This window comes from Sulfobacillus harzensis (genome assembly GCF_012933365.1).
Taxonomy (GTDB): domain Bacteria; phylum Bacillota; class Sulfobacillia; order Sulfobacillales; family Sulfobacillaceae; genus Sulfobacillus_B; species Sulfobacillus_B harzensis.
This window is the reverse complement of record NZ_JABBVZ010000007.1, coordinates 1-82,749: the sequence shown is the minus strand read 5'-3', so window position 1 is coordinate 82,749 and position 82,749 is coordinate 1. Positions and strand designations below refer to the sequence as shown.

Below are 82,749 nucleotides of genomic sequence, written 5' to 3'. Positions count from 1 at the left end.
CGCTGTCCCTTGTATGCGGTCCTCAGTGGGTTTGAATACGGGCATACCCCCGGCGTGGGCACCTTCTATGGGTTTTTCCGCCGCCTCTGGGCGGCGGGGACCGTCCATCGCTCGCCCCGCCGGCGGCTCAATCGCAAGAAGATCCCCGGCGGCAAGAAAGGCCAGAAAGCCCCGACCAAAGGCCTGAGCAAAATTGCTCAGCTGCTGGCGCAGCTGGCCAAACGGTCCACGCATCGCGCCCAGCCGTTCGACCGGCTACTCCACCTGTTTCAAGCGCAGTTTCTGGCCGTCTCGGCCGAGGCCGGATTACTCGGCAACCCACAAAGTCTGACGCTGGCGGGGGACGGCATGCCCCTGGTAACCGCGGCTCAAGTCCGTAGCCAACGCCTGTGCGATTGTCGGGCTCGCGGCCGAACGCCCTGTCGGTGTGCCCGCCTCTATTCCCAGCCGGATTGCGACATGGGCTGGGACAGCTATCGCAACACGTACTTCTTCGGCTATCACGTGTATACGTTGGTGGCGGCCGACAGCCCGCACGACCTGCCGGTGTACCCGCGGCTCCAGCGGGCCTCTCGCCATGATGCGGTCTCCTGGGTGGTGAGTGCCCAGGAGTTCGCCGACCGCTTTCCCGGCTACACCTGGCGCACCGCGATTTTGGATGCCGCGCATGACGCGCGGCCCATCTATGACTATCTACAGGCCCACCAAATCCGGGCGTTTATTGATTTGAACGACCGGAGCACCCGCCGCACGGGCGTGCGGCCGGAGGAGATCACCTATTCGGCGACGGGTGTCCCCATCTGCCGCAAGGGCTTGCCCATGAAAGATCGGGGCTATGACTATACCCGCGGTCGGCGGAAATATCTCTGTCCGCTGGTGGTCAAAGGGGTGGTAACCTGTGACACGCCATGTTCCTCGTCGCCTTACGGGCGCTGCGTCCAGGTGGAGACGAAACGCAATCCCCGCTTGTTCCCCCCGGTGGCCCGGGATAGCGCGGCGTGGGCGGCGGTGTACAATCGTCGCACCAGTTGCGAGCGCAGCAATAAGCGCGTCAAAGAAGATTTTGGCTTGGCCGCGGGCAAACATCGGAGCACCATGATGTGGACCATCCGTCTCTATGGCATCGCCATGTGCCAACACCTGGATGCCTGGTATCAGGCCCAGCCACTCGACCTCCGGTCGATGCTGACGACGGCTTAAGAAGCGGCGCCCATCGCTCGACGCGCGATGCCCGTGGACCCTGCGGCGCATCGTCTGGTTTGCCATGCTCTGAGCTCAGCCACTCCATGGGCTTGATCTCTTGCACCCGCGCTTCCAGTTAATTACTGGCAAATCCCCAGCTTATCCGGATTAAATACCGAGAGACTATTTCCTTAAGCCTCGGCTAGTGTTTGTGGCCAAGGTCCAGATGTAGAACGTCCGATGGCGCTCCCTTGGCCAGAGCTACAGGGGGACGCGGAGGAAAATAATATCGTATGTTGGCAGGCCGAGCTGCGACGATGGTAAGACCAAGAACGGCATTCAGGGCGTCTTGTTGTATTTTGGCCAAAGCGCCGGGCGTCAAGGCTGGTGCGTGTTGAGTCGCAACGGGGTAGCCGAGCTCATATTTCAGCATCAAGGTGCTTGACCGATCGGGCTTGAGCAGGACGTACATAACATGCCGCCAAAACTTCTGAGTAGTTGCGTAGGATGTGTGAAGACATCATAGCCATCCTCACGCTGAAAGGTGCGCCGTAGTATCGGTTGCGCCTGCATGCGGGGCTTGATAACCTCCAACGGATAGGCTGTATCGTTTTTGAGGGTAATGCTGTAGGCCATGTCGATGGGAACCAGCGGACGGCCGCCGACAACGTTGAACCCATTATTCGCTTGGCCCTTAATGATTTGTAGGTGGACGCTCTCGACCAGAATATGATATTCCGCGCTCAACGTCGGCGGACGTGAGGGCGCTCGGTCCCGCCATATGATCCCGATCGCTACGGCGACCGAACCGATCGCCCCTGCCAACAAGTATTTCTGACGACTCACAATCGCTGCCTTCTTTCCGCCAACCAGCGAGAGGTGTATCAACTCCACGAGGAGTAGGTATCCTCCTCATTTGACTAAACGCCGTGGGTGGTGGGTATGTGTCGCCACAAAAATTGTTTGATAACCAACCGCTCGACCAAATTGTACCGAACCGACCCGATGTAGATCCCCCGTAGTGGCATTGCTAATTTCAAGGCGCGAGTGAGGGATTATACGGCTCCGTCGTGCCGGACCCTTAATGCAGTATCGCCCCCATTACCCGGCTATTGATCCTAAGAACTATTGCACGATGCAGGTTCCCGGGATCGTCCGATAACAGCGACATGCCCGCCCTGTCGCACACGAACCATGGACGGCTTCGACCGTCTATTTTAAGAATGGCAGCGAGGTTGGTCTGTCCCGGACCGCAGCATGGACGGTAAAGCCGGCAGGGGCATTCTTTCCCGGTGATGAACAACGACGAGGGGGCCCCGCGGCCCAGCGGCCCACACATCGAGCCATCCCGGACTACTCTTCAATGGGACGTTGTCGGGGATGACGAATACGCCAAACTAAAAGCTCCGCAGGGTCCACGCCTGGTCCCACGTACACACGGAACTTTTTTCCGCGAAAGGCGATGAGGACCCGCTTCAGCTCGATGTCCATCAGGCGTCCATTTAGCTCATCCCAGATCGTAATGGCGCGAAAGGGCAAATCATCGTACGTCGGAAAGCGTTCGAGATAGACGCTGATCGTCTGGCGCAACACGATGGCGACCGGATCCCACCCCTGGTTGGGGTGCCCGCGCCAGCGGTCGTAGTCCCACAAATCCTGCAGAGCACGCCGAGCAAATCGGATGCGCGACATCAGCGTTCAGGCGTCGTCTCGTCGTGGCCGGCCAAATACCTGAGGTAGCGGTCGGCCTCGTCGGCGCCGAAAAACCGCTCGTTGTTTCCATGCGCAACGATGTCGCGGATCAAGGCGACTTCGTCTGGATCCCAAATCAGTTCTCGCCCACCGCCCTCACTGGCTAGCCAGCGTACGATACGGTCGAGCATGGGCAAGCGTTCTGGGGGAATCGTTTCGATGAGGCGTTGAATCTCTTCGCGTTCGACCGCCATGAGAGCCACCTCCACTTGATCGTAGTATAGCATCCCGGTGCTGGGACGGCCGAACACAACCGTTCGACATCTTCAGTGGCACCCTGCGGGACTCTCGCCCCCATATGTCCGGTAGCGGATCGGATTCCCCCGGGCCACCGTGTCTTTTCAATCTTTACCTAAGACAACATCGAGTTGGTCCTGTAGCTGTCGGACTTGATGCTCGAGTTCCTCGACCCGACGAGCATTTTGTAGCGTCATGACCCACTGGATAATCCATGGAACGATGACAAAGAGCACAATAAGGATGATGAGCACGAAACCCGGGATCATGAGTTCACCTCCGAGTAGTTGGGAACCTGTGTGGCCGTTCCGTCCTGTCCGCAATGGGGTCTACCCATTGGGTGGGCGTTACTCCGTTGGACTGACCCAGGGTCATTTGTCGACGCGGGATAATGTCCTGGTGGAGATGTCCGGCCTGTTGCCATGTAACGGTCGCCCGCGCGGGCACGGTCAGCGTAAGAGTGGTCGTGAATCCCGCCGAGTGTGCGTGGGGTTCAACAGCGGATGGCTGAATTCCTTGTGGCGTATTCGCCCCCAAGAGCTCCGCAAGCTGCTTTTAGCGGCCCGCCCTCACGGCGCGCAGGCCGCAAGCAGCGATAGCAAACCAGTTACAACAAGTCTTGCAGTTCTTGCAGCGTCAAGTGGCTTTGCCGCAATATCGAGTGTAGAGTCCCCTGAGCTAGCTCATGGTGCATAGGCACAATGGCCGTGCGCCCATCGGGATGGCGGAGCTTTAGGTGACTGCCCCGTTGGCTTACCGCCACGAACCCCGCGCGTCCCAAAGCGGTGGCGACTTGCTGTCCCGACAGGATTGGCGTGCGTGGACTCATGGTTGCGGCAGCTCGACCGTCACCGGCGCCAAAATCGGTGTCACGGGCAACTCCGTCAGGTCCACGTCCTCAAAGTACAATTCCAAGGCTTCCCGAAGATTATCGAGGGCCTGGTCCAGCGATTCCCCTTGGCTCGCCACTTCCACTTCTAAACAGCGAGCGACGTACCACTGCCCCTCGCGCGTGATGGCTGCCGTAAATCGTACCGGATGGGTCATGGCTCGCGCTCCCTCCTCTTTCTATACAGTATACCGCGATGCCACGATTCCTGAGATACGGGGGCTGAGGCTTCTTTTGAAGGATCTGAGCCTTTTGGCCACCACCGCGTGCGGCCATTTGCTTAACGATGCGAATAAAGGACTAACCGGCCCGTATGTGCATTAAGGATTGCTATCCTCGGATTCGTGACGTCGGCCAAGCAGGCGGCCGAATCAATCACATAATCCGGATTTGCCTCCGCATGAAGAAGGTTCCCAAGACGGAGCGATCAATCACAAAATCCGGATACCCCTCCTTATTTGCAGCCAGTGCATGTCCAGGTTCAATTGTCGGGAGTACCGCCAGGATCCCTGAATGACGTGCGGACTCTTGTAGGACGGCGTTGTCCTATATACCGTGCTCAAAAAAGCCGCCATCCCCATTGCGGCACGCTGGCTCAAAACTCCCAGCCAATGAACGAAGGCGCCGCTTTGTCTCGGCGCCCCCGTCTTCGCCTAGGACGTTTCCCGGGTTGCCTTGGGAGCCACTTGCCGACCCACGAGGAAGAACTGAATGACCAGCCAGATCACGCCGACCCGGAGAAACACATCGGCTAGATTAAAGATGCCAGGATAGCCAAAAACGCGGATAAAATCAGTGACGTGCCCGTAAATCAGCCGACTCATCACATTGCCTACCGCCCCACCAGTCATCATCGCCAAAGGCGCGCCGTAACGCGGCCAGCGCCAAGCGGCCACGGTTAAGAGGGCGACTCCAAGAATACCGAGGATCGTAATCAGCGCCGGGTGGTTCCCGCCCAATCCCAGCATGGCGCCCCGATTATGAATCAGTTCCCACCGTAGGACATGCCCCCACACGGGAACCGGGGTCGCAAACGGCAGCGTCTCAGCAGCGAGATCCGCACTCCATAGATCGAAGGCTGCAATGGCAATGACGCCGAAAACCCAAAGCCATTTTTTCATGCGGTCACCTCCCGTCGCCGAGGCATTGCCAGACCCAAAAGCACGCTGGCACTGCTCAAAGCGAGAAGACTGCCATAAAGAATCCATAAGCGATGCGGCCCCCGAAACGCCAGCGTAATCACGACAGACGAAGCCATGGTGCCGACGTAGCGCAAAAGGCTATAAAGACCCGAGGCACTGCCTGCCTCGCCGGGAGGCCGGACTTCCAGCACCATCTGCTGCAACACCACATTGGTCACGGCAAAGCTGAGACCCATCAAGGCCAACGACAATCCGACCCATAGCAAGTTCCGGGATTGCCCGCTCCATGCCAAAATGCCCGCCACCACCAACACGACTGCTGCGCCCATATAGGGTCCCCTTCTGAGCGGCCCCCGCGAGATGCGTCCTCCCAAGGGAGAGCACAAGGCCATGACCCCCGCAAACACCAGCAGCATGAGTCCGCTTTGGCTCACCGAGAGATGACGCCGCGTTTCCAAAACCACGGGAATTCCATAGAGAGCCAAATACATCACCACGTTGGTGAGTATGGTCGCTCCCGCAACCGCCGCAAAAGATCCGGTCAAAAACCAGCGCACCGGAATGACCGGCCGCGCTGATCGCCGCTCAGCGAATACCAAGACCGCCAACGCCAAGAGGCCAAGTGCGCCCAAAGTCAGACCAAGACCTTGCACGGTGCCGCTGGTCGCCAAGAGCAACAGGATCATGGTGACGCTGAAGAGCACCGAACCGCTCCAGTCCCATCCGGAATCCTGAAGCCGGGGCCGGCCCCGATCGTGGGGGACGCTGGCAGCGAAAAGAATGGCCGCTGCCACCGCAATGGGGATGTTGAGCCAGAAGATGGCCTGCCAGCCGAAGGCCCCCATTAGAAGTCCGCCTAAAGCTGGACCCACCGCCAACGCAATCCCAGCCGCCATGCCGATCCACCCCAGCACCGCGGACAAACGATCGGCCTTGAAGCGCCGCACTAAGCCGATAGAATTAGGATATACCATTGAGGTGCCGATGGCTTGCACTACCCGCCAGCCCACAAACACCCAAAGGTTATGGGATAACGGCGCCAAAAGAGCCGTCAGCAACACCAATGCCAAACCCGTATAAGCAAAGCGCCGATAGCCAAGACGATCCCCCAATGCGCCCATGATGGGCTGGGCCACGGCGCTCCCCAGATAATAGCCGGACACAATCCAAGTGATGCCCACCGAGCTCGCATGCAAGACTTGAAGCAGAACCGCCAAGCCGACCGAAATGGTAGCAGAGTTCAGCGGATTTAATGACACGGACAACAATACAGCGGGAATGAACCCCCACCCCACACCTCGCTGCTTACCTCGTGCTGCGATCATCCCATCCGTCCTTTCCATCGTTACCATTGTAGCCAAGATGTAGCTTTTAGAGGAAATTCACCGGATTGGATGGATCTGGTATTGTAAAATAGGAAATTATCCCCAACGTGGAGGTAGTCATGGCCCACACCCCGCTGGTTTCCCCCAATCCCCCGGACTGGGATTTTCGCGATGCGGAGACCAAGGAAGGCGCTCACGTCATCCACACCTATCCGGCCATGATGATTCCCCAAGTGGCCCGCCACTTAATTGCACGCCTCCGCGTCCGTTTGCCCGACGCCGTAACCCTGCTGGATCCGTTTTGTGGCGCTGGCACCGTCCTCGTTGAGGCGGCTGCTCAAGGCCTTCTGGCCTGGGGGAACGATTTGAATCCGTTAGCTGTACGCATCGCCCGCGCTCGGACCACGCCGATTCCCGGAGCCGATCTCGATCGGGCCATCGCCTTCTTTCGGGACGGCCTGACGTTGGAAAAGATGACCCAATTCGAAGGACCGATCCCTGAATTTCCGCGCCGCGACTTTTGGTTCCAGCCTCCGGTGTCGCAGGCCCTGGCATTCATCCTGAACCAAATTGCAGCGCTTCCCTTTCCCGACCTCCGTTACCTTGCAGAAGCCGTCTTTAGCGAAACGGTGCGCCGTGTCTCCAATAGCCGAAATCGGGAGTTCAAGCTCTATCGCATGCCTCCACAGGAGTTGAACTCGTTTTGCCCTGACGTCTTAGGCGAGTTTTTGGCTCACTTTCGCCGCTACGCTGAGGGTCTCCGTGAGTCGTATCCCGATCTAACCCGACCCGCCGAGCCTCCCCGTGTGGTGGAAGGAGACAGTCGACGGCTCAGCGACATCCCCGACCGCCATTTTGATCTGTTGGTCACCTCGCCGCCCTATGGCGACTCCCGCACCACCGTCGCTTATGGGCAGTTCTCCCGTCTCTCTTTAGAGTGGCTCGGTCTTCCTCAAAAGATTGCGCGAGGGGTGGACCAAACGCTTCTCGGGGGACGCCCTCATCAGCGGCCGCTTCCCCAATACTTGCCCTCAGCCACTGGGTCCGCGAGCATCGAGCAAATTCATGCCCGCGACCCCCGCCGGGCAAGAGAAGTACAAGCCTTCTATTACGATCTGGATCAGACGCTCAACGTCCTCACAAAGAAGCTGAAACCGGGAGCGCTGGCCGCCTGGGTGGTCGCCAATCGTACCGTGAAAGGCGTGGTGCTGCCCACCAACGCCATTATTACCGAACTCTCCCAAGCCCACGGATTTGTTTTAATCGAAGATTTGACCCGCAACATCCCATCGAAGCGAATGCCGCGGGCCAACAGTCCCAGTAATGTGGCTGGCGAAACCGGCCTCACAATGACCAAAGAGCATCTCGTCACCCTCCGCTACGAGGGCTAATGGTGGACCTGCCTTTGCGCCCTAAAAACGGCCCCGGTCTCACCCTGTGGGGCCGGGGGCTGGTCAATGCTTCCTTGGGCTAATTCCCATCGCATCAGTGAACTTCCGCTTCCACCATGCCCAAGGCTTCTTCCGCTGCCGCCACCATGTGCTGAATCTCAGGCTCAGCAATAGTCAGTGGAGGCGAAAATGTCACCACGTCCCCAATGGGCCGCACGATGACTCCCAAATCATACATGTATTGGGCTATCTTGGCGCCAATTTGTCCGGACGCCAGCCGTCCCCCAGGATCCCGCAGCTCGAGACGGCCCAACAGCCCCTCAGCGTTGGCATCCACAACCCATTGTGGGTGCCGAGTCTGGACATTTTTCAGCGCGGACTGGAGCACCGGTCCCATGGCACGTGCGTGATCGGGCAGGGCTTCCCGCTCCAAAATGGCGATGTTGGCCAAGGCTGCCGCGGCAGCAATGGGATGACCGCTGTAGGTATTGCCGTGTCGAAATTCCGGGCCGCTCACCGCCATGTCATAGAAAGCCTCAAACACTGCATCGGAAACAGCCGTAGCGCCAAGCGGCACGTAGCCCGAAGTGATCCCTTTGGCCATCGTCATCAGATCGGGCTGGATGCCATAATGGCGCGCGCCAAACCAGGAGCCCAGTCGGCCAAAGCCCGTCACGACCTCGTCAGCAATGAAAAGCACATCGTATCGGCGGCAAATCTCCCGCACCTGACGGAGATAGTCCGGGGGTGGAATGATGACGCCGCCGGCCGCCTGAATTGGCTCGGCGATGACGGCAGCCACGGTCTCGGCGCCTTGCGTGAGAATTGCCTCCTCTACGGCTCTCGCACAAGCCAAGGTGCAGATTGGGGAATCCGGATGCATGCTGCAATGATGCGGATACGGCGCCGAGACATGCACTACGCCCGGCAGCAGCGGCTCGAACTCCATCCGATTCTCCGTCACCCCTTGTACGCTCAACGCTCCCATCGTGACGCCGTGATACGCAAAGCGGCGGGTAATGAACTTGTGCTTGTTGGCGCGGCCCTTAATCTTCCAATATTGCCGGGCAATCTTCAAAGCCGTCTCGACCGCTTCGGATCCATCATTACTAAACATCACATGGGCCATGCCATCGGGGGCCAGCAGCTCGACTAGCTTGTCCGCCAAACGAAGTGATGGCTCGTTGGCGAATCCTCCAAAGGACGGAAACCACGCGAGCGCTTCTGCCTGCTGAGCAATCGCATCAATGATTTCCCGCCGTCCGTAGCCGACGTTGGCCAGCCACAACCCGCCGTGGCCGTCAATATATTGACGGCCCCGATTGTCATAGACGTAGATGCCGTCCGCCCGGGCAATCATCTTTGGGCCAGCGTCGGCCAACTGCTTCATGTTGGTGTAAGGGCCCCAACGCTTCAATGTGTCGCTCATCGCTCTCGTCCTCTCTTACAATCATGACTGCCTCATATACGGCTATGATGTAAATCCTGTCCTATGCCGACCGTGTCAGGTGAGACGCACCCCAGTTGACCTGCACGACGGCTTACGTTCACTCCACCCCACGAAACACTGTGTTGCTCCTCGCATGGGTCCCCTGGAATGGCCTAGGCTTCGTGTGAGAGACCAGCTGTCTTTAAGGATTCATGCTGGCGGCGATGAATCCCGTACGCTAGGCCAAATCCCACTAACAGCCAGGCAAGCGAAATCAAAACCGCTACCCCAATCGCTCCGCTGGGCACGGGATACACGCTCTTCCAGATGACGATTAACCCGACTAACGTGGCGACACTCGGAATTACCCCATGGGTAAAGAACTTGAATTCCCGGATTTTCGCCATATACACGGTTAATGCGGTATTAGCCACAATGTGCACGCCTATGATTGATACCCCAGCAATTGTCAAAAGCCAGATCCCCGCAGCAGTAGGACCCAAGATAAGGCCCGCCACGATGTCAATCACAAAGATGACCCCGAAAAACAACAGCGTGGTCTGATATGGGGTTTTGAACACGGGGTGGATTTTGTTGAAACGACCGAAGATGACCCCGTCCCGTCCGGCGCTGTACCATATTCGACTGACTGCGTTCACCTTGGCCACCATGTAGTTGAGGTAGCTGTTGATAGTAAAGAGAATCAAAAGAATCCAACCGAAGTTGCCCAAATAATGGCGGAAGACAATGAGGCCCGGATCGGGCGAGCCAGCATAGCTGGACATATTGTGAACGCCCCAGCCAACGGTAAGGGCATACGACGGCAATATCATGGCAATGCCGGAGAGAATCCAAGCAATAATGATGGCGCGGCTCACTAATTTTCGAGAGTCCTTAACCTCCTCGGAAATGGTCGTGGCCGTTCCCAGCCCAGTAAAATCCAGCACCGAAAATACCACCCCGAGAAACAGCGGCCCGAAGGCTCCGTGCAAGGGTCCCAGCGTGAACGGCGTCAACGTATTGTGGGCCCCGACTTTGATGACAATGACAATGGCGCCCAAGACCAGAAAGGCAATTTCGAGAAAACCGGTCCACTGGGTGTATTGGAGGGACGGCCGAATCCCGCGATATGAGAGAACAGCGCCGAAAGCAAGCGTCGCGACCGCGATAGGGATCCAGACCCATCCCGTTTTAGACAGGCTGCTGCTTAACAAGTAGATAAACCCGCTAAGCCCCAACACGCCAAACGCCGGCCCGGTCAGGTTCTCTCCCATCCAGTACCAGAGGGCCAACACCCCCCCTGCTCCCCCGAGCCCCTGGGCCGAATAGGCGTAAAAACTGCCCGAGTTGACGATTTTCTTGGAGAACTCAATCGGCACCACCATCCACAACCCATATAACGCCCAAGCAATGAGCACCGCCAATGGGGTCGCTCCCAAAGCGTAGGTGGCTGTACCCACCAGCAAGATGGCTACATCCCCGGCCGGCCCCACAAACGAAAAGGACTGGAACACCGCTTCCCAAAGCCCGACCGCTGCCGGCTTCATGGCCGTGCGGCGGGTTTGCACGTCGATTTGCTGTCGCATCGCGCCGCTCCTTCACGAGACGATTTGTTGAATCCTCGCAATTATCCAAGTTGCGCGCACGTCGCTGTATAGATACAGTTCCACAAGAAAGTGGAATCTCCTGTCATTTCCCGAAGTCCACCACTATTCAATTTGGCGGCGATATCTGCGTCGGGCCGATACATTACCCAGATGATGTGTTGCCGCCATTGTTTTCTCTTGACGTTCTGGCCTGGGGCGCGCATAATACACCCCAAGACTGGCCCTTATCAAGAGCAGCCGAGGGACTGGCCCGATGACGCTGCAGCAACCTGCCTGAGGTTGGCATGGTGCTAATTCCTTCCCTCGACGATGAGGGAGAGATGAGAGGCAGATGGTATTTTCTACATCTGAGCATCAGCTTGATGGGCCCCAACCAGGGGGCTTTTTCTATGGCTTTTGGGATATTGCGCATCGTCCTTGTTTGTCGGTCTTCCCATGCGATAGAGTCCATCCACCCCTCCTCAGCAGGCGCGGCACCAGTCGGACTATCGAGGAAAAGAGGGATGGTTTAAATGTCTTCCAAGAAACTCGCCCCATTTCGTGCCGATCATGTCGGAAGTCTATTGCGCCCCGAGGCCTTAAAAGAAGCGCGTCGCCGTCACCAACGCGGTCAGTTGGGCCGCGATCTGTTGACCGAATTGGAAAATCAAGAAATCCGGCGCATTATTGGCCGCCAGCAAGATCTCGGCCTATCCTCCGTTACCGACGGAGAGTTTCGCCGCGCCTATTGGCACTTTGACTTTCTGGAGGGTCTTGAGGGCGTGGAACCCTTCGAGACGGAAGACAACGGCATCCACTTTCAAGGGCAAACGCTGCAATCTCACAGCATACGGGTCGTGAACCGGGTTGACTTCGGGCGCCATCCCATGCTGCAGCATTTTGCATTTCTCAAAGAGAACGCCAGCCAGGCCCTGCCCAAGATGACCATCCCGAGCCCTAGCATGTTGCATTTTCGCGGGCAGATCGACGAGGCCGTGTACCCCGACCTGGAGCTCTTCTTTTCCGACTTAGGCCGCGCCTATCAAAAAGCCATTCGCGCCTTCTACGACCTGGGCTGCCGATATTTACAGTTGGATGACACGGCCTGGGCTTACTTTTGTTCCGCGGAACAACGGGCGGAACTCGAGGCGCGTGGGTGGGATCTGGACGAGGTGCAACGCCTCTATGCTCGCACCATTAATCAGGCGCTTCAAGGCCGCCCCGAGGATCTTGCCGTAACCATGCATATCTGCCGCGGCAACTTCCGGTCCGCATGGATTGCTTCAGGCGGCTATGAGCCGGTAGCGGAAACACTCTTTGGGACAGTCAACGTCGATGCCTTCTTCTTAGAGTATGACAGTGAACGGGCCGGCGGATTTGAACCGCTCCGTTTCGCCAAGCGCCCTGATCTTAAGATTGTGCTGGGGCTCGTGACATCCAAGTCTGGCACCCTGGAGGATGCCGACGAAATAAAGCGCCGCATTGATGAAGCGTCTCATTACGTCGATGGCGAGCGACTCGCTTTAAGCCCCCAGTGCGGCTTCGCCTCCACCGAAGAAGGCAATTTGCTCACGGAAGAGGAACAATGGGCCAAGCTCGCCCATGTGGTACGGATCGCCCACGAAGTCTGGGGCTAGCAACTCAAGCGAAAGCTCTTTGAGGATCCGCTGACCGAGCCTCAAAACAATGGTTCCTTGCGAAAGTTATGGGAAAGAGGAGGTGAAACTTGCCGGAACCATTACGCCAAGATGACGCCACTCGAACGCGTCACGAGGATCCAACCACCCGCCATACGCAAAATGGATGGGCGAACAGCACTGGCAGCCTTGGCGCTGCTGATTGTCATCCTGGCATTCGTAGGCCTTCACGAGTTGAACCATACCAATCAGACGTTGGCGGGTATTTAGGGCGAACTGAACCGAACAGCGGCGGAACGGGCGCAGTATCAGTCACGGGCCCTGGCCATCTGGCGATCCATTGAAGCCAGCCTCAATGCGCTGGTCCGTCAAGTGACACTTCTCGTCCAACAACTACGTCACGGATAATCGAGCAGGGGCCGCGCCTTTCGAGACGCGGCCCTTGTTCATACCTGACGCCTATCCCAAACGTTTGGCGAGGACTGTTTCCGCCGATCGCCAGGCGTAGCCCTGGGGCGGTGTATCCTGAGTCCAGAACCCCTCGACCATGTCTTCAAGGTAGCGGTCCACTGGGCGATGGACAAAACCCAACTCGCGCTTAGCGGCCTTGGCCTCTAAACGTGATGCCCACTTGCCACTCAAGGGAGAGACCATGCGAAGTTCCAGTCCCGCGTCTTGGATGGCAGAGACGCTCACCGGCACAATGCGTGCTGGCGCCCCCAACAAACCAGCCAGTCGCTCCACCAACTCCTGAAGCGAAATATCTTCATCCTGCGAGAAATTATAAGCGCGGCCGATGCTGTGCGCCTGGCCCACGAGGCTTGCGAGGGCCCGGACAACATCGGTGACGTAGACATGCCGCGTCAGACCCACGCCCCCATCCGGCAAGAGCAACGGTCCCCCATCCCGAATGCGCCAAAGATAGCTTTCTAGTCGCCGTTCGGGGTCTCTCAGTCCATTCACAATCGGCAGGCGCACGCGTGTGGCGGGGAAGCGCTCTATCTGCCACCCTTTCTCGAAGACATCCTCGGCTTCCCGCTTCCCTGCCCCGTAGCGCCAGTTAGCCAAATCATCAGGTGTGGAGGGAGGCGAGGACAGCGGTCCGGGATAGTCCGCCTCAGAAAGCGCCTTGGTCACGGGCACGTCAATACCGTCCCGAACAAGATAGGCGGCGCCAGAGCTAATGAAGACGTAGTGGCCGACCCGTCCCCGAAGTGCCGCCACGGTTCCCTCGGCATCGCGCCGATTATAGCAGGCAAAATCCACGACGGCATCGAACCACTGGTCGGCCAGCACTCGGACAAATTCCGCACTTCGGCGATCCACGACAAGCCGCTCCACCTTTCCACCGAAGCCGTCCGCATGATTTCCGCGGTTCAGCACCAGAACCTGCCAGCCTTTTGCCAAGAGCTGCCACACTAGTTGATACCCCATAAAGGTGGTCCCACCAATGACGAGTGCCCGCCCCAAGACGTCCGCCTCCCAGTTCAAATATGCTCATCATAAAGGGAACGCTGCCGTTCGCCAACTACCTTTATAACGGGTCCGTTCCGTTCACGGTCCGGGGTCCCCGAGGAGGCACGGCTGCATGAAATCCTGTCGCCGTTATGCCAAGGCCGAGGCCCATGACGAGATAGACGGCTCGGAGGTGGTGTTCGGTCATGGCCCAGCCGGCTAGGGGAAACAGCACGATCATCAAGAGACTGAATCCGGCGCTGGGCAAAGATAAAATGGCCGCCCGAAACCGTTCTGGCGCGACTTGGTTTAGACGAGCCTCGTACAATGGGTCGATACACCCATCGAGACCAGCGGCCGCCAGGTATGCGCCACCCGCGCCTCCCAATGGCAAGAGACCGATCGAGGCAATGGCAAGGGCTAAAAGTGCCGTTCCCCAACCGAGATAGTCTCGATGGACTGTCTGTCCCCCAACAAAGCTGCCGGCGGCGGTCACAATTCCCGCCGCCGCAACCACCATAGTTGCCATACCGATGGGTGCGCCTTTAAGAACCAATGTCGATTGCGCATAAAGATTATTGATGGTGACGAAAGCGCCCAATGCTGACCCCAAAACCGCCCACCGCCTAAGTCCGGGCTTGTGGCCGCTCACCCGTAGGGCAAGCCCGATATTTTCCCAGAGGCCAGACCAGGATGGGGAACGGATCGGCTCTGGCAGGTATTCCGGAATCGTACGCACGGCGATTATGCCAATTAAAGCGGCGATAGCCGCAAGAACGAATGGCCATGACCATCCGTCTCTCACGGCAAGCCACCCTCCAAGAGCCGTGGACAGAGCCGCCAACAGAAGCTCAAAAGCCAAGACACGGCCGTAGATGCGACCGTAAGCCGCTTGGCCATATACCTCCTCGATCAGGCCATACAACAACGCCTGTTCGGCTCCGCCTATAAAGGCCCAAGCCAAGGCGCCCAACGCCACGCTAATTATGCCAAGGAAAATGTTGAGAGGTGCAAGATAGAAGGTCATCAAGGCGGTGATGGCGTGAATCAGAAGCCCCATGCCAAGGCTGGCTCGCCGCCCCCGGCGATCGGCAAATAATCCGGTCGGCACCTCGGCCACGAAGGCCACCACGTGAAACCCCGCCTCGGCCAGTCCAACCTCAAACAAGGTCCAATGGCAGTGCACAAGATAGAGAATCCAGAGTCCCCGAGTGGGGTTGAAAGACCATGCAGCGGCAAATGCGTAAAATCCCCGCAAGCGACGGGACAGAAACATCCAATAAGCCTCCTTTGGCAACAAAAAACTCGGGCGGGTGCCCGAGCGCCAAAGGATTGCTGTTGCTAGCGCAATCTAGCGGCCCCGGCGTCTCGATGACACCCCAGACGGCGAAAAGGGCAGACAACGCCCTTGGGGGTCACCGAAACATGTCCCCGATGGAAAGGAAGACTCCAGTCCTGGAACTGGTGCTGCACCGAGGTCACCTCCTCCAAAAGTGGTTCAAGTATAGCACAAACGGGGCAATTCCCCTCGCTCATAGAGGTCCCCAGCAGGTACTTGCTGGGAAGCCGCCCGATTGGCGCATCCGCCGAACACAATATGCCCGCCCGTTCGGATTGGTTTAATAGCAGGGAGGTTCCTGGGGCGGTATACGCCCAGGCACATTCTACGCTCACTTGCAGTTGCAAATTTCGAAACGACGGCCCATGACGCCTGAAAACCCGCCTTGAAGGCTCGGAACCTCGCATCGCTTCGATGCGTCCCACGCCACCACCATTGATTCGCCCCTCTGATGACAAGCGGCGTTGCCCTCGATTACAGCGCCCGCCAATCGGCCCACATCTCCCGGGGATTCAGCTCATACAGGCCATCTTCCCGATACATAAAATGATTAATGATGAACTCCCGGCGGATGGTGCAATAATCCTCATGAAACTGCATGATATGTTGGTTGATGGCTTTCTCGGGGTATTTGACGCCGGGCTTCAGTCCCTTCAGCATGTGCTCAAACACAATCAGCTTGCGCTTTCGCTGGGCGGGGATTTGCTTTAGTCGCCCTTCTTTGGTAAAGAAGCGGGAGATTACCGCATGCTCCAAATCCTGACCTTTATCCAACAATGTTTCCTCCCGTGCGGGTTCGAACAGTGCAGCCGGCAACGCTCGAGCATTTTGTTCGAAGAAATAACGATCCAATTCGAAATAGATGGTGTTCCCCTGCCGCGACTCTTTGACCAACGCCGTATGGCGCAATTTGGCCATGTGGTGCGTTATCGTCGGGGGTGAGACACCCAGTTTCTCGGCCAAGGCCTGCCCATGTATCGGGCCGTTCTTCAGCAGGAACAGAATACGAATTCTCGTCGGGTCGGCCAACGCCTTGTGGAACGCCACGAGTTTTTCCAGCTGCATGCTCTCACTCTCCAATTCGACTACTGTCTAATTATATACTTTTCTAATCACATCGCAAGTCTTCTTGAACTCAATCCACCCCAGTCGGACTCGTTTGAAAGACTTTTCGTGACTTGATTCGATTAGCAAAGTCGCTTATTATTAGCCCATAAGCTCATAATTAGGAGGAATTCGAATGCCCAACCAAATCGTTGTGGCTACCTACCGCGTTAAGCCCGAATGTGAACACGAGTTCCAAATGCTCTTGTCGAAGCACTGGCCCACGCTCCGAGCCTTGGGATTTGTCAGCGACGAGCCGCCGATCATACTTCGCAGTGTCGATGATCCACCGACCTACACGGAGATTTTCACGTGGGTCGAGAATGGATTCGAAATGGCGCATGAGCATCCGGATGTTCTAGCGATTTGGGAGCCCATGGATCCGCTTTTGGAATCTCGCCAGGGACTGCCACGTTGGGATTTTCCTCATTACTTGCCATGGAGTGCCCATGACCACCAATAAAACTGTCGCCAAAGGCATCCGCGACCTGGAGGACTTGGATGCTGTCTTCGAGGCCTTGGCCCATCGCTCCCGCCGCACTATCCTATCGATTTTGCTCATCCGCGGAGGTGCCATGACATCCCGCGACATTGCCGATCGTTTTTCTTGCGCCTGGGCCACGACCTCACGCCATCTTGGCGTTCTCAAGAACGCCGGACTGGTGTCTGTGGAATTGGACGGCCGTGAGCACATATACCGTCTCAACCGGGATCGACTAGTGACGGTGGCTGGCGGATGGATCGATCGCTTTCGATCCTGACCAGTTGTAGGGCTAAGGTTGTCATCATCGCGGGAGGGAATTTCTGCCAGGCTTGATTCCTACACCGTGAACTCTCATGCGAGTGGTTGATTGCCGAAAGTTTGGCCGCCGTCTCATAAGCAAATGGCAGAATCACGATGTAAACTAGAAAAAACGCGAGATGAGGTGTTGGGACATGTCCAATCTCAACGGAAGAGTGGCCATCGTGACCGGTGGAGCCAGTGGAATCGGACTCGCCATCGTCGAGAGGCTAGCCACAGCCGGGGCCCAGGTGGTTTTGTCGGATGTGCGCCTTGATGCTGCCAAGGAGCAAGCCACAGGCTTGGCAAGTCAGGGGCTTCCGGTCGAGGCAAGACAGGCGGACGCCGGAGCCGAATCCGACCTTAAGGCGCTTATCGATGAGACGGTAGAGCATTATGGACGGCTCGACGTTCTGGTTAACAATGCCGGCATGCAATATGTTGCGCCAGTGGAGGACTTCCCGACAGACAAATTTCAAGAGATGATAAACCTCATGCTGGTGGGTCCCTTCATCGCCTCAAAACATGCGGTTCCGGTGATGAAGGCGCAACATTTTGGGCGTATCATCAACATGGCCTCGGTCAATGGCCTCATTGGGTTTGCGGGCAAGGCCGCATACAACGCGGCAAAACATGGGCTCATCGGTCTCACCAAAGTCTTGGCCTTAGAAACGGCGACGCATTCCATTACGGTCAACGCCTTGTGCCCCGGCTATGTCGACACCCCCCTGGTGCGCCATCAACTGCACCAGTTGGCCGCCATCCGAAAAGTCGATGTATCCCAAGTTTTAGACGACGTCATCTTCCCGTTGGTTCCGCAGCGCCGACTGCTCCATCCTGAAGAAATTGCCCAGTACGCCTTGTTTTTGGCCTCGGAGGAAGCACGCGGCATCACCGGTCAGGCCGTGGTCATCGATGGCGGTTATCTCGCACAATAGGTTTAGACCATCACTCGGATACCCGTTTTGGATGACGCTTGATCACGACAAGAGCAAGGATTCGAGTTTTTCTTTCGCGAATCCCATCACAACCTCCCGATGATCAGCCCACTCGATCACGGTGGTTGGCGTTGCGGTTGCCCCGAGCTCGACTAACTCATCCAGCCAGGCGTCATTTTTCATGATGTCCCGCTCTTCAAACGGGATTTTGTGTTGAGACAGCCACGCCGTCTCGCGCGAGCAAAACGTTCAGCCCCGCTGACTGTAGACAATCACACGTTTCGTCAAGCTGCAGTCTCCTTTCGATGAACATCTCATTATTTCACATCGGGCCCGATGGATGTCAGCAGTCGATAGAAATGAAGGGGCAGAGACGCATCGACGGGTCACACGCCCGAGGACAGGCCCCAGAGGTGGGGGCTGCCTTTACGGCCAGCCCTCACCCTTCCGGGCCCCTGTCACAGGAAGTTGTTCCAGAATATGCGTGTTACCTGTTACGGACAAATGGCTACGGTTTTGACATCGGTGTAGAATTCTATGGCCGCTCTCCCCTGTTCCCGGGAATGGGAACTGGAACCCTTCATGCCGCCAAAGGGTGCCTGAAGCTCCACACCCGCCGTCTCGTCGTTGACCCGCACCAAGCCGACCTCGGCGCGCTCCACGAAATCCAACGCGGTCTTCAAGTTTCTGGTAAAGATCGACGCGCTCAGCCCGTAGGGGATGCCGTTGACCACCGAAATCGCTTCATCCAAGGACCGAACCGTCATGGCAGCCACCACGGGTCCAAAAATCTCCTCCTGAGCAATGCGGGATTCCGGCTCGACCTGGTCGAAGAGGGTGGGCTGAATGTAAAATCCGCGGCCCCAGTTTGCAGGCTGTAATGAACCGCCGGCCACCAGCCTTCCCTCTTGTTCGCCAATTTCAATATACTTGAGCACCTTTTGGTATTGGGCTTCCGAGACCACGGGACCCAGATAGGTGTCCGGATCCAAGGGATTCCCGACTTTAATGGTCGCCAGTTGCTCCCGCATACGGCTCATGAGCGCGTCGTGGGCCGCCTCAAAAACGATGACCCGGGACGTGGCGGTGCATTTTTGCCCCGCAGACCGCATGGCACCCGAAATGATGGCATTCACCGCGCGATCCAGGTCGGCGTCCTCGCTAACCACCACCGCGTTCTTGCCCCCCATTTCGGTCTGGTATTTCACGCCCCGCCTCGTCGCAACGTCCGCGATGTGAGAGCCGACGGCGACGGAACCGGTAAAGCTAATCCCACGAATGTCGGGATGCTGTATGAGGGCCTCACCCACCGTCGACCCCAGTCCGAGAACCAGGTTGGCAACGCCCGGCGGAAACAAGTCGGCCATCAATTGCCACATTCGCACGGCGGTCAAGGAGGACCACTCCGCCGGCTTCACGACCACGGTGTTTCCATAGATTAAGGCTGGCGCCATCTTCCACATGGGAATAGCGAGCGGAAAATTCCACGGCGTAATAATCGCTACCGGCCCCAGCGGAACGCGCGTGGTGTATTGAAGGGTTCGGGCATTTGATGCTGGAATCACATCGCCCAGGCCCCGCATTCCCTCGCCAGCATAGTAACGAAGAATGGCCACCGCCCGGAGCGCTTCGCCGCGGGTCTCTCCGATGGGTTTGCCCATCTCACGCGACGCCAACTGCGCCAACTCATCCACGGAGCTTTCAATCCGGGATGCCGCCTGAAAGAGCAGGTTGCCGCGCGCCACGGGCCCAAGCTGGTGCCAACTCCCAAACGCCCGCCGGGCCGCACTGACGGCCGCATTAACCTCACCTGAACCCGCCAGCCCAACCACACCCACCACTTCGTCCCATTCGGCCGGATTATGAATTTCTTGACGCTCGCCGCTCGCGGCCCATGTCCCATCAATGTAACTGGCACCTTCCAACATCGTCCATCCCCCTACCTGAATCTTTTTCGGCGCTAGCGCCGTGGACTAACGCATTAAGAATGGCTCCACCATCTCTGCCGGATTGCCGTAGAATCGCCGAAACCCGGTGACATAGGCATGACCGGCAATGGTGGTGCGAATTCCCGTTCCCGCGTCCCCCGTCACACGGCCGACGAACACGGTGTCAATGACACTTTCAAATCCATAATCCTGTCTTGGCTGAATCTCTCCCTTGGCATCCAGCACCGCCAGTCGGGCACTGACGCCGCTTCCGCAAGGCGACCGGTCCACCTGGCCGTCGGCAAAAATCGCCACCTGCCGGCTGAGATGCGCGGTATCATGCGGAGTATCGGTAAAAATCACACCATAGAGCCCGCTCAATCGGTCGTCGATGGGGTGACGGGTCAAGTCCAACGCCGCCACGGCCGCCTTGATTTCGGCCGCCCCGTCGACGAGAGAGTCCAAGGACTCCGGTTCCACTGTCAGGTCCAACGCGGCACTTGGCAGTATGGCATAATAGGCGCCGCCAAACGCGACATCGACCATGATGTCCCGTCCCCGAACACGCACAGTCTGATTGAGCGCCACGGGAAAAGCCGGCACATTGTCGAAACTCACACGCTCCACCCGGCCATTTTTGAGCTCTGCATGCGCTTCAACCTGACCACAGGGCACATCGTATCGGATTACAACCTGGTCTCTACTCTCGGCTATGGGGACGCGTCCGGTTTCCACGAACAGCTTGGTAACGGCTAATGTGGCATTCCCGCACATAGCGCTGTACCCCTGGTTATGCATCAAGAGAAGGCCAAAATCGCTATCCGGCCGCTCCGGCTCCACCACTAAGCAACCATACATGCCCTCATGTCCCCAAGGTTCAAACAACAACCGTTGACGATACCGGTCCCAGCGCGACGCCACATAATCGCGTTTGTCCAGGATGGTGCCCGGGGGAATCGCCGGGTAGCCGCTCATAATGACACGCAGCGGTTCGCCGCCGGCATGAAGGTCAATCACATCAAAGACTTCCCGAATATTCATCGTATCGGCTCCTTCTCAAGGCAACAAAAATCCGGCATTGAGGGGATCGCCAGACTCCATCACAAACGTGGACTCGCCATAAAGATAGGCGGATCCGGAAATCTGGACGACCACCGCGGGAAACGGCCCAACCGTTGTCTCACGCAGCACTGTAGCCCGAAACAAGGAGCCCGTCACGCTTTCATGGACAAAACCGCCGCCCACGGGCAGCGATCCTCGACGCCATAGTGTGGCCGCCTTGGCACAGGTGCCCGTCCCACAAGGCGATCGATCCACGCCCCCCGGCGGCACAATGACCATATTCTTGATGTCAGCCCCAGAGGTGGTGGGATCCCCGAAGAATTCGACATGAGTCAAGCCTCTTACATCGGGCAGTTCTGGATGGACGACCTGCATCTGGTCGTTGACGGCTTGGCGGATCGCCTGAGCATAACGGATGGCTTGGCGTGCATGGTTTGGGGTCAATTCCAGCCCTAGGCGCCGGGCATCCACAAGGCCATAAAAATTGCCCCCCCACGCGATGTCTACCGAGACTTGCCCCAGGCTCGGCACCATCACCTCCACATCTTGGGCATAAAGAAAAGCGGGCACATTTTCAAAAGTGACCGAAAGAACCTGACCGTCTTTCACGGCCGCTTGGGTCCGCACAACGCCCGATGGCGTATCTAGCACGACGCGCGTCTCAGGCTCCTTAGCCATTACTTGGCCGGTTTCGATTAGGGCCGTAACCAGTCCAATGGTGTCATGCCCACACATGGGCAGATAGCCGCCCACCTCAATGTAAATCACCCCGTAGTCGGCCTCGGCATGAACCGGCTCTGTCAAAATGCATCCGGACATCACCCCATGGCCGCGAGGCTCAAACATCAGCCCGGTCCGAATCCAATCGAAACGCTCCCGAAAATCGCGCACCTTATCCATCATGGTGCGGCCGGCAATAGGGGGGATTCCGCTGACAATGGTCCGCGTTGGATTTCCCCCCGTATGGGTTTCAATCGTCCGAAACACGTGGGAAAAGTGCATTAGCGACCGCCCTCCACTTGTTGCCACTGCTGGGCAATATCTTCATGGATCCGAGACCACTCATGACTAAACACCAGTGGCGCGTCTGTTCGAACACGTCGAAGTTCACGCGCGTGTTCGGAAACCTCGTCTCCCCAATGATCGCCTTCCCGATGGAGATACCGCAAGATGCCCAAGGCTGCTCCCGTTCCTTGCGCCATGGCTACCGGCGCTCCCTCGACCCCCAAAGCGTTTCCGGCACCAAACACTCCCGGTGCGGTGGTTTCCCCGAGAGGACCAAACACGGGCACGTCATAGATTCCCTCGTCCGATCGCCGGATCCGGGCGCCGACCACGTGAAACAGATCCGGAATCGGTCGGAGACCGCCGGACAGCAACACGAAATCAACGGATTCGATCCACGGTTGTCCCACCAATCTTCCCTCCCTGCTCAACCGCTGCAGCCTAATCCCCTCAACCCGGTCTTCCCCCAGGATCTCAACCGCGGCGACGTTGGGTTTTAAGCGGGTTCCGGCGACGCCAATTCCCGCCGCCGGGATTCGCGCCATCAGTTCGGGAATCCGCCCATCGTCTTTGAGGAGCGGCACCAGCGGACGCGCCCACCAAGGCGCCAGATGCGACAGGGCACCGATAGACCGCCATTGGGCATAAGGTGTCAGGGTCGACGGAGCCGGAAGTCCAGGGGGCGGCATGACGATACCCGTCAGTTCGACGCCCGCCCACGACAACTCCTGGGCGATGGCAAAGGCCAACGGGCCACCGCCCACCACAATGCCCCGTTGCCCCGGTCGAACCCGGTACACGTTGGCCATCACCTGCGCCGCTCCGATGGTCATCACCCCAGGACGATTCCAATTTTTCACGGGAACAGGCACCTCAGCAGCCCCGGTGGCAATGAGGACCGCCGCGACCCCATCAACACTCTCGCTGCCTGATAAGCTGACCCGCCAGCCGCCCTGGTTGGGGGTCAAGGCTACCACCGAGGTTCCCAAACGCCACTGCACGGAAGGGCACTGGCGCACGGCAGCAATGAGCTTCTCGGCTTCGGCCCGTCCGTTCCACCAAAAGCGCCCCCGTCGGTAGAGCTGACCAAGGAGACGTCCTCCCGGTCGGGGATATTCATCAACAATCACTGTGGCGACGCCACTCTGCCCCAGCCGTAGCGCTGCCGAGAGACCCGCCGGGCCCGAGCCAATAATCACGACCTCAATCTGGCTCATAGCCGTTCCATCCCATCCAACGGGCGGAGTTCTTCCGGCCGGTGTTGGCGCTCGACCACCAGGCCCTCCCGAACCGGAAAGAGACAGGCTCGTTGGTCGCGCTTGCCATCGATGGTCATGCGGCATTCAAAGCAGTGCCCAATCGTACAGAAGAGACTCCGCGGCTCGCCGCTCTCTTCATTCCATCCCAATACCCGGACCCCCTGGGCCCAGAGCGCCATTGCCACCGGCTCACCAGGGATGCCCTCAACCGGTATGCCGTCAACGACAAAGGTCACCGGTTGGGGCAGCCGACCCCACGTCGCCCAGGGGTGGCCCGCGGGCACTCGCGGCTCTAGTCGCCCCTTAGGCATCCTCTTGACCCCCTTCGCTAAACAGGGCGGACATGGCAACCGGTTTATACGGGATGCGTGGAGACAACCCCGGAGGGCCACCCGTATCGCCGTCGGGCAGATGCACGCACGCCATGAGCGGCCTGCACACCCTCCCCTGGCACATGCCCATGCCCCAGCGCGTGACCAGTTTCAACTCCCGAAGCGACGTCGGCTGAAAGCTCTCCAGCGCCTGTTGCACGACACCCCACGTCACCCATTCGCAGCGGCACACAACCAGATCGGTCGATGCCGACACGTTCTCCTGACTACGCATGTACGCCTTCCCCCTTAAGAGTCGGACGATCCCAGCGCAAGGGCTCTACCGGAATTACCGGGTCTCGCTCCAGCGCTAAATCGGCCACTAGATGTCCCGTCACAGCTGCCAGCCCAATGCCATCGCCTTCGTGCCCGGCCGCGACAATCAGTCCCGAAATGGGGTCAATGCGGGATACGATGGGAAAGTGGTCCGGTGTCCAAGGGCGAAGCCCTGCATAGCTCCGCATGATGGTCACCTCTCTCATGCCGGGGTAAAACCGCATGGCGCGCCGGGCGATGGCCCCTACCACCTCGACTTGGGGCTCGGTGTTCCAACCGACAAATTCGCGGCTGCTGCCCAGAAGAAAATTATGGCTCTCGGTAGGCTCGTACACCAGTGCCACGCCATAACGCAAGGTCTCTGCCGGCGCAACGCGCTCCCGCCCAAATTTGCTCATCAAGTAGCCAAATTCCATGACCTTGGCATCCCCGAACAACGGGCCCTTGCCTGAAACCAAAAGATGGCCTTTTCGTGGTTGAATAGGGATCGGAATGCCCGCCGACTCCAAAAGACTGGGCGTCCAAATTCCGGCGGCAACCACCACGATGTCGCTCTCCATCAATTCCCCGGAGGGCAGCTGCACGCCCCGAACCCCACCGTCGGCGATCCAAAGGGCCTTAACCGCTTGATGCGGCCGCACGACAGCTCCCGACTGGCGGGCGTGGGCGACCAACACCTGCGTGTACAGAAGCGGATTCAGGGTCGCATCCGATCCGCACACAAGGCCCCCCGGTACGTCCTCGGATAAATGGGGCAAGTGATGGTGGATGGCCTGCTGGTCCAAAAAGGCGAACGGCAATCCTGCCTCTTGTTGCAAACGCACCCATTCGCGCGCCATCTCAACCTCATCGCCATTGTCGCAGACGAGATAACTGCCGGGTCGACGATATTCGAACCGAGGCAGTTCCTGGGCCAGTTGGTGCAGCAACTCTTGGCTTTTCAGCGCCATCTGGCTATCAAATCCGGGGTCTTTGTCAATCGCCAGCACATTGCCGTCGCAGCGCGACGACGTCCCGCCTCCAATATCCCCTTGGTCTAAGAGCGTGACCGAGGCCCCTGACTGGGTGAGGTAGTAGGCGCTGGCCGCCCCAATCACGCCCCCGCCTACCACAATGATGTTGGCCGACAAACCGTCACGTCCCTTCTCGGCATTATAGGCCGGCCAGCACCTCGGACACGACCCGCTTTTCCTCCTCAGTCAACCCAAGACGCGGGGCACGGGTCATGCCGACAGACTGGCCGACGCATTCCATCCCGTATTTAATAACTTGCACCAACCGGGGCGTGGAATCGTAGCGAAGCAGCGGCAGCAGTTTTCGGTATAGTGCCCACGCTTCGTCGGTCTTACCGGTAGTCGCCAGTCGATAGAGCCGCACGCATGCCTCAGGCACAATATTGGCCATGCCGGCAATCCATCCCTTGGCACCGGCGAGAACACTTTCGACCAATAAGTCGTCCGCCCCCGCCAACACCTCCAGTTGGGTGACTTCCTGAATCTCGGTGATACGGCGCACGTCTCCGCTAAACTCTTTGACCGCCACGATGTTAGGCAGCGCTTGCAACTCCCGAAGCCGCGCCGGTGGCATATCGACGGCGGTATCGTGAGGATTGTTGTATATAATGACGGGAAGCCCAACGGCGTCAATCGCTTGGTAATAGGCGCGGGTTTCTTCCCAAGTAGGTCGGTAATTCACAGGTGGAAGCGCCATGACCCCTTGGGCGCCCAAGGACTTAGCCAAGGTGGTCCAGTGCACCACTTTGGCGGTAGTCGGAGCCGCGACCCCCACCACGAACGGGACTTTGCCGCGCGTGACCTCCGCCACCGTTTCAATGACACTCGCCCGCTCGCCATCGTCAAGGGAGGCATACTCCCCACAAGACCCCGTGGGAACGATGCCGTCAACCCCAGACTCAATTAGCCAGGAAAGGTGTTCCCGAAAACGTGGGAGGTCCACGCTAGAATCTGCATTGAAAGGGGTCACCACTGCCACGTATACGCCATTGAATGTTGCCATGTTGCTGTTCTCCTCTCGTTTTCCAATGATAGCCCGACGGATGGATGCTAAGCGTCTTGGGCGAATTGAGCCTGCAAGGTTTCGCTGTCCTCGTTAGAAAGCCGTGAGGCAACACCCCAGGGAAGAAACACCGCCAAGGACACGACCACCACGATTGCGCTTCCCAAATAGAAATTGATGAGTTTCAAAGCGCCGACGCTACCGATATAGGTCATCAGCACTAAAAACGCCATGTACGCGATGTACCACCAGGCGTTTTTAAACTCGGTGACTTTGTAAATGATGCCGAAGATGATGGAGGCCAAGGCCACCAGAATAGCGGAATAGGGAACGGACGGCCAGCCGCTCCAATACACAATCAACGCCGCGCCCATAAAGCCCAAATTGGCTACCAGCGCCGGACGGCGAAAGAAGCCTTTCCGCCCTTGACGCCTAAGAGCGAGCATCGCCACCGGATTGGCGGCGAAGCCTAGGTAGCCCGCCACCACGGCGTCATTGGTCAGAGCGTAAATGGACGGGACGGGAGCGAACAGGAAGGCAATGACGACGCCCACCACGGTAAACGCCAATATAGCCCATGTGGGCACTGCGTAGCGCTGGTTCAACTCCTTGAAGCGCGCCGGAACCAGACCACTTCGGGCCATAGCCAACACCACCCGGGCACCCGACCCCTGATCAATGTAGCCGGTCACAAACGGCGACAGCACCGCCACAATTAATGTCAGGACCAACAACCAGGCAATCACCGGATGGCTGGCGATTACCACAAAGGGGTTCCCCGGCAGTTTGTCCAGGCCAGCCCAATCGCCGGTGGCCAAGTGGACATGCGACCAGGAGAGCGCCACAACAAAGGCGGTCGCAAACAAAAGGTAGAGAATGGTCTGGCCCAAGATAGTCCAGAGAATGGACCGGCCCAGCGCCTCGGGGGATGTGGTTTCTTCCGCATAGTCGGGAATGACCCGGATGCCCCCAAAGGCGAACATGCCCAGCGGGACCGCGGCCAAAATTCCGGTGACGCCAAAGGGAGCAAAGCCGCCGTAATGGCTCAAATTGCCGAAGTGGCCAATCGTTAGGAAAGCCAGCCCCACGACCGCCAACAGCACCAGTTTTATCAGACCCACGTAGCGATTGGCCTGCTGCATCACCTTAATGCCGTAGTAATTCAATGGCAAAAACAGCAGCATCATCACCACCGCGCCTAGCGCCCCGAGAGTGGTGGGGTTGCCATGCGCGTTTAAGAAGTGGGGATAGAAGTAGTTGAGACCCTCCACCGTCGCCAGAGCCTCGATGGGCGGGATAAAAAGGTACCAAAACACGTCCCCAAACGCGTTCAGCATATTGGTCGCTTTGCCGTGACTATAAAGACTGTAGCGCGAGGGGCCGCCCGCCTCGGGAAACTCCATGCTTAGTTCCACTAAGGTGAGGCCAATGAACGTGTAAAAAATGGCACCAATTAGCCAAGCCACAATCACGCCCGGCCCGGCGACGGCGGCCATACCGATGGGACTGAAGAGAATCCCGGTGCCGATGGCACCCGCCATGCCAAACAGAATTTGGTCCCGGGCGGTGAGTTCGCGCCGAAGTTTTACCATGGAATTCGCCTCTTTTCCTCAAGTAATTGTGTTGGGAAGTTAAGAGAGCACTTGGTAATGCTTAGGAACAATGGTCAGCCGTTCGGCTCCATCGCGGGTGACCACCAGGGTATCTTCCAATCGAGCCCCGCCTAGACCCGGAATGTAGATGCCCGGCTCCACAGTGATGGTCATGCCTTCTTCCAACACCCGTTCTTGAGCGGGCGACTGCGAAGCAAACGGGTCTTCATGAATGTCCAGCCCCACTCCATGACCGGTGCCGTGCCCGAAGTATTCGCCAAAGCCTTTGGCCTGAATGTAGTTGCGCACGGCTGAATCCACGTCACGGCTGGTGTTGCCCGGCTTCACTGCGGCAATGCCTCGTCGCTGCGCCTCCGCCACAATATCCCAGATCTCGCGGAGCTTGGCCGGCACTTCTCCCGTCCCCACCGTAACGGTCTCGTCCGACTTGTACCCGTCCACCTGGGCGCCAAAGTCGATGGTAACCAGTTCCCCCTTCCGAATCATGCGTCGGGTGGGATGAGCGTGGGGCAGCGCGCCGCGTTCACCAGCCCCGATAATGGTGGGAAACCCCAGTGATTCTGCTCCCCGCCGCCGCATTTCCATCTCCAGATCGAGCGCCACCTCGATTTCCTGCCGGCCCACCATGCCTGGCAAAACCACCATCAGCGACTCCCCGGCAATTCGCGCCGCCTCGCGCATAGAGTGAATTTCCTGGGAGTCTTTGACAATACGAAGCGTCTCAATGAGGCGCTCTAACGGTTTCCATACCACCGGCACCGTGCCATTCCAGCCTTCCCACATCTCGTATGGCACCTTGTCCGGTTCCCACCCGAGCGTGTGAATGCCATTGTCTTGGCAAAGGGCGGCAAGGGTCTTGGCGACGGGCGACTCATGCCGCACAACCGTGAAATCTGGTGATTCCCCCGCCGCCTGATCGAGATACCGGAAATCGGTCAAAAGCCACGCCCGCTCAGGCGTTATTAGAAGGTATGCCGACGATCCCGTAAATCCGCTGAGATACCGCAAGTTCGTCGAACTTAGCTCTTCTGGTGCCGCGATGATTGCTCCCGATAATTGCCGTTCTGCTAACGCTTTTTGAAACCGCTCCAATGATCCCCGCATTCCGATCGCCCCTTTGGTTGACGGCGCGCCGAATGGATCACGGCGCGCCGCCCTCCTTATTTGCTAATCCAGAAGTAGTTGAACTGAGACAGACCCGTCGCGCCATTGATGTAACTTGTGTTGTGCACGGTAGGCGCAAACACGTCCAGCCCACCAAAGTTGTTTTCCCACAACATGGGGACCTGTTTGGCGGTGTAGTCCTCGTACTTGAAGAAGATTTGCATGGTCTTCGCCTGCGTAGCCTGCGGTTGGTGAGTGGCATTAATCAGGGCATCCTCTTCGGAGCTGGAATACCCGTCGCCATTGGGGGCGCCGGTGTTGAAGAGCCCGTCGCCGGAAGGATACCAACCAGGCCCGTCATAGGCCCATCCCGACCCCGTGGCCATCTGCCAAGTCTTGGGCTGCGAGGTATTGAACTCCATGCTGATCATCTCCGGAAAGGAAACCCCTTTCAGGGTGACTTGAATGCCTTCCTTGGCCCAGTCCTGCTGCATCAACTCCACCGTTTGGGTGGTGCTTTCCGTTCCCGTGGTATACAGCATCGTAAACTGAAGCTTTTCGTTCCCCTTGGTCATCACCCCATTGACGTCCTTCCATCCGTTTTGCTCCAACAGCGCTTTTCCGGCCTTGGGGTTATACGGATACGGGTTGGATTTCAGGGCGGGGTCAAAGAATTTCGTCCTCGGCGTCGATGGAATGGGGCCGTAAGTAGGCGGCGCGAACCCGTGATAGATTTTCTTGTTGATGGCCTGCTGATCGATCCCCATTTCCAAGGCTTGGCGCACCGGCAGTTGGTCGAAAATAGCACGGGTGGTACTGCCTGGGCGCATGTTCAGATCGGTCCAGTAATCAGACATTAAGTACGCGGGCACAATTTTGTCCCCTTGTGCGACCAAGGCGCCGCGAGCCCCGTATTGACTCAAATCGAGGTAGCCGACATTAATTTGCCCGGTCTTGAGTGCCGCGTACTCGGAATCATTGGAACCCTCATAGTCAAAGACCAGTTTGCTGACGTTGGCCTTATGCCCATCATAATGCGGGTTCGGAACCATAACCCAGTACTGATTCTTGACCGCCTTTTGAAGAATAAATGGGCCATCGACAACCTTTTCCATGGCCGCCGGGTTAGTCCCCAATGACCCTAAATACGCGATCTCTTTGGACCAGTTGTTGCCGTCCACGTCCATCGTCTGAGCGGGTAGGGGAAAGAATTGAACCAAGCCGTTATAAATGAACCACTGCTGGTTGGCAGGCTGCTTCAATGTGAAGGTCACTTCATAGTTGTTGTTTTCCACGACACTTTGAATCCCACTCGGAATATCTCCGGTGCCCACCCCAACGTAAGGCCATGGCTGGGGCGCATTGGCGGCGGAAGCCGCCTTGATCACGTTCCAGGTGAACATGAGATCCTTAGCGGTGACCGGCTGCCCGTTCGACCAGTGCCATTTTTTGTTGAGAAACACGTGGTACACAGTCCCCTGGGCGTTGTAGGTAATCTTTTTGGCAATCGAGGACTTCCACACAATCTGCCAGTGGGTGTTGAGCCAGATCAAGGGTTTGAAGGATTGGTCCTGCACCATGGCGTTGGGCAACGTGTCAAAGCTGGCGCTCGTCACAGGAAGATACCAATTGATGTTGGTGTCGGGTGACAAGGCGACGTTTAACGTGCCGCCTTTCTGCACCGCCGTGCTGCTGTTGTTTGACGAGCTGGTGGCCGCATTGCTTCCGCAACCGGCCGCCACTAGGCCAACGCCCGCCGCAAGGGCTAAGGCGATGGATCGCGTCTTCACGAATATCTCCTCCTCATAGCGATCGCGGTAGCGGCCATCGACGCCCCGGTGTGCGCGCGGTGTTGAAGAGTTTTTGGGGCGGACACCGCTATTCCGTCAAGCCATCTATACGCCCAATTTCTTTGGGCGTAATGGTTTTCATCTTAAGTTTGAGAACCACGCCAACATGCGGCCATGTGCGTCCACTAGGGTTCCGGGCCGTCCGGCCCGGTGGAACGCGTGCGACTCCCGGACATAGCGCACCAATTCCACGGGTTTTCCCTGCATTCTGAGGGCGGCGAACATCATCTCCGCCTCGATCAAGGGACAGGTCATGTCATCTTCCCCATGAAGCAAGAGTAGTGGCGCCCCGATCCGATCGGCATGCATCAGCGGCGAATGATCGTGATAATACCCGGGAATTTCCCATGGCGCCCCTCCTTGATCGGTGGCCAGCGACTCCCAATGATCAATTCCCAGCGCCGAGGTGAGAAGATGCGAGACGGTGGAGATGGCAACCCCAGCGTTGACCCGTTCGGGGTAATGCGTCACCATCCAGTTGGTCATGAAACCTCCGTAGCTCGGTCCAAAGACCCCCACCTGCGCCGTCGCGCGCACCCGTCCATCGCTGATTAACGCATCCATCAAGTGGATTCCGTCGCGTCCCTCCAAGGGACCCCAATTGGCGTGAACCAAATCCGCAAATCCTTGGCCGAACCCGGCACTGCCGCGGTAGTTCAAGGCCGCCACCAAATATCCTTCAGAAGCAAGAATCTGCTGGGTATGGGAGAAGTACGGGCCAAAGGCCCCATGCGGCCCTCCGTGAAACTGAAGGAGCCACGGATGATCGGCGGAACGGTTGGGCAGGCTCCAGAGCCAGGCGGTGACCGTAGTACCATCAGATTCGAAGGCATATTCCTCCGGATTTCGGCACACGACTTTGTCCTGTAGCCAAAGGTTATCATCCACCTCTGCCAACACCGTTCCCGATTCGTCTTTTAGGGTGACCAACGGCGGACTGTCAGGCCGAAAAACAAGTTGTGCCCGAGTTTGCCCATCTGTCGATAGAGTCGGCCAGCCCTGATGGCGGTCGATGAGCGTGTGCTCCCCATTGCGCCCGGTTCGCATTAGGTGATATTGCCCGCCCTGATTGACGACCCACAAGATGGCTGAGCCATCGGGAGTGTAGACCGGTTTGCCGCCTCCGGGCTCAGGGGGCTCATGCACGAGGGCTGCCCCACGATCGAGATCGTGGGATAAACAAGCTACGCGCCATCCTCCCTGTACGCGACGGGCTTCATGCAAATGATAGTCGGCAGTGCTTCCCGTGTCGCGCGAATGATTGTGCAAGAAGGCAATAGCCGCGCCGTCAGGCGCCCAGACGGGATAGAGCGCCACGCCGGATGCATCGGTTACCCGTTCCCATCGCCTGCTCTCTATGTCCACCGTATAAACGTCCCAGACCCACTCCCGGTCCCAGTCCTGCGAACGCGTGGTCACCAGTGTCAGCAACCGCCCATCCGGCGACCAACTCGGGGTGAAATGATGAAAGGATTCAGGCGAAATAGGATCCAGAATTCCCTGCTCCAAATCAACGACAGCCACGGTCCACAGGCGACTGCCAATGTAGCCCCGTGAATCAAAGTGATGCCGCAATCGGCGCACGATCCGAACTTCTGCGTCGGATTCCCGCGGGTTGGACACATACTCCACCGCGACGCGGCGTCCATCAGGGTTCCAAGCCAGCGAAGTCCCATCGCCCGGTATTGCGATCGGACTTCTGATGGCTCGCCCATGCCTATCGACCACATGGAGCCAGGATCCCGATTCGGTTGGGCCCTCAACATAGGCTAACCCTTCGCCGTCCGGGGCCCACTCAGGATGGTGCAGGTGGGTGCCTTTGACTTCCATCGCTCCGTCCATATCCGGTCCTTCAACGCGAATGGTGGATACCCGTGCATCCCCGTCAAATTGGGACAAGGCATAGGCTGCCACCCGGCGGTAGGGATGAACGCGCACATGGGATGGCTCCTTAAGCTGAACGATATCTTCCGGGGTAAAGGGCGTCATCGGCAACCTCCATGCTCTAATGATTAGACCATTGAGCGTATGCCTATTATAGAGGAGCAAGCGCATAAGTTGCAAACATTTTATACTTTAGCCGAAGATTAAGTTAGCTCTTGTCCCCCACGGCAATATTGGACAGGACATGATGCTGCATCAATTGGCGGGCATCGTCGTGGCGATGCTCAGCAATCGCTTGAATGACCTCGCCAATTTCCTTTTCTTGCTGGTCCCGCCACCCGGGGCTGTCGTTGCGGGCGATGGCGAGTGAACTGCGCCGAAATACTTCGTGAATCCCCTGCATAATAGCAATGCGGATTTGGTTCTTAGAGATCTCAGCAATCTTAAAGTGAATCTTCAAATCCAGATCGACGAAGGCATCCCACGTTCCCGTTGGCCCCACCCGTCGAAGTTCCTCAAGCAGCTCATACAACCCCTGGGACTCCTCTCGGGTGGCCCGACGGGCGGCCCACGATGCAGTTTCCGCCTCAAAGGTGCCGCGGAACTCGTTGAGGTCCTCCGAGGTCGCATGGCGAAAGTGGATAAACGCGCCCAAGAGCAACCCGGCACGCTCCGGACCGGGCTCAACGATAAAGGTGCCCCCTTGGGCTCCGCGCCGCACTTCAACCACACCAAGCGCCTCCAAAAGCCGCAGGGCCTCCCGCAAGGTGGCGCGGCTCACGCCAAAGATTTCCCCCAAATCGCGCTCATTGGGCAGGCGATCGCCCACCTTTAGCTTTCCGGAAAACACGGCTGTCTGGATTTGCATGGCGATTTCCTCAAATCCGCGTGTGGACCGAATCTCACGAAACAGCGCCTCAGTTGGCTTATCTTCCATATCGGGCAATGACTCCCCTCATCAATCCCAAGCTAAGTGTTAGACCATTAGACTATTATAGGCGCATTCACCGGAGCCTCTATAGCAATTTGCCAGATTTTCTGTCGGTGAGTCGGGTGGTTCATCGGTGGGAGCCATTTAGCACAGACTGACTTACCGCCCCAGCTTATTCGACGTCCTGGTCCTTTTTGGCTATCATTAGCCATGAACAAACGCGGATTGACGACGGAGGGGGCCATCCAATGCAACGCCGGACGTTAGGAAAGACAGGCTATCAGATTAGCGAAATGGGTTTGGGCACCTGGGCCATTGGCGGTTCATGGGGACAGGTTGTGGACCGCGATCGGGCCCTCCACGGCTTGGCATACGCAGCCGATCAGGGTGTGAATTTCTTCGATACAGCCGACGTCTACGGCGACGGGCGAGCCGAAGAACTTTTGGGCGCCATTTTTCATCAACGGCCGGACATCCTCATCGCCACCAAGTTTTGCCGACGTGGCGACATCCAGGACTCCGCCACCTATCGGTACGATACGGTCAAGAGGTATCTTACCGATAGTCTTCGGCGCCTTCAACGCGATGCCGTTGACCTGTACCAAATTCACTGCCCCCCGACTTGGGTCATCGAACAAGGCGATGTCTTCGACGTGTTGGACCGGCTTCAAGACGAGGGATTGGTGCGCCATTACGGGGTGAGCGTGGAGACCATCCACGAAGGCTTGATAGCTATGAACTATCCCCGGGTCGCGTCGCTGCAGGTCATTTTCAATGTGCTTCGCCAGAAACCGGTCGCGGACCTTTTTCCGAAAGCATCCGCAAAAAATGTCGGCATCTTGGCTCGGGTTCCGTTGGCTAGCGGTCTCCTCACGGGCAAGTTTCGCCCAACCGATACCTTTCCCGACGCGGATCATCGCAATTTCAATCAAAACGGCGAGGCCTTCAACGTCGGCGAAACCTTCTCTGGTCTCCCCTTTCAAAAGGGTGTGGAGCTGGTTGACGACATCCGCTGGATGGCAACAGGGCGTGGCACGCTCGCGGCCGCGGCCCTGCGCTGGATTCTTGACCAGCCGGCCGTGACCAGCGTCATTCCCGGCTTCAAGAATATTGACCAAGTCCAGCAAAATCTCGCGGCCGCGGACGCGCCCTCGTTTTCTACAGAGGAGTTGGACCGCCTGTCCGCCTTCTATCGCCGATCGGTTGAGCCCTGGATTCGAGGGCCGTACTGATTGGGCTCGCGCATTCGATGGTGCAGCCCGGGCCGCCCCAGGCCGCTCGGGTTATTCTGGCGGGAACATCCACGCTTGGCCTTTAAAGGTTTCCGTCACCGAAGCGTCATTCCCTAGGGCAGCCATAAGCAATATCCGCGCCTTCAAAGGGTGCAGATCGGTAAAGGAGACCCCTATCATCTCCAACGTGCGGCTTCCGCCTGCCCCACCATACCAAGGAAAGACGCCGCCCGCTCCGGTCCGTGTCGCCACCACAACAGAAATCCCCCGGTCAAAGGCCTCTTTCAGCCGCTCGGCCACGGCGGCGTTGACGTTGCCGACCCCGCTGGCCGCCAAGACCATCCCCCGCACGTTATCCAGTGCAATGCTGCGTCCGTCCATCCCCGCGGAAAACCAGACTAACTCGACCTCTGGGGCAAGCTTATCGCCCGAGCACGGATAGCGCCAGGCCGGCCAGTTCAAAAGTCGCAGGCCATGGGGGTAGACCCGCGCCAGAGCGCCCCCGTCTCCCCCGGAAAAAGCGTGCAACGACCAACTATCCGTCTTTCCGGCCGTCATGGCTGAAAAGACAAACCCATCAAACACAATCGCGGCACCAAGACGCCAAGCCTGGGGATGGACGGCCATCCGCACGGCGTCAAACAGATTTTGCAGCCCGTCCGCCCCGGGTTCCGACGCCACCCGCTGAGCCCCCGTAAAAACCACGGATTTTCGTTGGCCACTCGCTGCTAGGCGCACGTCGGTCAAAAAGGCGGTCTCTTCCATCACCCCGGTGCCATGAAGAACCACGACAGCATCCGCGTGGGCTTCCACCACCCTCAGCGCCACACGATTCATGTCGCTCAGCGTGAAATTGCTTGAGAGCGCCTGACCCTGATCTTCGATCTTCAAATCCCATTCATCCGGAATGGGCAATGCCGCCGTGAGTTCTTTTACGCTTTGCCCGGGAACAAATCCCGCAGCTGACGGAACCGAACTAATTGTGCCCCCCGTTGCAATTATCAAGAGTGTTTTAGCCATTCTGGGTCCGCCTATCGTGAAGAATTTCGAGTACTGTAGTCCACCAGGCCCCGACTGTCCGGTGATTGTCTACCGCTTTCAGCGCCCGCCAATCCTGTTCATCCAGTTCCGGCAGCAAACTCAACGCTTTGATCCGCAAATTGTCCCAGGATGCAGGACGCGACACCCCGCCTTGGGGCTCCTCACAAAACGCATTCAGGAGCTCCCCTGAGGTAAGCCGCACCCGGACGCGAGCCCCTGCCCGCTCTGGAAACGCCTCGCTAAGATCCGCCGCAGGCCGAGAGACAACCCGCCGGGCTACCGAACGAATAGCCTCGTCATTGAGCGCAGCCGCCTCGTAAAGCGATTCATCCGCGCGGCCCGTCAACAACGCCCCCGCCACCGCCCATGGGATGGAAAATTTCGCAGACAGCCGGGAGCCGTTCGGTAATCCGGCTGTGCGCATGAACCGTTCCGGCACTTCGACTTCCACCATGGCGATATCCTCGGGAACCAGCTTAGCCCTGTGGGCAATGGCAAGCGCGGCTTCGCTAGCGCCGTGTGTCAACGCACACCCGGCGTAGAATTTGTGGTATCCACGGCTTATAGCCCAGTCGCCATCCATCAAAAACGCCTCGCGGTCTAAACCCCCTCCCAACGCTGGAGCCAGAAGCGACTCGATGGCGGAGGGCTCAGCCGTAAAGCCGGCTTCGGCCAACTCAACCGCCCAGTAACCTAGCCCAGCGCCGACGCCGGTATAGCTGTTGCGGACGGTGTGACCAGTAAAACAGGGACGCCAATCCGTGCGAAGTGGAAGCGAGGCGGCCAGGGCCATACTCCGCGCGATGGTGTCTGCATCATGACCGCGGAGATATGCGATGGCTGCCGCCGCACCCACACTGCCAATATGGCCATGAGGATGGACGGTTGGAGCAAACGCGAGGGCGCGGGCCAAGCGTGCCGTCACCTCATACCCAAACAGCAAACTCCGGCTAAACGCCTCCATGGAAAGCGTTGACGCATCAACTTCCGCGGCCGCCAACAGCGCCGGCACCAGGTGGATGCCCGGGTGTCCCGTGGGCCGCACCCCCTCATCCAACTCCAGAAATGTCCCCCCGGCAGCATTGACAAGGGCAGCCCGTTCTGGGGTTGTCCGAAGCTCTCCGCCTCCGGCAAGAAGGTGGGACGGGCCTTCGGGAAGGGCCCATAACCGAGCAAGCTCCCGAATTTCCGGCTCTTTGGCGCCGCGGGCCATGACCACCACCGTATCCACCAACACCTGATAGGTACGGACGGGGATTGCGGTCACGGCCAGCAGCGGGAGCACGCGGTCCAGAAATTCGCGCTCAATGCCCGGCATTCAGCGCGCCTCCGGTTTGATGAAACGTCCCGCATGCGCAACAATTTTCCCGTTTTCCATGACCGCCTGACCCCGAAGGTAGGTGGCCGTGATCCGCCCTTTGAGTTCCGTGCCCATCCAGGGATTCTCCGGGTTTAGTGAGTAGAGCTCCGCGCGACCAAGGTGGGTTTTTGCCCGTGGGTCGACGAGGACAAAATCGGCATCAAACCCCACATCGATGGCGCCCTTGATGCGGAAAAGACCATAGCGTTCGGCCGGGTGACGGGAGAGGATGTCGGGTAGGCACGCCATCGGCAATTGCCCGCGCAGCGCCAAATCCAGCAGGACCGGAAAGAGTGTCTGTACCCCTGCAAATCCGGCGGGCGCCTCGGCGAAGGGCACCGCCTTTTCGGCGGCCGCATGCGGCGCATGGTCAGATGCCACAAAAGCGACCGCTCCTGACGCCAGCCCCGCCAGGAGCGCCTCCCGGTCCTCCGCATGGCGGATGGGGGGATAGACTTTCGCCACGGGTCCCAATGCCTTCACATCGTCAGCGGTAAGGGCTAGATATTGCGGACAGGTTTCGGCGGTCATATCGATCCCGGAACGGCGGGCACGACGGACAATATCGACCCCCGCCTTGGATGACATGTGCACCACATGCACCGCGCAGCCGGTAGCCTGAGAAAATTCCGCCGCCAACTCCATGGTGGCCGCTTCCGCCACCACCGGCCGCTCCCACAACAAGCGTTCCACCGCGTCCCTGGACTCTCCCGCGTGCTGGCTGCGAAAAGCGATGATGGCATTGTCCTCGGCGTGAACCGCTAACACCTTTTTGGCTTGGGCAAGCAACTGAAACAGCTCGAGCACCCGGCCGTTGTCTGGCGGCGGAATCACCGGCTGCCCCGCTTTGGGAACATAGACAAGAGCTCGGGTCTCGCGATCCAAAGCGTAGCCCCAAAAGAGTTTGAACGCGCTGACCCCCAAGCTAGACAAATCCTCAATGTCCTGAGGACTGGTTTCAGAGGTCACCATCCCCCACATCCCAAAGTCAACGGTCGCTTGTTCAGCCAAATGTGCTTGGCGGGACAAAAAACTGGCACGATCAGTGACAGGGGGCACACTGTTTGGCATTTCGAGAACGGTGGTCACCCCACCGGCAGCCGCCGCCCGGGTACTATGAAGAAAGTCCTCCTTATGCGTCAGCCCCGGATCGCGCGAGTGCACGTGCGAATCGATCACACCCGGAAACATCAGTAGCCCTGTCGCCTGAATGCGCTGTTTCGCCTCCAGCACCGTATCCGAGAACGCTCGAAAACGTCCTTGCTCCACGTATACATTGACAGGGCGAAGCTCCCCGCCGATGGCCACGTGCGCGCCTTCAATGCCTAATTCAAACATAGTGTGCCCCCTCCTCCGATGCGTTTCGGATGCCCCCGTTAGGACTCCACAGTTTCTGTGACAAGTGGCTTTCCCTTCAATTCTTTCACAGTAAAAATGACCACCAAGGCGGCGATGGGATAGACGATGAACAGAAGCCCTAGTGCCGACGTGATACTGCGGCTGGACGCCAACAGGCCAATGAGCAGGGGGCCGAATCCTCCGCCAATGCCGCGGCCCGAGCCGAAGATGAAATTCTCAGCCGTTGCCCGCGCCTCGGTCGGAAAGTGTTCACCCAAGATAGCCCCGTAGCCCCCCATCCCGCCATTCACAAAAACCCCCAGAATCGCGCCGCCCAAGAGCAGCACCGTGGGGTTGCCCAGCGAAAAGTACAAGGGAATGACCAGCGCCGTCGCCAGGAAAAGCACAATATAGGAGGGTTTGCGGCCGATTTTATCGCAAGCCCACCCGAACAACAAAATGCCGCCCACCATTCCGGCTGTGGTCAAAAGAACCCAGAGCGTGGTGCCCGCCAACGAGAAGTGCTTTTGTTTTTCCAGCGCGGACGGCATCCACACCATAATGCCGTAGTAGCCAAAGTTCTGAACAGCGGTCATAAACCAAAGACCAATGGTCGCTCGGGTTCGATCCGCCGAACTGAATAGATAAGCCAAAGGGAACTTCTGCTTCTCCCGACGAACTTGCTGATGCATGGCCGGATCCTTCAATCGACGGCGATACACAAAAGCGATAATTGCGGGTAGCACGCCCACCACCATCACGCCGCGCCAGCCGAAGTGCGGCAGAACAATCAGCGTTACTACCGATGCCAAAAGCGTGCCGATGTTAAATCCCACCGCCACATAGGAACCACCCCGAGCGCGCAGATGACGGGGCCAAGTTTCCATAACCAGCGCCATGCCAATGCCGAACTCGCCGCCAATACCAATGCCCACTAAAAAGCGCAGAGCGGCAAAAGTGCCGAAATTGGGAGACAGGGCTGAGACGCCGGTCGCAAAGGCATAGAGCAGGATGGAATAGGTGAATGTCTTGACGCGTCCTAAATAGTCGGCCAAGAACCCGAACAAATAGGCGCCAAGCCACGTGCCCCAGAGAGACACCGACGCAATGACGCCGCCCCGCGCGGTGGACAATGCGAACGTGGTCATGATCGCCGGCAACGTATAGGAGATAACCTGCTGATCCAACCCGTCCATGGCGTAGCCTAGAACCGCCGCCCAGACGCTTCGCGTCTGCAGCGACTTGGCCTCCTGGGTCACGGGAGCCGATACGCCCGCCTCCATGAGACTCCCTCCTTGTTTCATTATTTGAAACTCAGTTGCACTTCCTGCGATGTGATTTAAGACTACGGGAGGCGGGCAGATGGTGTCAATATGATTCTGAAATTTTTGTTTTGCGCGTTTACCGATGGCCCCCGGGCACCAGCGAGAAAGCCTCTATCTCCACGGCCAATTCCCTGAGGGACTGAAGGATGCTGGACTGGTTTTTCTTAAAGTCGCGAGCCGATCCCACCACCGACAGACTGGCACCCGACCCGTCCAGCATGACCGGCACGGAAAAGGCGGCCACCCCCGGTTCCATCTCTTCATAGCACGTGGCATACCGGCGCCCCTGCACCTGCTCTAAATCGCGGCGCAAGGCCGCCGGATCGGTCAGCGTCTTGTCCGTGAGACGGTCAAAAGGACATTTAGCGATAAGTTCCTCCAACTGATCGGAGGGCAAAAAAGCTCCAATGACCTTGGCGGCTGCCGCAGCATTAAGCGGCATTACCGCCCCCACCCTGGCAAAATAACGATTGGACAAGGGCGGATAGGCGACATCGGTACAGACAATCTGAGTACCAATCAGCTCGCATAAATACACACAGAGATGAGCCGAGCCAGCGAATTCCGCCATGCGCGCGCGAACGGCATGCTGGCGGGCTCCAGGGCTCACCAACGCCGAGGCCCATTTCAACACTTGCGGCCCGATGCGATACGCTTTAGAGACCACGTCCCGCTCCAAAAGCCCATATTCCTCCAACGAGGTCAGGACACGGGACGCTGTCCCTTTAGGCCAATCTATTTGCCTGGCGATTTCGGTGGTGCCTGCCCCGCGGTCGCCATGGCTTGCCACCGCCTCCATCACTTTCACCAACTTCGCAACCGACTTGTCCAACTCATCCCCATCCTTTCCGACTTCTCTGAAAAAACAGCTTGACCGAGTCTTGCTCTCTTGATTTTATCGTAAAATTAACGTATAAATCGAAACATAGTTCCATATTTCGAAACGAGGGATTTTGTATGAGCCCGTGGACCGAGGATGAGGGAACTGTCCTGAACAACTGTCGGGTGGACCGGGACGTCTTTTTTTTGGAAGTCCGGGCTCCAAACATTGCGCCAGCCAGCCAGCCGGGCCAATTTGTCATGTTGTCCGGGTGGGATGTGCATCCTTTGCTACCCCGGGCCATGGCGCCCATTCGGTTCGACACTGAGCGAGCCGTCTTGGCTATCTACTATCGCGTCGTCGGTCCCGGCACCGAACGGTTAAGCCGCCTAGGACCCGGATCGCGGCTTCGTCTCATTGGCCCTTTGGGCACACCGTTGGTTCCCCAGCACGGCCCCCTTGCCCTAATAGGGCGCGGCGTTGGGATTACGCCACTACTTCCCATTGCCGAGGCGGCAGTCCAACTAGGAATTCCCGTCCGTTCTTATCTTTCCGCGCGGACCCGCCCATTGCTGCTGGAAGAGCGACGCTTTGTGGAGCTTGGTCCCTTGGCCACGCATGTTGCCGAATTGGACGGCCCCCACACGCTGGTCACGGAGCAATTGGCGCGCGATCTCGAGGGCGGGTTCATACCGGCGATGGCGATAGTGGCGGGATCCGGCCGCCTGGCGCAGCACGTCCTGATGTTGGCGGCTCAATTTGGATTTAGGGCGCAATCCTTTGTCGAGGAGAAGATGGCCTGCGGCGTTGGCTATTGCAAGGGGTGCGCCATCGGGAACCACGGTCGGCTCATTTGTCTGGATGGTCCCGCCCTGCCATTGGAGGAGGTGCTTTAAGGTGGCTAACCGGCTTGCCTGCCATGTCGCGGGACTGCCCCTTCCCAATCCCGTCATGCCTGCGTCCGGAACCTTCGACTATCATCCCGATGTGCGCACGCCTGTCGATGTCGCGCGACTCGGCGCATTAATCCCAAAAAGTATTACGCTTCATCCGCAGCCCGGCAACCCCCCATCACGTCTGGCCGAAACGCCGGCTGGACTGATCAACTCTATCGGCATCCCGTCCCCCGGGTTGGCGGCATTTCAAGACAAGTTCCGGTCCGTGTATGGCGGAGTGCCGTGCCCCTTGGTCATCAGCGTGGCTGGTTATTCACCCGACGAATATGCCCAGCTGACGCAAGCTTGCAGCCGTTGGCCGGAAGTCGTAGCCATTGAGCTTAATCTTTCCTGCCCCAACCTCAAGACCCATCTCATGCCGGCGCAAGACCCGATTCTCTTGCGAGATGCCGTTCAAGCGGCCCGGGCCGCCACCGTCAAGCCGCTTTGGGCCAAGCTCTCTCCCAATGTCACCACCATCGCCCCCATGGCCGCCATCGCTCATGATGCGGGAGCTGACGCCGTTGTGGCGATTAATACGATTCGTGCGATGGCCATCAATATTGAGCGTCAGAAGGCCATTTTGGGCCATTTTACCGGCGGCCTGTCGGGTCCTGCCATTTTGCCTATTGGCTTATCTATGGTGTGGGATATCGCCCAGCACACCAGTGTCCCCGTCATCGGATGCGGCGGCATTCGCACCGTGGATGACGCATTGATGTATCTCATGGCGGGGGCATCGGCCGTTCAAGTCGGCACCGCCACCTTTGCCCATCCGGCCGCCATGATGGACATCATTAACGGCCTCGACCGGTATCTCGCCGATCAAGGCATCGCCCAAATCGCAGACATCATTGGCATCGCGAAGCCTGCCTAACAAGGAGGAAAAGCACATGGAAGACTACTTCCCCCTATTTGAGAAACTCTGGCGAGAGTTGCGCGAGTTCACCGAATCACCCGGGTCTGAAGCCGCCAACCGGGTGGCGTTTACGTACAGCGACCATGCGTCACGCCGATGGCTGCGCGACATCTGGAACCAAATGGGTCTCAAAACGGACATCGACGGAGTGGGCAACCTCGTCGGAATCTCGGGTTCCCCTCCGTACGTGCTGTTAAGCTCGCATACGGATACCGTCCCCCAGGGCGGCCACTTTGACGGTATTCTAGGCGTGCTAGCGGCCACCGTGGTCGCTGCTCATTGGACCGAATCCCCCGGCCTGCTCCTCGTCGACTGGTCCTCGGAGGAGTCGAGCCGCTTTGGCATCAGCACCTTCGGAAGCCGTCTCGCCGTTGGCGAAGACCGCCCCCACTACTGGGATACGACCGACGGCAGGGGGCGGCGCTTGGCAGATGTGGTAGCTTCCACCTATGGCTATCCGAAAAAGCCCACTTTACAGCTTCATGACTATCAGATTCTCGCCGCGCTGGAGCTCCACATTGAGCAAGGCACGGAGCTTTACGAGGCGGGCGTCCCCATGGGAGTGGTGACCGCCATCGCCGCACCGCAACGGTGGCAGGTAAGCCTCACAGGCCAGGCCAATCATTCGGCGGGTACCCCCATGGCGCGGCGGCATGATGCCTTGGCGGCCATGGCTGAAGTGATTGCGGCCGTGGAGCGCATGAGCCAAGAACGGGAAGATGCGGGGCTGCGTACCACCATCACGCAGATATCAGCCAGCCCGGGCGCCCCCAACGTGATTGCCGGCGAGTGCCGCGCCACCATTGATGTGCGCGTCCAGTCGGGGAGGCTCTTAAAGCAGTACCGCTCCGATTTGAATGAGGTACTCAAGAACATCAGCGAACGGCGCGGCGTTCAGGCGAGTCTCGGACAGATTAGCGGCGAAGAGCCGGGGGCGCTCGACTCTCGATTAGTCGCCCTCCTGTCGCAAACCTTGACTGAAGCTGGCATACCCCATCAGCCCATTCTTAGTTGGCCCAGCCATGACAGCCTCCCATTGTCGCGTCATCTGCCTACCGCCATGCTGTTCGTCCGAAATCCCAGCGGGATTTCCCACAATGGCGCAGAGTTCATTGGCCACGACGACGTGCGTATCGCGCTCGACGCCTATTATCACGCCGTTCGGGCCATACACCGCCAGTTCCAAGGAGGGGACTCCCATGTTGCAACTGAATGAGGCGCAAATTGACCGCATAATTTCCATGGACGTGGCTATCGAAGCCATGCGCGATCTGTTGCACCGAACGCGCCGGAACCAGATAGAGGTGCTTCCCCGGCGCCGCCTTGAGGACGGCGACATGTACTTGGCGACCATGGCCTCGGTGGATCGGGCATCGCATTTGTTCTCGGCCAAACTCTATACGACCGGTGCCCGCCGCGGATCCTTTAAGCTCTTCTTATGGAACAGCCGAACCGGTGCACTCTTAGGCATGTTTGATGCCAACCGACTCGGGCAATTGCGTACCGGAGCGATGTCCGCGGTGGCGACCGACATCATGGCCCGCAAAGACGCAGCCACCCTGCTGCTAGTGGGAACCGGATTTCAAGCAGAGACGCAGGCTTTAGCGTTGAGTCGCGTTCGTCGTATAGAGCAAATCTGGGTCTACTCCCGCAATGCCGCGAATCGCGAGCACTTTGTCCACCGAATACAAAGCCACCTGCCCCAAGCGATTGCAATCAATTCCGTTGACAATGTGGAGCCCTATGCAAGACAGGCCGACCTCATCGTGACGGCGACAACGGCACGGACGCCAGTCATTCACGGAGCCTGGCTCAAGCCCGGCGTCCACCTTAATGCCGTCGGATCCAATCACCCCGAGCATGCCGAGGTCGACTCGGAAACCTTTGCCCGGGCCTCCGCCATCGCCACCGATCACATCGAGGGTGCTCGGATTGAATCGGGTGACCTGCTGTTAGGCTTGGCCGAGGAGCAATGGTCGCGGGTCACACCATTAGCGTTGCAGCCTTCGCGAACGGACCCGAACGCCATTTCCATCTTCGTCTCCCAAGGTATTGAATCGGAGGATTTAGTTCTGGCAGAGTATGTGCTCCGCCGCTGGGTTGAAGAAAAGGGAGGGCCTGAATATGAATCGTGACAACACGGTCTTCGAAGCCGATTTAACGGAAACGGGAGCCGACTTGCGTGGACACTTTCTTCTCACCACCGGCTATCATAGTCCCCGATTCTTTCTCATGGCCCGTTTGGGGGAATATCCTGAACGCATGGACCGATGGGCCGAAGCCCTGGCCCAGCTTCTGCACCCCTATCCTGCCAAAACACTGGTAGGAGCCGCGTTAGGAGGCATCATTCCTGCCTACGCGACCGCCGCGCAATCGCACCGACGGGTCTTGATTGCCGAAAAGACCGCCGACGGCCGCATGGCGCTCCCACCCAATTCTCTAGAATCGGGCGAGCCGGTGATTGTAATCGAAGATGCGGTCGCCACCGGGAGTTCTATACAAAAGGTCATGCGTGCCGTCGAAACCCAAGGGGGCGTCGTGGTTGCCATCGGGGCCCTTGTTCATCGGGGATCGACGATCTCTTGGCCTGTCCCCTATCGCCCAGTCTTCGCCCTTCAAGAGCCGGTGGCGATGTGGACGCCAGAATGCTGTCCGCTCTGCCGCGATGGAGTGCCGTTGACCAAACCCAAAACGTAATGGCCCCGGCTCTTCAAGCACTCCCGAATCCACACAGCCAATCCTCCGCTCTCGCTGGCACAGGACGGCGAGAGCGGAAGACTGGCCGGGTCTTCTTCCATCAGCGTCGATTGCGGGTCCAAGCGGCGGCGTTCACAGCGTTTTGCGCGCGGCCCTCCAACCCTGCCTTCACGTTGTCTATCGCTTGGCGTGTCATGAGCATCCGAGTCTCTTGTGTCAACGTACCCACGTGCGGGGATAGGATGACCTGCGGCAGGGCCACGAGTCTCTCGCTCACGCGGGGCTCATGTTCGAAAACGTCTAAGGCTGCTCCCGCCAGCCGGCCGGCATCCAATGCCTCGATCAGGGCACTCTCGTCAACACATGCGCCTCGCCCGATATTGACCAGCGCAGCCTCAGGCTTCATGCGTCGCAAGGCTATTTGATCAATCAAGTGAAACGTATCAGATGTCAACGGCGTGGCCACCACCACCACATCAGATTCAGCCAATAAATCGTCCATGTCTCGGTATCCTCGGTGCCCTTCGAGCGGTCCATGCTTTCTGGTATACAGGGTGGCAAAACCGATGGCTTCGAGCAGTCTCCCCAACCGCTGGCCGATGCGCCCGTAACCGATAATGCCGACGGTTTGGCTGGAAAAGTCGTGGGTCATGCGAGCCTGCGCAAACGTGGGATTGGGTTGCCCAGGTCGGTGGGTCCGGCGCATTTGGGCATCGTGGCCAAGGACGTTTCGACAGACCGCCAGCACCAGCGTCAAACCGAGTTCTGCTGTCGCATTGGTGACCGCGTCCGGCGTATTGGTCACCAAAATGCCCAATTCCGAAGCGACTGCGACATCAATATAATCGTATCCCACACCATACGCCGAGACCACCCGGAGCTCAGCCATGCTTCGGAGCCGCTCGGCCGAGAGCGGAAAATTGGGACTTGCAACCATCCCGTGAAATCGGCGGAGCTCAGACTCCTTCGGCGGTCCCACCACCCAGTGGGCGAAGCACGTGTCGACCTGTTCAAATCCAAACAGCGGTTCTACGGCATTGCAATAATACACGGACAACGTCCTTCCCATAATATGCTAGATGCTATACAACCTGGCCGGGTTGCTTGGCTGCCTGGCGATGCCCTTTGGTGCGCACCAACGCCGTCAAAATGGCGGAAATCACAAGACTGAGGGACATAAACAAGAACCCGTCTGTCGGGCCCCCTGTAGACGCCCCCAGATAGCCGACAAAATAGGAACCCACGAACGAGCCAAGCGCCCCCATACTGTTAATCATGGCCATCGATTCACCAGACGCTGATCGAGGGACAATGTCAGGAATGATGGCAAAGAACGGACCGTAGGGCGCGTACATCAGGCCGCCGGCAATAACCAAAAGAATCATCGCGGGAACGAACTGTTGCACGCCGATGGAGAAGGACGCATATAACGCAATCCCTGCCAACAAAAGCGAAGGCCACACGAAGATTTTACGGTTCAACCGCTTGTCGGACAAATAAGAAGCCACCACCATCAGAACAATGGCCAGCAAATACGGGATGGCGCTGATAAGCCCCGTCTCCCCAATCCCCAAACCGGATGCCGCCTTGACAATGGAGGGCAGCCATAGAACAAATCCATATACGCCGATGCTCCAGAAGAAATACTGACCCGCCAATAACACCACATCGCGAGAGCGCAAAGCCTTCCAGTAATTGGGCTTTTCCCGAAATTCCTGTTGCTCAGCGGCCAACTCCCGGCTAAAGGATTCCTGTTGGCGTGCATCGAGCCAAGTGGCGTCGCTAGGGTGGTCCTTAATCAATCCCCACCAGATAAACGCCATGACAATGGAGGGAATCCCCTCAAGAATAAACATCCATTGCCAACCGATGGCGGCGATGAGAAACCCAGAAACTACCGACATCCACAATACGGTCACGGGATTGCCCAGGATTAAAAATGTATTGGCGCGGGCCCGTTCCGGCTTCAAAAACCAGTGGATGTTAAAAACCAATAAAGATGGGAACAGGACACTCTCCACCACTCCCAGCAATAAGCGGTCGACCATGAGCATCCCCACATTGGTGAGCACCCCGGTCAACGACGCCAGCACCCCCCAAAGAATCATGCCCCAGAACACGATGCGCTTGGCACTTCGTTTCTCGGCATAGTGGGCTCCGGGAATTTGAAAGAAGAAATACCCCAAAAAGAACAACGAGCTTAACAGCGCCGTTGCCCCAGCGGTAATGTGCAGTGTTTTCGCGAGACCCGCTGCCGCCCCAAAGCCGAAATTCGCCCGATCCACGTAAGCGAGACTGTACACGATGAAAATTATGGGTATTAAACGAGCCCAACGCTGTCGGGCCCCCGTCGTATCCATCAGAAACGCACGCTCCTCTCTTTATTGGGTAGACTTCCTCACAATCAATTGTCCTGGCAGCCGCATCTCCATGGGGGGAATCGCAGGGTGACGGATCCGATGGAGAAGCCGCATGGCCGCCTGCCGTCCCAGGTCATGGGTCGGCTGAGCCACGCTAGTAATGCCGCCCAGCACATAGGGGGCCCAATCCGGGTTGTCAACCATCATCAGTCCCAGCTCCCCCGGGACCGCCCATCCTCCCGCTTGTATGGCATCCAGCGCATAAAGCGTTGCGACCGCGTTACTGCACAGCACGGCAGTTCTTTCTGAATCGGTGAGCAAATCGCCAATGGCCTCAACTAACGCTGCGGGAGTCGCATCGCGGCGCACGACCACACGCACCGCCGCCCAGGAGGATCGGCTGGCCATCACCGCTAGTTCGCGCTCACGCCGCGAACTGGCCATATCGGGAGGGTCGGTCACGTAGATAATTTGGCTAAACCCCTGAGCCCGCAAATGTCCCAGGGCCATGCTGATGGCGCCTCTATTGTCGAGCGCCACCAGATCGAGATCGGACTGCCCATCAACCGAACGGTCAATGAGCATAATGGGAATGCCGGACTCCATCAGGGACCGCAAAGGACCGCTGCTGTGCTCCGCTGTCGACTGCAGCACCAGGCCTTCTATACGTTGCTGATGGAGTCGCTCGAGCAGCATCGCTTCCCGAGACTGATCATTTTTGGCGTTGCCGATAATAAGACTGTACCCCGCGTCGTTCGCGGCGCTATCAATCCCGTCTAATACGGACGGGACGTAGGAATTGGACAGATCAGCGGCGACAACAGCCAAGAGTCCGCTCCGCCGGGTTTTCAGAGACCGCGCCCAAGCGTTAGGTTGGTAGCCCATCTCGTCAATGGCCTGCCTTATTCGGTCGGCCGTGTCGGGGGACAAGTTGCCTTCCACACCATTGAGGTACCGTGACACGCTAGCCGGTGACACCTTGGCTCTCTTGGCGACGTCGGCAATGGTAACTTTCCGGTTTTCCACCCAAATCCCCCCGAAACCGATTTCCGAAAACGATTCCATTATACGCTAAATTCAGGGATGTCAGTATATATCGGACAACTTTTTCTTCAAAGCTCTGCCCGGTGATCCTTAGGCGTTGTCGCCCTGCGCCTTCGTTCGCGCAACTTTTTATCATTTTTGTGGTGATTTTTCACATATAAATTGCTTGATTAGGAGGAATTATCACAATCCGCAGCGAACAGTCCTTTAAAACCTGAGGAGGTGTCGTGCATGGAAGCAGCCGCAGTCCCGCGAGTCCGTTGGCGCCGCATCGTACCGATCGCATTCTTGATGTACACCATCGCCTATATGGACCGCATCAACGTCGGATTCGGATTTAGCGGGATGGAGAAAAGTCTGCACATTTCCGCCGCTATTGCCGGCCTGGCCGGTGGCATATTTTTCTTCGGTTATCTGTTCCTGCAAGTGCCGGGAGGCTGGTTCGCCAGCCGTATCAGCGCCAAGAAGTTTGTGTTCTATGCGCTCTTGGTCTGGGGCGTTTTTGCCATCCTGACGGGGCTCGTATCCAATGAAGCCGAATTGCTCATCGTCCGCTTCCTGCTCGGTGTCGCAGAAGGCGGCGTGTGGCCCGCCACGCTCATTTTGTTGGCCCGTTGGTTTCCGATCGAAGAACGCGCTCGGGCCAACATGTACTGGATGTTTTGTCTGCCGGTCGCAGCCATCATCATGGCCCCCATTTCAGGAGCCATCGTCGCCCACATGAGTTGGCGCTACCTATTTATTTTCGAAGGCATCCCGCCTTTTATCTGGGCCGCCATTTGGTGGTGGACGGTGGATGACTCCCCCGAAACGGCAAAATTCATTTCCCCCGAGGAACGTGACTATCTTCGCGCCAAGTTCGCCGAAGACACCAGCCGATACCAACCCTCAGCCAACAACTGGCGGGCCGCCTTCTCCAATGGCCGGATTTGGCTGCTGGTGGCGGTCTACTTCCTTGTGCAAGTGGGATTTTACGGCTTTAGCCTGTGGCTCCCGACCGTCATTAAGGATGTGACCAAGACTGGTTTTACAGCCACCGGGCTGCTGACGGCGCTCCCCTATGTGGCAGCCGTGATCTTCATGTGGATTAACGCCAATCACTCCGACCGCACCCTGGAGCGTCGGGCCCAAACCGCCTTGCCGCTGATCTTTGGAGGCATCATGTTGATTCTCTCGGCGCTCACGACGCAGATAATCTTCCTCTCGGTTATTTTCTTGATTCTCACCGAGGGATTCATGCTGCCGTATGTGGGCGTCTTTTGGACGTTGCCGCCGCTCATCGTCGCCGAGGACGCCTTGGGTCCCACCAACGGTCTCATCAACGGCATCGGCAATCTCGGCGGTTTCTTCGGCCCCTATGTGGTCGGCGCCCTTATCACCGCCACCGGCACCACCTTCGCCGGCCTGGTGTTTCTCACCATCGCCCTTTTGGTTGCTGGGGGACTGCTCTTCACGTTAAGAACCCGTGGGCCCGTCACCCGCGAAACTCCCGCCACTACCGTCTCGTAAAACACCTCGCAAAGGAGGACCCGGGCCTGCCCCGGTTCTCCTTTGCCCATTTTGAGCTATTCCAGACCGGCCAGGCTGCGGTATACGTCAACCACAGAGGAGTCATCCAGATGCGCCATCCCCCGGCTCGCTCCGCTTTGAAACAGTTGAAAGGCCGACGATGCCAAGATGAGCGGCATGCCCACGGATTGAGCGGCCTCCTGAACGATGCCTAAATCCTTCACAAAAATGGCCAGCGCGCTCTTGGGAGGCTGATAGTCACGGTGGAGCATGCGCGGGGCCCGATCCTTAAACATCCAGGAGCTTCCCGCGCTTTGAGACACAACATCCAACACCAATTCCGGGTTCATTCCCATTTTCTCCGCGAGTGTCAACGCCTCAGCAGAAACCGCAATGTGAACGCCAGCCAAGAGTTGGTTAATTGTCTTCACCGCCTGCCCTTGCCCAACACGGTCACCTACATGATATCTGGTGTCCGCCAGCGCCTCCATGAGCGGCTGGGCCTGCTCGATGGTCTCGGGCGCCCCGCTGTACATCATGGACAGATGCCCTCGGGCACGTCGGGGGCCCCCGCTGACAGGCGCATCCAAGACCCGCACCTTTTGCGGCTCCGCCCACGATGCGACTGTTTCGGCCGCGGCCGGACCAATGGTGCTGAACACTGCGAGCAGCGTTCCTGGCCGTAATTGCTCGATCACTCCTTGATTAAGCAAGACATCTCGGCACTGGGAAAAGTTCTGCACCATGAGGCCAAGCGCTTGCACATCGGCAAATTCCCCGTTAACGGTGTTGAGTCCAATCGCCCCCTCACGGGCCAAGGCATGGATAGGTTCCGGTTTCACATCATAGACTTTGACTGTCCATCCTTTGTCCAACAGTGCCTGAACCATGGGGAAGCCCATCGCTCCCGCGCCAATCCATCCGATCCGCATAACCACTACTCCTTTCTCGGATGCGTTGAGGATTCATCAGTTCCCATCATCAGTTCGTGTTACACTAAACTGGAATTCCTTCCAAACATTCCAAATTAAGGAGGATCCCATGGATATTTCCCAAAAAGTTGCCCTGGTAACCGGCGGTGGTACAGGTCTTGGGCGGGTCATGTCGGAATCTTTGGCCCAACGGGGCGCCATCGTTTGGGTGAACTATAGTCGTTCCGCCCAAGATGCCGAGGACACCGCTGAGTCCATCCGCACGGCGGGCGGAACGGCGTTTACTGTGCAGGCCGATGTGAGTCAATCAGCCGATGTGAATAGAATGTTTGAGACCATTGCCGAGCAAAGCGGCGGCGTCGACATTCTTATTGCCAACGCCGGCACCACCGTCTTTCGGGACTTCGGTGATTTGGACGGCGTCAGTGAAGAGGACTGGGAGCATGTCTTCGATGTCAATGTGAAGGGTACGTGGCTTACCGCCCGCCGCGCCGCCGCCCAGATGAAAATGCGCGGCGGCGGTCGAATCGTCACCATCTCGTCCGTTGCCGGCCTGCGTGCTCAAGGATCCAGCCTCCCTTATTGCGCCTCGAAGGCTAGCGTCATTCATATGACCCGCGTTCTCGCCAAGGCTCTAGCTCCAGAAATTCTGGTCAACAGCGTCGCACCCGGCCTCTTGGATACCCGTTGGAGCCGAGGTCACAACCCTGCCACCATTGCTTCCTTTCTCAAGAACTCGCCGCTTCACACCATTCCCACCCTGGACGATGTCGCCAACCAAGTCATCGCCTTGGTGGAAACCACCAGCATGACCGGGCAAGTTGTGGTCGTTGACGCCGGAGTCTCGTTATAGCGACGAATCACTCAGATGCGTCAGTGTCAGCCGTCAAACTGAGAATGAGCGCGGAGTGGTCCAAGTCGCCATGGCCTTGGCGCACCAGTTGCTTCATATGTTCCCGCGCCAGGGCTGTGTGCGGCAATGCGAGACCCACGCTGTCGGCGGCATCCAACGCGATGCCTAAATCCTTCTGATGGAGCCGCACCCGGAATCCGGGTTGAAAGCGCTGCTCCAACATGCGTTGGCCATGCAGCCCAAGAATTCGGCTGTCCGCCAAACCACCCGCCAGCGCTTGTCGGACTCGCGCGGGGTCGATACCGGCGCGCTCAGCCAATGTGAGTCCTTCGGCAACGGCTTCAATGGTCAAAGCCACCACCACCTGATTGCACGCTTTGGTGATTTGCCCGGCCCCCGCCTCCCCCATGCGCACAATATTTTTTCCGAGCGTGCGGAAGATCGGCATGGCACGGCTAAATGCAGCTTCAGAACCGCCCACCATAATGGATAGCGTCCCTTCGCGCGCTCCCACGTCGCCGCCGGATACAGGGGCATCCAAGGCGTCACCCCCCTGACGTCCGGCTGCCTCCGCCAAACGCCGGGCAAAGGCGGGAGTGACCGTGCTCATATCGATGTACAAATGACCCGGGCGGGCGCCCGTTAACACGCCGTCGGGGCCGAAATAGACCGCCTCCGCATCGGGGGTGTCAGGCACCATGGTGATGATGATGTCACTCGCCTCCGCTACCTGACGCGGGGAGTCCATGATCGTCGCCCCACGCTCGGCCAGTTCTTCAGCGCGGCTTCGCGTACGGTTATGCACGTAGAGAGTCCATCCGTCCTTTAAGAGATTCATTGCCATGGGCTTTCCCATTACCCCAAGGCCGATGAATCCAATCCGCTCTGTCATCGTCTACCTCCCATATTTAAAGCCCGCATCCAATCGAGGCTCTGCTCGGTTCCTGCCGAAGGGTTGTATTCGAGTCCGATATAGCCCTGATATCCCGCTCGTTCAATTTCCCGAAAGAGAAATGGATAGTTAATCTCCCCTGTCCCTGGCTCGTGCCTGCCGGGATTGTCGGCGATTTGCAGATGGGCAATCCATGGCTGAAAGGTCCGGAAGGTTTCCGTGAGTTCTCCCTGCATGCGCTGGGCGTGATAGACATCGTATTGGATGGCCACATTATCCGCCCCAATGGCTTCAAGAAGCCGGTGAGCCTGAGACGTGGTGGTAATGGCAAACCCTGCGATATCGCGGGTGTTGATGGGTTCAATCAAAATCTTAGCGCCAAGCCGTTGAGCCCAATCAGCCACATGGCGGATGTTCTCAACCATCACCGACTCCACCGCCTGAAGCTCCACCTCCGGGGGGATAATGCCGGCCAAGCAATTAATCTGACGGCAGCCAAGTGCGGCGGCATAGGCCATCGCTGCCTCAAATCCCTCACGGAACTCCTGCTCCCGGCCGGGCAACCCGGCGACTCCGCGTTCGCCGTGCGACCAATTGCCGGCCGGAGAATTCATCAGAACCACCTCAACACCCGCGTCCCGTTGGGCTTTGGCCACATCCTCGACCGCGTAATCATAGGGAAACAGGAACTCCACGGCGCGAAATCCCGAGCGCCGCGCGCGATCAAACCGATCGAGAAACGGCACCTCGCCATACAGCATGGTAAGGTTGGCATCGAACTTTAACATCGCATCCTATCCCTCCCCTTTACGATCCCACCGTCTCCCTTACAAGGCATCCTCCACCGGGTTGAGCAACGCGGGAAAACCCTCGACCCGAGCCTCCACGACATCTCCGGCTGCGATGGGCGCCGCACCCGGTGTTCCCGTGGACAAAATGGCGCTTGCGCCAATGGTGGACCCGGTGGTGATAAATTCCACTAATTCCGCGAGCCCGTAAGTCATGCCCGACACCTGATTTTCGGCTCGAATCTCGCCGTTAACCACGGTCTGCACCCGGATCGTGTCAAGGCGCGTAAACTCGTCTAACGTGGCGATCCATGGGCCGAAGGAAAAGAAGCTGTCATAGCCTTTGGACCGCGTGAGAAAGCGCGGGTTTCTCCGCAAGATATCCTCGGTGGTCATGTCCAGAACTGGCACCATTCCAAACACCACTTGCTGCCAACGATCGCTTGAGACATCCTTGCATGACCTGGAGAAGACCAGCGCTACCTCCGCCTCGGCAGTCGTGCGCTTCGAAACACGCGGAATGCGAATAACATCGCCGGGACCTATAATGCTGGCTTGGGGCTTCAGAAAGGTTGCCGGCTCCTCTGGGACTTTTTCATCCAAGTCGTGTGCGTGGGCACCATAGTTGAGGCCGATACCCACAATCCGCTCGGGTTTGGTCAGGGGGGCTAAGACATGAACTGCATTCTCCTCGATTCCTATCCGGAGGAACGCATCGCTCTTGACGGCTTCACTTATGATTGCCCCGGCAACATCCGCCGTAATGATTGCCTCCAACTCCGTCGGAAAGGAGCGATGCGAAATCGCGTTCAACCCCACAACCGACACTACCTTGCCGTCTTGACATAAGGCGGCCGACGGCGTCCCATCCTCCAGCCTAATCGTTCCCCAACGCATCAAATCCCTCCTTCAGGGCATTTCAAAGGTGTTCGGATTTGGCCTCGCCGTTAATCCACCCGATACTTTTCAATGGTATCAGGATTCAATGTGACCCCGAGTCCCGGACCTGAGGGCAGCCGCAATTGACCGTCAACCACCTTAAGCGGCTCGGTTAGCAACTCGTCCCTTAGGGGATTGGTGCGAAGATGGAGTTCCTGCCAAGCGGCTCCGGGCGTGGCCGCCGCGAGGTGCAAGTTGGCGACCAAGGCCAACGCCCCTGCAGAGTAGTGCGGGATAAAGGGGAGGCCGAATGCGCGCCCCAAATCAGCGATGCGCCGCACCTCGGTAATCCCGCCAGCCCAGATGCAGTCGGCCTGCACAATATCGACGGCACCTGCCACGATGAGGTCTCGCATGCCATAGAGACTTGTTTCCGTCTCGTATCCGGCAATGGCCACGTCGAGATCCCGAGCAAGTCGAGCCGAGAGCGCCGGCTGATCCGTGGGAATCGGTTCCTCAAAGAAGTCAACCCCCAGCGCTTCCAACTGCCGCCCCCACCACAACGCTTCAGGGTAGGTCAGGGCATTGTTGGCATCGACCCCAAGGAAGAATCCGTCGCCGCCCTCTTCGCGAACCACTTCCAGGCGACGCACATCGTCGGCGCGGTCAATTCCGCCAATTTTCAGCTTCATTCCGCGAAATCCGCGGGTTACGACTTGACGGACCTCCTCACGAAGCTCCTCGAGCCCCTTGCCCGGGCGATAATACCCCCCAGTCACGTAAGCCGGCATAACCTCCCGCTCCCCACCAAGGAACTTCCATAGAGGAACGCCCGCATCCTGGGCCGCCAAATCCCAACAGGCGGTGTCCACTCCGCTGAGCGCGCACATTAACAGTCCCCGCCTGCCCAGACGAAAGTTGACTTGATACATTCGCTCCCAGAGCGCAGTCGTGGCCCGTGGGTCGCGGCCAAGCACCAGCGGGGCCAGCAGCTCTTGGATGATGGTCGAGACCGACGAAAGGGCGCCGTAGGCGTAGCACTCTCCCCGCCCCACGCGGCCGTCGTCGCTCTCCACCTCCACAATCAGCACATCCATGGGATGCTCGGCACCCATTTTCATCGCCAGCGCATCCTTGTCCAAATGTTCCCCACGATAACGAAGGGGGATGGTTCGAATGTTCCGGATTTTCATCCCAGACCTCCTCGCGCTGTTCCGGCCCTCTTCTTGCTCGTGTCATCTGATAAAACGCAACAATCTCTAATTTTGCTATCGATACCGCGATTTCCTGCTTTTTTCCTGATTCCATTGTATCTCAAAAGATACTGGCTAGAATTTAATTTTTCCATTTTTGCCATATCCAGGGAGGACTCTGTGATTATGTGTTGAACAATCACATAGATCGTGTGAAATGCTAACTCTTGAGATGAACCCTGCAGGAGGTATGTCATGAACCAAAAGAAATCCTTTGCTGCCATCACCTTGCTCAGTGCCGTTGGGTGCATCGCTGCAGCCTGCGGCTCCCCAGCCAGTGGGGGCGGCTCGAGCAGCGCTTCCGGAAGTGCGCCTTATGAAATTGGCATGGTAAGTGCGTTGACGGGTTCGGGAGCTTCGTCGGGACAACTAAAGGTGGACGGCGCGAAACTCGCCATTCAGGAGATAAATGCCAAAGGCGGTATCGATGGCCATCCCCTAAAGCTCATCGTGGAAGATGATCAAACCACCAATAGTGGAACCGTGAATGCGTTCGAAAAGTTAGTCTCCCAGTATCCCCACCTCTTGGCCATCATCGGCCCAATTCGATCTACGGAGGTCCAGGCCATCAATCCCATGATCGAGCAGTCGGGGATCCCAGTGCTGATCGGGGGCACAGATCCCCAACTGACCCACGAAAACGACCCATGGATTTTCCGGTTTCGTCCTAACGACAGCTACTCGGCGCGAACCATGGCGTATTACTTAATCAAGAAGCTGGGGTTGACCAAAATCGCCATTGTCCACTCCACCGACGCCTTTGGCACCGGGGGTGACACTTACCTGAAGAAATGGATTGCCCATTACGGCGGTCAGGTGGTCAAAGATGAGGGCTACACCAACCATTCCACCGACTATACCTCGATTGTCACCGCCCTCAAGAGTGCCCACCCTCAAGCCATCGCCACCTATTTCACCTACGGATCTGACCTTGCCATCTTCTTGAAACAAGTGAAGGAATTCGGGCTTAACGCTACCATCATGGGTTCCTCGTCCATTACCTCAAACACCGTGATTAAATTGCTAGGCTCAAGCCTCAACGGGGATTACGGCACCACCGACTACGCTTATGGACAGAATCCAACCTCAGTGACCTTTGGCAAGGCTTTGGAGAAAGCGTATCCCGGGGTCAAACCCGACATCTACTCGTCCTATACATGGGATGCTGTGCGCGTTCTTACAGCAGTGGTGAAAAAGAGCGGAACCAACCATTCCGCCATTCGCAAGGGGTTGCTTCAGGTGCGCAACTTCCCCGGCTCTGAGGGGGTCTACAACTTTGACTCCCACGGCGACGGCCTCCATGGATACACCGTTGTGAAGTTCAAAGGTGCGACACCCACCGTGGTTCACGTCTTCAACTTTTACAATCCGTGAGCCAAACAGCCGAAGGATTGCGGGGGAGCTCACACCTCCCCCCTCTAGCGCATGAGGGAGGACAGGAATGGCTAATTTTCTACAACTCATGATTAGTGGCCTAGGCATCGGTGCCATCTATGCGCTGGTAGCCTTAGGCTTTGTGCTCATTTACCGGGCTGCTAACGTGGTTAACTTTGCTCAAGGGCAGATTGCGATGGTGGGTGCTTATATGATGACCGTCACCCTGGTTGATCTGCACCTGAACATGATTATCGCCTTTTTGTTGGCTTTAGCAGGAATGGCCGTATTCGGCATCTTTTTCGAACTTGGAGTCTATTATCCGCTTCGCAACCAATCCTTTCTCCCTGTTATCATTTCCACAATTGCCGCCTCTATCTTATTGCAAAATCTTGCCCAGGATCTCTTCGGTGCCACACCGAGTAGCCTTCCATCCCTGTTTTCCGCCCAGACCATCAACATCGGGAGTCTCGTGGTCTCCGTTCAGTATCTGGCCATTTTAGGCGTTACCGCAGTGTTTGTGGCGTTCCAGTATCTGGTGTTGGACCGCAGCCTTTTAGGAAAGAAAATGGAAGCCACAGCTCAAGACAAAGAGACTGCCCGGCTTTTGGGCATCCCCGTCGCGGTCATGATTGCGCTGACCTTTGTCTACGCCTCGATTCTTGGTGGTGCAGCCGGCATCTTGGTTGGGCCGATTTTCTATGTGTCGCCCAGCATGGGCACCAGCATCGCGCTAAAGGCATTCGCCGCCTCGATTATCGGCGGTTTCGGGAACACCGTGGGGGCCATCATTGGAGGACTCTGCATTGGCGTGGTGGAAACCTTGGGTGCTGCCTACATCTCTACCCCCTATAAGGACGCCTATGCATTTATCCTCCTAATCCTATTCTTGTTCTTAAGACCCCAGGGCATATTCGGTGAGAAAACCGCAGAAAAGGCGTAGAAAGGAGGTTCAGCTAACGGTGAAAATACTCCGTTATATCCCGTGGGTGGCCGTAATTGTATTCGGGTTATTGGTTCCGCAACTTCTCGGCCAAAACCCGTATTATCTCAATCTCGCCCTCGAGGCTGCTACTTGGGCCTTAGCCAACTTGGGACTAACGGTCATTTTGGGATACACGGGACAAATCTCTCTGGGACAGGCGGCGTTCTTCGGTATCGGAGCCTATGCCACGGCGATCGTGTCACTGCATACCCATTCGCTGTGGATGGGACTCATCGCGGGAATTGCGCTGACCGCCATTTTCGGCCTGATTATCGGCCTTTCCACTCTCAAAATGGCCGGCCACTATCTGGCCATGGTCACCATCGGCTTTCAGGTCCTCATTAGTCTGGTGCTTAACAATTGGATACCGGTAACAGGCGGTCCCAACGGCATAACAGGCATTGTACGACCGCACTTTTTTGGAATCTCTATGCTTGATGACAAACCATTCCTATACTTGGTAATCGTCATTTTGATGCTGGTCGCATCCGGTGTCCACGTGCTCCGCCGATTCACGTGGGGCCGTGCTTTAAGAGGCATTCGGGAGAACGAACTAGCGGCCCGCGTCATGGGGGTAAACGCGTTTTTGGGCAAGGCGGTTGCCTTTACTGTCGGGGCCGCCATCGCCGGACTAGGGGGAGGGCTATACGCCAGCGCCGCCATGTATATCAGCCCGTCGACTTTCAACTTCACCCAATCTGTCACTTTCTTAGCCATGACAGTAGTGGGCGGTGCGGGATCGGCCGCTGGCACGATTCTCGGAACCGTAGTGCTGACACTTTTACCGGAGTTTTTGCGATTTCTACAAAACATCTACCTGGTCGTCTATGCACTGATTGTGCTTGTGGTTGTCGTTCTCCTCCCCGGAGGAATATGGTCGACGGTGGAGCGGTTGTGGCAACGCATCGTCGCGCCCACCTTGCCTAGCCTGAAGAGCGGGTCCACACCCCGTCCCAATCTGGTAACTGCCGGCGCTCCAGTGCTCACGCTGGAAGGAGTGTCCAAATCGTTCGGTGGGTTGAAAGCGGTGGACGACATGAATCTTACCGTTCTGGGCCAAGAAGCCCATGCCCTGGTGGGTCCTAACGGATCGGGGAAGACCACCGTGCTAAACCTTATTTCCGGGGTCTATCCTCTTTCGAGTGGTACGGTAATGCTGCAAGAATCCCGCATTAATGGCCTCCCGGCAGACCGCATCACAGCCCGCGGCATTGCTCGTACTTTTCAAAATATCCGACTATGCAAAGAGATGACAGCCCTTGAAAATGTTATGCTAGGCTTGCATCGGCATCGAAGAGCCACGTTTCTTGGCAACATGCTTGGCTCGCCGGCATCGCGCCGCGAGCAACGGGACTTTGAAATACGGGCCATGGAAGCCCTCAACTTTGTAGGTCTCAGCGAACTAGCCCTTCGGCCAGCGGTCAGTCTTGCCCACGGCCAGCAGCGATTGGTGGAGTTGGCCCGCGCATTGGTCGCCGAACCCACCGTTTTGCTTCTTGACGAGCCAGCGGCGGGACTCAATGATACGGAAACGGCCAATCTTCTAGCCGTGCTGAATCGGCTGAAAAGCCAAGGCACCACTATCTTGTTGATTGAGCACGATATGGCCTTGGTCACCAAGTTAGCCGACCGCCTAACGGTTTTGAACTTCGGGCGGAAAATTGCCCAAGGCAGCGTAGAGGAGGTTCTCAAGGATCCACTGGTGCTGGAAGCCTTTTTGGGACAGGACAAGGAGGAGGAGCATGCCGAAGCTGGAAGTTAAGAATCTGGCCGCTTTTTACGGACGCGCCCAGGCCCTGCGCAACGTCTCACTCACGGTGGACGGAACGGAGATCGTCGCCCTCCTTGGGGCGAACGGTGCGGGCAAAACCACCACTTTGCGCGTTATCTCCGGCCTCTTACGTCCTAGCCGCGGCGATGTATTCCTTGACGGCGAACGGATTTCTGGCCGGCCGCCGGAGTACATCGTATCCCTTGGGGTTGCACACGTCCCCGAGGGTCGCCGCCTTTTCCCAGGGCTGACCGTCCGCGAAAATCTCTATTTAGGGGCCACGATACGAAAACTGAAGCGCTCCCAACTAGCTTCTGAAGTGGAACGCGTGTTGGCCATGTTTCCCGTTCTTGAGCAGCACCTGGATCGACCCGCCTGGGCGCTGTCCGGCGGGCAGCAACAAATGGTGGCGGTGGCCCGGGGGTTAATGTCCAATCCCAAAGTGCTATTGCTGGATGAACCCTCATTAGGTTTGGCGCCCATCATCGTCAAGCAGCTTTTTCGCACCATCGCCGAAATAGGGCGGCAAGGAACGGCCATCCTGTTGGTGGAACAAAACGCTCCTATGGCCTTTTCTGTAAGCCGTCGGGCCTATGTAATGGAAACAGGAGCCATCACGATCCACGACACGGTTGACCGCCTGCGCCAAAATCAGCGGGTCCAAAATGCCTATCTCGGACTCGGCGAGGAGTCCGCGCCGGCCGAAGCTTAAGATGATCACATCGACGAGGAGACGTTTTGATGCGGCAAGATGACATTGTCGATATGCTTCTTCGTGAAACGCAAATATCGGTTAAGGAATTGGCTGAGCGCTTCAACGTGTCGCCCATGACCATCTATCGCGATTTGCAAGCGTTGGAGGAACGCAATCTAGTCATCCGCACCAGCGGAGGGGCTATAATCCGGCCGAACCTGCAATATGGCCGCGGCTGGGCGGAGCGCCTGAAAGAGCAGCCAATGGTCAAGCAGGCGCTCGGCGCTAAAACCGCCCAGCTTTTGGAACCCCATCAAGTGGTTATCTTTGATGCGGGGACCACCGTATTGGAAGTCGCGCGTCGCATCCCCAATGACTTGCCCTTGACTGCCATTACCAATTCACTTCCCGCAGCGGCGGCATTGGGAGAAAAGGAACGGGTGCAGGTCTTGGTGACAGCGGGCGAATATCGGACCGACACCGCCTCTTTGCTTGGCCACTTCACCACCGATTTTCTCGAACAACTGAACGCTGACGTAGTGGTGTTGTCCGCCGCCGTCGTCAACGTTGCTGAAGGCCTCAGCAACTTTTCGGTCGATTCCGTGGCCGTCAAGCGCACGATGATTGCCCGTGCAAGACAGGTGATTCTGGTCACCGATTTCTCTAAGTTCCAACAATCCGCCCTCATTACCGTGGCCCCCTTGGAGAGCATCGACGTCCTTGTCAGCGACGACCGAATGCCTGAGGACATGCAGGATGAGATTCGCCAACGGGGCGTCCGCCTTATTTTGGTGCCCTATGAAGTTTCCCCCACGAAGCCGTCTCAGGACATGGTTTGAGCCGGCTTTTCTGCCGAAAGGAGTGTCGTTATGCTCGATTTATCCCCTTTTCCCCCCATCGACTGGCCACGGTTCCGCGCCGTCCGCCAGGTACTGCCGGGACCGGTGGAACCCGATATCGTCACAGCGGTTCAGCGGGAAATCACCCGAGTCCAGCATCTCATCTCACCGGGCAAAACCTACGCCGTCGGATTGGGCAGCCGCGGAATTGCCAATTTAGCCGTCGTGGCCAAGACCGCCATCGATGAGATTCGAGCCCGTGGGGCCGACGTCGTCATTGTCCCTACAATGGGATCCCATGGGGGGGCCACACCGGACGGGCAAAAGGCAGTGTTGGCAAGCTACGGAATTACCGAAGCTTCTATGGGAGCCCGTATTGACGCCCGGATGGAGACGGAAGAAATCGGCCAGCAGAACGACGGCACGCCCATTTACTTTAGCCGTGCGGCCCTGGAACTAGATGGCATCATCCCCATCAATCGGGTGAAGGCGCACACTGCCTTTCACGGTCCTATCGAAAGCGGGTTGGCCAAGATGCTGGCTATCGGATTTGGAAAGCAGCGGGGGGCGGCCGCGGTGCACACACGTGGGTTCGACCACTTTCACCACGTCGTCCCGGAAGTAGCCGCCTTTATCATCGAGCACCTGCCGGTCGCGTTCGGTATCGCCCTGGTCGAAAATGGCCATGAACAAACGGCACTGGTTCGTGCTGTCGCCGCCGACGCCATTTTGCAGGAAGAGCCCGCTCTCATGCAAAAGTCCCGGGAATGGATGGCGCGTCTGCCGTTTGATCACCTTGATGTCCTCGTCGTTGCCCAATTGGGCAAAAACATCTCTGGGGACGGGATGGACCCCAATGTCACCGGTCGGTACGGCCCCGCCAATGCCGCGTACCCAGGACCCACCATCGGAAAAATCGTGGTATTAAGCTTGACCGAGGAAACCCATGGAAACGCCAATGGAATCGGTCTGGCCGACAGTGTCTCTCGCCGCGCCTATGATGCCATCGATTGGCCCACTACCTACACCAACGCGTTAACATCGACCGAATTTAATCCCATAAAAACCCCAATGGTGATGGCGAATGATCGGGATGCTATCGAGGTTGCTCTACGCACCATCAATGGCACTGATCCAGCTCATACCCGGGTCCTCATCATTCGCGACACGCTCCATTTGGAGGATATGGCGATTAGCGAGGCCTTATGGGATGATGCCGCAACCCTCGGGTTGACTCCGCTAAACGAATGGGCGGATTTGACCTTTGACACGAGCGGCACCCTTCACAGTGCTGCGGGGGTTCTACTGTCCTAGCCTTCTCGCAGATGAAAGTGCTGCATGATGGAGGCGGCCGCCTCTACGCCCATCCTCTGAACCGCCTCGTGGGTAGAGGCGGCAATATGGGGCGTCACCAGCAAGTTGGGAGCCTCCCACAAGGGATTGTCGGCCAGAGGCGGCTCCGGATCAAAAACATCCAAGACGGCTCCCCCTAGGTGGTGTGATGTCAGCGCGTCAACCAACGCGACCGGATCAACAATGGGTCCGCGGGCCGCATTAATGAGGAACGCGCCCGGCTTCATCTTGGCTAAACGCGCCGCATCAAACATGCGATAGGTTTCTGGCGTCAAGGGCGTGTGCAAGGTGACAGCGTCCGCCGCCTTCACTAATGCGTCCAAGCTGTCAGCCCATTGAACTTGGGGGTGGTCCATGAGAATATCCCGGGGCACGTAGGGATCATACACCAGCACCTGGGCATGAAGCCCATGAACCAATCGCGGCGTGAGCGAACGACCAATGCGGCCGTAGCCGACCACACCGATGGTCTTTCCCGCCCACTCGGTGCCATAGTAGCGAATTCGGCCCTCGTAATCGCCCGCCTTCAGAGCCTCTTCGGCCGCCTTCCAATGGCGGGCGACTGTAATTAAGGCGCCCAGCACATATTCGCTGACCGTCCCCCGATTCGCCGTCTCGGTGATGGTTACGTGCACACCTCTCTTGCGGCACGCCTCTAAATCGATATTGTCCGTCCCGACGCCATGCTTGGCAATGACCTTGAGTCGGCGCGCAGAGCGAATGGCCTCTCCCGAGATGGGCCATAGACGGATGAGCACCGCATCCACCTCTCGCATCGCCGCGCTGAGTTCATCTGGACTGCTGAGCGGTCCTAGGATGATTACCTCGGGATGGCGTAGGACCTCCATCCCCGCCGGATCAATCGCTTGAGGCACCAGCACCCGCCTCATGACAACGGCTCCCGCTCTAACCAGGCCTCAAGTGCTGGACGAAAGAGATTGGCGATGCCTGTCGCACAATACCAACTACCCTTTTTCCGCCATGACCGATGATTCTCAGCGGTGCCCGCGAAAAGCCCCCAAGGGATGCCGGCCTGCTCCGCCTCTTGGCGGATCCCTTCGATGAGGGAGACAACCCGCTCCGTTTGCCGGCTTTCCTCCCCATAAGCGACGGACAGATCGGTAGGTCCCACAAAGATTCCGTTAAGGCCCGGCAACTTCAAGATATCCTTCAAGTTTTCTACCGCTTGGCGGGTTTCCACCTGCAGCAAGACGGTGACTTGACGATTGGCTTTCTTGAGGAATTCAGGACCCGCATCGTAGCCGTAGGTGGCCGCCCGCGTAGAAAACGCCAACCCCCGCTCCCCCTCGGGCGCGTAGCGGGCAGCCCGAAGTGCTGAGCGGGCCTCGTCGACGCTGCGGATGCCCGGCACCAACACGCCTTCGGCGCCAAAGTCCAACGCTTGCCATATCATGTCCGTGCGCCCCTTCAAAACCCGCACCAAGGCAGGGACCCGCACTGCCTCGGCCGCCCGCAAAAGCTCCGGCACTGCCGGCCAGACCGTCCCATGCTCGGCGTCCAATACCACAAAATCGGCCCCGCCCAATCCCGCCATTTCCACCAAATCGACCGAGGGCGCCCCGACAAAGATGCCCCGGAGTCCCCGCTCTCCCCTCCGCAAACGGTCTGCCAGCACCATGCTTAGTCCTCCCCCTCCATGATTTTCTGTTCTTCCCCAGTCTCCACAGCCCGGCTCAACCTCCAAGCCTGAACGGCGCTTTCGGCCACCACCCTGAGTGGTACATGGGCCTGCTCCGCCGCTCGTGCGCAATCCTCAAACTCGGGATGTAGCGAGCGAACCCGCCCCTGAAAGAAGCCCACTTTCACTTGGATGACGCCATACGGAGTCCGAACCGCATCGCGGCGACGCCTCAGCATGAGGGTATCCACCCTGCGCCGTCGAATTCCGAGCGTTGTCGTCTCCGCGAAGACAACATCGGTAAGCGCTTCCGCCCTGTCCCAGGGGGCCAACACACTCAAAAGAACCGCGCTCCGGGACTTCTTCATCACAATCGGCGTCATCCAGGCATCACGAGCTCCCTCTTTCAACAGTCGGTCCAGAACATAGCCCAACGCTTCAGGCGCCATGTCGTCAATGTTGGTCTCCAGCAACAAGGCGGGCGCTTCATCTTCTGTGCTCACCGCCGTGTCCAATGCCATCACCCGAAATGGCACCGTTTGGTCTCCTGAGGAGGCGTCCTCGACCCAGCGCACGCGGCCCTCAAATTTTCGCGTCGGCCGCGCCACCCCGCGAATCAGCGCCACAACCCGGGTATCAAGCACGGCCCCTGGACAAGAAAAGACCTCAAACCCTGCGAGAGCCTTCACGGGCCAGGGGTTCTTTAAATCGAGAGGTAGCGGACCCACGAAAAGCCCTTCATGGGCCAGCCATGACACCAAAGGGGACACCTCACCGGTGTTCAAGAATGGCTGGCCCAGTTCTGCTGCGCAATCCATCACCGCTTCGGCAAGATCGTCCCGTGAGGGTGCGATCTTCTGATGGGCTTGCAGCAGCGTTTTGAGCTCTGGATATGAGACACCGCTGTTGACGTGGAGATAGAGGCTCATCATGCTCCTCCAGCGCGGGCATGCGGTTTTTTTAAGCGAACAATCTGCGTCGCCAGCCGTGCTGCCCCAAAGCCGTTGTCAATGTTGACCACGCCTACCCCCTCTGCGCAACTGGTGAGCATGGTGAGAAGAGGGGCCAACCCCTGAAAGTGAGCACCGTAGCCAATACTGGTCGGCACCGCGATGACCGGCTGCCGAGCCATTCCACCGACAACGCTGGGAAGCGCTCCATCCATTCCCGCCACCACGATGATGACATCGGCCGCTTCCAAGTCGGGCCACACCGCGAGCAGACGATGCAAACCGGCCACGCCGACATCATAGCGCGCCAGCACTGTAACACCTTCGGCTTCCAAGGCCCGTTCCGCTTCCCGTGCGACCGGAATATCCGCGCTGCCGGCGGTCACGACGGCGACCACGCGCTCAGGGTCGGGCGCCGGCCTCTCTCCCCACAAGGCTGTTTTGGAAACGGCATCGTATGAGAATGGCTGATCGGCATACGCCAAAGAAATCTGCTGGGCCAGGGATTCCTCCAAGCGGGTAAAGAGCACCGGACTCTTGGAATCTAGTTGCGCTGCGATCGCGAGAAGCTGCGCTTCCGTCTTGCCCTCACAAAAGACGGATTCGGAAAAGCCCCGCCGTCGCGGTCGTTCGCCATCCCAGCGAACCTCCGATGCCAGCGGACGATCTTCAGGCGTGAACATGCTGATTCCCCCCCGTGGGATCGGATTCCATTTCCAAAAAGACGGCCCGAAGAATGTTGGGATGAGCCAGATCCATGGTCCCCGCGCCATATCCAATCCCTGACACGACCCCCTCCGGCATCTCCGACACCGATTGAGCATGAAACGCCGAGAGGAGAGCGGCACCGGTTGGTGTCGTGAGCTCGCGGCTCACGCCTCCTGCCCGAGTTCGAAAGCCGCGTAGCAACTCCAGCGTGGCGGGGGCCGGAATAGGAATGCGGCCATGGGCGGACAGGGTCCAACCACTGCCGGTGGGGATCGGGCCAACCATGCATTGGTCAGGGGCCAAGTCTTCAAAGGCTACCGAAGCGGCGACAATATCTGCGATGGAGTCCTCGGCTCCTACCTCATGCAAATGCACAGCTTCCATGGATATCCCATGGATGCGAGCCTCGGCAAATGCAAGAGCTTCGAAGGCAGCGCGGGCACGCTGCGCAACGCCTTGGGGGAGCCCCGCCCGAGCCAAACGCTCCAAAATCTCCGGCAAGTGCCGATGCTGGAGCGTGCCCGATGGCCATTCGACGTCGAACTTCACCGCTTCAACGCCCCCTTTATTGACCGGCCGTTGGGCAATGGAAAGTCCGGCAACCTCGAGCGATCGGACCCCATCCTCGACCGCGGCCCATGAGGCGCCAAGGCTTAAGAGGGCGCCCACCACCATGTCGCCGGCAATCCCAGAAAATGCATCGAAATACAACGTCACCGCCACAGCCGCTTCCTCCCACCTGAAAGCTTACAACGTCGGCCCAATCCGTTCGATCGCGAAACTCGCCGTCCCGAGCGACTCACTCAACGTCATCTCGCCGCTGGCCACAGCGAGAATCCAGTCGACCCAGCCGTCGGGGTCACGGTCGCCGATCATGCCGTCCATGTCGTCTGACAGCGCCCGACGGAACCGTTCGTCCGCCCCCAGACGTATCACCGGAACGATCGGATGGCCTCCCAAATTGTGCGGATCGCAAATGCCCAAGAGAATCTGCGCTCCACAAGCGGCAAGTCCCGTCATCGTCTCCGTTGGCCCAGTTCCCGCTTCCATAGCGGCGCAGCGCACGCTAGGAGGAATTGGCGTGCCATACGGCAGTGCGCCCGGATCGTCTGTGGCGCTGAAGACGATACGGCCGCCGCGGTCGAGAAACGCCTCAACGAGCGCACGTCCGGCGGCACCCAGCGCCTCAATCGGCCCCACGCCTAGCACCAGATCCTGTATTCCCACCTGCTCGCGGGGAACTGCTTTGACGCCCGCCAAGAAGGTTCTCGCCGCCTGGGCAGCCTCCCGCGTGCCGCCCGACTCCTGAATAGTCGCGACCGCGGTGGCCTGACCCCGGTCCAAAAGGCCCTGGTACACCTCCTGAGCTGGAACACCCTCGCAGCCCAGCCCGATCACCATGGCGGCCCGAACATTGGGATGCGCGCCAATGCCGACCAGTACCCGGCGGGTCTGTTCGCGGTCAGCTCCGATTTGCGCGCATCCTATCGGGTGCTCGATGGCGATGGCGTCGGTGCCTTCGACGGCCCAAAAGGCGGCGCGCGTAGCACAGACGACCGACGGCAGTGCCAATAGATAGTCCCGAACCCCCACATGGCCGCCCGATCGTCGGTACCCCATGAATTCCGTCCGCATTTACTGCACCTCCCGTTCAGCCACCAAGAGGTCTCCCCGGCCCCGGCTGCTCTCAAGGTTATGGGTGTGCACGTGTTCGCCAGAATGAATGGGCTGACTCGCCACCCCAATCTTCTCCCCGTACTTGATGACCCAATCGCCGGCCTCGAGGTCGCGGATGGCCACCTTATGCCCAAAGGGGATGTCATCGCGCACGGAGATCTCAATTCCCGCAATCGAAATGGACGTCCCGGCTTGGATGGGGTCGAGCGCCACGGCCACCGTGTCATTGGGATGAATGAGCAGCACTCGTGGTTCCCGTGTCTCTTGGGAGCTCACGGGCTGAAGCGACCGCGCCATGGCGGTGAACTCCCCCAACCCCGGTGCGGAGACGGATACTTCATCGCCCTCCTCCAACTGAAATACCTCGGGCAACGAAACATTCAACGGCAGCATCACCCCAAACCAACGCACGTGGGGCATCCAGGTTAGGACACGCCGAGCCATCTCCAATCGGGCAGATAGATGGACCGGCGCGCATGACTCGCGCACCAGCACTTGACCTCGCCGCCATACCTGAAAGCGCACCTCAACGTGCTCGAGATCGCCGCTTGAAGCCAGAGCCAACACAGGACCCATGGCGGCACTGCCCTGAAACCATTTAGCCTCCTGAAGATGCAGCGGATGACGCGTCAAAAGCTCTAAGGCCGTGACGTCAAGGCCTAAGCTGAAACCTAACACATCCCCATGCGGGCCGAACACGGCAATAATAGCTGGGTGCGCCACATGCCAGGCCACGTCAGGCCTAAGGCCTAGCGATTGACGTGGTCCAGCCAGGGTGGTCTGGGATGCCTTGAGGTAGATTGCGGGCGCGTCTTGGTCCTCGGCCACTGCTTGGCACCCGAAGAGCAGCTCGAGGTCGACCGGACACTCGATGGCGTCCTTCGGGATCCTCTCTCGGGCCGGCATCTTAGCCAACAGCGCCTCGGCCCAGTCCGTGAGCTGAATGTGGGCCGTCCGGCAATACTCCACAACGCCCCCGAGAGACGCCGGGGTCGGCGTTGCATGCTCCAGAACCACAGCCCCCGGATCCTCTTCCCGCATTATCCCTTCCTGGAACCCGGCTGCTGTTTTCCATCGCCACCATTGCATCAGCGTGCTCATGCCTCGGCCCCCCATCCCTGAAAAATTCCGAACTCGCGGTGGCCCAAAATCTCAGCCGCCACACGCTCACCGTTGGCCACGGAGAGAATCTTTCGAAACAGGGCCCAGCCCACCTGCTCCCGGGTCTGAACACCGTCGATGATGCTCCCCGCGTTGAAATCAATCAGGTCAGGCAACTGGCGCTTCAGCGCGGTTCGGGTCGATACCTTGATGACAGGTGCGATCGCGGCCCCGGTGGGCGTGCCGCGGCCAGTCGTAAAGACCATAACTTGCGCCCCGCCCGCTGCCATACCCACAAACTGCATCACATCATGTCCCGGGGTATCCATAATGACCAGCCCCCGCATTCGAGGGCGCTCGGCATAGTCAATCACGCCCGCAACAGGGCTGTTGCCTCCCTTGTGAACGCATCCCAAGGACTTCTCCTCGATCGTGGTAATCCCACCGGCGATATTCCCCGGGGCCGGCTGACCACCCCGGAAATCAACCCCCATGCGCATGGCAGCACGCTCGGCATGCCGAACCGTTTCCCAAATAGCGTCGTCCACTGATGGGCTCGTGGCCCGGGCGGCCAAAATATGTTCGGCACCGATGAGTTCCGTGGTTTCGGCTAAAATGGAGGTTCCGCCCGCTTCCACCAGCCGGTCGCTGGCGAAGCCCAGACTGGGGTTGGCGGAGAGCCCCGAACAGGCGTCCGATCCCCCGCATTCGGTCGCCAAAATCAACTGGCTTAATGGCGCCGGTTGACGCTCTAGGCTCTTGGATGCCGTCAAGTAGTCTTGAGCCACCTGCCGGGCTGCTTCTTGCGCGGCCCGTCGCCCACCCTCACCCTCCAAGGACACCAACCGATACCGAACGTGGTGCCCGAGTTGGGGCAGCAAATCCCTGACCACGGGATCATCCTGGCTAAGCGCCAACAGAACGGTGGCATAGACGTTGGGATGGTCCACCCATCCGGCGAGTGTCCGGATAGCCAAGGGATATCCGGACACGGAAGGATGAATATCCTGATGCAATTCGACACTGACTGTGCCGGGCACAGCCTGTTGGACCCACGATGCGCTTGTACTGACCGCCGGCGAGAGCGGCAGAATCAACACATGGTTGCGAGTCCCCACTCGACCATCGTCGCGCCAGTAGCCCCAAAACTCCTTGATTGCGTCCATTCCCGCCACCCTTTCTCTCCTTCGCACTAAAACGGTTTGCCGGCTGTGATGCCGCCATCCACCACCAATCCGCTTCCCATGACATACCGTGACTCGTCTGACGCTAAGTAGAGTGCTGCGTCCGCCACATCTTCTGGGCGCCCTAAGTCATCAGCCAGTTGCCGCTGCTTCAACAGCGCGAGAGCCTCCTCCGGATTGTCGTAGTCGCGTTTCAAATATCCTTCGACAAACGGAGTCATAATGGTTCCCGGCAAAAGTGCATTGACGCGGATATGGTAGCGGGCGTAGTCCACCTGCATGGAACGTGTAAGGGAGAGCACCGCACCTTTGCTGGCCGCGTACGCAGCCCGGCGTGCCAAGCCCATTTCGGCAATGCAAGAAGACATGTTGATAACCGATCCTGTCCGACGGCGCATCATCTCAGGAATCACGGCCCGGCTGACCAGGAACACCCCGGTCACGTTGACCGCCATGACGTCCTGCCATAACTCCTCGGACACCTCGTGCAGCTCACCAACCGCGCTAATTCCGGCATTATTCACCAAAACATCGATGCGGCCATGCCGGTGAATGACGTCTTCAGCCCATGCATCAGCGGACTGCCGATTGCGAACGTCGAGCGGGCTAAAGTGCACCCGACCACCCGTCTCGGCAATGCGTCGGGCCGTCTCGCGACCGCGGTCGGCGTCTCGATCGCCGATTTCGACCCATGCTCCCTCTTCAGCAAAACGCTGGGCAATGGCCGCTCCAATTCCACTGGCAGCCCCTGTAATGAGGCAGACCTTCTCTTTAAGCCGCATGGTCGCTCCTTTCCATTGACGATGGATTAGGCGTCAACATCCGATTGAAACAAGGGTTGATAGCGAAAATAAGACGCGCTGATATGACGGTCCATCGCCTCGGCCGCCCCCTCAGCATCGCCGGACTCGAGCCGCTCAATAATGGTGCGGTGTTCCTCTGAGGCGGGTTCCACATCCACGACCTTCCGGGCGACGTAAAACCGGGCCATGTGGAGATGCACATGAAGCGAGGCATAAAGGCGCCTCAAGGTGCTGTTGCCGGCGAAGGCAAAAACAAGGTCATGAAATCGAGCATCCGCTTCTTGGAAGTCTTTATAGTCCTGATACAGTGGGGTTCGGCGCGATTGGCGCATGATGCGCCAGGTATCTCTCAACTGCCCTGTTTGCGCGGGCGTGATTTTCCCCGCCAGTACCCGCGCAGCCGCTGGTTCCAACAGGCGCCGAACGTTGAATAGTTCTTCCACCTCAACCCCCTGCAACAACGGAGACACCCGAAAGCCGCGGTTTGGGTGGTATTCCACTAATCGCTCGCTGGCCAACTGAAAAAGCGATTCCCGCACTACACTAATGCCACAACCATATTCGCGGGCCAGAAGGTCAATGGCAAGCTTCTCGCCAGGCGAAAAGCGCTGGTCAAAGATGTTTTGCTTAAGGTGCTCAAGAATCTGCTGATTGAGGAGTCGAGGCCGTATGTTCAAACCACCATCTCCAGCTACGGAGTTTGCAGCAATAGATGCACTATTTAATAAAATCATTCTATGATCGATCATCGATTCAAGTCAAGGCGATTGATAAATATTGCACAGTTCTAGCGATTGGATGATAATATTTCACAAACAAGGGGGTGGGGCCTGTGAGTACGCCGTGCTTTTTGAAAGCGTGGGTGCGCTCCCCCAGGTTCGGCGAAACAGCCGGCGATCCAACCGCCTGGCGATGGACTATTCGTGCAACATCGTCGGACTGGCCCATCATGGCGAATCCAGTTTTTGCGCCGAAGTCCAATGAGGTAGGCGTATGATCGCAGTATGGGCCGATGACTTAAGCGGCGCGCTGGATACCGCCATCGTTTTCCAACACCACCAAAGAACCCGGGTGTTCCCGGAAATCCCTTTATCGCTGCCCCGTTCCGCTGATGTCGCGGTCATTCACATTGAGAGCCGTCATGTGAGCCCGGAAGGAATAGCCGGCCGTTTTCGCACCATCCCAGCCGCCCTGCTTTCGGCTGACCACCATTATCTAAAGGTTGATTCCACCCTCAGAGGTCCCGTGGGAGCCATGGTGGACGCCTTCCTCGACGCCCTGCCGCGGTATCGTGGAGCGGTGATATGCCCTGCGTTCCCGCAAAATCACCGTACTGTCCTCAATGGGCGGCTGTTTGTCGAGGGTCGCCCTGCCCATCGCACCGAGCTGGCCCATGATCCTAAAAATCCAGTCGCCACCGATGACATTGCTACCATGTTGGCGCCTCTGACCAACCGTCCGATCATTGCCCTGCGCTCGACCGCCCTCGAGAATTCTAAGGATGTTGGCGGTATTTTCATCGCTGATGCCGTCTCCATGGAAGACCTGCAACGCCTTGCCGCTCTAGTGGCAGCGAATCCCCATCTGTTGCCGGTCGGGTCGGCGGGATGGGCCGCGCCGTTAGCTCGCCAATGGGCAACCGATGCACCTCCGCCCGAGACCAAACGGCCGTGCTTCGACCGAATCGTCGCCGTGGTGGGTTCCCGACATCCAGCCTCGCGCCGCCAGGTGGATCAAGTGCGGCAAAACCCCGAGTGGGAAATTCATGAGAATCCCGACATTCCACCAGCCACAGCCAAGCACCACATCTTCGTGACCCCTTCTGAGACCCAGTCTAACCCTGATGCGGACCTGAATCGCTTCGCGCACGCGGTCAAAGCCATCCTCCTTCAACCCAGCGCACGTACTGTAGTGGTGTCAACCGGTGGCGACACGACCCTGGCTCTGGTGCGCCATCTTCGCATTAAGGCACTGACACCCTTAGAGGAGCTCGAGCCCGGCGTCGTGCTCAGCCAAAGTGGCGGCCGGGTCCCGATTCATCTCGTGACCAAATCCGGGGCGTTTGGGACGCCCGACTTCTTCCCCGAGCTAGCCCACAAATTAAGCGTCCCGGGCGACGCCCAGCATTCAACAACGTACACTGTTTCTAATGACACTTCGATTAGAGGAGATTATTAGCCATGGAGCCTACCGCACTTGCCATAACCATGGGCGATCCTGCCGGGATCGGCCCAGAGTTAGCGATATTGGGTGTATCGGCGCTTCGAAACGAGGACCACGTGGCCTTGGCCGTCGTAGGCGACCAAAGCCGACTAAAGCTCGCGGCATCGATCCTTCAGAAGACTGGCCGGATTGAACGCCTTCCTGATTTCGCCGTTGTCCAAACACGCCATGAAATCGACGCAGTCGGCCCCAACCCAAACGTCATCGGGGTTGTTGATCTCGCGAATGTCCCCGACGGGCTTCCCTGGGGCGAAGTCTCGGCGAGCGCCGGATCAGCCAGCTATGCCTATGTGGTGGAGGCGGTTAAGCTCGCGCAGTCTGGATCTGTCGACGCAATCTGCACAGCACCCATTCATAAAAAGTCATGGGAATTGGCGCATGTCCCCTTTCCCGGCCACACCGAAGCGCTGGCCACCCTTTCCGGCGCCGGCGATTACGCCATGATGCTTCGCAATCAGCGTCTTCGCGTCGTTCACTGCACCACCCACATCGCGTTTCGCGATATCATCCAAAGACTCACTCCTGACCGCATTGTGCGGGTAGCGCGGCTAGCCCACCAATATCTCGGCACCGTCGGGATTAGTGCACCGCGCATTGCCCTTTCAGCATTGAATCCGCATGCGGGCGACGATGGACTGTTCGGAGACGAGGAAGCCCAGATCCTCCGTCCGGCCCTCGAGCGGCTTCGCGATGAAGGCCTCCCCATCAGCGGGCCATGGCCTGCCGACACCGTTTTTGCCCGCGCTCAGACCGGCGAATTCGATGTGGTAATCGCTCTCTATCATGACCAAGGTCACATCGCCATCAAAATGCTTGGCATCGACACCGGTGTCAATCAAACCATTGGCCTTCCCATCATTCGTACCTCTGTCGACCATGGCACGGCCTTTGACATCGCTGGGAAGGGCATCGCCCATGAAACAAGCATGGTTTATGCCATGCGAGCGGCCATCGATGATGCCCGACTCACGGCCCGCCCGCGATCCCAACGGTAGCGCCACCTGTAGAATATCGGAGTCCACGCAGCTTGTCCCAACCGGTCATGGCAAGACATTTTGCACGTCCGCCATATCATTGCGGCACAGAGGCCCAGTCTGAGGTAATGCGACGCGCCTGCGTCACCAGATGGCCAATTCCGCTTATGGCAATGTCAATGGTGTCACCGGGCTCAAGGGTAAAGTCGGCCGGCGGCACCACCGCCGTGCCCGTCATCAGGGCTGTCCAACCTGTCATCGGCCAAGCCCGACGCAAGTAGCGGATTAACTCATCGGGGGTCCGCCGCATCATCCGGGTATTGACGGATCCGGCAAACACGATCCTCTCCCGTCGCTGAATTTGCAGCGAAATCTCCAGGTCGGCCGCATCGAGGGTGTCTGCCAGCGCGATACAGGGCCCGACGGCCGCGCTATGGTGATAGATTTTAGCCTGGGGAAGATACAGAGGATTTTCGCCTTCAATATCACGGCAGGACATGTCGTTTCCCGCGGTATAGCCAAAGAGATGCCCATCCGGATCCACAATCAGCGTCAGCTCCGGCTCTGGAATCTGCCAGGTTGAGTCCTGCCTGAGTCCCACCTCCCCGTAAGGGCCAACCACCCGCGACCCCGGCGACTTGAAGAAGAGCTCCGGTCGCTCCGCTTCGTAGACTTTGCGATAGAAGTCCTCGCCGCCTTGGGTTTCCTCAACCCGTGCGTCGCGGCTCATTTGGTAGGTTACGCCAGCCGCCCAGCACTCGGTCAGGTCGACAGGAAGAGAAAGCGTCTCGGGACGCAGCGCCACTCGCTCCCGGGTCGAGCCCAAGGCATCCCGAAGAAAAGTGCTTAAGGCCTCCCCGCCGCCGTGTACCTGCCAGAGGCCGTTCACGGAGTGAAGACCCGACTCCACGGCGGACAAATCCAGTACCTGGTCAAGCAACGGCCCGTCCGAAACCCCCACGTGCGATCCGCCCTGGGCATCGCGCCAAGACCACAAGTTCAACATCGTCATCCCCCCTACATGGCACGGATTGCCACGGTTTTGGTTTCGGTGTAAAATTCCCGGGCGGCCAATCCTTGCTCCCGTGAATGGGAGCTCGATGCCTTCATTCCACCAAACGGCGCCTGATATTCCACGCCAGCCGTTTCTTCGTTCACCCGCACCATCCCTACTTCCAATTCATCAACCATCTTTAGGGCTGTGGTGAGATTTCTGGTGAATACCGAAGCACTGAGGCCGTAGCGCACCCCATTGGTGATGGTAATGGCTTCATCAAGTGTGGCGGCGGGAATGATCGCGACCACCGGCCCAAACACTTCCTCTTGCGCTATCTCAGCGTCCGGCCGCACTTCATCAAAAACGGTGGGCGCAATAAAATAGCCGGGTCGATCCAGCAGCTGGCCGCCCGTCACGGCAGCATACCCCTCCCGCTGCGCATGCTCAATGAAGGTGTATACCCGCTTTTGTTGAGACGCCGACACGACCGGGCCGAGATAGGTGTTGGCATCCAGCGGATCGCCCACGGCCAGAGACTTCACCCGCTTGGTCAAGGCCTCCCGAAAAGCGTGGTGAATGCCGTCCAGCACAATGACCCGCGAGGTGGCCGTGCACTTTTGCCCCGCCGACCGCATGGCCCCCGACACGACCAATTCCACCGCCTGTTCGATATTGGCATCGTCGGCCACAATTACAGCATTTTTTCCGCCCATTTCCAGTTGATACTTGACGCCCCGGTCCGCCGCCGCACGGGCAATGCCCTGCCCAACCTGGCTGGATCCCGTGAAGCTGATGCCGCGAATTCCCGGGTGCTGAACCAGCGCCGCACCCGCTTCGGCGCCCCGCCCGATGACCACATTCAGCACGCCTGGCGGAAAAAGTCCTTGAATGAGCGAAAACATACGATAGGCCGTCAGGGAGCTAAGCTCGGCCGGTTTAATCACCACGGTATTGCCGTATATGAGGGCGGGAGCCACCTTCCACATGGGGATGGCCAGCGGGAAGTTCCAAGGGGTAATGATGCCGACCACCCCGAGTGGCTCGCGTGTGGTGTATTGCAGCGTTGTCGCATTGGCGGCGGGAATGACGTCACCGACCGGATAGGCACCTTGACCGGCATAATAGCGGAGAATCGCCACCGCCCGGAGAGCCTCGCCTCGCGCCTCGCCGATCGGCTTGCCCATTTCCTGGGATGCCAGTTGAGCCAACTCATCCACCCGCTGTTCCAAGATGGCGGCTGCCTGAAACATCAAACTGCTTCGTCCCATGGGCCCCAACTGTTTCCAAGCCCGCAAGGCATCGCGGGCCGCCTGCACCGCAAGGTCCACTTCGACACCAATCGATTGCGGGATGTGCCCAATGACTTCGTCCGGACGGGACGGCGAGAATACCTCCATCCGCTGTGACGTGGTGACTTCCTGACCCCCAATGAGATTTTGCGCTTCGATCATCACTGTCTCCTCCTTTGCTGCTCTGTTTCAACCTTGTTGGGACAAGCCCCGCCCCAACGCCGCGACAATGCGGTCCACATCGTATACCGCCCCGCGCCAAGGGCCACCGCTGACTGATTGCAGGGCCGCCCATAGCCTAGTATCGTCGGGGAGGTCCGGGTCAGGCTCCATGTCGGGGTTCAACGGCCGCTCCTGGAGCACATGCGTCCCGTCTTCAGGAGAGAGCGGTTGCTGGGGCGTGCCTACAAAGTTCAGACTTCCCTCCCCCGTCGCGGGATTTATGACAATATCAATGATGTCGCCATCCCGCACTTTTCCAATGGGTCCGCCGGCGAGTCCCTCGGGACTCACATGACCGATGCAGGCACCGGTCGACACGCCCGAAAAACGGGCATCCGTGATAAGCGCCACATGCTTGCCAAACGGCAAGTAGCGGAGCGCCGAGGTGAGTTGGTACGTCTCTTCCATGCCGGTGCCCATAGGTCCCCGCCCCGCCAGCACCATCACATCGCCCGCCTTGATGGCGCCCTTCTTGATGGCCCGGATGGCCTCGGATTCCTGAGTAAAGACCCGGGCAGGTCCGCGGTGGCGGTACACACCGTCGTGGTCCAATACCGTGGGATCGATTGCCGTCGACTTAATCACGGCCCCTTGCGGAGCCAAGTTGCCCACCGGGAAGGTGATGGTGATGCCGAGGCCCGCCTGCCGAGCGCGATCCGGGGAGAAAATCACATCATCAGGATTCACCCCATCTTGGGTCTCAAGATGTTTTCGCACCTTGATGCGCCGCTCGGACGACTCCCACCAATCCAGCACTTCACCCAAGGTGGTTCCCGCAACCGTCTTTACGGTAGTGTCAAGCAACCCAAGGCGGCGGAGATGCAGCATCACCTCCGGGACGCCCCCCGCCAAATAGGCGTAGACGGTGGGATGCGGCACAGGACCATTTGGCAGCACGCTGACCAGACGCGGAACCTCGCGATTGACATGCCGCCAATCGTCAACCGTCGGCACCCGGCGGCCTGCCGTATGGGCAATGGCTGGGAGATGCAAGAGCAGATTAGTGGAACCGCCGAAAGCAGCATGGACCGCCATGGCATTGGCGATGGAGGCATCCGTGAGTACGTCATCCATGGCCCAGCCGCATGCCATCATGTGCCTGAGGGCGCGAGCTGAGTCGCGCGCCATCTCCTCCCATAAGGACGACCCGGAAGGCACGAGCGCTGTGTGAGGTAACGCCATGCCCAAGGCCTCAGCCACCACTTGTGAGGTCGCGGCGGTGCCGAGGAATTGGCAGCCGCCGCCCGGTGAGGCACAAGCCCGACAGCCCATAGCCGCCGCGTGCTCGAGACTAATTTCACCGTGAGTGAAGCGCGCCCCGATGGTTTGGACTTTGGCCGCGTCCTCACCGTCTTCCGCCAGCAGCGTAACCCCACCCGGGACCAAAATACCAGGCAACCCTTTGACGGACGCCACGGCCATCATCATGGCCGGCAGCCCCTTGTCGCAAGTGGCCACTCCCATGACAGCACGCCGGCGCGGCAAAGAACGAATCAGGCGCCGCATCACCAGAGAGGCGTCATTGCGATAGGGCAGCGAATCAAACATGCCGGGCGTCCCCTGCGTACGCCCGTCGCAAGGATCGCTCACGAAGGCGGCATAGGGCATCGCTCCGAGATCCCGAAACTCGGCGGCCGCCCGCTGAACCAATCGGCTGATTTCCCAATGACCCGTGTGATAGCCCAGAGCCTGCGGCGCCCCCGTCTCATCACGCATGCCGCCTTGCGTGCTAAGTATGAGAACCGGATCGTTCAGCACCCTCTCGGGTCGCCATCCCATGCCTACATTCTGGCTAAGCCCAAACAGATCCCCGCTGGGCCACTGCCGCAGCATGTCTTCCGTGAGCGGCAAAGATCCAGATGGGCCCGGAGCTCGGCTCGCCACCCCGTACTGGTGATTATCCTCCAACAACGCCCGTAAACGGTCACGGCCACCATGGCCTTGTTCAGCCATCATGCATCCCCCCTGTTATCGCTCAAGCCAACGGCCATCCAAAATTTCGGCTACCTCAGCCCAATAGGGATAGCCCTCCCAGTCGCCGGGATGAGCCACGGCAAACGCTCCCACGATGGATCCCAGCTTCAGACTGTCAGGCCAGCTCCAGCCTCTGATGCGTCCCGCCAACACCCCGGCGGCGAAGCCGTCGCCGGCCCCCACGACATCAGTCACCTGACCGACGGGCCAAGCGGGGACCTCCCCGAGGTGGTGTCCTCCTTGTTCAGCCCAGGCGCCACGGTCGCCGTCCGTTACCACTAACACCTGCTCCGTCCCCAAAATCCCCTGCGCGTTAAGCTGGGCGCTGTCATCGGTATCCCATAAGGCCATCAGCTCGCTGCGCGAGGCGAAAATCAGGTCCGTCGAGGCCATGGCGGCCTGAAGCGTCTCTCGCCACTTGGTCGCGTCCCCCAACCGCCAGCGAATGTTCAAGTCTAAGGACACGCCTCCCCGGTTGGCCTCAACCCAGGCTTTCATCCAGTCCAACATTCGCTCGCGAAGCCCTGAATGTATCATGAGGGTGATGCCGGACAGATGAAGTCGGGCTGTTGTCAGCCTCGGGGACAACATCAGCGGTGGCTCCCACGCATGCATGGCGGTGTTTTCACAATAGTAAAAGACCCGCGGCTCCGGCTTAAGCCCAAACCATTCCTTCATCATCAGCCCCGTGGGATGCGAATTCGTATTCAACAAATCCACATTGACACCTTCGGCCCTCAGAGTATGGATGACCGCGTTCCCAGCCGGATCGTTCCCCACCGCGCCCCCGAACCAGACCGGAATGCCAAGCCGTGCCAAGGCGATGGCCACATTGCATTCCGACCCCGCCATACTAAATGTCATGGAGGAGCCCACCCCAACCCGGCCGCGGGTTGCCGGGGTTAGAAGGCCCAATGGCTCGCCCGCCGTCACGACGGGCGTCATGCCACAGACCCCTGAAGCGTCTTGATGACTGACGTCAGATCATCCACTTTGAGCAGTGCACTGCCCATACCGACAGCGACGGCCCCCGCCCGGATCCATTCGCCGGCCGTCTCCCAACTGATCCCGCCGGTGGGAACCCAGGTGATGCCCGGAAACGGCTCATTGAGAGCGCGCATGTGAGCCACGCCCCCAGTCGCGGCCGGAAAGAGCTTCAAGATTGTCAATCCCTCGTCGAGTGCCCGAGACACTTCGTCGGCTGTGAATACCCCGGGAAGATAAGGCACGCCGCGTCTTTTGGCCAACCGAGCGACCTGTTTGGAAAGATTGGGGGCAACGAGAAATTCAGCCCCCGCATCCAGCGCCTCTTGGGCGGTTTCTTCATTCAAGATGGTCCCGGCTCCCACCACGAGCCCAGGCCGCTCGCACATGTCTCTCACCACCTGGGCTGCTTCCGGCGTCGTCCACGCGATTTCCACCACCGAGATCCCAGCGTTCACGATGGTCCGCGCCCGCCCGAGAGCCATCTCTGGCTTGGCGGCGCGTATAACGGGCAACACGCGGGATTTGCCCAATACTCCGGCCAACACGTTTTCAGTCATGGGGATGCACCTCCTTTTTCGCTGATTCGGTGATGAGCGTATTGAGAGACCCGGATTTTAGTCCATCGAGATCTAAGGCCACAAACCGATAGCCCGCCTGTTTTATCGCCCGTACAATCGCTTCCCTGTGAGTCAAGATTGCGGGGAGGTCCTGAATCGGCACCTCAATGCGCGCCAATGCACCGTGGTGGCGGACGCGCACCTGGCGAAATCCCAAGCTGTGGAGGGCGTCTTCAGCCACTTCCACCTGTTTCAGCCGTTCGACGGTAACCGGCGTGTGATAGGGGATTCGGGAAGCCAAGCACGGGGATGCTGGTTTATCCCAGTTTGACAAGCCCCAGGCCCGCGCTAAGCGACGTACCGCATCCTTTCCCAAACCCGCCTCTTTCAGGGGACTGACCACCTGGTGCTCCTGACCCGCTTTTAAGCCCGGGCGAAAGTCGCCTAAGTCATCCTGATTAAACCCGTCCATCACGACGGCGAACCCCCGTTGATCCCGGATGGTGTCTAACACTGCATAAAGCTCCGATTTGCAGAAGTAGCAGCGTGAGCCATCGTTGGCCTGGTACCGAGCGTCACCCAATTCCTTGGTTTGCACCGTGGCCCAAGAGAATCCCGCCTGCTTGGCTATGACTTCCGCTCCATGAAGTTCCGAACGCGCAACGCTAGGAGAATCTCCGGTGACCGCCAGCATGCGCTCCGATCCGAGCGCTCGAAATGCAGCCACCGCCACCACGGTAGAATCAACCCCCCCGGAGTACGCCACGACAGCCGACGGAAATCGCTGAATGGCACGCATGAGCGCCGCTTCCTCCTCAACCCTAACGTCTGCTTGCCTGTCGCCCGACCGGGCCTTTTCCCTAGTCATCGCGGCTCTCGACAAACCGGTTGGTGAGTTCCCCCAACCCGGCAATAGCGACCTTGACAACATCCCCGTTTTGAAGCCAACGCCGCTTGTCTTCAGGCAATCCCAAGATCACCCCTTCCGGCGTGCCGGTAAAAATCAGATCGCCCGGTTCCAGAGGCCATACCGACGCCAGATGGCTAATAATCGTCTGACACGAGAAAATCATGTCCTCCGTGTTGGAATTTTGGCAGAGGACATCATTTCTCCATAGTTGAATGGGAAGCCCCTGAGGATTGGGAACCTCGTCCGCGGTTGTAATCCATGGTCCCAGCGGGGCAAATCCCGGCGAGGATTTGCCGAAGAGCCATTGGCTGGTTGACCGCTGCAAATCGCGAGCAGACACATCGTTCCCGACAGCATAGCCGGCTACATAATTGAGACTCTCCTCGGGGGACACCCGAAACGCCCTCCGGCCCATGACGATAACCAATTCCGCTTCGTAGTCCAACTCACGGGTGGCCGCAGGAATGGGGATGTCCTCGCCGTCCGCCGCGAGCGTCGAGGGAAATTTGTTGAACACCACAGGTACCGTCGGAATGTCGGCCCCCGTCTCCCGCGCATGCTGACGATAGTTCAATCCGATGCATAGCACTTTTGACGGGGCCAAAACCGGAGGCCGCCACCCGAGATCCCGGACCGTCACGCTATCGGATGCTGCCCGCATCAGGCGCTCCCGGCCCGCGTCATCCATCAGGTGCTCCCATAGATCATCGGTCGCAGAATACTCTTTTGGCAGGAGTTGACAACCACCGGAATCACTGTCGCCCATCATCACCGCCACACGCGGCTGCCCTTGGTACCACACATTGCCGAGACGCATGTCATCCACCCTTTCTCATGAGGACATTAGCTCATCTGCAAGACAATTTTGGGAAATGGTGCCGGGCCGTCGGCCTGCTCCCGAAAGGCGGCATCGCCTTGGGATGCCGGGCGGACATCCAGCCAGGCTGCGGACGGCTTTAAAGCACCGCCGTTCATCCACTCGACGGCCTCTTGAAATTCGATGTCGCTGTAGCAAAACGATCCCACAATCTCGAATTCGTCACGGACAATCCCATTGCCCGGAAGGACCGAATCGTTTTCGTGGAGTCCGAGAAAAACAGCCCGCCCACCACGCCGCAGCGCCTTGATGGCGGCATTCCGCGTCGCACTGAATCCCACAGCGTCAATCACCCGATCGACGCCCCGTGGCTCCAGCTTATGGACGGCCCCGCCCACGTCGCTGTTTGCCGCATCGACCACTGTATCGACGCCAAACGAGGGGCCGTGCCGCAGACGGCTGGCATTCGTGTCTGCGAGAATCACCCGTCGGGCGCCGCGGCGGTGAGCCACCCAAGCACTAAGAAGACCAACAATACCGGCTCCGATGACTAGAACGGCATCGTTTGGGGTGATTCGCGCTTGATTGCCCGCCCTGATCGCACAAGCCAACGGCTCTACCAAGGAGCCCAAAACCGGATCGGAAACCCTGTAACATTGGCTAGGGGGCACAGCGAGCCGACTTGCAAATGCCCCCGGATAGTCGACGCCGATGAGGCGGCGCTGGGAACAATACTGCCGTTGGCCAGACCGGCAATCGTCGCAGATTCCACAGGTCACCAAGGGATTGACGGTGACCAGATCCCCTGCCCTAAGCTTACGATGCGGAATGTCCTCCTCAATGCGACCAGAGAACTCATGCCCCATAACCAGCGGGGGGACGCGCAGCTCATTGTGTCCGAGATAGGCAGAAACTTCCGAGCCACATATCCCCACCGTTTCCGTGCGCACCAAAGACCACCCCGGGGGGATTGCAACATCGCTAGGAGCCTTTTCATTTAATCCGAACCCGCACGGCGCGCGGGTTTGACGCATTGGACGCTGCGATTTTCCTACACT

At 58.5% G+C, this 82,749-nt stretch carries 79 protein-coding genes, 1 pseudogene and 1 riboswitch; of the genes and pseudogenes, 22 read left to right on the top strand and 58 right to left on the bottom strand.

The window, feature by feature from the left end; genetic code table 11:
- A partial coding sequence (locus tag HIJ39_RS03620; protein WP_169096804.1) for a transposase occupies positions 1-1,200 on the top strand: 1,200 nt, incomplete at its 5' end.
- Positions 1,201-1,614: 414 nt separating this feature from the next.
- Here the strand turns inward: HIJ39_RS03620 and HIJ39_RS03615 are convergent.
- The 8 genes from HIJ39_RS03615 to HIJ39_RS03580 all read right to left on the bottom strand — a co-directional run bounded on the left by HIJ39_RS03615 (position 1,615) and on the right by HIJ39_RS03580 (position 6,527).
- Positions 1,615-2,076 (bottom strand): hypothetical protein, encoded by a 462-nt coding sequence (locus HIJ39_RS03615; protein ID WP_169096802.1) that lies wholly within the window; start codon positions 2,074-2,076, stop codon positions 1,615-1,617.
- A gap of 459 nt (positions 2,077-2,535) precedes the next feature.
- Positions 2,536-2,874 carry a hypothetical protein gene (locus tag HIJ39_RS03610; protein ID WP_169096800.1) on the bottom strand — a complete coding sequence of 113 codons (339 nt, stop codon included), beginning with the start codon at positions 2,872-2,874 and terminating at the stop codon, positions 2,536-2,538.
- A complete protein-coding gene (locus HIJ39_RS03605; RefSeq protein WP_169096798.1) occupies positions 2,874-3,128 on the bottom strand; it encodes a dimerization domain-containing protein in 255 nt (84 codons plus the stop codon). The genes HIJ39_RS03610 and HIJ39_RS03605 overlap by 1 nt, the downstream gene beginning before the upstream one ends.
- A gap of 147 nt (positions 3,129-3,275) precedes the next feature.
- A complete protein-coding gene (locus tag HIJ39_RS03600) occupies positions 3,276-3,440 on the bottom strand; it encodes a hypothetical protein (RefSeq protein WP_169096796.1) in 165 nt (54 codons plus the stop codon).
- 338 nt (positions 3,441-3,778) lie between these two features.
- Positions 3,779-4,000 carry a type II toxin-antitoxin system HicA family toxin gene (locus HIJ39_RS03595; protein WP_169096794.1) on the bottom strand — a complete coding sequence of 74 codons (222 nt, stop codon included), beginning with the start codon at positions 3,998-4,000 and terminating at the stop codon, positions 3,779-3,781.
- The gene (locus tag HIJ39_RS03590; RefSeq protein ID WP_169096792.1) at positions 3,997-4,218 is read right to left on the bottom strand and encodes a type II toxin-antitoxin system HicB family antitoxin; all 222 of its coding nucleotides are present in this window, start codon (positions 4,216-4,218) and stop codon (positions 3,997-3,999) included. Before HIJ39_RS03590 ends, HIJ39_RS03595 begins: the two co-directional genes overlap by 4 nt.
- Positions 4,219-4,713: 495 nt before the next feature.
- Positions 4,714-5,181 (bottom strand): signal peptidase II, encoded by a 468-nt coding sequence (locus HIJ39_RS03585; protein WP_169096790.1) that lies wholly within the window; start codon positions 5,179-5,181, stop codon positions 4,714-4,716.
- The gene (locus HIJ39_RS03580; protein WP_169096788.1) at positions 5,178-6,527 is read right to left on the bottom strand and encodes an MFS transporter; all 1,350 of its coding nucleotides are present in this window, start codon (positions 6,525-6,527) and stop codon (positions 5,178-5,180) included. Before HIJ39_RS03580 ends, HIJ39_RS03585 begins: the two co-directional genes overlap by 4 nt.
- A 119-nt stretch (positions 6,528-6,646) precedes the next feature.
- Between HIJ39_RS03580 and HIJ39_RS03575 the strand changes: the two genes are divergently transcribed.
- Positions 6,647-7,918 carry a TRM11 family methyltransferase gene (locus tag HIJ39_RS03575; RefSeq protein WP_169096786.1) on the top strand — a complete coding sequence of 424 codons (1,272 nt, stop codon included), beginning with the start codon at positions 6,647-6,649 and terminating at the stop codon, positions 7,916-7,918.
- Positions 7,919-8,012: 94 nt separating this feature from the next.
- On the opposite strand, the gene HIJ39_RS03570 is transcribed toward HIJ39_RS03575, so the two are convergent.
- Both HIJ39_RS03570 and HIJ39_RS03565 read right to left on the bottom strand, forming a co-directional pair.
- Positions 8,013-9,347 carry an aminotransferase family protein gene (locus HIJ39_RS03570; RefSeq protein ID WP_169096784.1) on the bottom strand — a complete coding sequence of 445 codons (1,335 nt, stop codon included), beginning with the start codon at positions 9,345-9,347 and terminating at the stop codon, positions 8,013-8,015.
- A gap of 173 nt (positions 9,348-9,520) precedes the next feature.
- Positions 9,521-10,933, bottom strand: coding sequence for an APC family permease (locus HIJ39_RS03565; RefSeq protein WP_169096782.1), 1,413 nt, complete (start codon positions 10,931-10,933; stop codon positions 9,521-9,523).
- Between the two features lie 242 nt (positions 10,934-11,175).
- Positions 11,176-11,281, top strand: a riboswitch (SAM riboswitch).
- Positions 11,282-11,466: 185 nt separating this feature from the next.
- Between HIJ39_RS03565 and HIJ39_RS03560 the strand changes: the two genes are divergently transcribed.
- On the top strand, positions 11,467-12,570 hold the full coding sequence (locus tag HIJ39_RS03560; protein ID WP_169096780.1) for a 5-methyltetrahydropteroyltriglutamate--homocysteine S-methyltransferase: 1,104 nt from the start codon (positions 11,467-11,469) through the stop codon (positions 12,568-12,570).
- A gap of 459 nt (positions 12,571-13,029) precedes the next feature.
- Here HIJ39_RS03560 and HIJ39_RS03555 read toward each other — a convergent pair whose 3' ends face one another.
- The 3 genes from HIJ39_RS03555 to HIJ39_RS03545 form a co-directional block, all read right to left on the bottom strand.
- Entirely contained in the window at positions 13,030-14,040 is a 1,011-nt protein-coding gene (locus HIJ39_RS03555) for an NAD-dependent epimerase/dehydratase family protein (protein WP_169096778.1), read from the bottom strand.
- Between the two features lie 64 nt (positions 14,041-14,104).
- Positions 14,105-15,301: an MFS transporter gene (locus tag HIJ39_RS03550; protein WP_169096776.1), complete on the bottom strand. Its 1,197-nt coding sequence runs from the start codon at positions 15,299-15,301 to the stop codon at positions 14,105-14,107.
- 537 nt (positions 15,302-15,838) lie between these two features.
- Positions 15,839-16,429, bottom strand: coding sequence for a DUF2087 domain-containing protein (locus tag HIJ39_RS03545; protein WP_169096774.1), 591 nt, complete (start codon positions 16,427-16,429; stop codon positions 15,839-15,841).
- A gap of 175 nt (positions 16,430-16,604) precedes the next feature.
- Here HIJ39_RS03545 and HIJ39_RS03540 point away from each other — a divergent pair, with 175 nt between their 5' ends.
- From HIJ39_RS03540 to HIJ39_RS03530, 3 genes are all read left to right on the top strand, one after another.
- Complete coding sequence (locus HIJ39_RS03540) at positions 16,605-16,931, top strand: hypothetical protein (protein WP_169096772.1); 327 nt, start codon at positions 16,605-16,607, stop codon at positions 16,929-16,931.
- The gene (locus HIJ39_RS03535; protein ID WP_169096770.1) at positions 16,918-17,229 is read left to right on the top strand and encodes an ArsR/SmtB family transcription factor; all 312 of its coding nucleotides are present in this window, start codon (positions 16,918-16,920) and stop codon (positions 17,227-17,229) included. Before HIJ39_RS03540 ends, HIJ39_RS03535 begins: the two co-directional genes overlap by 14 nt.
- A 175-nt stretch (positions 17,230-17,404) precedes the next feature.
- Positions 17,405-18,187, top strand: a complete 783-nt coding sequence (locus HIJ39_RS03530; RefSeq protein ID WP_169096768.1) for a 3-hydroxybutyrate dehydrogenase — start codon at positions 17,405-17,407, stop codon at positions 18,185-18,187.
- 42 nt (positions 18,188-18,229) lie between these two features.
- Here the strand turns inward: HIJ39_RS03530 and HIJ39_RS03525 are convergent.
- The 14 genes and pseudogenes from HIJ39_RS03525 to HIJ39_RS03460 form a co-directional block, all read right to left on the bottom strand.
- Positions 18,230-18,421, bottom strand: a pseudogene (locus HIJ39_RS03525) (glutaredoxin family protein); the annotation flags it as partial.
- Positions 18,422-18,681: 260 nt separating this feature from the next.
- Positions 18,682-20,115, bottom strand: coding sequence for an aldehyde dehydrogenase family protein (locus HIJ39_RS03520; protein WP_169096765.1), 1,434 nt, complete (start codon positions 20,113-20,115; stop codon positions 18,682-18,684).
- Positions 20,116-20,160: 45 nt separating this feature from the next.
- The gene (locus HIJ39_RS03515; protein WP_169096763.1) at positions 20,161-21,156 is read right to left on the bottom strand and encodes a proline racemase family protein; all 996 of its coding nucleotides are present in this window, start codon (positions 21,154-21,156) and stop codon (positions 20,161-20,163) included.
- A gap of 15 nt (positions 21,157-21,171) precedes the next feature.
- On the bottom strand, positions 21,172-22,179 hold the full coding sequence (locus tag HIJ39_RS03510) for a proline racemase family protein (RefSeq protein WP_169096761.1): 1,008 nt from the start codon (positions 22,177-22,179) through the stop codon (positions 21,172-21,174).
- Positions 22,179-23,399 (bottom strand): NAD(P)/FAD-dependent oxidoreductase, encoded by a 1,221-nt coding sequence (locus tag HIJ39_RS03505; protein ID WP_169096759.1) that lies wholly within the window; start codon positions 23,397-23,399, stop codon positions 22,179-22,181. Before HIJ39_RS03505 ends, HIJ39_RS03510 begins: the two co-directional genes overlap by 1 nt.
- Positions 23,396-23,752: a (2Fe-2S)-binding protein gene (locus HIJ39_RS03500; protein ID WP_169096757.1), complete on the bottom strand. Its 357-nt coding sequence runs from the start codon at positions 23,750-23,752 to the stop codon at positions 23,396-23,398. The genes HIJ39_RS03505 and HIJ39_RS03500 overlap by 4 nt, the downstream gene beginning before the upstream one ends.
- Complete coding sequence (locus HIJ39_RS03495; protein ID WP_169096755.1) at positions 23,745-24,047, bottom strand: (2Fe-2S)-binding protein; 303 nt, start codon at positions 24,045-24,047, stop codon at positions 23,745-23,747. Before HIJ39_RS03495 ends, HIJ39_RS03500 begins: the two co-directional genes overlap by 8 nt.
- Positions 24,040-25,218, bottom strand: coding sequence for an NAD(P)/FAD-dependent oxidoreductase (locus HIJ39_RS03490; RefSeq protein WP_169096753.1), 1,179 nt, complete (start codon positions 25,216-25,218; stop codon positions 24,040-24,042). Before HIJ39_RS03490 ends, HIJ39_RS03495 begins: the two co-directional genes overlap by 8 nt.
- 22 nt (positions 25,219-25,240) lie before the next feature.
- On the bottom strand, positions 25,241-26,104 hold the full coding sequence (locus HIJ39_RS03485) for a dihydrodipicolinate synthase family protein (RefSeq protein WP_169096751.1): 864 nt from the start codon (positions 26,102-26,104) through the stop codon (positions 25,241-25,243).
- A 47-nt stretch (positions 26,105-26,151) separates the two neighbouring features.
- Positions 26,152-27,696 (bottom strand): APC family permease, encoded by a 1,545-nt coding sequence (locus HIJ39_RS03480; protein ID WP_169096749.1) that lies wholly within the window; start codon positions 27,694-27,696, stop codon positions 26,152-26,154.
- Between the two features lie 39 nt (positions 27,697-27,735).
- A complete protein-coding gene (locus HIJ39_RS03475; RefSeq protein ID WP_169096747.1) occupies positions 27,736-28,821 on the bottom strand; it encodes a M24 family metallopeptidase in 1,086 nt (361 codons plus the stop codon).
- A 56-nt stretch (positions 28,822-28,877) separates the two neighbouring features.
- Positions 28,878-30,611, bottom strand: a complete 1,734-nt coding sequence (locus HIJ39_RS03470; RefSeq protein ID WP_169096745.1) for an ABC transporter substrate-binding protein — start codon at positions 30,609-30,611, stop codon at positions 28,878-28,880.
- Between the two features lie 138 nt (positions 30,612-30,749).
- Positions 30,750-32,660, bottom strand: a complete 1,911-nt coding sequence (locus HIJ39_RS03465) for a S9 family peptidase (protein WP_169096743.1) — start codon at positions 32,658-32,660, stop codon at positions 30,750-30,752.
- Positions 32,661-32,763: 103 nt separating this feature from the next.
- Positions 32,764-33,492, bottom strand: coding sequence for a FadR/GntR family transcriptional regulator (locus HIJ39_RS03460; protein WP_169096741.1), 729 nt, complete (start codon positions 33,490-33,492; stop codon positions 32,764-32,766).
- 242 nt (positions 33,493-33,734) lie between these two features.
- On the opposite strand from HIJ39_RS03460, the gene HIJ39_RS03455 reads away from it, so the two are divergent.
- Positions 33,735-34,718, top strand: a complete 984-nt coding sequence (locus HIJ39_RS03455; protein WP_169096740.1) for an aldo/keto reductase — start codon at positions 33,735-33,737, stop codon at positions 34,716-34,718.
- A 51-nt stretch (positions 34,719-34,769) separates the two neighbouring features.
- On the opposite strand, the gene HIJ39_RS03450 is transcribed toward HIJ39_RS03455, so the two are convergent.
- The 5 genes from HIJ39_RS03450 to HIJ39_RS03430 form a co-directional block, all read right to left on the bottom strand.
- The gene (locus HIJ39_RS03450; RefSeq protein WP_169096738.1) at positions 34,770-35,738 is read right to left on the bottom strand and encodes an asparaginase; all 969 of its coding nucleotides are present in this window, start codon (positions 35,736-35,738) and stop codon (positions 34,770-34,772) included.
- Positions 35,731-37,077: an MmgE/PrpD family protein gene (locus tag HIJ39_RS03445; RefSeq protein WP_169096736.1), complete on the bottom strand. Its 1,347-nt coding sequence runs from the start codon at positions 37,075-37,077 to the stop codon at positions 35,731-35,733. The genes HIJ39_RS03450 and HIJ39_RS03445 overlap by 8 nt, the downstream gene beginning before the upstream one ends.
- A complete protein-coding gene (locus tag HIJ39_RS03440) occupies positions 37,078-38,457 on the bottom strand; it encodes a dihydroorotase (RefSeq protein WP_169096734.1) in 1,380 nt (459 codons plus the stop codon).
- 38 nt (positions 38,458-38,495) lie between these two features.
- On the bottom strand, positions 38,496-39,740 hold the full coding sequence (locus HIJ39_RS03435) for an MFS transporter (protein WP_169096732.1): 1,245 nt from the start codon (positions 39,738-39,740) through the stop codon (positions 38,496-38,498).
- Between the two features lie 118 nt (positions 39,741-39,858).
- Positions 39,859-40,614 carry an IclR family transcriptional regulator gene (locus HIJ39_RS03430; protein WP_169096730.1) on the bottom strand — a complete coding sequence of 252 codons (756 nt, stop codon included), beginning with the start codon at positions 40,612-40,614 and terminating at the stop codon, positions 39,859-39,861.
- Positions 40,615-40,739: 125 nt separating this feature from the next.
- Here HIJ39_RS03430 and HIJ39_RS03425 point away from each other — a divergent pair, with 125 nt between their 5' ends.
- Genes HIJ39_RS03425 through HIJ39_RS03405 form a run of 5 tightly spaced genes read left to right on the top strand, consistent with a single transcriptional unit; the run spans position 40,740 to position 45,153 of the window.
- Complete coding sequence (locus HIJ39_RS03425; RefSeq protein WP_169096728.1) at positions 40,740-41,498, top strand: iron-sulfur cluster-binding protein; 759 nt, start codon at positions 40,740-40,742, stop codon at positions 41,496-41,498.
- A 1-nt stretch (position 41,499) separates the two neighbouring features.
- Entirely contained in the window at positions 41,500-42,414 is a 915-nt protein-coding gene (locus HIJ39_RS03420) for a dihydroorotate dehydrogenase (protein WP_169096726.1), read from the top strand.
- 16 nt (positions 42,415-42,430) lie between these two features.
- Positions 42,431-43,672 carry a hydantoinase/carbamoylase family amidase gene (locus tag HIJ39_RS03415; protein ID WP_169096724.1) on the top strand — a complete coding sequence of 414 codons (1,242 nt, stop codon included), beginning with the start codon at positions 42,431-42,433 and terminating at the stop codon, positions 43,670-43,672.
- A complete protein-coding gene (locus tag HIJ39_RS03410; RefSeq protein ID WP_169096722.1) occupies positions 43,656-44,591 on the top strand; it encodes an ornithine cyclodeaminase family protein in 936 nt (311 codons plus the stop codon). Before HIJ39_RS03415 ends, HIJ39_RS03410 begins: the two co-directional genes overlap by 17 nt.
- A complete protein-coding gene (locus HIJ39_RS03405) occupies positions 44,581-45,153 on the top strand; it encodes a phosphoribosyltransferase family protein (RefSeq protein WP_169096720.1) in 573 nt (190 codons plus the stop codon). The genes HIJ39_RS03410 and HIJ39_RS03405 overlap by 11 nt, the downstream gene beginning before the upstream one ends.
- A 100-nt stretch (positions 45,154-45,253) precedes the next feature.
- Here HIJ39_RS03405 and HIJ39_RS03400 read toward each other — a convergent pair whose 3' ends face one another.
- The 3 genes from HIJ39_RS03400 to HIJ39_RS03390 are packed head-to-tail and all read right to left on the bottom strand — an operon-like array spanning position 45,254 to position 48,539.
- Positions 45,254-46,204, bottom strand: a complete 951-nt coding sequence (locus HIJ39_RS03400; protein WP_169096718.1) for an NAD(P)-dependent oxidoreductase — start codon at positions 46,202-46,204, stop codon at positions 45,254-45,256.
- Positions 46,205-46,235: 31 nt separating this feature from the next.
- Positions 46,236-47,513, bottom strand: a complete 1,278-nt coding sequence (locus tag HIJ39_RS03395; protein ID WP_169096716.1) for an MFS transporter — start codon at positions 47,511-47,513, stop codon at positions 46,236-46,238.
- Positions 47,514-47,534: 21 nt separating this feature from the next.
- The gene (locus HIJ39_RS03390; protein WP_169096714.1) at positions 47,535-48,539 is read right to left on the bottom strand and encodes a substrate-binding domain-containing protein; all 1,005 of its coding nucleotides are present in this window, start codon (positions 48,537-48,539) and stop codon (positions 47,535-47,537) included.
- 249 nt (positions 48,540-48,788) lie between these two features.
- Here HIJ39_RS03390 and HIJ39_RS03385 point away from each other — a divergent pair, with 249 nt between their 5' ends.
- The gene (locus HIJ39_RS03385; protein WP_169096712.1) at positions 48,789-50,066 is read left to right on the top strand and encodes an MFS transporter; all 1,278 of its coding nucleotides are present in this window, start codon (positions 48,789-48,791) and stop codon (positions 50,064-50,066) included.
- 56 nt (positions 50,067-50,122) lie between these two features.
- On the opposite strand, the gene HIJ39_RS03380 is transcribed toward HIJ39_RS03385, so the two are convergent.
- Entirely contained in the window at positions 50,123-50,998 is an 876-nt protein-coding gene (locus HIJ39_RS03380; protein WP_169096710.1) for an NAD(P)-dependent oxidoreductase, read from the bottom strand.
- A gap of 109 nt (positions 50,999-51,107) precedes the next feature.
- Here HIJ39_RS03380 and HIJ39_RS03375 point away from each other — a divergent pair, with 109 nt between their 5' ends.
- Positions 51,108-51,851 carry an SDR family NAD(P)-dependent oxidoreductase gene (locus HIJ39_RS03375; protein WP_169096708.1) on the top strand — a complete coding sequence of 248 codons (744 nt, stop codon included), beginning with the start codon at positions 51,108-51,110 and terminating at the stop codon, positions 51,849-51,851.
- A gap of 7 nt (positions 51,852-51,858) precedes the next feature.
- Here HIJ39_RS03375 and HIJ39_RS03370 read toward each other — a convergent pair whose 3' ends face one another.
- From HIJ39_RS03370 to HIJ39_RS03355, 4 genes are read right to left on the bottom strand one after another with little or no spacing between them, the layout of a single operon-like run.
- The gene (locus HIJ39_RS03370) at positions 51,859-52,743 is read right to left on the bottom strand and encodes a 2-hydroxy-3-oxopropionate reductase (RefSeq protein ID WP_169096706.1); all 885 of its coding nucleotides are present in this window, start codon (positions 52,741-52,743) and stop codon (positions 51,859-51,861) included.
- The gene (gene otnI / locus HIJ39_RS03365; protein WP_169096704.1) at positions 52,740-53,531 is read right to left on the bottom strand and encodes a 2-oxo-tetronate isomerase; all 792 of its coding nucleotides are present in this window, start codon (positions 53,529-53,531) and stop codon (positions 52,740-52,742) included. Before otnI ends, HIJ39_RS03370 begins: the two co-directional genes overlap by 4 nt.
- Before the next feature lie 39 nt (positions 53,532-53,570).
- Positions 53,571-54,428 (bottom strand): fumarylacetoacetate hydrolase family protein, encoded by an 858-nt coding sequence (locus HIJ39_RS03360; RefSeq protein ID WP_169096702.1) that lies wholly within the window; start codon positions 54,426-54,428, stop codon positions 53,571-53,573.
- Between the two features lie 50 nt (positions 54,429-54,478).
- On the bottom strand, positions 54,479-55,603 hold the full coding sequence (locus HIJ39_RS03355) for a mandelate racemase/muconate lactonizing enzyme family protein (protein ID WP_169096700.1): 1,125 nt from the start codon (positions 55,601-55,603) through the stop codon (positions 54,479-54,481).
- A 255-nt stretch (positions 55,604-55,858) separates the two neighbouring features.
- On the opposite strand from HIJ39_RS03355, the gene HIJ39_RS03350 reads away from it, so the two are divergent.
- The 6 genes from HIJ39_RS03350 (at position 55,859) to HIJ39_RS03325 (ending at position 62,640) form a co-directional block, all read left to right on the top strand.
- Positions 55,859-57,037 (top strand): ABC transporter substrate-binding protein, encoded by a 1,179-nt coding sequence (locus HIJ39_RS03350; protein ID WP_169096698.1) that lies wholly within the window; start codon positions 55,859-55,861, stop codon positions 57,035-57,037.
- Between the two features lie 67 nt (positions 57,038-57,104).
- Positions 57,105-57,980 (top strand): branched-chain amino acid ABC transporter permease, encoded by an 876-nt coding sequence (locus tag HIJ39_RS03345; protein WP_169096696.1) that lies wholly within the window; start codon positions 57,105-57,107, stop codon positions 57,978-57,980.
- A 19-nt stretch (positions 57,981-57,999) separates the two neighbouring features.
- Positions 58,000-59,784, top strand: coding sequence for an ABC transporter permease subunit (locus tag HIJ39_RS03340; RefSeq protein WP_169096694.1), 1,785 nt, complete (start codon positions 58,000-58,002; stop codon positions 59,782-59,784).
- Complete coding sequence (locus HIJ39_RS03335) at positions 59,765-60,505, top strand: ABC transporter ATP-binding protein (RefSeq protein WP_169096692.1); 741 nt, start codon at positions 59,765-59,767, stop codon at positions 60,503-60,505. The genes HIJ39_RS03340 and HIJ39_RS03335 overlap by 20 nt, the downstream gene beginning before the upstream one ends.
- Positions 60,506-60,534: 29 nt before the next feature.
- On the top strand, positions 60,535-61,326 hold the full coding sequence (locus tag HIJ39_RS03330) for a DeoR/GlpR family DNA-binding transcription regulator (RefSeq protein ID WP_169096690.1): 792 nt from the start codon (positions 60,535-60,537) through the stop codon (positions 61,324-61,326).
- Between the two features lie 30 nt (positions 61,327-61,356).
- Positions 61,357-62,640 (top strand): nickel pincer cofactor-dependent isomerase, group 22, encoded by a 1,284-nt coding sequence (locus HIJ39_RS03325; protein WP_169096688.1) that lies wholly within the window; start codon positions 61,357-61,359, stop codon positions 62,638-62,640.
- Here the strand turns inward: HIJ39_RS03325 and HIJ39_RS03320 are convergent.
- From HIJ39_RS03320 to HIJ39_RS03275, 10 genes are read right to left on the bottom strand one after another with little or no spacing between them, the layout of a single operon-like run.
- Positions 62,637-63,569: a hydroxyacid dehydrogenase gene (locus tag HIJ39_RS03320; RefSeq protein WP_169096686.1), complete on the bottom strand. Its 933-nt coding sequence runs from the start codon at positions 63,567-63,569 to the stop codon at positions 62,637-62,639. The genes HIJ39_RS03325 and HIJ39_RS03320 overlap by 4 nt on opposite strands.
- Complete coding sequence (locus HIJ39_RS03315; protein WP_169096684.1) at positions 63,566-64,318, bottom strand: HpcH/HpaI aldolase family protein; 753 nt, start codon at positions 64,316-64,318, stop codon at positions 63,566-63,568. The genes HIJ39_RS03320 and HIJ39_RS03315 overlap by 4 nt, the downstream gene beginning before the upstream one ends.
- Before the next feature lie 2 nt (positions 64,319-64,320).
- On the bottom strand, positions 64,321-65,250 hold the full coding sequence (gene larC2, locus HIJ39_RS03310; RefSeq protein ID WP_169096683.1) for a nickel pincer cofactor biosynthesis protein LarC2: 930 nt from the start codon (positions 65,248-65,250) through the stop codon (positions 64,321-64,323).
- Entirely contained in the window at positions 65,247-65,951 is a 705-nt protein-coding gene (gene larB / locus HIJ39_RS03305; protein ID WP_169096682.1) for a nickel pincer cofactor biosynthesis protein LarB, read from the bottom strand. Before larB ends, larC2 begins: the two co-directional genes overlap by 4 nt.
- The gene (gene larC, locus HIJ39_RS03300) at positions 65,938-66,699 is read right to left on the bottom strand and encodes a nickel pincer cofactor biosynthesis protein LarC (RefSeq protein ID WP_169096679.1); all 762 of its coding nucleotides are present in this window, start codon (positions 66,697-66,699) and stop codon (positions 65,938-65,940) included. The genes larB and larC overlap by 14 nt, the downstream gene beginning before the upstream one ends.
- A gap of 24 nt (positions 66,700-66,723) precedes the next feature.
- Positions 66,724-67,611 (bottom strand): UxaA family hydrolase, encoded by an 888-nt coding sequence (locus HIJ39_RS03295; protein ID WP_169096678.1) that lies wholly within the window; start codon positions 67,609-67,611, stop codon positions 66,724-66,726.
- A complete protein-coding gene (locus HIJ39_RS23990; protein ID WP_243239310.1) occupies positions 67,612-68,754 on the bottom strand; it encodes a UxaA family hydrolase in 1,143 nt (380 codons plus the stop codon).
- Positions 68,751-69,920 (bottom strand): UxaA family hydrolase, encoded by a 1,170-nt coding sequence (locus HIJ39_RS03285; RefSeq protein WP_169096676.1) that lies wholly within the window; start codon positions 69,918-69,920, stop codon positions 68,751-68,753. The genes HIJ39_RS23990 and HIJ39_RS03285 overlap by 4 nt, the downstream gene beginning before the upstream one ends.
- A 26-nt stretch (positions 69,921-69,946) precedes the next feature.
- On the bottom strand, positions 69,947-70,720 hold the full coding sequence (locus HIJ39_RS03280; RefSeq protein ID WP_169096674.1) for an SDR family NAD(P)-dependent oxidoreductase: 774 nt from the start codon (positions 70,718-70,720) through the stop codon (positions 69,947-69,949).
- 26 nt (positions 70,721-70,746) lie between these two features.
- Entirely contained in the window at positions 70,747-71,418 is a 672-nt protein-coding gene (locus HIJ39_RS03275; protein WP_169096672.1) for a GntR family transcriptional regulator, read from the bottom strand.
- A 316-nt stretch (positions 71,419-71,734) separates the two neighbouring features.
- On the opposite strand from HIJ39_RS03275, the gene HIJ39_RS03270 reads away from it, so the two are divergent.
- Positions 71,735-72,919 carry a four-carbon acid sugar kinase family protein gene (locus HIJ39_RS03270; RefSeq protein ID WP_169096671.1) on the top strand — a complete coding sequence of 395 codons (1,185 nt, stop codon included), beginning with the start codon at positions 71,735-71,737 and terminating at the stop codon, positions 72,917-72,919.
- A 2-nt stretch (positions 72,920-72,921) separates the two neighbouring features.
- On the top strand, positions 72,922-73,959 hold the full coding sequence (gene pdxA, locus HIJ39_RS03265; protein ID WP_169096669.1) for a 4-hydroxythreonine-4-phosphate dehydrogenase PdxA: 1,038 nt from the start codon (positions 72,922-72,924) through the stop codon (positions 73,957-73,959).
- A 76-nt stretch (positions 73,960-74,035) separates the two neighbouring features.
- Here pdxA and HIJ39_RS03260 read toward each other — a convergent pair whose 3' ends face one another.
- From HIJ39_RS03260 to HIJ39_RS03225, 8 genes are read right to left on the bottom strand one after another with little or no spacing between them, the layout of a single operon-like run.
- Positions 74,036-74,944: a fumarylacetoacetate hydrolase family protein gene (locus HIJ39_RS03260; protein ID WP_169096667.1), complete on the bottom strand. Its 909-nt coding sequence runs from the start codon at positions 74,942-74,944 to the stop codon at positions 74,036-74,038.
- A gap of 11 nt (positions 74,945-74,955) precedes the next feature.
- Entirely contained in the window at positions 74,956-76,386 is a 1,431-nt protein-coding gene (locus HIJ39_RS03255; RefSeq protein ID WP_169096665.1) for an aldehyde dehydrogenase family protein, read from the bottom strand.
- A 27-nt stretch (positions 76,387-76,413) separates the two neighbouring features.
- Positions 76,414-78,402, bottom strand: a complete 1,989-nt coding sequence (locus tag HIJ39_RS03250) for a YjhG/YagF family D-xylonate dehydratase (protein ID WP_275107244.1) — start codon at positions 78,400-78,402, stop codon at positions 76,414-76,416.
- A 12-nt stretch (positions 78,403-78,414) separates the two neighbouring features.
- Entirely contained in the window at positions 78,415-79,365 is a 951-nt protein-coding gene (locus HIJ39_RS03245; RefSeq protein WP_169096663.1) for a sugar kinase, read from the bottom strand.
- The gene (locus HIJ39_RS03240; protein WP_169096661.1) at positions 79,362-79,964 is read right to left on the bottom strand and encodes a bifunctional 4-hydroxy-2-oxoglutarate aldolase/2-dehydro-3-deoxy-phosphogluconate aldolase; all 603 of its coding nucleotides are present in this window, start codon (positions 79,962-79,964) and stop codon (positions 79,362-79,364) included. Before HIJ39_RS03240 ends, HIJ39_RS03245 begins: the two co-directional genes overlap by 4 nt.
- Complete coding sequence (gene larE / locus HIJ39_RS03235; RefSeq protein ID WP_476718339.1) at positions 79,957-80,832, bottom strand: ATP-dependent sacrificial sulfur transferase LarE; 876 nt, start codon at positions 80,830-80,832, stop codon at positions 79,957-79,959. Before larE ends, HIJ39_RS03240 begins: the two co-directional genes overlap by 8 nt.
- The gene (locus tag HIJ39_RS03230; RefSeq protein WP_169096657.1) at positions 80,825-81,691 is read right to left on the bottom strand and encodes a fumarylacetoacetate hydrolase family protein; all 867 of its coding nucleotides are present in this window, start codon (positions 81,689-81,691) and stop codon (positions 80,825-80,827) included. The genes larE and HIJ39_RS03230 overlap by 8 nt, the downstream gene beginning before the upstream one ends.
- Positions 81,692-81,717: 26 nt before the next feature.
- The gene (locus tag HIJ39_RS03225; protein ID WP_243239312.1) at positions 81,718-82,725 is read right to left on the bottom strand and encodes a zinc-dependent alcohol dehydrogenase; all 1,008 of its coding nucleotides are present in this window, start codon (positions 82,723-82,725) and stop codon (positions 81,718-81,720) included.
- Positions 82,726-82,749: the final 24 nt, after the last annotated feature.

Bases quoted from the DNA above. Each gene is read 5' to 3' on its own strand.
- HIJ39_RS03610 (WP_169096800.1), bottom strand. From the start codon at position 2,874: ATGTCGCGCATCCGATTTGCTCGGCGTGCTCTGCAGGATTTGTGGGAC.
- HIJ39_RS03605 (WP_169096798.1), bottom strand. From the start codon at position 3,128: ATGGCGGTCGAACGCGAAGAGATTCAACGCCTCATCGAAACGATTCCC.
- HIJ39_RS03600 (WP_169096796.1), bottom strand. From the start codon at position 3,440: ATGATCCCGGGTTTCGTGCTCATCATCCTTATTGTGCTCTTTGTCATC.
- HIJ39_RS03595 (WP_169096794.1), bottom strand. From the start codon at position 4,000: ATGAGTCCACGCACGCCAATCCTGTCGGGACAGCAAGTCGCCACCGCT.
- HIJ39_RS03590 (WP_169096792.1), bottom strand. From the start codon at position 4,218: ATGACCCATCCGGTACGATTTACGGCAGCCATCACGCGCGAGGGGCAG.
- HIJ39_RS03585 (WP_169096790.1), bottom strand. From the start codon at position 5,181: ATGAAAAAATGGCTTTGGGTTTTCGGCGTCATTGCCATTGCAGCCTTC.
- HIJ39_RS03580 (WP_169096788.1), bottom strand. From the start codon at position 6,527: ATGATCGCAGCACGAGGTAAGCAGCGAGGTGTGGGGTGGGGGTTCATT.
- HIJ39_RS03575 (WP_169096786.1), top strand. From the start codon at position 6,647: ATGGCCCACACCCCGCTGGTTTCCCCCAATCCCCCGGACTGGGATTTT.
- HIJ39_RS03570 (WP_169096784.1), bottom strand. From the start codon at position 9,347: ATGAGCGACACATTGAAGCGTTGGGGCCCTTACACCAACATGAAGCAG.
- HIJ39_RS03565 (WP_169096782.1), bottom strand. From the start codon at position 10,933: ATGCGACAGCAAATCGACGTGCAAACCCGCCGCACGGCCATGAAGCCG.
- HIJ39_RS03560 (WP_169096780.1), top strand. From the start codon at position 11,467: ATGTCTTCCAAGAAACTCGCCCCATTTCGTGCCGATCATGTCGGAAGT.
- HIJ39_RS03550 (WP_169096776.1), bottom strand. From the start codon at position 15,301: ATGTTTCTGTCCCGTCGCTTGCGGGGATTTTACGCATTTGCCGCTGCA.
- HIJ39_RS03545 (WP_169096774.1), bottom strand. From the start codon at position 16,429: ATGCAGCTGGAAAAACTCGTGGCGTTCCACAAGGCGTTGGCCGACCCG.
- HIJ39_RS03540 (WP_169096772.1), top strand. From the start codon at position 16,605: ATGCCCAACCAAATCGTTGTGGCTACCTACCGCGTTAAGCCCGAATGT.
- HIJ39_RS03535 (WP_169096770.1), top strand. From the start codon at position 16,918: ATGACCACCAATAAAACTGTCGCCAAAGGCATCCGCGACCTGGAGGAC.
- HIJ39_RS03530 (WP_169096768.1), top strand. From the start codon at position 17,405: ATGTCCAATCTCAACGGAAGAGTGGCCATCGTGACCGGTGGAGCCAGT.
- HIJ39_RS03520 (WP_169096765.1), bottom strand. From the start codon at position 20,115: ATGTTGGAAGGTGCCAGTTACATTGATGGGACATGGGCCGCGAGCGGC.
- HIJ39_RS03515 (WP_169096763.1), bottom strand. From the start codon at position 21,156: ATGAATATTCGGGAAGTCTTTGATGTGATTGACCTTCATGCCGGCGGC.
- HIJ39_RS03510 (WP_169096761.1), bottom strand. From the start codon at position 22,179: ATGCACTTTTCCCACGTGTTTCGGACGATTGAAACCCATACGGGGGGA.
- HIJ39_RS03505 (WP_169096759.1), bottom strand. From the start codon at position 23,399: ATGAGCCAGATTGAGGTCGTGATTATTGGCTCGGGCCCGGCGGGTCTC.
- HIJ39_RS03500 (WP_169096757.1), bottom strand. From the start codon at position 23,752: ATGCCTAAGGGGCGACTAGAGCCGCGAGTGCCCGCGGGCCACCCCTGG.
- HIJ39_RS03495 (WP_169096755.1), bottom strand. From the start codon at position 24,047: ATGCGTAGTCAGGAGAACGTGTCGGCATCGACCGATCTGGTTGTGTGC.
- HIJ39_RS03485 (WP_169096751.1), bottom strand. From the start codon at position 26,104: ATGGCAACATTCAATGGCGTATACGTGGCAGTGGTGACCCCTTTCAAT.
- HIJ39_RS03480 (WP_169096749.1), bottom strand. From the start codon at position 27,696: ATGGTAAAACTTCGGCGCGAACTCACCGCCCGGGACCAAATTCTGTTT.
- HIJ39_RS03475 (WP_169096747.1), bottom strand. From the start codon at position 28,821: ATGCGGGGATCATTGGAGCGGTTTCAAAAAGCGTTAGCAGAACGGCAA.
- HIJ39_RS03465 (WP_169096743.1), bottom strand. From the start codon at position 32,660: ATGACGCCCTTTACCCCGGAAGATATCGTTCAGCTTAAGGAGCCATCC.
- HIJ39_RS03460 (WP_169096741.1), bottom strand. From the start codon at position 33,492: ATGGAAGATAAGCCAACTGAGGCGCTGTTTCGTGAGATTCGGTCCACA.
- HIJ39_RS03455 (WP_169096740.1), top strand. From the start codon at position 33,735: ATGCAACGCCGGACGTTAGGAAAGACAGGCTATCAGATTAGCGAAATG.
- HIJ39_RS03450 (WP_169096738.1), bottom strand. From the start codon at position 35,738: ATGGCTAAAACACTCTTGATAATTGCAACGGGGGGCACAATTAGTTCG.
- HIJ39_RS03445 (WP_169096736.1), bottom strand. From the start codon at position 37,077: ATGCCGGGCATTGAGCGCGAATTTCTGGACCGCGTGCTCCCGCTGCTG.
- HIJ39_RS03440 (WP_169096734.1), bottom strand. From the start codon at position 38,457: ATGTTTGAATTAGGCATTGAAGGCGCGCACGTGGCCATCGGCGGGGAG.
- HIJ39_RS03435 (WP_169096732.1), bottom strand. From the start codon at position 39,740: ATGGAGGCGGGCGTATCGGCTCCCGTGACCCAGGAGGCCAAGTCGCTG.
- HIJ39_RS03425 (WP_169096728.1), top strand. From the start codon at position 40,740: ATGAGCCCGTGGACCGAGGATGAGGGAACTGTCCTGAACAACTGTCGG.
- HIJ39_RS03415 (WP_169096724.1), top strand. From the start codon at position 42,431: ATGGAAGACTACTTCCCCCTATTTGAGAAACTCTGGCGAGAGTTGCGC.
- HIJ39_RS03410 (WP_169096722.1), top strand. From the start codon at position 43,656: ATGTTGCAACTGAATGAGGCGCAAATTGACCGCATAATTTCCATGGAC.
- HIJ39_RS03405 (WP_169096720.1), top strand. From the start codon at position 44,581: ATGAATCGTGACAACACGGTCTTCGAAGCCGATTTAACGGAAACGGGA.
- HIJ39_RS03395 (WP_169096716.1), bottom strand. From the start codon at position 47,513: ATGGATACGACGGGGGCCCGACAGCGTTGGGCTCGTTTAATACCCATA.
- HIJ39_RS03385 (WP_169096712.1), top strand. From the start codon at position 48,789: ATGGAAGCAGCCGCAGTCCCGCGAGTCCGTTGGCGCCGCATCGTACCG.
- HIJ39_RS03380 (WP_169096710.1), bottom strand. From the start codon at position 50,998: ATGCGGATCGGATGGATTGGCGCGGGAGCGATGGGCTTCCCCATGGTT.
- HIJ39_RS03375 (WP_169096708.1), top strand. From the start codon at position 51,108: ATGGATATTTCCCAAAAAGTTGCCCTGGTAACCGGCGGTGGTACAGGT.
- HIJ39_RS03370 (WP_169096706.1), bottom strand. From the start codon at position 52,743: ATGACAGAGCGGATTGGATTCATCGGCCTTGGGGTAATGGGAAAGCCC.
- otnI (WP_169096704.1), bottom strand. From the start codon at position 53,531: ATGTTAAAGTTCGATGCCAACCTTACCATGCTGTATGGCGAGGTGCCG.
- HIJ39_RS03360 (WP_169096702.1), bottom strand. From the start codon at position 54,428: ATGCGTTGGGGAACGATTAGGCTGGAGGATGGGACGCCGTCGGCCGCC.
- HIJ39_RS03355 (WP_169096700.1), bottom strand. From the start codon at position 55,603: ATGAAAATCCGGAACATTCGAACCATCCCCCTTCGTTATCGTGGGGAA.
- HIJ39_RS03350 (WP_169096698.1), top strand. From the start codon at position 55,859: ATGAACCAAAAGAAATCCTTTGCTGCCATCACCTTGCTCAGTGCCGTT.
- HIJ39_RS03345 (WP_169096696.1), top strand. From the start codon at position 57,105: ATGGCTAATTTTCTACAACTCATGATTAGTGGCCTAGGCATCGGTGCC.
- HIJ39_RS03335 (WP_169096692.1), top strand. From the start codon at position 59,765: ATGCCGAAGCTGGAAGTTAAGAATCTGGCCGCTTTTTACGGACGCGCC.
- HIJ39_RS03330 (WP_169096690.1), top strand. From the start codon at position 60,535: ATGCGGCAAGATGACATTGTCGATATGCTTCTTCGTGAAACGCAAATA.
- HIJ39_RS03325 (WP_169096688.1), top strand. From the start codon at position 61,357: ATGCTCGATTTATCCCCTTTTCCCCCCATCGACTGGCCACGGTTCCGC.
- HIJ39_RS03320 (WP_169096686.1), bottom strand. From the start codon at position 63,569: ATGAGGCGGGTGCTGGTGCCTCAAGCGATTGATCCGGCGGGGATGGAG.
- HIJ39_RS03315 (WP_169096684.1), bottom strand. From the start codon at position 64,318: ATGGTGCTGGCAGACCGTTTGCGGAGGGGAGAGCGGGGACTCCGGGGC.
- larC2 (WP_169096683.1), bottom strand. From the start codon at position 65,250: ATGATGAGCCTCTATCTCCACGTCAACAGCGGTGTCTCATATCCAGAG.
- larB (WP_169096682.1), bottom strand. From the start codon at position 65,951: ATGTTCACGCCTGAAGATCGTCCGCTGGCATCGGAGGTTCGCTGGGAT.
- HIJ39_RS03295 (WP_169096678.1), bottom strand. From the start codon at position 67,611: ATGCGGACGGAATTCATGGGGTACCGACGATCGGGCGGCCATGTGGGG.
- HIJ39_RS23990 (WP_243239310.1), bottom strand. From the start codon at position 68,754: ATGAGCACGCTGATGCAATGGTGGCGATGGAAAACAGCAGCCGGGTTC.
- HIJ39_RS03285 (WP_169096676.1), bottom strand. From the start codon at position 69,920: ATGGACGCAATCAAGGAGTTTTGGGGCTACTGGCGCGACGATGGTCGA.
- HIJ39_RS03280 (WP_169096674.1), bottom strand. From the start codon at position 70,720: ATGCGGCTTAAAGAGAAGGTCTGCCTCATTACAGGGGCTGCCAGTGGA.
- HIJ39_RS03270 (WP_169096671.1), top strand. From the start codon at position 71,735: ATGATCGCAGTATGGGCCGATGACTTAAGCGGCGCGCTGGATACCGCC.
- pdxA (WP_169096669.1), top strand. From the start codon at position 72,922: ATGGAGCCTACCGCACTTGCCATAACCATGGGCGATCCTGCCGGGATC.
- HIJ39_RS03260 (WP_169096667.1), bottom strand. From the start codon at position 74,944: ATGTTGAACTTGTGGTCTTGGCGCGATGCCCAGGGCGGATCGCACGTG.
- HIJ39_RS03255 (WP_169096665.1), bottom strand. From the start codon at position 76,386: ATGATCGAAGCGCAAAATCTCATTGGGGGTCAGGAAGTCACCACGTCA.
- HIJ39_RS03250 (WP_275107244.1), bottom strand. From the start codon at position 78,402: ATGATGGCTGAACAAGGCCATGGTGGCCGTGACCGTTTACGGGCGTTG.
- HIJ39_RS03245 (WP_169096663.1), bottom strand. From the start codon at position 79,365: ATGACGCCCGTCGTGACGGCGGGCGAGCCATTGGGCCTTCTAACCCCG.
- HIJ39_RS03240 (WP_169096661.1), bottom strand. From the start codon at position 79,964: ATGACTGAAAACGTGTTGGCCGGAGTATTGGGCAAATCCCGCGTGTTG.
- larE (WP_476718339.1), bottom strand. From the start codon at position 80,832: ATGACTAGGGAAAAGGCCCGGTCGGGCGACAGGCAAGCAGACGTTAGG.
- HIJ39_RS03230 (WP_169096657.1), bottom strand. From the start codon at position 81,691: ATGCGTCTCGGCAATGTGTGGTACCAAGGGCAGCCGCGTGTGGCGGTG.
- HIJ39_RS03225 (WP_243239312.1), bottom strand. From the start codon at position 82,725: ATGCGTCAAACCCGCGCGCCGTGCGGGTTCGGATTAAATGAAAAGGCT.